The organism is Lacinutrix venerupis, from assembly GCF_003663945.1.
Lineage (GTDB): Bacteria > Bacteroidota > Bacteroidia > Flavobacteriales > Flavobacteriaceae > Lacinutrix > Lacinutrix venerupis.
In genome coordinates, this window is record NZ_RCCH01000009.1 from 1 (window position 1) to 115,343 (window position 115,343).

The following is a 115,343-nucleotide window of genomic DNA, read 5'->3' on the forward strand; positions in this document are numbered from 1 at the left end:
AACTAGCGATTACTGGTTTACTGTAGAATATAGAGAACCTAATAATCCTACGGTTAAGAAACAGTTTAAAGCACACTTTACTTTAAAACGATAAACGTTAAACTATTAAAAACTAAAACGCCCAAACTTATGTTTGGGCGTTTTTTATTATATATTATATTAGGTATTGCAATATCAAATGAAATATATGAGTGCGCTTACGTTAAGGATAGCAGCGGCATCCTTTTTTGCGCGCGCTTATGCGCGAAAAAGATATAGCGTATAGCCTGACCGAGTCATGCCTAAGCATGGCTTGGGAACGCAAAAAAAGTAAAACTATTATTTAAAAAATATAACCCAAAATATTCGTAAGTTTAGATCATTATAAATCTGTAATGCAAAGTAAAACTGTACTCATATTATTTTTACTACTTTTTCTTCGTTTGGAAGTAAAAGCGCAGGACATTTCAATTTTCCAACAATTTAATGGACGTTATGACTATTTAGCTATAGGCAATACTCTTAACCAAGCAGAAAATAATATTGTGCAAGATTTTTGCGAAATACTTCCTTCTTCACAAGCTACTCTCAACATTGACAATACTTCAACCATAGTCGCTGCATATTTATACTGGGCCGGATCTGGATTAGGAGACACAGAAGTATCTCTTAACGGAACACAAATTATTGCGGACGATACGTACACTACTGTTTATTCTGATTTTAGCAATGGTGACTTAACATACTTTTCTTGTTATGCAGAAGTAACAAATCAAATTCTTACCGAAGGCAATACAGTGTATACTTTAGCAGATTTAGACATCTCTGAAACATTAGCAAACAACTCTGGTTACTGTAACAATAGAACAAATTTTGCTGGTTGGAGTTTATATGTAATTTACGAAAACAATAGTTTACCATTAAATCAAGTGAATCTATTTCAAGGGCTAGAAATTATAAACAGAAATATTACCGAAAAAATTATTTTACTCGAAAACGTAAATGTACTAGATAATGACAATGCTAAAATAGGTTTTTTAGCATGGGAAGGAGATAATGTATTAAATTTTGGAGAAAGCCTTTCTATAAATGGAAATATAATTTCTAATCCTCCATTAAATATGGCTGATAATGCTTTTAATGGTACAAACTCTTTTACCAACTCTTCTACATTTTATAATGGAGATTTAGATGTTTATAGCATAGAAAATAATATTAACGTTGGAGACACACAAGTAGAAATAAAATTAACTACAGGTGCTATAAACCCAAATACAGGTATTTTTAGCGCCGATTTAATAATTGTAAATAATATTATTACAGTTTTAAACAGCCAGTTACCAGATGCTACAATTGTAATAGACACAACTGAAACTAGTTGTAATTCAAGAAATTTAACCATTAACTATACCGTAAATAATTTTAATAGTACAGAGTTATTACCTGCCAATACTCCAATAGCAATTTATGCCGAAGGACAACTAATTGCACAAGCATTTACAGAAAACAATATACCAATTAACGGTTATGAAAGTGGCGTTATTAACGTTACAATACCTAATTTAATACCCGATAATTTTCTATTAAATTTAGTGGTAGATGATGATGGCTTTGGAAACAGTACCGTAATAGAAATTTTGGAAAACAATAATATAGACGAGACTATAATTAACTTATTTCCAGAGCCCAAGGTTACCAATCTACCAAGCTTAAAATTGTGTGACATTGGTTTTAACACTGCTATTTTTAATTTAAATAATGCTCTTACAAATATTAATGATACTGCTTTTTTAAACTTTACTTTTTTTGAAAACTTACAAGATTTAGAACAAAATGAAAATAACATTCTAAATCCTGAAAATTACCAATCCCATAATTCTCCTCAAACTATTTTTATTAGAGCTGAGAAAAATAGCTGTTACGATATCTTCACTTTTATATTAAACACAGAAAACTGCCCACCAATTATTCCTCAAGGATTCTCACCAAACAACGATGGTATTAACGACCACTTTAACATTCAAGGTCTTTATACTATTTTCGAAAAACACGAATTACTTATTTATAGTAGATATGGGAACCTTATATTTAAAGGCAACGACAATTTAAAGTGGTATGGTGTCTCTAATCACGGTATTAATAAAGGAAAACCGGTACCAACAGGCACATATTTTTACGTCCTAAAATTAAACGATAGTAACTATTCTAATTATTTGGGTTGGGTTTATTTAAATCGCTGAAAATAAAACGATTGTATTTCATCGAATAAATTTGCTTTTAAACTATTAATCGTTATTTTTGTCCTTTAAACCTTATCGTTTATCGATTTATCGCTAATCTTGAATGATAATACATCCCAAATATGAAACATTTATTCCTAACAATCCTACTATTTGCTTTTGCTCATCAAGCAACTCAAGCACAACAAATTACGGTAAACGATTCACAAACACCAGAACAATTAATAAATGCTTTAGTTGAAGGTTGTGTGGAAGTTTCAAATATTTCTAGTCCAATTAATGGTACCACAAATGGTTTTTCTAGTTATGGTTTTTTTGAGCAGGCTAACTCAAATTTTCCATTTGAAAATGGAATTGTTCTATCTACTGGAAACGTAAATTCTGCTGGAAATGCACAAAATACGAATGCTCTTAATGAAGGTGAGACGTCATGGCAAACAGATCCAGATTTAGAAACAGCTTTAGGAATAAACAACACATTAAACGCAACCTCTATAACATTTAATTTTATTTCTGCCACAAGTAGTATTAACTTCAATTATATTTTAGCCTCTGAAGAATATTTTGCTGATTATCCATGTAATTATTCCGACGGTTTTGCTTTTTTAATAAAAGAAGCAGGCACAAATCAACCATATCAAAACATAGCAGTAATTCCAAATACTACAACACCAGTAAATACTAGTACAATTCATGAAGAGATTGTAGGTTTTTGTGATGCAGAAAATGAAAGCTTCTTCGAAGGATACAATATTGGAGACACTAACTTTAATGGAAGAACAAATGTAATGTCTGCTTCTGCCAACATTACTCCAAACGTAGAATACAATATAAAATTAATAATTGCAGACCAAACCGATAGAAATTTTGATTCTGCAGTATTTATAGAAGCAAATAGTTTTACAAATAGCGTAGACTTAGGAGCAGATTTTTCTACCTGTAATGCCTCAACAACTTTAAATGCAGAAACCAATAATACACAAGCTACTTACGAATGGTTTTTAAATAATTCTATTATTAATGGTGCAACTTCTAGCTCTTTAAATGCTACAAGTTCTGGATTATACTCCGTACTTATTACTGTTCCATTAAATGGTACAACTTGTACTTTTGAAGACGATATTAACGTGGTATTAAACTCCATACAAACTTTTCCTCAGTTAGCAGATTTTACTCAATGCGATGACGCTAGTAATGATGGTGTAGAAACATTTAATTTAACTACACTAGACAGTCAAGTAGAAGCAAGTATTCCTGCTTCAAGCTACACAATAAGCTATCATACTTCAAGTCAAGATGCAGAAAACAATAGCAACAGTGTTACTACAATTAATAACTCTTTAAATCCAGAAACCATTTACATTAGAGCTATAGATAATAATACTGGATGCGTGTATATGTCAAGTGTACAGTTAATTGTAAATTCGTTTCCTACAATTTCAGAACCATCAAATATAGAAATTTGCAGTAATTCTAGTGGTGATGCAATGCTAACCAATAGTGATTTAGAAATAACAAACAACAACCCAAATTATAGTGTTACTTATCATTATTCACAAATAGATGCAGATAATGGTGCAAATGAAATTTCATCTCCATACACACCTTCAAATACTACAGAACAATTATTTGTTAGAGTTTTAGATACTACAACTGGATGTGTAGCATTTACAAATATAACAGTAGAAGGTTTAGAAAGTCCGAATATTAATAACGAAACCCAACAAATAAATGCTTGCGAACAAGATGATGATGGATTTGAAATTTTCGACTTAACAAGTGTTATTAATAATGTACTTCAAGGAGAAACCAATGTTACCGTTACCTACCATGTAACTCTAGAGGATGCTAACTCTGGTGAAAATCCAATAAATGACCCTACACAATTTCAAAATACAACTCCAGACCTTCAAACCGTTTTTATAAGAGTTGATAATGATAATAATTCTTGTTACGATATTGTTTCTGTAGAATTACATACAAATATTTTAGAAACAGGTACTAATATTAGAAATTTTGGAGCTTGTGACGAAGCACCAGACGATGGTAATGCGACTTTCGACTTAACAGCTATTACAGATGTTATTGCTAATGGTTTACCAGATATTACAATTACATATTATGAAACCGAAGAAGACTTATTAAATAACACAAACCCAATAGATGACTCTGTAGATTATGAAGTATTAAATAGTTTCCAACAATTATATCTTTTAATTGAAAATCCAGATTGTAATAATGATACAGAAATATTATTAAATGTAAATGCCTCTGTAACAATATTAAATAACAATCCTGTAACCTATTGCGATACAGATGATGATACTTTAACCTCTGTTGAGTTATCCACATTCGACTCTATAGTAAATGTTGGTATAACAGAACCTATTGTTTCTTATTTTGAAACCGAAGCAGATGCTAATGCAAATACAAATTCATTACCTCCATTTTATAATAATACAGCAAATCCTTTTACTGTTTATGTAAGAGTTATAGATGGCAGCTCTGGTTGCTACGATGTTAAACCTTTACAAATAGAAGTACTTCCAGCACCTTCAATAAATTCTAATCCAGAATTTGTTATTTGCGATAACGATCAAGACGGACTATCTATTATAGACCTAACCTCTATAAATGCAGAAATAAACACAGAATCTACAACTTTAATTTCTTATTACCCTACTCAAAACGATGCCAACAACTCTACTAATGAAATAACAAACAGTACTAATTATAACACTGCAACATCCACCGTTTTTGCAAAAGTAGAAAACAATACTACAGGCTGTTATGCATTATTACCAATTAGTATTATTGTAAATACATTACCTAACTTTACAACAATTACAAATTATGTGTATTGTGAAACAGATGGTAACCAAATTGGAGATTTTATTTTATCTGATAAAGATGCCGAAATCCTTAATGGACAAACAGGCAAAGAAGTTTTTTATTTTGAAACTGAAAATGATGCATTAAACAATACCAATAGCATAGATAAAAACTCTATTTACAATAATACATCTCAATTTCAAACCATTTATGTACGTGTAGAAAATATAACAGATACAACTTGTTTTGGAACTTCAACATTTTTATTAGAAGTTGGGTCTGAGCCAATTTACAATGCTCCAGAAGATGTTAATGTATGTGATGACAACTCTAATGATGGTTTTGAAACCTTTAATTTAACCGAGAAAACACAAGAAATTATTGCTAATAGTACAGATACATTAACTGTAACCTACTATTTAAACCTAGAAGATGCTCAAAACCAAACTAACGCCATTACAGGAGACACTTTTACCAACACAGTAAACCCTCAACAAATTTTTGCTAGTATAGACAATGGTACTTTTTGTAAAGGCATTACAACTTTTGAGTTTAATGTTATACAAGTTCCAATTATTGGTAATGCTCCAGATTTAACAGCTTGTGATACAGACACAAATGGTACTGTAGTTTTTGATTTAACACAAGTTGAAATAGATGTTGTAGCAGTAAGACAAGATAATACTATAGTTAATTTTTACGCAAATGAAATAGATTTATTAGCAGGAACCAACCCAATTAATAATCCTGAAACATATACTAATATTTCTAATCCACAAACAGTTTACATAGAAGTCTACAATACGGTTTCTAATTGTGGTGCTTCAGTTCCTTTCAATTTAATTGTTAATTTACCACCAGAAATTGCACCAATTACAGAATATGAAACATGCGATACTAGTGACAATTCTTTTAACTTAAATGAAACAACACTATCTCTAATTGGTAATCAACAAGATATTGCACTTACCTTCTACTCTACTTTAGCAGATGCACAAACATCTCAAAATCCTTTAGATACTAATTACAACTACAATTCAAACAACGATACAATTTATGTTAGAGCAGAGTTTACTACCACAAACTGTTTTAGTACAAGTGCTTTTACATTAGTAGTAAATCCATCTCCAACATTAAATTTACAAGATTTAGAAGCTTGTGATGATGATTTTGATAGCGAATTAGTTTTCGATTTATCACAACATTCACCAATAATTATAGGTACTCAAGATGCTAATAATTTTATAATTAATTATTTTGAAACTGAAAATGATGCGTTAAATAATACCAATGCTATTTCAGATTTAAATTATAATGCCCAAAACGAACAAACACTTTATGTTCGATTAGAAAATATAACTACAGCTTGTTTTTCAACTGGAGCATTTAATGTGTACATAAATAGAAAACCAGAAGTAAACATTACAAACCAAGTAGTTTGTATAGATAATTTACCACTAGTCGTAACAGCAGAAACCAATGTAGCATCAGACTCCTATTTGTGGTCTACTGGAGAAACAACTCCAGTAATAGACATTACAGAAATTGGAAATTATTGGGTTACAGTAACTACGGCTTTTAACTGTACAACTACTTCTAATTTTAATGTTACTGCGTCACAACAAGCGCAAGTAGATTTTGATGTTTCTCCAGCTTTCCAAGATCCACATACTATAATTGTAGAAACTCAAGGTATTGGAAACTACATTTACCAATTAAATGATAACGAACCTCAAGTATCTAATGTATTTAATAATGTACCTATTGGAGTTCATTATATTACAGTAATAGATATTAATGGTTGCGAACCAACACCTCCTAAGAGAATATTTGTAATTGATGCTCCACAGTTTATAACACCAAATAACGATGGTTATTTTGATACTTGGCATATAACAGGTGTTAGTCAATTAGAAGGAACTGTAGTAACTATATATGATCGCTACGGGAAACTTTTAAAAATTCTTAAACATAATGATTATGGTTGGGATGGACGCTATAACGGAAACCTTATGCCCGCAAGCGACTATTGGTTTGTAGCAGATGTAGTTAATGGAAGCGAAGAATTTCAAGTTAAAGGACATTTTTCTTTAAGATTATAAATACTCCTTTAACACTATTTTTTGTTCAACATATTAGGTTCTTCACTATCTTTGCATGCTGTTTGTTGTTATGATAAAGAAAACCTTAATACTATTAACGCTGTTAATTACTATCTCTCTTAATGCTCAAAACATTATTGTAGATAGTCAAACTTATACACCTCAACAATTAATTGAAGATATATTAGCAGATAGCAACTGCATCTCTAATATTGTAGTTAATGGAACTGTTGGTGGAGATTTTGGAGGAACAGACCAAAGCTATGGTTATTTTGATGCTACAGGAACTAGTTTTCCATTTCAAAGTGGTATTGTTTTAAGTACAGGAAGATTAGCAAATGTTCCTGGGCCAAATAATAGTTTAAGCGATGATAATGCCTCAAATTGGAGTGGTGATATTGATTTAGAAATGGCATTACAAGAATCAAATACTACAAATGCTACTATTATTGAATTCGATTTTACTACGGTAGCAAATCAAATTAGTTTTCGTTATATTTTTGCATCAGAAGAGTATCAAGAAGGCAATGCTAACACTTGTCAGTTTTCAGATTTATTTGGTTTTTTAATAAAGCCTGCAGGTGCTACTAACTCAGAATATGAAAACATTGCTTTAGTTCCAGAAACCACTACTCCAGTAAAAGTTACGACAGTACACTCTGGAATTCCTGGTGCTTGCGATCCTATTAACGAAAGTTATTTTGACAGTTGGAATCCAGAATCTGCAACCTCAACATCGCCAATTAACTTTAATGGTCAAACTACTATTTTAACTGCAACCGCCACTACAGTGCCTAATGCTAGTTATCATGTAAAACTAGTTATTGCAGATGAGCAAAATTATCGTTTTGACTCTGCAGTATTTTTAGAAGCTGGTAGTTTTCTATTAAACACAGATTTAGGTCCTGACAGATTATTAGCTACTAATAATCCTGTTTGTGGTAACGAAATTATCACATTAAATGCTACACAAAACGGCACACCTTCATACAAATGGTTTCAAGACGGAATAGAACAAACTACAGAAACCTCTAGCACATTTAATGTTTCGTCAACCGGAACATATAACGTAGAAGTAACTTTAGACAATGGTTGTATATCTTATGGAGAAATTGTTATAGAATATGCACCAATTCCAAACGTTAACAATACTACTCTTTTTGAGTGTGATAGCAATCAAGATGGTTTAACAACATATAATTTATATAATGCCGAAGAAAGTATAATTAATAACAACCAAGCTTTAACTGTATTAGATTTTTATACTTCCTTAGCAAGTGCAACAACAGAAAACAATCCTATTTTAAATCCAAATAGTTTTAATAACACAGCTGTTATGCAAACAGTTTATGCTGTAGTTATTAATCAAACAACTGGTTGCAAGGCTATAGCCGAAGTAACTTTAGATATCTCTACAAACACATTAATTTTAGACGATGTTACTGTTTGCGATGATGAAGTTGTGGATGGTTTTTCTACATTTAATTTAAATGATATTGTAACCTTTATAGAACCACAAGTTCCTGCTAATGCAAGCATCACTTTTTATGAAACAAGTGCAGATGCTTTTTCTGAAACAAATAGCATTAACGGAGATTATAACAATACGGTTGCAAATTCTCAAACTATATTTGTTAAAGTAACTACAGATACTAACCAATGTTATGCTATTTCAGAACTCTCGCTTAATGTTTTATTTACGCCAGAGTTATTAGAAGATGAAGCATTTTTATATTGCCAAAACACTTTTCCTGAAACTATTACACTTATCGCCGGAGTTACAAATGATGTTCCTAACAATCATTATTTCCAATGGCTATTTAATGGTGTAGATACAGGTAGTGTTAGTCCTACTTTTGAAGCTAATCAAATTGGAACTTACACCGTTATAGTTACAGATCCTAATGGCTGTTCTAACACTAGAGATATAATTTTAACTCCTTCTAACGAACCTACAATAGAAAATATAGAGTTTACAGAATTAACATCAAACAATACTGCAACCGCTATAATTGAAGAAGCTGGAGATTACGAGTTTGCTATAGACAACGAATTTGGCTTTTATCAAGATGCAAACACCTTTACTAACTTAGAACCTGGCTTTCATACCATTTATGTTCGCGATAAAAATGGTTGTGGAGATATAGTATCTAGAGAATTTTCAATTTTAGGCTTTCCTCAATATTTTACACCAAATGGAGATACTTTTAATGAAGTTTGGAAACCTTATGGTACATCTAAAGATTTCAACTCTAATTTAGAGATTTTAATTTTTAACCGATATGGTAAACTACTTAGCAAAACTAGCTCCTTTAAAGGTTGGGATGGTAAATTAGATGGTTTTAATTTACCTAATGATGATTACTGGTACATTATTAATCATCCTAATGGCAAACAGTATAAAGGTCATTTTGCTTTAGTTAGGTAGACTTTTTCTTATACAATCTTCAAATTAAAGTTGGAATTATTATTTTTGTACAGATAATCAACACTTTAAATGAAATCATTCTACATCTTATTTCTTTTTTGTTTTGTTAACGTAGCTCTATATGCGCAAACCACACCAATTCCAGACACTAATTTTGAGCAAGAATTAATAAACCAAGGCATAGATACTAACGGCTTAAACGGTAACATTTTAAACACAGATGCAGAATCTATTACAAGTTTAACACTAGCAGGTACTAATATTACAGATATTACAGGCATAAATGCTTTTATAAATTTAACAGATTTAGATTTAGGTAATAATCAAGTTATTACTGTTTCATTAACAGCTTTAACGCAATTAGTAAGTTTTAGAACGAATGATAATGAAGTGTTAGCTAGTGTCGATTTTAGTCAAAATATTTTATTAGAAGATATATTTATACATGGTAATTTTCCATACACAACTTTACCACCAATTACAACAATAGATTTATCTCAAAATGTAAATTTAATTTCTTTTGACGGTGATTTTTTAAATAATGTTACAGATATTATTTGGCCAATAACCAACACACTAACCACAATTGACATAAGATATTTAGCAGATACTACATTAGATTTTTCTCTTTTAAGTGGTTTAGAAGATTTAAATATTGGCGGCTCTAGCGTAAACAATGTTGTTATTACGCTTCCTAATGTATTTACAAATCTTAAAGATTTAAGAATAAGCAGCATAGATATTCCTACTATAGATATTTCAAATTATATTAATCTAGAAAGCATCTATTTTTGGGGAACTTATGTAGAGAACCTTTTGCTTCCAAATTCTAATACACTAACAGATATTTTTATTATTATTCACGATATTCAAAATCCGTTAGATTTTTCAGTTTTGCCTAATCTAACAGACTTAGATATTACCTCTAACCAAACAACACCTTTAGTTGTAGACGTTACTCAAAATCTACTTTTAGAAGATATAGATTTATCTAATAACGATTTAAATACTATAGATTTAACACAAAATATAAATTTAGAAGAGTTAAGTATAGGCGCTAATAATTTAACAGCTTTAGATGTAACACAAAATACTCTACTGTATCGATTAAGTGCAGCCTATAACCAATTACCAACTATAGATTTATCTCAAAACACCATTTTAGAGTATTTAACATTAAGCTTTAATTCACTTCCAACTTTAGATGTAACACAAAATGTTATTCTTCGTCAATTAATAATAGACAATAATTTATTTACCACAACAGGATTAGATTTAACACAAAATGTAGAATTAAACTATATAAACATATCACATAATCAAGTTGAGTCTTTATATATTTTAGACTGTATAAAACTTATAAGTTTAAATATTAGCCACAATTTATTTTCTGGTACAGATATTTTAGATCAATTATACACTGTAAAATCAAATTATTTTGGTGTTTCTGCCTCCAATTTAATAGATGTTAGCTACAATAATCTTCACGGTCTAATGCCCGATTTTGCAAGTTTAGTTGGTACAAATGCAAACTACTTTAGATTTTATTTTCACAATAACGCATTCGAATTTGGACATTTTGAAGATCAACATAACCAATTTGTAAATTTTTTGTCACAAACAAACACTTTTGGATCATCACAATTACCAATTATGACCGAATACGGTTATGCACCACAAGCTAAAGTAGATGTTATACAAACTATTAATGCTAATGCAGGAGATGCTGTAACATTAACAACGGTATGTGCTGGAACTCAAAACCATTATACTTGGTTTAAAGATGGCGTTGCCATACCAGGAGCTCCAGACTCACCAAGCTACACTATTCCTTCTGTCAACAGCTGCGACCAAGCAGTTTACCACTCCGAAATTACAAGTGACTTAGTACCTTTCGAAAACGGAAATCCTCCTGGAACAGGAAATAAAAATTTATTATTAATAAGAAACGATATCACGCTAAATGTTAACTCTCCTACAGAAAGTTGTACATCTTTAATTTCACCAGCAAACGGAAGCACAAATGTACCATTAAATGAAGTTTTAACTTGGGCAGAAAGCTTAGGTGCTTGTGGTTATTTTATAAGTATGGGTACTACTTCTGGAGCAACAGATATTTTAAATAATGTAGATGTAGGTAATGTAACTAGTTATACAACAAATTCTAATTTGCCTCCAAACACTCAAATATTTATAACAATAACGCCATATTTTCTCAATGGCACAGTATTAAATTGTAATGAAGAAAGTTTTACAACAGGAAACACAACCGTAATTCCAGAATGCACAACACTTTCGCATCCTGTTAATGGTGATACAAATCAGCCTGTTTCTATAGATTTACATTGGAACAGCATTGCTAATGCTACTGGTTATATACTTAATGTTGGAACAACTTCTGGAGCAACAGATGTTTTAAATAACATAGATGTAGGCCTTGTAACAACTTATGATTTTGCAAATGATTTATCAGAAAATGAAACAATATACGTAACAATTACACCATATAACTCTGCCGGAAATGCCATTAGCTGTTTAGAAGAAAGCTTTACCACATTACAAACTTGTAACGTTACTGCAGAGGCTTTGCCAGACACAACACAATGTGATAATTACACGCTGCCTACATTAACTTCGGGCAACTATTTTACAGCGTCTGGCGGAACAGGAACGCCGTTAAACGCAGGAGATACAATCAATACAACACAAACCATTTACATATATGAAACTAATGGCAGTTGTAGTGACGAATCTAGTTTTAATATCACCATAAACATAACACCAACTGTAGAAGTTTTAAACAACCAAACTGCTTGCGATAGTTTTACACTACAACCTTTAGCTGTTGGTAATTATTTTACTGCATCTGGCGGAACAGGAACGCCGTTAAATGCTGGAGATACAATTACATCTACGCAGACCATTTACATATATGAAACTAATGGCAGTTGTAGTGATGAGTCTAGTTTTGATGTTACAATTATAACAACACCAACTGTAGATGTATTAAATAACCAAACTGCTTGTGATAGTTTCACATTACAACCTTTAACCGTTGGAAACTATTTTACAAATACTGGAGGAACAGGAACGCCGTTAAATGCTGGAGATACAATCAACACAACACAAACCATTTATATTTACGAAACCAATGGCAATTGTAGTGACGAGTCGAGTTTTGATGTTACAATTACAACAACTCCAACTGTAGACGTTTTAAATAACCAAACTGCTTGCGATAGTATTACACTACAACCTTTAACCGTTGGAAACTATTTTACAAATACTGGAGGAACAGGAACGCCGTTAAATGCTGGAGATACAATTACATCTACGCAGACCATTTATATTTACGAAACCAATGGTAATTGTGATGATGAATCGAGTTTTGATGTTACAATTACATCAACTCCAACTGTAGATGTATTAAATAACCAAACTGCTTGCGATAGTTTCACACTACAACCTTTAACCGTTGGAAACTATTTTACCAATGCTGGAGGAACAGGAACGCCATTAAACGCAGGAGATACAATCACAACAACACAAACCATTTATATTTACGAAACCAATGGCAATTGTGATGATGAATCGAGTTTTGATGTTACAATTACAACAACTCCAACTGTAGACATTTTAAATAATGAAACTGCTTGCGATAGTTTTACACTTCAACCTTTAACAGTTGGAAACTATTTTACTGCATTTGGCGGAACAGGAACGCCGTTAAACGCAGGAGATACAATCACAACAACGCAAACCATTTATATATATGAAACTAATGGCAGTTGTAGTGATGAGTCAAATTTTAATGTTACAATTACAACAACACCAACTGTAGATGTGTTAAATAACCAAACTGCTTGCGATAGTTTTACACTGCAACCTTTAACCGTTGGTAATTATTTTACAGCGTCAGGCGGAACAGGAACACTGTTAAACGCAGGAGATACAATCACAACAACACAAACCATTTATATATATGAAACTAATGGTAGTTGTAGTGATGAGTCTAGTTTTAATATTACCATAAACACAACTCCAACTGTAGATGTTTTAAATAATATAATTGTTTGCGATAGTTATATTTTACAAAATTTGAATAATGGCAATTACTTTACACAGCCTAATGGTAATGGTACACAATTAAATGCAGGAGACATTATATCAACTTCCCAATCGCTTTACATATACAACGAAATTAATAATTGCTCTGCAGAAACCTTTTTCAACATTACTATACACGAAACTCCAACAGTAGATATTTTACAAGATGTAGTTTCTTGCGATTCGTTTATTTTACAACCTTTAAATAATGGAAATTATTATTCAGCACCTAACGGTATGGGAACTCCTATGCTACCTGGTGAAAATATTCTAGCATCTCAAACTATTTATATTTACGCCGAAACAAGCACAAATCCAAATTGTTTTAACGAAAGTGTTTTTACTGTAACCATTAATCCATCTCAAAATTTCAATCTAACACAATCAAATTTAAATATATATGAAGGTGAGTTAACAGTAACAATGAACGATACTTCTATAGATTATCAATATTCTATAGATGGTTTTAACTATCAAAATAATAATTTATTTTCTGGATTATCAGATGGCAGTTATACACTTTACGTAAAAGACACAAATGGTTGTTTAGAAAAAACTATTGATTTCACTATAGAACTTAAACAATTTATTATCCCAAAATTCTTCACTCCAAATGGCGATAACGTTAATGAAACTTGGGATATTATCGATAATAAAAATGAAATTAAATTAACATCCATTTTTAATCGTTATGGCAGACTATTAACACAACTCAAAACAACAAATAGATGGGATGGCACATATAGTGGAGAGTTATTACCAACATCAGATTATTGGTACATTATAGAATTAAAAAATGGCACTATTTTAAAAGGACATTTTAGTTTGGTGAGATAATATTTAGTATAAAAAAATTATACTAAATCGTTTAAAGCAGAATCTAAATTAAAATACTCAAACTTATAATTAAATTTTTCTATTTTTTTTGAACTTACACGCTGACTTTCAAATAAGATAATATGCATTTCTCCTAGAATAATTTTCATTACAAATTTTGGAATATTTGGTAGAAATAGAGGCATTTTCATTTTTTTAGCAATGGCCTTTGTTAGCATTTTATTAGTCACAGGATTTGGTGCAACACCATTATAAACACCTTCTAATTCGTTTTCTAATACATACAAAAATATTCCTGCTAAATCATGTAAATGTATCCAAGACATCCATTGTTTTCCTGTTCCCATTGCAGCTCCAACGCCATATTTTATAGGTTTTGCTAATTCAGGAAAAGCTCCACCTTTATTAGATAATACAACACCAATTCTAACTTTAGATACAATTATATTTAATGCTTTAAAACTATCTACAACTTGTTCCCATTCTTGAACTACTTTACCAAGAAAAGAATTACTAACTTCTTTTTCATCTTCTGTATAATATTTAGTTAAAGAATCTGGGTAATAACCAATGGCGCTAGCAGAAATAATTTGCGTTATAGCATTATGGTTATTTTTTAAAGTTTCGTGCAGTAATGCTGTGGTTTCCAACCTGCTATTTATTATAGCCTGTTTGTGCTCTTTTGTCCAACGTTTAGAAATACTTGCTCCTACTAAATGTATAATAACATCAACATTTTTAAGGCAATTAACATCTATTTTAGATTGACTTGGGTTCCAATAGAAACCTTTAAAATTATCTTTATTTTCTATCTTATTTTTACTAGTAGTAAGGTAATTTACATCAATATTTTTTTTATGACATTGCTTTACAATTTCACTACCTATTAAGCCTGTTGCTCCTGTAATAAGTACTTTCATATCTTTTTATTTAAAAGTACAATACATTCTATAATAAAGAAAGACATTTAAGTAAGGTTTAACGTTAACTAAAGACATTTAAAATGGCGGTGTGATAAATACTAATAAAATTTCTAAATTTTATGTTTGTATTATAATTTAACAGCTCTTAGCATATGTCTCTTTCCTGGAGGTCCTTCTACTCTTTCTACAGTAAATCCTACCGACATCATAGCTCGCCTTGCATGACCTTGAGCACAATATGTAACTAAAACGCCATTTACCTTCATTGCCTTATACATAATTTCGAATATTTTTTCTGTCCATAATTCTGGTTGAACTCGTGGCCCAAATGCATCAAAATAAACAACATCATATTTGTTTACTTCTGTAATTTGAGCAAACTGTTTTTGTTCTTTTTTTAAATCGAAATATTTAGAAATTTCACAACTTTGCTCCCATGCACAAGTATGAATAGCATTAAATATAGTCTCTCTTTTTAAGGCTTTAGTAAAGTTTAAAGCTTTTAGTTCTTCAATAGAAACAGGAAAACCTTCTACGCCTACATAATTACAATTTAGCTTTAACTCTTCTGCTTTAATTGCAGTTAAAAACGCATTTAAACCTGTACCAAAACCAATTTCTAAAATAGAAACTTGAGATTTTGTTTTATATAAATTATTAGATGTATAAAAAAAGGCTAAGCCATGTTTTAAATAAACATGCTCAGCCTCTTGTATAGCGCCATGTGTGGAATGGTATTGTTCGTTCCACTCTGGTATATGGATGGTTGTAGAACCATCTTTAGTAATCATTATTTTACGTTTCAAAAAAACTATTTAATTAGTAGCTTTTTAATTCTTGGAATTGGTCCCGTACATTCTGTTTGATGACATGAAATACAAACACCAATTGCATTATTAAATCGATCTTCTATAGGAATTTTTGATTCTGAATTAAAAACCTCTTGTTCTGCATTAATATATAATTGAGAATAAGCTTTAAATTTATCGTTACGCTTTTTAAAATCTGAAAGTTCTGCTGTATGAATTTTCATGAAATCTAAAGGAAATTCTCCAAGTGTATCTCCTGCTAAAATTTCAGCCTTTATTTTTTCATTTTCAGCATAAAAGGCATTCATTAAATTTGCCATTTCAGAAGGTTCATACATATCGTAAACCTTTTTATTAGAAACGCTTTTTTCATTTTCTTTAACTTTAGAATTACAACTAAAAACTAAAGCCAAAGATAATATACACAGTAGGTGTTTCATTGTTTATTCTTCAACTAGTAGTACACCATCTGCTTCAAAAGAATACGTTTTTTTAGGCTCTGTAATTTGCGCAATTTCTTCGGCAGATTTACCTGCATCTTCTGCGTAATGGCGTAGCTCCTCTACAGGAACTTCATTTACATAAGCTTTACCATTAATAATTACGTCTTGTCCTGCAATATTTTTTGGCATAAAAAAACCATAATCTTTAAATTTAACCATTACTTGCTCTCCATTCTCTAAGTCTAATTTCATCCAGCAACCTTTTGCTTGACAAACATCGTCTACTTTAGCAATCATTTTACTGTTTATGCTATCTCCAACATTCATTTTCTTGTAATGTTCTGCCATAGAAGCAGTAGACATGGCATCGTCTGCAATAATTTCTTTTCCAAAAGATTTATATGTTACTTCCGCAATTTCTTCAGCAGGCATTTCTTCGTTAGATTTTGCATCATTTTTACAAGCAAATATTGCTAAAGCCATTGCTAATACAAGTATTGTTTTTTTCATAATTATATTTTATTAGTAATTTACTTTTCAAAGATACTATTTTAAGATGAAATTCTAATTTCTTAAAACTTTATTCTGTATTTTTGTAATCGAAAAACCACACTTATATTCATGGGACAACTAACAAGAGAACAAATAAAAATTAACAAAGTAAAAACGTCTAAAATTGATAGTATAGATTTTAATAATCTTGCTTTTGGTCAAGTATTTTCAGACCATATGCTAACTTGCGACTATATAGATGGAAAATGGCAATTACCACAAATTGAACCTTTTGCTCCTATTAGTTTAATGCCTTCTGCGAAGATTTTTCATTACGGACAATCTATTTTCGAAGGGATGAAAGCCTATAAAGACTCTAACAATGATATCTTTTTATTTCGCCCATTAGACAATGTAAAGCGTTTAAATATTTCGGCAAAACGTTTAGCTATTCCAGAAATTCCTGAAGATTATTTTATGGAAGGTTTAAAAGCGCTTTTAAATATAGAAAAAGATTGGATTCCTACTAAAGAAGGAAGTTCGTTATATATAAGACCTTTTACTTTTGCTACTGGCGAAGGCTTTCATGCTTCTCCAGCAGATAATTATAAATTTATAATAGCTTGCGCTCCATCTGGTTCTTATTTTGCTGGTAAAGTAAAAGTATTAATCGAAGAGAAATATTCACGTTCTGCTAATGGAGGTGTTGGCTTTGCTAAAGCAGGAGGTAATTATGCTGGGCAGTTTTATCCAACACAATTAGCTAAGGACAAAGGATACCAACAAGTTATATGGACCGACGATACAACACACGAATATATTGAAGAGGCTGGAGCAATGAATGTTTTTGTACGTATTAATGATACGCTTTTAACTTCTCCTGTAAGCGACAGAATTCTTGATGGAGTTACTAGAAAAAGTATTTTGGAACTTGCTAAAGCTGAAGGTATAAAAACTGAAGTAAGAAAAATTAAAGTAAGTGAACTTGTTGAAGCTGCAAAAAACGGAAGCTTAAAAGAGATTTTTGGTGCAGGAACAGCTGCTGTAATATCTCCAATTTCTGGTTTTGGTTTTAGAGATCAAGATTTCGACTTACCAGAAATTAAAGATACTTTTGGAGAAAAATTAAAAAACAAAATTGTAGCAATACAAACTAATAAAATTGAAGATCCTTTTGGATGGAGAATTAAAGTATAAATAATTTATACCTAAAAATCCATTTATCACAATAAAAAAAAAGCAACTAGATTAGTTGCTTTTTTTATTTACATAAGTTTATATTTTATCTAAAATAGCTTTAATATCTGGCTTAAAATAATTTGGTCCTTTTAATACTTTTCCATCTTCTCTATAAATTGGTTGCCCATTTTCGTCAAGTTTACTCATATTACTACGTTGTATCTCGTTAAAAACCTCTTCTATTTTATGTTGCATACCATGTTCTATAATAGTACCGCAAAGTATATAAAGCATATCACCTAAAGCATCTGCAACTTCAACCAAATCATCATTATTTGCAGCTTCAAGATACTCTTCGTTTTCTTCTTGCATTAATTTAAAACGCAACGTGTTTTTAGCATTTCCTAAGTCTGCTTTAGGAGATTCTAAATGTCCTATTTTAAATGCTGTATGAAATGCTTTTACGGCTTCTATTTTATTTTTCATTGAAATCGATTTTTACTACTTGTATTCGTTATTTTTGCATAAAAATAGTAAATATGTTTAGTACAGGACAATTAATTTTTGCCATTTGTTTTGCCCTTGTTTTTATTTTAGCTCTAATTTATACTTACAGAAAGGATCTAAAATTACACAAACAACATTACAAAGGAACTTTTTGGGTATTAGTTGCTTTTATTTCTTTTATAGGACTTATTGCAGCCATAAAATTTATATTTAAATAAAACTTAAATATATAAATTTTGTAAATTTGATAGTAACCAACTTAACTTATTATATATGAAAGCCATAAAATACATTTTCTTTCTTTTACTTATTGCCATTATTGCACTAGCAATTTACATTGCTGTTCAACCAAGCGAATTTTCTGTAACAAGAACTCGTACAATAAATGCTCCTGCCGAAGTTATTTTTAACAAAGTAAATAATTTTAAAAGTTGGGAGTCTTGGTCATCATGGGTAGAAAAAGAACCTAGTATAAAAATAACGTTACCAGAACAAACAATTGGAGAAGGCGCTAGCTATACTTGGGAAGGTAAAGAAGGTATTGGCACTATGAAAACTGTTGAAACAAACGCAAATAAATCTATAACACAAGTTATGCAAGTTGGAGAATATCCAAAATCTGATGTGGCTTGGAAATTTACACCAAATACTAATGGATCTACAGATGTTACATGGAGTATTTCTGGAAAAAATTTGCCTTTCGATTTTAAAGCCTACACGGCTTTTATAGGAGGAATGGAAGAACTTATTGGTCCTGATTACGAACGTAGCTTAGAAAAACTTGATAGCATTGTTATTAACGACATGAAAAAATATAACATTGTTGTAGATAGCGAAACAACACAACATAGCGGTGGTTATTATATATACAATACCACAGCAACAACATTTCAGGATTTCCAATCTAAAATGGCAACTATGCTTCCTGAAGTTATAAATTATGCATTAAAAAATAACATTACAATGGCTGGCGCACCATATATTTTATACCATAAATGGGATGAAGAAAACAATGCTGTTATGTTTTCTTGTTGTGTACCTACAACTGCAAAAGTTATTACTACAGATAGCAATATCTTAACTGGTCAATTAGAACCTTTTAAGGCTGTAAAAACAACATTAACTGGTGACTATAGCAACTTAAAAGAAGCTTGGGAAAAAGCAACAATTACAATTGCAAAAAGCGGTTTAGAACAAGATGAAGATGGACCTAATATAGAAGCATACTTAAACTCGCCAATAAACACACCAAATCCAGCAAACTTAAAAACTGAAATTTATATCGCTGTAAAATAGACATAGCAGATCTTCTTTAATAAAAAATCAACTTTCCTTTAAACATATTGTTTTAGGCAAGTTTTTACCATCATGCATCTCTCTACTATGAATTACAGTTCTTGGTTTTGCAAATATGCTAATTACTCCACAGTTTTTTGTAGACGATGCAGTAAAATTAAATGTTCCTGAAAACTCTGTTTCTGTAAGATCTGTAGGAATTACATGCTCTAAAATATTAACACCAGATTCGTTTATAGACGTACTTAAACGATAATATTCTATATGGCTTTCTGAAACAGAAAAATTACCACTTATTGGCAGACCTTTTACAAAATGAGAACAATCACCATAATTTGTAATATTTAACTCCAAATCTGGATTACTATTATCCATTTGAATAACTTTACTTGACGATGTCCCATCTGTATGTTCAATAGTTACTCTTATTAAATCGTTTGTTCCTGGATAAAATTTAGCTACTGCGTTTAAAGAGTTATTGGTAGCATCTCCATAATAAGTATATTCTTTTGTTATTGAATTAGCGTGAGAAACATTAAAAACATTATCCATTACAAAAGAATTATCCACATAATAACTATCTCCAGTATTTAAATTATCGACTCTTACTTTATAGCGCTGACCGTTAAATTTATTAGTTTTTGCTTCTACAATAATTAAACCTCCAAAAGCGCTTCTATTAGTAACCTCCAAACCAGTAAATCTAAAATGTGCACTTGGCATAGTTAACCCATTTGCTCCTATCCAGTTTACATCTACTCCACCAATAGCAACTATTTCCGGTCCATTTCCTATAGTAGCTTTTTCTGGTTGAATTTGTACATAAGACTCTAGTATATTTCCCCAACGAGAACACTCCATACCTTGTGGCTCAACATTCCAAGATAATATTGCCTTTACTTTTAACACTTGTGGATTTCCGCACTCTTGTTTTAAATCATCAAATTTATAAGGCAGTACTGCAGAGTAAAAAATTCCATTATCTGGAACACCTGGAATATCGTAAACGTTTACGTATGTTGTACCAGCATGTATCCATTCGCAATTTTCTTCGGTTTGTATCCAAAAAGAAACATATTCTTTACTTCCGTCTGTACATAATCCACCATTATAACCAGAAGATTTATTAACTTTAAATGTTCCTATTAAAGCTTGTCTATTATAATCTGCACCAACACATACTAATTCTTCGAATTCTGTGTCGCAGTTTACATTATTAAATTCTGCTAAACTGTCTAATAAATCCCAATTATTTACTTCAAAAATATTCGAAATATTATTTAACTCTATATGATTTGGAGCCTTTATAACACTTTGCAATTCTTTAATACCAAAACGGTGTGGTTTAATTTTATTCTTATTATACAAAACTGAAAGCTCCGAAAAATTTAGCGTCTTTGGTTTTATTGCTGCTTTTGCTTTTTTAATAGCTAAAAGTTTTTCGGGTTGTTGTAATGTTAATTGATTTAATGATAAACTAGGATTTAAAATTATCGAATTTAAAATATCATCAACTTCTAAAATTGGAAAATCTGGTAAAAAGAATTTATAAGGCTCTATTTGAATTTGAGCATCTTTAGTATCGCTCCAAACATAAGTACCAATTTCTAAATCTGGATCATTAGGCTCTGGAACAGTATTCCAAGATAATACCGCTCTTACCATTGGCAAGTTAGGCACAGAACAAAATTTTCTTTTAGATTCTATATCTAATCTTGCTACATAAGTAATTGGCTTTTCGTCTTGATTATCACAATCTTTCTCTGTAGGAATATCGTGTACATTAACACCTACTACTCCCATATCTTGCCAACCATCTCCATCTTGATAATCTATATAAAACCTAACATACTCGTAAGATCCATTTTCGCAAAGAGAACCAGAATAACCACTAGATCTCTTAATGTTAATAGTTGCTGTTAGCTGTTGTTTTTTAGAGTTATAGCCAATACAACCTAAAGATTCAAATGTGGTGTTCATTTTTTGAGCAAAAAAATCTAAAGATGTTTTTAGTTTAAGCTTAGAAAGGTTTTTTCCTCCTAAAGACAAAAATGGTTTAAATTCTTGTCTAGCAACCAATAGTTGCTTTTCGTTTAAAGTTTTCATAATAAATAAAAATTAAATAGCGCACCTACTCTATTTTGGCTTTTCAGTTTCCGCCAAATTTCTAATGGCTTAATATATGTTTACCAATAGAACACACCATTTAATACACTAATAACAAAATAGTTAACACTATATATGTTAAAATTTAAATTCTAAAAAAAATTACATTCTATAAGAAGATTAGAAAAAAATAGATAATATTGCAGTACATTTTTTTTATATGAAAAACATTTTACTTGTATTTATTGGTGGTGGCTTTGGAAGCGTAATGCGCTATTTATTAGGTAAGTTTTTAAATAATTCAGAAAACGGTATTCCATATGGTACCTTTGCTGCAAACATTTTAGGAAGTTTATTAATTGGTATTATTTTAGGTATTGCATTAAAAAACAACACATTAACACAAAACCATACATTACTATTAGCTACAGGTTTTTGTGGAGGTTTTACCACCTTTTCTACTTTTGCCTACGAAAATCATGTATTTTTAAAAGCTGGCGATTTTACAAGTTTTGCTATTTATACCATTAGTAGTTTTGTAATGGGCTTTTTAGCGGTATTTGGCGGCATGTATTTAGCAAAAAGTTTTTAATGCTTTTTATAAGCTTTTACTCCTGCCGTTACACTAATATTTATAGCATTTTCTAATGGCACTATTGGGCAAGAATATTTTGGATCGTACGCACAATAAGGATTATAACTTTTATTAAAATCTATTACTATAGAGTCTCCTTCTGGAATTCGTAAGTCTATATAACGACCTCCTCCATAAGTTGTTTCGCCGTTAGTATTATCTATATAAGGCAGAAATAAATAATCTTCAAAACCTTCTTCTTGCATTAATTCTTGACCTTGGTAAACATTAAGCTTATATTCTTTATTATTTATTTGAAAGCTTAAAATACCATAAACTCGCTCTTTAGATATACGGCTAGTAGAAGTTTCCATATTAAACCACTTAGAGTCTGGTGTTCTTTTTAAATGAGCTTTAACAACAAAAGTTGAGTCGAATTCAAAAAAATCTAAAGCCTTAAATGTTTTTCTATCTTTTGAGGTTAGAGGCGATTTTGAAGCATCTTTAAATTTAGAATTTTGCTCTCTTTGGTAGGCTGTATCGCCTAAAATAGGTTCCTTGTTTTGTCCACAACTTAACACCGAAACACAAAGTAATACTAAACAAAAAATATATTTCATTCTATTTTATTTACATCAAAAATACAACTTTAAAAAAAAATGTTTAGCTTTGGTGTATTAAAAGATAAATAACAATGAATTTAGTCATTAAATTATATAAGCAATATACCACTTGTACTTTTACAAGGCGGGCTTCTTATATTTTATAATGATGTAGATATCAATTAATATAATATTAAAAGTCCAACTTCGTAGTTGGACTTTTATATTTTAAGCCTATTACGAATTAAACTTTTATAAATGATGTAACAGAAAAAAACCAACCAAACCATGAAAAAACTATTTAATAACTACTTAAACACCTTTAAAGGTCTCTCTCAAGAAGTATGGTGGCTAGCATTAATAACTTTTATTAATCGAGCTGGCACAATGGTAATTCCATTTTTATCAATTTATTTAACAGAAGATTTAAACCTTTCTTTAGAAAAAGTAGGCTGGATAATGACCTGTTTTGGTCTAGGCTCTGTAATTGGAACTTGGTTAGGTGGAAAATTAACAGATGTTATAGGTTTCTACAAGGTTATGGTTTGCAGCCTATTCTTAACTGGTATCCTTTTTATTGCCGTGCAATATTTAAAAACATTCGAAACACTATGCATTGGCATCTTTTTATTAATGATAGTTGCCGATACTTTTAGACCTGCAATGTTTGTTGCAATGAGCACCTATAGTAAACCAGAAAACAAAACAAGAAGTGTAACATTAATACGTTTAGCTATAAATTTAGGTTTCTCAGCAGGTCCTGCATTGGGCGGATTAATTATTACAACTTTAGACTATTCTGGGCTATTTTGGACAGATGGTATAACGTGTATTATTGCTACAATAGTTTTATTTAATGTATTAAACCCAAAGAAAGCAAAGGTTCAAGATAAGCTAGAAGTAGAAAATCCAAAATCTGTATATTCAAATAAACCATTTATAATATTCTTTTTTGCAATGTTAATTTTTGCAGTAGTATTCTTTCAATACTTCTCTGCAATGCCATTATATTATAAAGATGTTCATTTTTTAAACAAAATTGAAATAGGCTTACTATTAGGTGCTAATGGTTTTTTTATATTTTTATTTGAAATGCCATTAATTAGCTGGCTTGAAAAAAGCGGTTACAACAAAATAACATTAATTTTATTTGGAGCATTATTAACAGGTTTAAGCTTTTTAGTATTAAACCTTACCACCTGGTCTGGAATATTAATTATAGGAATGTTATTAATGACTGTAGGAGAAATGATAGCATTTCCATTCTCTAATGCGTATGCAATGGAGCAAGCTAAAAATGGAAACCAAGGCGAATATATGGCAATGTATATTATGTCTTTTTCAATTGCTAGCGTATTTGGTTTTAACGCAGGATTACAAATAGTATCTGGTATAGGTTTTAATAATACATGGTTAATAATGACAGCGCTTTCTAGTATTTGTATTTTACTTTTATTTGTTTTAAAATTATATATGAAGAAAAAAACTAATAATAATGAACTTAAACCAAGTCACAATAGTCACTGAAAACACAAGACAACTAGTTTCATTTTATAAAAAATTAGGTTTAAAATTAATTGTAGATGCTTTGCCTCGCTATGCTAGATTAGAATGTCCAGACGGTGAGGCAACATTATCTATATGTTTTACAGATGATATTTTATTAAAAAACAATACAACACTTTATTTTGAAAACGATGAGCTTGACTCTGTTGTTAACAAACTTCAAGATAAAGGTATTACATTTAGTCAATTACCAAAAAATGAGTCTTGGTTATGGCGCGAAGCCAAACTCCAAGATCCAGATGGTAATAATATTATACTCTTTAAAGCTGGTGAAAATCGAAAAAATCCACCTTGGCGAATTAATTAACTAAAACTGAAAATTCAATATTAGAAGCATTAAATACGGTATGTGTTTGGTTTTTAAAATCGCTCTCTTTTGCTTTGTAAATATTTGGCACAAAAGTTTGTGGATTTAAATCTATAAGCGGAAACCAAGTACTTTGAACCTGAATTTGTAATTTGTGTCCTGCTTTTATTGTATGAAAAACATCTTGTAATTTAATAGTTACATCTGTTGTTTTATTAGGCTCAAATGGTTCTGGTTTTTCAAAACTATTTCTAAAACGACCACGCATAACTTCGCTCCTTACCATCATGTGGTAGTTACTAAGTTTTAAGTGATCTTGCATACCGGCTTCTTGCTCTTCAATATCTCCAGGATGTACGTCTACAACTTTAACAATCCAATCTGCATCTGTACCTGTTGTTGCTACTTTTAAATTTGCTAAAATATCTCCTGCTAAGGTTAAATCTTTCTTTAGTGGTTCGGTTTCAAAAACCAATACATCTGGGCGTCTTGCAGCAAAACGTTGGTCGTCTGTCATGTATTTTCTTGGTGTAAATACGGTTTTAATATCTTCAGAATATGGCACTGGTCTTTTTAAATCACTAATAAAAACCTCTTTAGTATTTCCTTTTTTTGTTGTTGCTAATTCTTGATTAGCGTTTAAATACATTTTTTGTTTTGTAACATTTGCTGGTGGCCAAGCATTAAAACTACTCCAATCCTTTTTTCCTGAATCAAAAACATAAGCTTCTGGCAAGCCAGAGTTTTTATCTCCATTTCCTTTTAAAAAATGATTAAAAAACTTTGTTTCTACTTGTTTTTGGTAATTAAGAGATATCGAGTCTCCAAAGAAATAATTACCTACATAGTTTTTTTCATCACTTTTAGACCAACGACCATGATCCCAAGGTCCAAAAACAATAGTATTATAAGCTTCAGGATTATTTTTCTCGATAGCTTTGTAGGTTTCCAATGGCCCGTATAAATCTTCGGCATCAAAAAAACCACCAACAATCATAGTTGCTACTGTAGGTTTTGAGTGTTTTAAATTTTGAATAAGTCCTTTTGGTTTCCAAACACTATCATAGTTTGGGTGTTCTATAATTTCTTTCCAAAACACATCATCAATTCTATCTGTTTTAGCTACCGATTTATCATCTAAAGTTTCATATTGAAAATAGCTATTTAAATTGCTAAGTGGTCCTGCATCTAAGAAAAATTGATATTGATCTTGCGTTGGTAAATTTGGCAATTTATACCATGCAGAATCTGTTGGTTTATTTTTTGTGGTTCCAAATAATGAAACTGCTCTAAAATAACTTAATAAAAAAGCACCGTTGTGGTGAAAATCGTCAAAAAAGAAATCGCCAATACACGCTTGTGGTGACGCTGCCTTAAGCGCTGGATGCGCATCTATAGTTGAGTATGTCGCATAAAAACCTGGATAGCTAATTCCCCAAGTACCAACACGACCATTATTATTTTCAACGTTTTTTACAAGCCAATCTATAGTATCATAAGTGTCTGACGATTCATCAATATCGTTATTATCTTTTTTATTGGGAATATAAGCTCGCATATTATCGTAAACACCTTCACTCATCCAACGCCCACGAACATCTTGATAAACAATAATGTTTCCTTCTTTCATTAAATGTACATTTGGACCAATTTTTTCCTTAAATTTATTTTCACCATATGGTTGACTGCTATATGGTGTTCTCATCATTATTATTGGATACACTTTACTTGTATCTTTCGGAGAATAAATTGTTGTATGCAGTTTTATACCATCACGCATGGCAATATTAACCTCTTTTTTGGTATAATTATCTTGTACATAAGTATCTACTTCTTGAGTCGTTGCTATTGTTGTCGTTGTTGTTGTCGTTGTTAAATCTTTTTTACAAGAAGTAAATAGAAATAAAAGTGCAATAACGATTTTAAAAAAATGTTTCATTAAAGTAATTGATTGTTTAGATTGAATAAATTTACAAAAACAATTCATCTATATAATTAATTAAAAAATATAGTTTATCTTTTTAAGATTTTAATAAGAAAATAGGTGATTAAATAATAGTAGAATAATGCCTAAATTTAATTGCAGAAAAAAGACTTTAAAGTTTTGTTGTATCTAACAAGCGACTATCGATATCTAAATCTGAAATTTTAATAATCTTTAATTTATCAATATCCTTATGTTTTGGGTTTACCAAAATATTATTAGCTATCGGTAATATAGCACAAGGAACTTTTAATGCTAATTTTTTATTTTCTTTTAAAAAAGTTGTTCCAAAATTAACTGTACTACTTTTAGGAGGATTATCTCTCCAATCTTTATCTAAGTCTTTTAACTTTAAACTTTTATTAACCATCGTGTCTGGAATTTCTACTTCCATATAACCAAAATCGTTTGATAAATATTTAAAATCAAGATGTACTAAAACCTCTAAAAGGCTTGTAGATAGACTATCTGAAAAATAGAGCATAGCCATACCTTTTTTATTCCAACGACCACCGTAAAGCCTTGAGCCTTCTCCAGATAAATCTTCTAAATATTGTTTTTTAGCTATTCTAAAACCACGCATAATTAAGAATAAACACCAAACTCTATACGACCTAAAACATCTAAAATTAATGCAGTACCAAAACTAGTATCCAGCAAACTAATAGGCTTATTATAATTTAAAACGCGAATATCGCTATGTAACCAAGAGGTAAAATTATCTAGCGTTCCTAACACTTCTATACCACGAGAAACGACTTGGGCTATTTCTAAAATTTGTTCTGTACTATATACGTTTAATAAATCGTTATCGTTTTTACGTTGTATAGTACGATGCGAAACATGTATTAAATCGCTCATGTACTCCATAGAGATACCTAAAAGTTTACTAAGCGTTAAAACCGCAGACTTTGGTAAGCCCTTTCTAGTAATTTGAATAAGATCGAAATCACTGTTTATATCTTGAGAGATATTTGCGCTACCGCCTAAAACACTAATAATTCTATGATATTTATTGTCTAAGCCATAAAAGGTTTCTGGCTCATTTGCTAAGTTTTGGATACTTGTTTCTTGTTTATACGGCTTCATAATAACGACATTTGACACAAATATAAACATTTTTGTCGTGCTTATGAAATTTTATAATAAGTTTTTTAATTACAAATTTTGCAGTCTTCTTTCTCTTGTATTTCTCCTACCAATACGCCATTATCATTTTCTACAAAACCGCAACAATCTTTAAAGCCTTGGGCAACCATTTTTCTAGCACGCTGAATTTGAGATTTTACAGCAGGTAAAGTAAGGTTTAACTGCTTTGCTATATCCAATTGCTTTACACCTTTTATATCTGAAAGAAATAGAGGCTCGCTGTATTTTTTGGGTAAACTTTTTAAAATACCATACAAACATTCCTTTTCTGTATGAGTAGTTTCTTTTATTTGTGTTTCTGTTTCGAAATTTGCTATTTCAAATGTTTTGTTACTTGTTTTAAAATAGTCTAAAACCGAATATCTAGCAATGGAGAACAACCAAGATTTTAATTTAGAAACATCTTGTAAAGTACTTAATTTAGTATGAACTTTTATAAATACATCCTGCAATATATCATCTGCAACAGCATCATTTTTAACTTTACTAAAAATAAAACGTTTTAAATCACCAGAATATATTTGCCAAACTTCTTTTGTTGTCATAACCATAATATTAAGTCGGTTTTACATAAAGTAAATTACATAAAACCAACTTTTAATTAACAATTGCAATTAGTACAAGTACAATTCTCGCATGTACAAGATTTGCAGTTTCCATCTTTACAACCTTCGCAATTACAGTTACATTCTATATTTTCCATAATTATTATAATTTAGTGTTCATATAATAGACTAAAAAATATTAAAAAAGATGCAAAAAAATATAACAAATTTTAGTTAAATTCTTTTAACTGGATTGTTTTTTACTACGTGAGATAAAACTATTTGCGTTTTAACCTCACCATAAACAATTAATTGGTCTATAAAGGACTCTAAATGTTTTTGATGCCTTAATACCACTTCCATTACAATATTTTCGTTTCCAGTAATTCTATAACAATTTGTAACCTCATCATATGTTTTTACCTTTTCTAGAAAAGGTTTTAACATTCCCATAAACGCTCTTAAATTAATAATAGCTTTAAATTGATAACCAACTGCTATAGAAGAAACCATTGTATTATAGCTTTCTATCACACCTGCATCTTCCATTTTTTTTATACGTTCTGAAACAGCGGGAGACGATATGCCTACTTGCCTACCAATTTCGGCATTAGATTGTCTTGCTTGCTTTTGCAAACAATTTAATATCTTCCAATTTAAGTTATCTATAGTCATATTTAAATATTTTAAACAAATATATTTAAATATTAAATCAAATAACTGTTTTTACTTTAATATCTAAATACAACTTTTTAAACTTGTTACTAAATTTGATAAAAATTGAAAAAGAAAAATGTATTATAATCTTCCACCACATTTACCAAAATCGCCTATATACCAAAAGGCTTTAGACATATTTGACTTATCGCAAAATATTTCTATTTATTTAAGAGACGATTTATCTTACCTAAAACATAATGGAGAAGAAGATGAAAACATTTATGTTTCTGGCGATATAGTGCAACAATCTGTTTCTTTAGGCTCTGAAATTATTAAAGTGGAGCTAGAACATTGTAAAGAAAAAAAACACAAACAACTTTATAGCTTAAAAAGGTTAACAAATAGACTTTACCGCAATTGTATTAAATTAGAAAAATGCAATAGTAATGGAAAAGACTACCTTCCTATATTAAGAAAAGAATTAAAAGTTTTTAAAAAGCTTCAAAACCATTGGGCTTTAACTTTATAACAATTTAACCAACCACCATTATTAAAAAAGCACTTAATTTAAATAAATTAAGTGCTTTTTTTTTTAGTAACTAATTAAACAGTTCTCTAAAATCCTAAAACAAGTTTGGGATAAGTAATTTGCACCATTTTTTAGAAAAAGAAAAATGGACGCTATACTTACATATTTCTACGATACTGACCTCCTACTTCAAACAATGCTGAAGTAATTTCACCTAAACTACATACTTTACAAACATCCATTAAAGCTTCAAAAATATTCTCATTATTAATGGCTTTGTGCTGTAAATCTTTAAGCATTGCCTTAGTATCATTGGCTTTATGTAAATTCTCTAAAGTTTTTATTTGAAATTGTTTTTCTTCTTCTGTTGCTCTAATTACTTCCGCAGGAATTACCGTTGGCGAACCTTTAGAACTTAAAAATGTATTTACACCTACAATTGGGAACTTTCCGTTGTGTTTTAATGTTTCGTAGTATAAACTCTCTTCTTGTATTTTACTACGTTGGTACATGGTTTCCATTGCACCTAAAACACCACCACGTTCTGTAATTCTATCAAACTCTTGTAATACTGCTTCTTCAACTAAATCGGTTAATTCTTCAATAATAAAAGAGCCTTGTATTGGATTTTCATTTTTATTTAATCCTAATTCTTTGTTGATAATTAATTGAATAGCCATTGCACGTCTAACCGATTCTTCAGTTGGTGTTGTAATGGCTTCATCGTAAGCATTTGTATGCAAAGAGTTACAATTATCGTAAATAGCGTATAAGGCTTGAAGCGTTGTACGAATATCATTAAAATCAATTTCTTGAGCATGTAAGCTTCGTCCAGAAGTTTGAATATGGTATTTAAGCATTTGTGCTCTTGCATTAGCTCCATATTTATGTTTCATGGCTTTTGCCCAAATTTTTCTGGCAACACGACCAATTACTGCGTATTCTGGATCAATTCCGTTAGAGAAAAAGAAGGATAAATTTGGTCCAAATTTATTAATGTCCATACCACGACTTAAATAATATTCCACATAAGTGAAACCGTTAGATAAGGTTAATGCTAATTGGGTAATTGGGTTTGCTCCTGCTTCTGCAATATGATATCCAGAAATAGAAACCGAATAGAAATTACGCACATTATTTTCTATAAAATACTCTTGTACGTCTCCCATTAATCGCAATGCGAATTCTGTAGAGAAAATACACGTGTTTTGTGCTTGATCTTCTTTTAAAATATCCGCTTGAACCGTTCCTCTAACCTGAGCAATCGTGTTCTTTTTAATTTCTGCGTAAACGTCTTCTGGTAATACTTGATCTCCTGTAACACCAAGAAGCATTAAACCTAAACCATTATTTCCTTCTGGTAATTCACCATTATATTTAGGACGTTCTTGACCTTTATAAAGCTTCGCAATTTTTGCTTCTACTTCTTTTTCAAGACCATTTTCTTTAATGTATAATTCACATTGTTGGTCTATGGCGGCATTCATAAAGAAACCTAACAACATTGGTGCTGGCCCATTAATGGTCATACTTACCGATGTCATAACATTAGCTAAATCAAAACCAGAATATAGTTTTTTAGCGTCGTCTAAACAACATATAGAAACACCTGCATTACCAATTTTTCCGTAGATATCTGGACGTAAATCTGGATCGTTTCCGTAAAGTGTTACACTATCAAAAGCAGTAGATAAACGTTTAGCTGGTAAACCGGCACTTACATAGTGAAAACGTCTGTTAGTACGTTCTGGTCCACCTTCACCAGCAAACATACGTGCTGGATCTTCTCCTGTACGTTTAAATGGATATAATCCTGAAGTATATGGAAATTCTCCTGGTACATTTTCTTGTAACGACCAACGTAATAAATCTCCCCAAGCTTGGTATTTTGGTAAAGCTACACGCGGAATTTGCAAGTGAGATAAAGACTCAGAATGTGTTTCAATTTTAATCTCTTTATCTCTTACTTTAAAACTATAAATCGGATTTTTATATTTATTTACCTTTTCGTCCCAACCAGTTATAACTTCCCAGTTGTAAGGATCTAAGTTTAATTTTACACGGTCGAATTCTGCAATAAGTAATTTTACAAAATCCTTATTCTCTTCTTTTACTTCGTAAGAATCTGTAGCTATTCCTGCTTTATCAAGTTCTGGCGTTACTTCTAAAACAGATTCTATAGTTTTATAGATACCATATAATTTTTGTGCAACTTCAACTTGCGTTTTAGCTGTTTTATCGTAAGCACGATTATTTTCGGCAATTTCAGATAAATAACGTGTTCTACTTGGCGGAATTACAAAAATCTTTTCGCTCATTTCATCAGAAATATGGAACGTAGATTTCAAATCTGAATCTGCTTTTTCAACCAACTTATCCATGATGGCTTTATAAAGCGTATTCATTCCTGGATCGTTAAATTGCGACGCAATGGTACCGTAAACAGGTAATTGGTCTTGTGGCGTATCCCATAGATTATTATTACGCATGTATTGTTTTTTTACATCACGTAAAGCATCTAAAGAACCACGTTTATCAAATTTATTAATGGCTACTAAATCTGCAAAATCCAACATGTCGATTTTTTCTAATTGTGTAGCAGCACCAAATTCTGGTGTCATGACGTAAAGAGAAACATCTGAATGTTCAATAATTTCGGTATCACTCTGCCCAATACCTGAAGTTTCTAAGATAATTAAATCGTATTCAGCAGCTTTTAAAACTTCAACCGCTTCATTTACATATTTTGATAATGCTAAGTTAGATTGACGAGTTGCTAAACTACGCATGTAAACTCTTGGCGAGTTGATAGCATTCATCCGAATTCTATCTCCTAAAAGTGCACCACCAGTTTTTCGTTTAGAAGGATCTACAGATACCAAACCAATAGTTTTTTCTGGAAAATCGATTAAAAAACGACGCACTAACTCGTCTACTAAACTAGACTTTCCTGCTCCTCCAGTTCCTGTAATTCCTAAAACTGGTGTTTTAGAATTTTTATTTTTTATATGAATTTTATCTAAAGTATCTTTTGCAACTTCTGGGAAATTTTCGGCAGAAGAAATTACTCTAGCAATAGCTTTAGGGTTTTTAGTTGCAAGTATATCTATTTCATTATTTAAAGTATCACCAATTGCAAAGTCTGATTGCTCTACTAAATCGTTAATCATACCTTGTAATCCCATAGCGCGACCATCATCTGGAGAATAGATTCTGGCAATACCATAATCCATTAATTCCTTAATTTCTGATGGTAAAATAACGCCGCCGCCGCCGCCAAATATTTTAATATGTCCTGCTCCTCTTTCTTTTAAAAGATCGTACATATATTTAAAATACTCATTATGTCCACCTTGGTAAGACGTTAAGCAAATAGCATTTGCATCTTCTTGAATAGCTGTATTTACAACCTCATCAACACTTCTATCGTGTCCTAAATGTATTACCTCTACTCCTGTAGATTGTATTATACGACGCATGATGTTTATTGACGCATCGTGCCCGTCAAACAACGCTGCAGCTGTTACTATTCTAACTTTATATTTTGGATTGTAAGGTGCTTTTTGTTCCATTACTAATTTTAAGTGTGATTAAGGCTTGCAATTTACGGAATATTCAAAAAAATAGCTGCAAAAATCATAATTATCTAATACCATTTTTACATATAAATGCATTGATTTTTTTACAGTACCTTAGTCATAACTATTAAGAATCAACACAATGAATAGAATTATATTACAAATACACTGCAAAGACCAAACAGGTATTATAGCCTCTGTAACTAATTTTATTGCAAATAATAATGGGAATATTGTTTACATAGACCAACATGTAGATAGAGAACAAGATATTTTTTGTATGCGATTAGAAAGTGAGTTTAAGGCCTTTTCTATGGAAAGTTTTAAATCTAACTTTACCAGTGTATTAGTAGAAAAATTCAAAATGAAATGGAGAATTTACGATGTAGAAGAAAAACCCAAAATGGCATTGTTTGTTTCTAAATACGACCATTGCTTGTATGATTTATTGGGAAGATATAATTCTGGAGAATTGTTTGTAGAAATTCCATTTATAATTAGCAACCATAATAACTTAAAACCTATTGCTGAAAGTTTTAATATACCATTTTATCATATTCCTGTAACAAAAAACACAAAAGCTGAAGCTGAAGCACAACAGCTTAAACTATGCAAAGAACATAATATAAATTTTATTGTTTTAGCACGCTATATGCAAATTGTAACCAATACATTAATTAATGAATACCCAAATAAAATAATAAATATTCATCATTCGTTTTTACCTGCTTTTGTAGGAGCAAAACCATATCATTCTGCCTTTAAACGTGGTGTTAAAATTATTGGAGCAACTAGCCATTATGTTACTACAGACTTAGACGCCGGACCAATTATTGCACAAGATGTAGCAAGCGTTTCGCATACGTATTCTATAGAAGACTTAATTGCTAAAGGTCGAGATCTTGAAAAAATAGTTTTAGCAACTGCAATAAAACATCATATAAACCGCAAAGTCATGGTATTTAATAATAAAACCATTATTTTTTCTTGATAATCATTATATACTTTATTCACTTTTTTTTGAAAATAGTTAACATTACAGACAAGTTTTTAGTTAAAACCGCATCATAAGAATGAGTATATTTACACCATAAATTATAGAACATGAAAAAATTATTGACTTTTATTATTATTTTAAATTTTACAGCTTGTGCAGAACTACAAGATGTCGTTAACCAATTACCACAAGGCAACGGTGGATTATCGCAAGTAGATATTGGTAATGGATTACGACAAGCTTTAGATTTAGGAATTGATAAACAAGTAACTAAACTTACGCAAAAAGACGGCTTTTTTAAAAATGAATTAGTTAAAATACTTTTACCTGAAGAGCTACAGAAAGTTGACAAAGCCCTTAGAGACATAGGTTTAAGTAGCTTAGCAGACGAAGGATTAAAAGTATTAAACCGTGCAGCAGAAGATGCTGTAGGAGAGGCTACACCAATATTTGTTGATGCTGTAAAAGGTATTACTTTTAATGATGCAAAAAATATTTTGCTTGGTGATAATGATGCAGCAACACAATATTTAAGTACTAAAACAGAAAGTGCTTTATATGCTAAATTTAATCCTGTTATAAAAAATAGTTTTGCTAAAGTTGGTGCAGATCAAATTTGGTCTAACTTAATAAATAAATATAATGCCATTCCTTTTACAAATAATGTAAATCCAGATTTAACAGATTATGTTACAAATGAAGCTTTAAAAGGAGTTTATAAAATGATAGCTGTTGAAGAATTAGAAATTAGACAAAAAGTATCTTCAAGAACAACAACTTTACTACAAAAAGTATTTGCTTTACAAGATTAATTAACGGTTACATAATATTATATTAACCTAAAAAAACTAATTAGTAAATACCTTTGCCGCTCAAGTTATTTACACCATATTTACTTGAGTTAGTTAGTTTAATTATAAATAAAACCAATCTTAACATCTCCATAAGATTGGTTTTTTTGCTTTAAAACAAAAATATTTAACTCACAACACTCTTATTATCAATATTTTGGCGTATATTTATTTTGTAATTTTTCTTTAAACGATGAGCCGCAAAAATATATTAAAATCTCACCAGCACAAATTAAATAGGCGTTACAAGCAATTAGTAGAGCAAGCTTATAATTTAAGACAAACTGATCATGCTCTTAGCGATGATGCAGATTTTAAAGCTATGAAGCTTTTAAATAAACTAAATCAGCTTAAATTTTTATCTCGAGAAAATTCACAAAATTCATTATAAAAAACTTACTTTTTAAACGTCTAAATACTTGATTTTACTCGTATATAAATTAAAACAAGCTATGAGTAACCATTTTTGCAAAGTAGGAAATATAAGACCTAATTTAAAAAAGTCTTTAAACTTAAATATTAAAAAAAATATAACGAAACAATTTTTGGAAGTAGAACGCAGTAAAAGACCTCCTAAAGGTTTTGATGTAGCGTCTTAAAATAATTAAAAGATTTAATTAGTCTAGAACCATACCACGAGAACATTTCGCCATCTACAAGTACGGTTTTTATGTTATTTTTTTCTATTTCTAGAGCATGCTCTCTTTTAAAGGGATAAGGCTCGCTAGATAGCAGAGCTATTATTTGCTTGTTTTGAGCTGCTATTTCCTTTATATCTATTTCTGGATAACGCTCTAACTCTTTATAGACATTTTCAAACTTATTTAACTCTAATAAATAATTTATAAATGTTTTACTTGCAGCTACCATCCATGGTTTTCGCCAAATAAAATATATTACTTTTATAGCTGGCTTATCTTTTATAAAGTTTTTAAAATCTTTTAGATTAAAATTAATTTTATCTATAATCTCTAAAGCATTTTCTTTTCTATCGAATATTTCACCATATTGATTAATAAGCTCTACACAATCTTTAATTGTGTAAATATCTGAAACATGAGTGGTACAAATATCTTTACAAGCTTCTACTATTTCCTTAGTGTTTTCTTCTTTATTACAAAGAATAATATCTGGATTTAAAGCTTTTATTTTTTCAATTTTAATATTTTTTGTTCCACCAACTATTTGTATAGTACTTTTAAAATGAGTTGGGTGCACACAAAATTTAGTAATACCAACTATTGATTGCTCTAAACCTAAATCGTAAAGTAATTCTGTTTGAGATGGTACTAAACAAATTATACGCTTTGGTGTTACATTTATGGTTAAGTTTCTATTAAGTTGATCTTTTATTAAAACCATAACACATTAAAATCAGTTTGCAGTAAACTTTTACTTATTTAAAATAGTTTCCATTTCTTGTTGCAAATCTTTAGCATTGTTTGCTGCCGCTTCTGCAAAATCTTTATTATTTGAAGCATAAATAATTCCTCTTGAAGAATTTATTAATAATCCAACATTTTCACTCATTCCATATTTACATACATCTTGTAAATTTCCACCTTGTGCTCCAACACCAGGAACCAATAAAAAACTATTTGGAATAATTTTTCTAATCTCTGTAAAATATTCTGCTTTTGTTGCACCAACAACGTACATTAGATTCTCTGAATTTGTATACGTTTTAGAGGTTTCTAAAACTTGTTTGTACAACTCTTTCCCTTCTACTTGTTTTGTTTGGAAATCGAAAGCACCTTGATTAGAAGTTAATGCTAACAAAATAGTGTGCTTGTTTTTAAAAGCTAAAAATGGCTCGACAGAATCTTTACCCATATAAGGCGCAATAGTTATACTATCGAACTCTAAATCTGCAAAAAAAGCTTTAGCATACATAGTACTTGTATTACCTATATCTCCTCTTTTAGCATCGGCTATTGTAAAAATTTCTGGATGGTTTTTGTTTATATATTTTATAGTCTTTTCTAAAGCTTGCCAACCTTTAATTCCATATGCTTCGTAAAAAGCTATATTAGGTTTATAAGCGACACATAAATGATGTGTTGCATCAATAATAGCCTTATTAAATTCGAAAATTGGATCTTCTAATTTTAATAAATGTTGTGGTATTTTATTTAAATCTACATCTAAACCTATACATAGGAAAGAATTCTTTTTTTTTATTTGAATGGTTAGTTCTTTTGTAGTCATTTACTCTAAGTATAATTCCTGCTTATAAAGCGTTTATTTTTCTATATTAATTATATAAAAAAAGCCTCGAATTAAGAGGCTTGTAATTTACATAATATCGCTATTGGCTTTTAATTTTTCTGTATTATCTGCCAACATTAACTCATCTATAATTTTTTGAATATCTCCATTTACAATATTTTGTAAATCGTAAAGTGTTAGTCCAATTCTATGGTCTGTTACACGACCTTGAGAATAATTATACGTTCTAATTTTTGCACTTCGATCTCCAGATGTTACCATTGTTCCTCTTAAAGCTGCGTCTTCTTCCATTTTCTTAGCTAACTCTAAGTCGTATAAACGAGAACGCAATACTTTAAAGGCCTTTTCTTTATTTTTGTGTTGCGATTTCTGGTCTTGACACTGCGCCACTAATCCTGTTGGAATATGTGTTAAACGAACCGCAGAATACGTTGTGTTTACAGATTGTCCTCCAGGCCCTGAAGAACAGAAATAATCTATACGTACCTCTTTTGGGTCTATTTCCACATCAAATTCTTCGGCTTCTGGAAAAACCATAACGGTTGCGGCACTAGTATGTACACGTCCTTGAGTTTCGGTTTGTGGTACACGTTGTACACGGTGTACACCAGCCTCGAACTTTAGTGTTCCATAAACATCTTCTCCAGAAACTTCAAATTGTATTTCTTTAAATCCTCCATTTGTACCTTCGCTATAATCTACAGTATCTACTTTCCAACCTTTAGATTCGCAATATTTAGAATACATTCTAAACAAATCTCCAGCAAAAATACTTGCTTCATCTCCTCCTGTACCAGCTCTTAATTCTACAACAGCGTTTTTAGCATCTTGTGGATCTTTAGGTATTAAAAGTACTTTTATTTCTTCTTCTAATAAAGGTATCGCTTCTTTTGCTTCGTCGTATTGCATTTTAGCCATGTCTACCATTTCTTGGTCACTGCCGTCTGCAATTATTTCTTCAGCTTCAGCTAAATTATTTGTGTACTCTATGTATTGTTCACGTTTATTCATTAACAAACGTAAACTCTTATATTCTCTAGTTAGCTCAACATACGTTTTTTGATCTGCTATGATGTCTGGCTGAATGATTAAATCACTAACCTCATCAAAACGTTGTTTTACTATTTGTAGTTTATCTAACATCTATATTTATAAAATTATGAAACAAAAATACAATAATTAATCAATTTGTTATAGTTTATAATTGTGGTTTCGATTTTTGAAAAATAATAGTAAAAAAATTGCGTTGTAATTTATATGTTAAACCAATTTCGCGCTATACTATTTTATTATAAGCATCTTGCCGCATGGTCTTTTATAGTTACATTATTATTAACTATTTATAGTCCAGGAATAATTAGTGCTTTGTTAACTAAATTATTTTTAATTGGCTTGTTTTATTTTATGATTAGCGATAGAAATATTAGAAAAAAACTAAAGTTTTATAAAATGGCAGGTGTCTCTAATTTAAGATTAGTTGCTATTCTTTACTTTATAGATTGTTTTATAACGTGTAGTTTTTTAATTTTAATTGAAGGCTTTATTTAAAACTCCATAGTAACACCAACACCTAATAGTTGTTTCCATTGTACTCTAGCTCCACGTTCTAAAAATTCATCTTCATTGATGGTTTCTTCTGCTATTTTAATATCATTATCATATTTTAAATGCGAACCTAACGTAGCTTTTACGTAGCTATTTACTTTAAAATCGAAAACTATTTCCCAATCTACATCAACGTTACCGAAGCTATTTAAATAATCTGTATAAAAACTTAGTTGGTTTCTAATATATATATTCTCAAGTAATTCTGTTTCATAGGCATTAGTTACTAGAATACCCATTTCTGTTCTAGCATTTTCCCCTTTTTCTATTCTATTTCCTAACTCATCGTAAACAGCTGGTTCGACACCAAAAGATCCTGCGTCTGCAAGTTTTTGATCTAAAACATATGTTCCTTTAAAGGTTAAAGGTGAAAAATAAAAAGATAGTTTTTCAAGATTTTTACCATATTCTACTCCGCCTCCAATAAATAAATAACCAGGTGACATAAAGCGTGAAATTGGATTATCTCTATTAGGATACGTATAACCGTTAGAATATTGTGTTTTAAAATTAAGTCGTCCAGAATAATACCAATTAGTTAAAGTATCTTTTCTGTAACCTATACTTGATATTAATTCTAATTCGTCTTCTGTTTTCCTTAATTTTTGATTTTCTTGCTTATTAATTCCGTAACGTGTTCTCACACTACTTTTCCATATAAGATTGTCTTTTTTATAACGTAAGCTAGACACCAAATTAAAGAGCGCCGAGACAGAATTACTTCCTCCTGCATTCCAGTTTACAAATGTAACCTCATTAATATCTAAACCTGCTTGGTTTTTTTGAACCCATTTTACAGTGTCTAAAACTTTAACAATGCTATCTTGATCTTGAGCTTTTACAAGTTGAAATGAAAATACAACAACAAATAATAAACAATATCTCATGAAATTTAATTTTAAGGGCAGTTTTTTAATTAGTAGTTAAACGTTCCAAACTCACTTTCTATTGTAAGCTTTTTATCTTTTGAAGTTTCTACTCTACCAATAATTTGTGCGTTTACATTAAAAGATTTTGAAATTGAGATTATTTCTTCTGCTATTTCTGGTGTTACATATAGCTCCATTCTATGTCCACAATTAAAAACTTGGTACATTTCTTTCCAATCTGTTTTTGATTGTTCTTGTATTAATTTAAAAAGTGGTGGAATTGGAAATAAATTATCTTTTACAATATGTAAATTATCTATAAAATGAAGAATTTTAGTTTGTGCTCCTCCTGAGCAATGCACCATTCCATGTATAGTTTCAGAATTAAATTTTGATAAAATTTCTTTTATTATTGGCGCATATGTTCTTGTTGGAGACAATACAAGTTTACCTGCATCTATTGGACTGTTTTCTACAGCGTCTGTTAATTTTATTTGACCCGAATAAACTAAATCTTCTGGCACAGCCGCATCAAAACTTTCTGGATATTTTTTAGCTAAATAATTATTAAAAACATCGTGTCTAGCAGAAGTTAAACCATTACTTCCCATGCCTCCATTATATTCTTTTTCGTAAGTAGCTTGACCAAAACTCTCGAGTCCTACTATTACATCTCCTGCCTTTATATTTGAATTATCAATAACATCGCTACGTTTCATTCTTGCAGTAACCGTAGAATCTACAATAATAGTTCTTACTAAATCTCCAACATCTGCAGTTTCTCCTCCTGTTGAATGTATGGTAACTCCAAAACTTTTTAAGTCTTCTATAAGTTCTTCGGTTCCATTAATTATAGCTGAAAGTACTTCGCCTGTTATAAGATTTTTATTTCTACCAATGGTTGAAGATAACATAATATTATCTGTTGCACCAACACACAGTAAATCGTCTATATTCATTATTAAAGCATCTTGAGCGATACCTTTCCATACCGAAACATCTCCTGTTTCTTTCCAATACATATAAGCTAAGGCACTTTTTGTTCCGGCTCCATCTGCATGCATTATTAAACAGTAATCCTCGTCGTTGGTTAAATAATCTGGAACAATTTTACAAAATGCTTTAGGAAACAAACCTTTATCTATGTTTTTAATGGCATTATGCACATCTTCTTTAGATGCTGAAACTCCTCTTTGACTATATCTTTTGCTTATTTCCGAACTCATAATTGTGTATTAAAACACAAAGATAGTTTTATTAGTAGTTATATCAAATGAAGTTGAAAATAACCTGTAATAATGAGTCGGATTTTTTTTATGGTATAAAAAAAGCACGTAAAAATTTTACGTGCTTTTAATTTAATTTCTTTTATACAACTAGTTCCAATCTGGCATTGAAGCAGCTGTAAATAATTCTTTTTCTGAAGTAGCTTGACCAAATTGATAACTTCTAACTCCCGGAGTTGCTCCAATATTATTATTTACTCTTGTAAAAATAAAAGCACCTTCTGTTGCAGAAAACTTTACATCTAAATCGTTTTGACCAGGTAACGCTTCTGTAATAACTTGAACATTTGTTCCTGAACTTATATTATATATAAATATTCTACTTTGAAATTGTCTATAATTATCATCTTCATAACCAGATAAATCTCTAGTATATATTACTTGATTTCCATTTGCAGAAATATCAATTCCTCCTAAAGCACCACTAAATCCTTCTGCAATAACAGTCTCTTCTGTTTGACTTGATAATCTAACTGTAAAAATTCTTGCATTGTAACCATCTGCTGTATTTGTTTTTAGTAAAACTAAATCAGCATCCGAATCAACACTTTCTACTTCTGAAATAAAAGAACCGTCTGTAGTTTGAAAAATAGACACAACGCCACTTCCATCTGGATTTATTGAATACAACTTATCAAAATTAGGATAATATAATTTACTACCATTTTGAGCCCAACAAAAATCTACATGATCTAGCCTAAAACCTGTTACTGGTACCGTATTAGTTATTTGAGATTTATTAGATCCATCTGTATTCATTGTAAAAATATGAGCATTACCACCAACAGTTCTTAAATATGCAATTTTATCTGTTGTTACATTAGATCTCGGTCTAAAACTATTATTACTTTCGTTTGTTAGTTTTAATACATCTACATCAACCTCTCCATTTCCTGTAGTACTATCGTCTTGATTACCTGAGTAAATTACACTATTTCCATTTTCTTCTTTTACAAATAGAAAAGGATTATTTGGAGAAGTAATTGTGCTAAATTGACTAATTGATGATGTAACCTCATCGTTAACACCGTCACTTACTCTAACTTGCCAGAAGTAGGTTGTTGACAATTGTAAATTACTAGCTAAATAAAATGTATCTTGATCTGTTTCAAAAAGTTCTATTTCGTTTGTATTACCATTTCTTAGCTCTAAGGTGTACGATAATTCATCATTTGTATCTGGATCTGAAGATTCCCAAGTAAATTGTACTTCTAATGGAACTTCTGTAGCTAAGTCTTCTGGAAATACAAGATTAGGTACAGATGGAGCTTGATTATTAGCATCTGATGTTAAAAGCTCAAAAGAAACAATTACTGCAGATTCTTCAATAACAGTTACAGACTCAAATGCAGTAACAAAACCATCAAGTTCTGCTTGAACAGCATAAGTTCCTATTGGTGCATTTTCAATAACAAAATTACCTTCTGTATCTGTAAAAACAGTACTTGTTGGAGAATTTGTTGATATTTTCACATTCTCTAAAGGAGCGTTTGTACCTTCTGCAACAGCTTTACCGTTTATGGACCCAATGCGCACTCCATCAATTTGTTCTTCAGTACAAGTAGTTAATAGCGTTACAGATATAATAAAAACTAATATATTTTTAAGCGTTCTCATATTTTTAAATTTTAGGTTAGTTCTCATCTTCTTCTGCTGGTTTATTTTCAATTTGACTATCCGTATTTTCTAATCTTTTTTCTATATTTTCTCTTCTAATTTTTTTAAGCTCTTTATTTCTTTCACGCTTTTCGGCTCTTTCTATATCCTTTTTAGTATTGTAATTACCTATGTATAAATTAACGCCAAGACCTACACGTATGTACATATCGTCTCGTTTTCCTCTAATTAAACCGTCTAAATTATCGTTAAGTACAAAGTTATTTTCTACAAATGCTGTTACTCCTAATCTATCTGTTGCTAAATACTCTAAGCCTAAACCTGCTTGAAGTTTAGGATTAATATTATTAAAATCGCTTGAAATATTTGTTCCTCCACCCACATAGATATATGGTGACAATTTATCGAAAGGCAAAATATTATATTCGGCATTAGCATCTACAGAAACAAAACTTTTATCAAATATATCTTCGTTGGAAAGATTGAAAATATTAGCGTTAAGATTTAAGTTGAAATTTGAATTTAGGTAGCGCTTATAACCTAGTCTTGCATTTAAATTAAATTCTGGATTAATATAATCGCCATTTATTCTTGTTAATCCTAAAGAACCATGGACAACATTATCTGTCCTTCTTTTAAAAGAAAATCTATTAAAAAGCTCTGTAGAGTTTGCTTCTTCAACTTCGGCGTTAAAATCTGCAACAAGTTTTTTATCTACATCTATACCTGCTTTTGTAGACCAATAACCATCTTTAATACCTTCTAATATTAAATCATGTACTGCCTTTTCTATAGCATCTTTTACAGCTAACTGTACTGGCTCGTTTTGTGTAAAACCTGTTTCTGCCTCTAATAGTCTTTGAAATTTTACAAATCGAAATAAACTAACATCTACGGCTTGAGATAAAATAGTTTTAGAAACATAAATAGTTTTTAAAATCTCTCCATTTTTAGTTGAAATTGCCCTAAGGTAAACTGTAATTCTATCTTGGCGGTATTGTGCAGAGCCACCAAGACCAAAATATCTTGCTCCAGCACCACCAGTTACAATATTAGTATCGTAAGATATAATACCTCCTTCTAGCATTAAACCTGCATAAAGCAATGGCTCTATTGGAGGTTCATTAGGGTTAAGACCTTTTATATATTCTTGTTTAGTAGAACGAATAATATTTCGCTCTGTAGATAAATTATTAAAATTTTCTCTTTCTAGCGGTATAAAGTAGCCTGAATCTCCTAACGCTTTTATTAAAATTGTAGTTGCACCTTGTGTTATTGCAGTACTAAAAGTACTTCCGTTTTCTACTGCTTTGTATTGACCTGTTTGATCACTAAAATTATATACCGCAACTTCTAAAGGATTTTTTGGAGGCGGAAGATCTAAAAGTTTTTTTGTTGATTTAGAAAACTCTCCAATTCTTGCAGATTCTTGAGAAAACGGTTGATTAAAATAAGTTGCACAAGAACTTGCAAATAAGCATATAGCCATTACGGCTATTATTTTTTTTAAATTATTCATAAGAGGTAAAGCTTTCTAAGGATTTGGAACTATAACTTGGGTCTGCTCTCCATTTAAAGTATCTAATATATTAATTACTAAACCTTCGTCAGACTCAAACACTTCTACATTTAATGAGCCAAATGTAAATGTTCCTTCTTCGTTAAAATCACCAACAGCATCTACTTGTTGTGCTAAAAGCGCTCTTGATATTTGACTAAGTACTTGTTGGTTTAATTGTTCTCCAAAACGATCTAATTCAGATTCTTCTTCAGTTTCTGTTCTAGCTTGTGTGAATCCATTTTGTGCATTTGCAGAACTTATTAGCCAGTTATAATTAAATGTATCTCCTCCAAATGCAGGATTTAAAGGCTTGTAACTAAATTGCTGTGCCACTGCAAGTGTACAAGTGCAAAAAAACAAGAATATAAATAGTTTAAATTTCATAATTAATAGCGTGTTATTGTTTCTTCTGATTTTTGTAAGAGCTGTAAATATCTAATACTTTTTTGCATTGCAATATTAACCATCTCAAGTAAAAACTTTTTTTTGGGGTTTACAAAAAATTGCCAAACTAATTGACCATCTACTTTTACCGAGATTCTTGTTGACCTTCTTTGTCCAGGAACCTCCTCTATTACAATATGCTTATCTGTTTTTATTTGTCTGTTAAAATACTCTGAATAAAAATAACGATGAAAATCTCTACCTGCTTTTGTTAGAGTTTTTTGAATAACTAAACCTTGTAAAAAAACACCGTCTTGACCTCCAACCGCTACATCTCTAGATTCTGGCTGTGTTAACTCTTTCCTATTAGGATCTAATTCTATTTTAATTTGTCCCTCTTCATCACTTGTTAACACTACTCTATCTTTACCTATTGCTCCTACATTTTCTTCTCCATCAATTATTGGATAAATAAATAATACAAGAATTATTTTACCATCAATATCATTATTAATAGTTAAGGAAGATAACACTTTTTTTTGATTACCTTCTAAATAGAAACTATTGCTTTGTGAGGATCTAGAGCTATTATTATTTGCATCGGTTTTAAAAGCTAAAAACTCGTATCTTAAATTATATCCTGAAAACTTTAAATTCTCTGCTGTTGCAGAGAATTTTGTAAACTCACTTGACTTTTCAATTTTTATTAAAGCATTAATATCTTTATTATAAAATTTTTGTGCATTAACAGTTAAACTGCTAAGCACAAAAATTAATAATATTGTATAATATAGCTTTAGCTTAGAAAAATACATTTAGAATACACTAATTAAAACTTCTAATAATTACTGTAGGAGATGCAGATGTTTGAGTAAATTTAATATTTTTTGAAATGTTATTTGCTCCAAAACGTTCAAAATTTAAGTCATCTCCGTTTTGTTTTAGTTCTAATGAAACTTTTGCACTAGGATCTATTACATAATCTAATATTGTATTGTTATCTCCATTTTGTTCTAAATCTGCAACAACAGCATCTACTTGATAAGTAAGATTTACATTATTAGCATCTCCGTTTTGAGATATATTAATATCACTAGCTCTTGATGCTACTTTTACTACAGCTGTATTAAAAGAAGAAACTTGTGTTATTGCAACAGAGTTTCCAGTTATTGTATTTAAAGTTTCATTTGGCGTTGTATCAAAATAAGAATCAAAAAAAGATTGTGAAACTTCTTGGCCATTTAGCTCTGTCGATGCTTCTGTATCATTATCTTCATCTGCACTATATGTTTGAGACCAACCTAATTGCAAAACAAATAATAACAATATAAATACTGAAATCGATTTATTTTTATTTAATATTTTCATAATAGTTGTAATTTAATGAAAAAAAAGGAGAATGCTTGCTATTTAGACACCCTCCTTTTTTAATTTATAGTATAAATTAACTATTTCTAATTAATATAAGCTTGAATCTTAACATCCACCTGCACCACATGGAGCATCTAAATCGAAACTACCTGGTCCACCTGGAGTAATTAAAGTTTCCATTTCTTGGAAGTCACAGTTTTCACCGTCATTCATTAAATCTCCATTAGGTCCTAACTGTAATACACTAATTGTGTTACCTCCGTTAGACATTCCATCTGGAATATTCTGGCTAGACTTAAAGCTATGACCTGTACCATCTGCAACACCTGCTTTTTGTACAATTAACGTTTGGTTAGCAAGACCTCTTTGACCTGTAAACGCAACGTTTCCATCACCGCTTTGGTAAGTACTTACTAAGTTAGAATCTCCTTTTTGAGACGAAACAACAATGTTACTATCACCATATTGTCTTTGGTAAGCTTTGTGATCTCTACCGTTTTGACCTAAAATAGCACCGTTACTATCTCCTGTTTGATCTTGACGACCGTAGTTAGCACCACCTGTTGTAGAACCATGAGCATTTTGTGCTATGTAAGCAGCATTACTATCTCCTGTCTGGTTTTGTTCTGCGTAGTCACTATCTTCACTACTGTCTCCCCACTGCCCTATGTAACCAGTATTAGCATCACCATCTTGAACTTGTAATGCTCTACCATTAGTAGAACCCATACCTGTATTATCTGTACCATTAGTATAACCAGGATCTGATAATGAAATTGCAGCATCTAAAGTTGCTTGAGAAGCTCCAAAACCATTAATAGGATTAACATCTGCTCCTTGATCTACTAAAGCAATGTTATCGTCACCAGTTTGGTATTGATTAGAAATATTTAAATCTCCTTCTTGAACAGAGTGTGCTTTGTTACGACTACCATCTTGATCAATTCTGGTAACATTCTCATCACCATATTGCTCAGCTATAGCAGTATTACCATCAGAACCATTTGGTCCAGAGTTTTGAAAAACACCTGCAACGTTATCATCTCCTTCTTGTACTGTTCTTGCTTGGTTGTTGTCGAACTGCTGTCTTGTTCTAGCACGGTTGTCTTGACCATCTTGCTCTATCATAGCATAGTTCATTTCACCTTGCTGACCAGTTCCATGGTGAATTAAAGCTCTGTTTCCTCCACTTGCTCCACCGTCTTTCATACCTTGACGTGTAACAGCTTCGTTTAAATCTCCTTCTTGTAATGTAGTAGACTGGTTACCAGAACCCATTTGTCTTACATCTGCTGCATTACCTACACCACTTGCTGCTGAAACCTCACCTGTTTGCCAGATTCTAGCTCTGTTGTCTCCAGTCCCTAACCCATCTGCTTGTACTGAATAAGAAGATTGATTTGTTCCAGCTTGCATAACTTGTAACTTGTTAGAATTACCTGTTTGGATAGCCTCACCCATGTTTCCGTTCCCACCTGCGTGATCAACAGCTATTTGAGTGTCTACTGAGTTTGATCCACTCTGATCTTTTAAGTCATCCTGAGATACAGGACCTTGCGCCATCATTGCGCCTGTGAATAATAGTGCCGAAGCACCTAAAATTACTTTTTTCATGTTAAATATATATTGATTAATAGCTTTGTAAAGATAAAAAAAATAAACACTAAAAACGTCTTTTTAAGACTATTTTCGACTATTGTTTTGGTAAAATCGATGAAATACATTAGCATAAAAAAAAACACCTATAAACAGCTATAAATAAGAAACATAGCTTAAACCATCTACTTCTGTTTTTAAATATTAAAACTAAAATATTACTACATAAAACGTTTATTATTTTTTTTATGAAAAAATGCTTTGATAAGTTCTTTTTTATAAAACCATAAAAAGCTTAAACAAAAAAAAGAGGATGCTTGCTATTTAGACATCCTCCTTTTTCTAATATGTAAAAACCTAAATTAATCTAGATTGGATTTTAACATCCACCTGCACCACATGGAGCATCTAAATTAAAGTCTGCTGGTGTTCCTGGTGTAACTAAAGTTTCCATATCTTGGAAATCACAGTTTTCACCTTCAGTCATTAAGTCTCCGTTAGGTCCTAATTGTAATACACTAATTGTGTTTCCTCCGTTAGCCATACCGTCTGCTAAGTTTTGGCTAGCTTGGAAGCTGTGTCCTGAACCATCTGCAACCCCACTTTTTTGTACAATTAAAGTTTGGTTAGCAAGACCTCTTTGTCCAGAAATAGCATAGTTTCCATCTCCACTTTGGTAAGTACTTACTAAGTTAGAATCTCCTCTTTGAGAAGTAATAGCAATGTTAACATCTCCATATTGTCTTTGGTAAGTTTTATGATCCCTACCATTTTGACCAGAAACCGCTAAGTTACTAACTCCTGTTTGATCTTGACGAGCATAATTAGCTCCTCCAGTTGTAGAACCATGAGCATTCTGATTTATGTAAGCTGAGTTTGTATTACCTGTTTGGTTTTGCTCTGCGTAGTCACTATCTTCACTACTGTCTCCCCATTGACCTATATAAGCTCCGTTACCATCACCATTTTGCACCTGTAACGCTCTACCATCTGTAGAACCTAAACCTGTGTTATCAGTACCGTCAAGGTAAGTTGCATCTGCTTGCAAAACAGTAACATCAAAATTCGCTTGAGTATAACCAAAAATAATTGAATTAACATCTGCTCCTTGATCTACTAAAGCTACGTTATCATTACCATTTTGCGTTTGGTTAGAAACATTTAAATTTCCTTCTTGAACAGAATGTGCTTCATTACGACTACCATCTTGATCTATCATAGTAACGTTTGAATCACCATATTGCTCAGCTATAGCAGTATTACCATCAGAACCGTTTGGTCCAGAGTTTTGATAAAGACCCGCAATGTTATTATCTCCTTCTTGGATTGTTCTTGCTTGGTTGTTGTCGTACTGTTGAACAGTTGTAGCTGAGTTGGTTTGACCATCTTGCTCTATCATAGCGTAGTTCATTTCACCTTGCTGTCCAGTTCCATGGTGAATTAAAGCTTTGTTACCTCCACTTGCTCCTCCGTCTTTCATACCTTGACGTGTAACAGCTTCGTTAAAATCTCCTTCTTGGTAAGAAGTAGACTGGTTACCAGAACCCATTTGTCTTACATCCGCTGCATTACCCTCGCCACTTGCTGCTGATACCTCACCAGTTTGCCAGATTCTTGCTCTGTTATCTCCAGTTCCTAATCCATCTGCTTGTACTGAATAAGAAGATTGATTTGTTCCAGCTTGCATAACTTGTAACTTATTAGTGTTACCAGTTTGAATAGCCTCACCCATGTTTCCGTTCCCACCTGCGTGATCAACAGCTACTTGAGCATCTACTGAAGTTGTTCCATTTTGACCTGTTAAAGATCCTTGAGTTGGTAATTGTGCAAATAATGCACCAGAGAATAATAGTGCCGAAGCACCTAAAATTACTTTTTTCATGTTAAATATATATTGATTAATAGCACTGTAAATATATAGAAATATTTAAACACAAAAATTGATATAACATTAAAAAAAAGGTTATTAGCTTAATTATTCGTTTAGCTCATAATAAAGTTCGATGAAACGACATACTAGGTAAGAAAAAGATTACTTATTAGTTTTAACACATTCATTTTTAACTACGTACAATTACGTACTTTTAACTACGTAAAACTACGTAGTAAAGAGTAATTCTCTATATTTTGTAAGCGGCCAAAGCTCATCGTCTACTAAAAGCTCTAGTTTATCGCAATGATATCTAATATTTTCTAAAAATGGTTTTACAACATCACAGTACGCTTTTGCCTTTTCTTCTAAAGCCGTAATTTGATTTGATTTTTTTCTAGCTTCAGTCATATCATTAACCAACTTATTAACGCTTTCAATATGCTTAGAAATCTCTTCGATTAAATTTAATTGAGCTTTAGACACCTTTTTAAAGTCTTTCTCATAAATCTCCTTTAAACCTTTAACATTCTCAATTAATATATTTTGATATTTAACCGCCGTGGGAACAATATGGTTTCTTGCTAAATCCCCAAGAACTCGTCCCTCTATTTGAATACGCATTATATATTCTTCTAATTCAACCTCATAACGAGCTTCCACTTCAGCTGTATTCATAACACCTAAATCACTATATAACGACAATGCTTTTTTAGAAACTTTAACCTTTAGCGCTTCTGGTGTAGATTTATTATTACTTAAACCTCTTTTTTTAGCCTCTTTTTCCCACGCTTCTCCATAACCATTTCCTTCAAATAAAATATTTTTAGATTTCTTAATATACTCTCTTAAAATATTAAAAATTGCTTCGTCTTTTTTTAAGTCTTTTTTAGTAATTAACTCATCAACTTCAATTTTAAAATCTATTAATTGTTTTGCTACAATAGAATTAAGCAGCGTCATTGGATTTGCACAATTTGCCTTAGATCCTACTGCTCTAAATTCAAATTTATTACCAGTAAATGCAAAAGGTGAGGTTCTATTTCTATCTGTATTATCTAAAAGTATTTCAGGTATTTTACCTACAACATTAAGTTTTAAATCTGTTTTTTCTTGAGGCGATAATTTTCCGCTAGTTACATTTTCCAATTCATTTAAAACACTAGTAAGTTGTTCTCCAATAAACACTGAAATAATTGCTGGAGGCGCTTCGTTAGCACCTAACCTATAATCGTTACTTGCAGATGCTATTGCTGCACGTAGCAGCTCCTCATTATCGTTTACTGCTTTTATTGTATTTATAAAAAATGTTAAAAATTGAAGATTACTCATTGGCGTTTTTCCTGGACTTAGAAGATTAACACCGGTATCTGTACTTAAACTCCAATTATTATGTTTTCCAGAACCGTTTATTCCTTTAAAAGGCTTTTCGTGAAATAACACTTTAAAATTATGACGTCTTGCTATTTTATCCATAACATCCATTAATAAAGCGTTATGATCTACGGCTAAATTTGCCTCTTCATAAATTGGCGCAAGTTCAAATTGATTTGGAGCTACTTCATTATGTCTTGTTTTTACAGGAATACCCAACAACATGCATTCGTTTTCTAAATCTCGCATGTAAGACATTGCTCGATTTGGTATGGTTCCAAAGTAATGATCGTCTAACTGCTGTCCTTTTGCAGACGCATGCCCTAACAAAGTTCTACCTGTTAATTGGATATCTGGGCGAGATGAAACTAAGGCACTATCAATTAAAAAATACTCTTGCTCCCAACCCAAAGAAGCATTTACTTTCTTAACATTTTTATCAAAATACTTACAAATAGCAACTGCAGCATTATCTACAGCTTGTAAAGCTCTAAGCAACGGTGTTTTATAATCTAAAGCCTCACCCGTATAAGCTACAAATACCGTTGGAATACATAAAGTTGTACCATATATAAATGCTGGAGATGTGGGATCCCAAGCTGTATAACCTCTTGCCTCAAAAGTATTTCTAATCCCTCCATTTGGAAAACTTGATGCATCTGGTTCTTGTTGTACTAATTGACTCCCTCCAAATTTCTCAATAGCTTCATTGTTTTCTATAGTTTCAAAAAAAGCATCATGCTTTTCTGCTGTTGCTCCTGTTAAAGGCTGAAACCAGTGCGTATAGTGCGTTACTCCTTTAGACAAAGCCCAATCTTTCATTGCCGAAGCAATTTGATCTGCTATTGCCCTGTCTATTTGACTTCCTTTTTCAATAGCATTTGTTAAGCTTAAAAAAGCATCACTTGTTAAAGTTTGACGCATTTTTTTTGTGTTATATACATTTTCTGCAAAAATTTCTGAACGACGTTTTTCCTCCTTAATTTTTACAGACTTTCTATTCAATGTTTCTTTAATAGCAAAAAACCTTAATGTTGACATATTTATGACTTTTTTTTTGCAAATATATTAATTTTAGCAGATTTAAAATATTAAAAACACAAACACCCTTAAAAAAATAGGGTTGTTGATATGTATTTAATAATTTTTATAATTTTACCCTTATATTTTTATAGGTTAAAAAAAAATCATTTTATATTTGCATGCATATTATTAATATAATTTAAAAGTACTATGGCAAAAATTAAATTAGAATACATTTGGCTAGATGGTTATTTTCCAACTCAGAATATGAGAAGTAAAACCAAAGTTGAAGAACATGAAGACTTCAAAGGAACTATTGAAGAATTAAGCAACTGGTCGTTTGACGGTTCGTCTACAAGACAAGCATCAGGAGACTCGTCTGACTGTTTATTAAAACCAGTAGCAATTTACCCAGATCCAGCAAGAGTGAATGGTTATTTAGTTATGACTGAAGTACTAAATGCCGATGGTACACCTCATATTTCTAACGGAAGAGCAACTATTGAAGATGAAGATTCTGATTTCTGGTTTGGTTTTGAGCAAGAGTACTTTATTATGGACACAAAAACACAACTACCATTAGGCTTCCCTATTGGAGGTTATCCTGCTCCACAAGGAATGTACTATTGTTCTGTTGGAGGTAAAAACACACACGGAAGAGGATTAGTTGAGGAACATGCCGATTTATGTATTGAAGCTGGATTAAATTTTGAAGGAATTAACCAAGAAGTTGCATCTGGTCAATGGGAGTTTCAACTTTTTGCAAAAGGCGCTAAAAAAGCTGGAGACGAAATATGGATTGCTCGCTACTTATTAGATAGATTAACAGAACAGTATGGTTACTATATAGAATACCACCCAAAACCATTAGGAAAAGATATGGACTGGAATGGTTCTGGTATGCATGCTAATTTCTCTAATAGCGTATTAAGAACTTGCGGATCTAAAGAAACATATGAAAAAATATGTGAAGCATTTAAACCTGTTGTTAAAGAACATATTGCTGTTTACGGAGAGTTTAACGACCAACGTTTAACAGGTGATCACGAAACTGCTTCTATTAACGATTTTTCTTATGGAGTTTCAGACAGAGGTGCCTCAATTAGAATTCCAATTATTACAGTAGAAAATGGCTGGAAAGGATGGCTAGAAGATAGACGTCCTGCATCTAACGGAGACCCATACAAAATTGCAGGTAGAATTATAAAAACAGTTAAATCTGCTAACATTAGTTAAGATTAAAACATATTAAAAAAAAGCGTTTGAAAATTTCAAACGCTTTTTTTTATTTCAATATATATAAAGTCACTATAAACTAAAGCCTAGCGATAATGTTATATTAGAATTATTTGCATCAATAAAAGCACTATCTGTAAGACCAGTATTATACAATTGATGCTCTCTTGACTGACTATAAGCATCGTATGTAACATCTAATTTTGTATTTCCAAAATCATAACCCAACCCTAAAGAATACCCAGATAAATCACCTACAGTCACTCCATTTTTATACGGACTTTCCTCAAAACGATAACCTCCTCTAAAACTAAATTGATTCACTTTATACTCTCCTCCTAATTTAAATGTTGAAGCTGCTGTTAACCTATCCGTAATAATAGAATTTTGCGTTCTAAAATAAGCATCGGATTTTGGTGTGAATTTTGTTTTACTATAATCTTTTCTAGAATAATCGAAACTAATTAACCCTTTTTTTCCAAAAACATAAGCTAAACTTCCTGTTATTTTTCCTGGAGACTGCAAATTATAAGGTTCAAAAACATTAATAACTTGAGGATTTATAGTTTCTCCAAAAAACGTACTACCATCTGCTAAAGGAATACCATCAATACTACTTGTTTCTAAATATTGAGTAGATTCTTCTTCAATTGAAAACCAAGTAGGTGAATCGTAAGTCAAACCAATTCTAAACTCGTTAGTTAATTTATAAATTCCTCCTAATTGAAAAGAAAAACCGGAACCATTAGCATTTAAAACATTTTCAAAATAAACATTATTAATCACACCTCCAGTTTCATTATTAGACTCTTCTAAAACAGTTAATTTTTCGTAATTAAGAAAATGAGAATTTAAATTTAAGCCTAAATAGAGATTATCTCCATATTGAGCACCAAAATTAAAAGCAATTTTGCCGTTGTAACCCGTAGCTAAATATCCAAACCTTTGATCGAAAGAATTACCTTCTACAAGAGAAACATATTCTGTTTCATTATTTCCATCAGGATCTAAGTCTAATATAAAAGAAGAATAACCTAAAAATGCTTGCTGATTTTGAACTCCAAAAGCAGAACCTATATCCGCATAAGCATCTGCATAAGACTCCCCATCAAAAGCAGAAATATCGTTAACATTCAAACCCTGAGCATTATTTAAAAAATAACTTGCCACCGAACCACCTTGAGTAGCTTCTTTACCATTAACACCTCTTGACTCCCAACTATCGTCGTAATTATCTAAGTTGTCAAAAGCTACACTAAAAGTGAATTTTTTCCACATAGAATTATTGTGTCTATTCTCAAAAACAAAAACTCCACCTCCTTGATTTAATGATACATCAGAATCTGAAGATGATCTTGTTCCTCCAAAAAAAACTGTTTCATTATCTACATCTCTTATATTTAATGACACGGAAGCAAAACTATTAGTAAAAACTGCAGAAGACGCAGGATTTACATTAACAGCACTTAAATCTCCTCCAAGAGCACCAAATGCACCACTAAGAGCCCTATATCTTGCCGAGCCAACTACCTGTCCACTACTGTATCGCAATGCATCGTTTATATCTTGAGCATTTGCAAAAAATACTAATGCAACTGCAATTATTAAAAACACTTTTTTCTTCATATACTTTTTTCTTCTCTTTTCTTTATTCTTTTTTAATTTTATTAACCTCTCCTTCTACTCCCTGAACTTCTAGAAGAACCAGATGAGCGACTAGGAGACGAACTTCTTATAGACGAACGATTAGGAGAAGATGTTCTTGGTGTATAAGTCCTAGTTCTTGGCGTAGATATTCTTGGTGTTCTTGTCTTTATTTCAGATTTTGAAGATCTAGGTGTAGATGTTCTCGGTGTAGACGTTCTTGGCGTAGAGGTTCTCACTCTTGGAGTATTAGAACTCCTCACTCTTGGTGTAGAAGATGTCCTTGTTCTAGTAGAAGAAGTATTAGCTCTTCTTGCACCATCTACCCTTCTTTGTAATTCTGAACTCCTACCATATACTCCACCTCTTCTTGTTGAATTATACGCTAAATTTCTACCGTACCAGTTTCCACCATAATAAGAACCATAACCGTATCCATAACCATAAAAAGGATGAGGATTCCAAAAAGGATCATAAAAACCTCCAAAACCAAAATCACCATATCCGTAACCATATCCGAATCCTATATTCCAGGTAGAGAAAGGCCTATTCCAACCAAATCTACTCCAACCATAATAAGGTCTATTCCAATAATTATAAAAGCCAAAACCATTATTATAAATATTAACAGAAACTTCTCTTTCATTATCTCCCCAAGAAGCATAACCTGTATTAGCATTTACAGTCTCATCAGCGTTTTCAACATATGCTCCTTTATAAGAATCTATATCTACAAAAACCTCTTCATCGTTTTCCGAATCTATTTCTTTAGACTTTTCTCTAAAGTAATTTTTGTAATAAGTGTCTTCACTATCATCTGTTCCTACATAGTCCGCCTCAATTTCATCATCCTCATATATACCATCAGTACTTTGACCAACATATTGATAAGACCCACAAGAAGTGAGAACTATAGTAAATAAAACCAAAGCAAATGCTGGTAATTTATTAGATAAGTATTTTTTTAAATGCATAACTGTTTCTTTTTATTGTTGAACATAACAAAAATAGTTAGTTTTGTCAAACTATTTCTTTTTTTAACATAGTCACAATATTTGTGCCAAAAGACATTATATGAGCAAAAAACTCACAACAAGAGCAGAAGATTATTCAAAATGGTATAATGAATTAGTTGTAAAAGCTGATTTAGCTGAAAATTCAGCAGTTAGAGGCTGCATGGTAATAAAACCTTATGGATATGCTATTTGGGAAAAAATGCAAGCAGAATTAGATAGAATGTTTAAAGAAACAGGCCATCAAAATGCTTATTTCCCATTATTTGTACCAAAAAGCTTATTTGAAGCCGAAGAAAAAAACGCAGAAGGTTTTGCAAAAGAATGTGCAGTTGTTACTCATTACAGATTACAAAATGACCCTGACAATGAAGGTAAGCTAAGAGTTGATCCTGAAGCTAAATTAGAAGAAGAGTTAGTAGTAAGACCTACAAGCGAAGCTATTATATGGAATACGTACAAAGGATGGATACAATCTTACAGAGATTTACCGTTACTTATTAATCAATGGGCAAATGTTGTGAGATGGGAAATGCGTACAAGATTATTTTTACGTACTGCAGAATTCCTATGGCAAGAAGGACATACAGCACACGAAACCAAAGCCGAGGCTATTACTGAAGCAGAAACCATGAATAATGTGTATGCAACTTTTGCAGAGAACTTTATGGCTATACCTGTTATTCAAGGATTAAAATCTGAAAGCGAACGTTTTGCTGGAGCAGATGAAACTTATTGTATAGAAGCACTTATGCAAGACGGAAAAGCTTTACAAGCAGGAACATCTCATTTTTTAGGACAAAATTTCGCAAAAGCATTTGATGTAAAGTTTACTAATAAAGAAGGAAAGCAAGATCATGTTTGGGCTACGTCTTGGGGAGTCTCAACTAGATTAATGGGAGCTTTAATCATGACACATAGTGATGATCAAGGTTTAGTATTACCACCAAACTTAGCTCCAAATCAAGTTGTAATTGTTCCTATATATAAAACAGATGAACAATTAGACCAAATTACAGAAGTCGTAAATGGTATCATGAAAGATTTACGCGCTAAACAAATTACAGTAAAGTTTGATAATAGAACAACACATCGACCAGGCGCTAAATTTGCACAACATGAACTACAAGGAGTTCCTTTACGTATAGCCATTGGAGCAAGAGATTTAGAAAATGGAACTGTTGAATTAGCACGAAGAGATACTTTAACTAAAGAAACAGTGTCTTTAGACTCTTTAATTGAAAAAGTTGAAGGTTTAATGGTAGAAATTCAAGACTCACTTTTTAATAAAGCATTAGATTTTAGAAATTCTCACATTACTGAAGTTGAAAATTTTGATGAATTTAAGTCTGTTTTAGAAGAAAAAGGAGGTTTTATCTCAGCACATTGGGATGGTACAATTGAAACTGAAGATAAAATAAAAGAAATCACAAAAGCAACTATACGCTGCTTACCTCTTGAAGGAGAGATGGTTGACGGCATTTGTGTATATTCTGGAAAACCATCTAAACGCAGAGTATTATTTGCAAAAGCTTATTAATTAAATTTTTTTAAAAAAAAATTTAATTAGCTCTTGCAAAAGTAGAAAATAGTTGTATTTTTGCATCCGCAATGGAAACGTTGTAAAAGTTATTTGAAAAAATTATTTGCAGAAATAAAAATAAAATTTATATTTGCACACTCAAAATAAAATGGCCCGTTCGTCTATCGGCTAGGACGCATGGTTTTCATCCATGTAAGAGGGGTTCGATTCCCCTACGGGCTACAATTTTTAAAAAAGAAAAAAGAAACAAATGGCAAATCATAAGTCAGCATTAAAAAGAATTAGAAGTAACGAATCTAAGCGCTTAAGAAATAAATATCAGCACAAGACTACACGTAATGCAATTAAAAAATTACGTGAGTTAACTGACAAGAAAGAAGCAGAAGCTTTATTACCTTCTGTACATTCTATGTTAGACAAATTAGCGAAGAAAAACGTTATTCATGCTAATAAAGCTGCTAATTTAAAATCTGGTTTAGCTAAGCACGTTGCTGCAATATAAGCTAGAGTAAGAAACACAATATTTAAAGCCTATCGAATTATCGATAGGTTTTTTTGTTTTGCATAATTTTATTTTCTAAAAATTTACTCTAAATAAGGTCTCTATATTAATTTCAAAAAGTATAAATTTGCAATTAATAAAAAATCAACCATCATATAATCTTACGAATTTGGAAAATACAAACGCAATTAAAGCTATTGATAACATTCTTGAAAATCTTGATAAAACTGGTATAAATACAACTACATTGATTGATGACATTAAAGCATTACGTGTTTTTGCTTTAGAAGAAGAAATTCCCTTAGTTGTTAAAGTGTTAAGATTAACATACGAACACATAGAATCTTTCGGAAACTTTTTTATTCCAATTCCTCAAGATGAACCTATAGAAGAAGATACCGATGAAGATATTAGTGACGAAAATTCTCCTGTAGAAAGCCTTAAATATTTAATTTCATTAACCAGAAATCTTAACAACAAATCTAACATCTCTGATTTAAGAGAATACAAAGAATTATTAATGTCTTATTAATAATCCTTTATTACAATAAATAAGCATTAAAATACACTTTAATGTTTTAGTTTAGATTTCTAAAAAACGCACCATAAAAAAAGCCTTGATAAATTATCAAGGCTTTTTTATTTATAATATAGAGATTTTAACCGTTCATAGAGATTAAAAATTCTTCATTAGTTCTTGTTTGTTTAAAACGTTCGTTTATAAACTCCATAGCTTCTACAGGATTCATATCTGCAAGGTATTTTCTCATTACCCACATTCTTTGAATAGTTTTATCATCTAAAAGTATATCGTCTCGTCTTGTACTTGACGATGTTAAATCGATAGCTGGAAAAATACGACGGTTAGAAATTTTACGATCTAATTGTAATTCCATATTACCAGTACCTTTAAATTCTTCAAAAATAACTTCGTCCATTTTAGAGCCTGTTTCAGTTAATGCGGTAGCTATAATTGTTAAAGAACCTCCATTTTCAATATTACGTGCTGCTCCAAAGAAACGTTTTGGTTTATGTAATGCATTTGCATCTACACCTCCAGACAATATTTTTCCAGATGCTGGCTGTACAGAATTATAAGCTCTTGCTAAACGTGTAATAGAATCTAATAAAATAACAACATCGTGTCCACACTCTACTAATCGTTTTGCTTTTTCTAAAACAATATTTGCAATTTTTACGTGCTCATGTGCTTCTTTGTCAAAAGTGGAAGCAATAACTTCTCCTCTTACATTACGTTGCATATCTGTAACTTCCTCTGGACGTTCATCTATAAGTAAAATCATTTGATATACTTCTGGATGATTCGCAGCAATTGCATTAGCAACATCTTTTAACAACATTGTTTTACCAGTTTTTGGCTGGGAAACAATCATACCACGTTGCCCTTTTCCTATTGGAGCAAACAAGTCCATAATACGTGTAGAAATTGTAGATTGCTTCTCTGCAATGTTAAATTTCTCTTGAGGAAACAATGGCGTTAAATGCTCGAAAGACACACGGTCTCTAACCACATCTGGACTCTGTCCATTTATTTTATTCACTCTAATAAGTGGAAAATACTTTTCTCCTTCTTTTGGAGGTCTAACATTTCCTAATACTGTATCTCCTACTTTTAATCCAAATAAACGGATTTGAGACTGCGACACATAAATATCGTCTGGAGATGATAAATAATTATAATCTGAAGATCTTAAAAATCCATAACCATCCTGCATGACATCTAAAACACCTTCACTCTCAATAATCGCATCGAATTCAAAATCCGGCTCTCGATAACGATTACGATTATCGTTATTACCATGTGTATTACCATTTTTACCTTGATTTCGGTTTTGGTGTTTATTCTGGTGTTTATTTTGATTATTGTTTTGACGATTAGAGTTATTTTCCTTTTTATCGTCTTTTTTATTTTGATGATTATGAACAGGCTTTTTATGCTGTGGTTTTGGCTGCTGAGTTTTTGCAGGCGTTTTTGATTGCGCTTGCTTATTATCCTCTTTACTCTCTTTTACCTCTTTTTTATCTTTATCAGCATTATTTTCTTTAACATCGTCTTCTTTAAAAGCTAAAGTTTCTTGATTAGCTTTTGGTTGAGACTTTGTTCTTGGGTTAGGTTTATTTGCTGTGGTACGTTGTACACGTTCTCTTTTGGGCTTAGCTGGAGTTTTTGTTGTAGTTGATTTTGCTGGTGGTGCATCTACTTTTACTTCTTGTACTGCCTTTGGGTTAGATGCTTGCTTATCTAAGATTTGATAAACTAAGTCTAATTTTTTTAATGAACGAAACTTTGGTATACTAAGTTTTTTAGCCATTTCCTGCAATTCAGGAAGCTTCATTTCTTTTAATTGTGAGATTTCAAACATGAATTGTTTATTGATATTTTTAGAAAAATATGTTGTTGAAAATTTCCGAAGAAAATTATAATATAAAATTTGAAGAATAACGCGTTGCTAATGTGATTGTTGCAATGCGCTTATGCAATAATACAACTTTATTTTAAGTTTTTAGTTAAAATTTCCAAAAGAAGTTATATTTTTGGAGCTGAAATTATTTTAATAAAATAAATGTTACAACGTATTCAATCTGTCTATTTACTGCTTGCCGCTGGAATTTCGGCTGGATTGATTTTTGTATTTCATTTATGGATAACAAACGAAGATGTAAAAATCTTTGCAATGGATGAGTTGTTATATTTTGGTCTATTTTTAGGCTCTGCAGCTTTATCTTTGTTATCTATATTTATGTTTAAAAATAGGAAGTTGCAATTTGTATTGGGACGACTTAACATCATATTAAACTTTATTTTACTAGGATTTTTCGCCTATCAATCTCTAAACATATCTGGAGAAGCTTTGGTTTCTGAGAAAGGTATTGGGATTTTTCTTCCAATTCTGTCTATTGTGTTATTAGCTTTGGCTAATAAGGCGATTAAAAAGGATGAAGATCTTGTAAAATCTGTAGATAGATTGCGATAAACCTAACATCTTAGTAGTATTAGTGCGTGAGCCCAAGGTGAAGATCTTGGGCTTTTTTTTTGGTTATTATTATTATTAACCTAAATACTTTAAAACATGAAACACTTTAAAAAATTATCATCCTAATTTTAGTATCAATTATATTCTCCTCTTGCGAAAACAATGATGTAAGCACGGACGAACCTACTTTATCAAATGCTGAAAAAACGCGAATTATTAAATTATTAGAAACCGATTTTTCAGCAAAAAGCGCAACTCCTTTTGTTTTTAAATCTTCAGAAGTTATTAAAATTGATGACGTGTATTATTTAAGATCGTATCATGAAGAAACAACAACAACAACAAGTTTATTAGCAATAGATGCTAAAAATAATTTAATTTTTGATGGTGTATCATGTACTAGTGTTTCTTGTTCAAGTAGTGCTACTGGCTGTGTACCAAATCAAAAAATTGGATGTACGAAATGTTCTGAAGGAACGAAGGATTGTAAAAGAACGATTCATGGTTAATACGAATTAAACGAAATTACCTAAAGCCTAAGTTTTACTTAGGCTTTTTTAATACCTTTTAGGAAATTCTATAACTTCCAAATTTTCAATTTTTTTACCATCTATTGTAAAGCGTAACATCGTTCTTACGTTATGAAAACCATGTTTACCAACTGCGCCTGGATTCATATGTATTAAATTAAGTTTTTTATCTGGCATTACTTTAAGAATATGCGAATGTCCGCATATAAAAATTCGAGGTGGATTTTTATATATTTCTTCTCTAACTCTTATATTGTATTTATTAGGGTAGCCACCAATATGGGTTATCCAAACATCTACACCTTCACACATAAATCTATTGTTTTCAGGAAATTCTAAACGTACTTTATCACCATCTATATTACCATGAACACCACGTAATGGCTTTAATTTTGAAATTGCATCTGTAACTTTTAAATCGCCAATGTCTCCTGCATGCCAAACCTCATCGGCTTGCTTAACGTATTTTAAAATATCATCATCAATATAACTGTGTGTATCTGAAAGTAGAAGTATTTTTTTCATGCTTACTTTCCGCGAAAGCGGTAATCTTTTTATTTTTTTAGCATTTCTTTAGGAACAAAAACAATTATCTTTGTGTCTTTAAAAAAACAAAAATACAAGTTTCTTTGCGATATTTTATAGAACTTTCATACAACGGAAAAGCATATCATGGTTGGCAAATTCAGCCTAACGCTATATCGGTGCAAGAAGTTTTAGAAAAAGGTCTTTCTACTTTATTAAAAGAACCTATAGCTACTATGGGAGCTGGCAGAACTGATGCGGGAGTGCATGCTACGCAACTATTCGCTCATTTTGACACTGAAATTATTTTTGATACTCCTAAGCTTATTTATAAATTAAATTCGTTTTTACCTGAGGATATTTCAATTCAAAATATTTTTGAAGTAAAACCTGATGCACATGCAAGGTTTCATGCTTTAAGCAGACAATATTTATATAGAATTGCCTTAGAAAAAAATCCTTTTAATACAGAACAAGCTTTTTTATTAAAGCCAAAATTAAATATCAACAAGGTTAGAGAGGCTACCAAAATATTATTGGAGTATAAAAACTTTCAATGTTTTTCTAAGAGCAATACAGATGTAAAAACTTATAATTGTAATATAATGAAAGCCGAATGGAAGATTGTAGATAATGAGCTTCATTTTACAATTAAAGCAGATCGTTTTTTACGAAATATGGTTCGTGCTATTGTAGGAACGCTTATTAATATTGGAATTGGTAAATTTGAAGTTGAATCGATGCACGATATTATAAAATCTAAAAACAGAAGCGAAGCTGGTTTTTCGGTTCCGGCACATGCTTTATATTTAACAGCAATTGAATATCCTGAAAACATAAAAAAATAACATTGAGCAATAAAAAAGAAAACATATTTGATATTACATTATTTAAGCGTTTGTTTAAATACACAAAACCATATAGAATTGTTTTTTATGGTGTACTATTATCTGTTTTAATTATTGGAGGATTAAGTATTGCTACTCCCAAATTACTTCAAGTAGCTATAGATAACCATATAAAACTAAAAATAGAAAAAGGCTTTTTATATTACATTATTGTAATGGTTATTTTGTTGGTTTTACAAACAATATTTCAGTTCTTTTTTCAATTTTATGCTGCTTGGCTTGGCCAAAATATTGTACAAGACGTTCGTGTAATATTATTTAACCACATGCTAAAATTCAAGATGAAGTATTATGATAATTCTTCAGTTGGAATGCTTATTACACGTGCCGTAACAGACATGGAACGTATAGCAGATATTTTTGGTCAAGGCCTGTTTATGATTATGAGAGATTTAATGGTCATGGTTGCAATTTCTGCATTTATGCTATATACAAATCTTAAATTGAGTTTAATAGTTTTTGTAACTATGCCAATTGTTTTATATGCTACAAAGGTTTTTCAACGCTATATGAAAAAAGCGTTTGAAGAAGTTAGAACAGAGGTTTCCAACCTTAATTCTTTTGTACAAGAGCGTGTAACAGGAATGAAAATTCTACAATTATTTACAAGAGAAGCAACAGAGTATAGAAACTTTAAAGCCATAAATGAACGCCATAAAAAAGGCTGGTTAAAAACGATTTGGTACAATTCTATTTTTTTTCCAATTGCAGATTTTCTTTCTGGCATTACCTCTGGTTTAATTGTTTATTTTGGAGGTTTAATGGTTGTTATTAGCAGTACTGCAACCGCAGGTGAATTGTTTATGTTTATAATGATGATTCCACAATTATTTAGACCTCTTAGACAAATTGCAGACAAGTTTAACACATTACAAATGGGCATGGTTGCTGCTAAACGTGTGTTTAAAATAATTGATACTACTTCACAAATTAATGATAAAGGCACAATAGAAGCTCAAGATTTTAAAGGTGCTATTACTTTTAAAGATGTTCATTTTAGTTATGTTGAAAATGAAGAAGTTTTAAAAGGAATATCTCTAAATGTTAAAGCTGGAGAAACTGTTGCCATTGTTGGTTCTACTGGAGCTGGAAAGTCTACAGTTATTAATTTACTAAACCGTTTTTACGAAATTAATAGTGGTGAAATTTTAGTAGATAATATAGATATTAAAACAGTTACACTAGCCTCTTTAAGAAATCAAATAGCTGTAGTTTTACAAGATGTCTTTTTGTTTGCAGATACTATTATGGGAAATATTACATTAAATCATCCAGAGATTACCGAATCTCAAGTAATACAAGCGGCAAAAGATATTGGTATTCATGATTTTATTTCTAGTTTACCAAACGGTTATTTTTATAATGTAAAAGAGCGTGGTGCCATGTTAAGTTCTGGACAACGCCAATTAATCTCGTTTTTAAGAGCATACGTTACAAACCCAAGTATTTTAATTTTAGACGAAGCGACTTCTTCGGTAGATTCTTACTCCGAACAATTGATACAAAACGCTACAGATAAAATTACCAAAGGCAGAACCTCTATAGTTATTGCCCATAGACTAGCAACCATACAGAAAGCAGATAAGATTATTGTTATGGATGCCGGTAAAATTGTAGAACAAGGCACTCACAAAGAATTACTTAAAAAAGAAAATGGATATTACAGAAATCTTTATGAAGTACAGTTTTTAAAAGCTGATGTTGCTTAGTAAAATGTTTTTTTAAACTATTAAATTAAATCTTCTTTAATTAAATCTATTAGTTCTGTAGTATCTTTAAAATCTACAAATGTTCCGTTTCTAAAACAAGAAATCTGTCCTGTTTCTTCACTAACTGTTATTGCAATAGCATCGGTTTTTTCGGTAATACCAACTGCTGCTCTATGCCTTAACCCAAAACGTTGCGGTATAGTTTTCTCGTTATTTACTGGTAATATTACACGTGTTGCTTTAACAACGTTATTTTCTATAATAATAGCTCCATCATGAAGCGGACTGTTTTTAAAAAAAATACTTTCTATAATTGGTTGTGTAACTTTAATATTCATTTCGTCTCCTGTAGTGACCAAAAAATCAAGATTATTTTCGCGTTCTAATACTATTAGTGCTCCTGTTTTTGTTGTTGACATTTTATTACATGCAGCAATAATAACATCTATATCTGTAGAAGAGGAAGATACGCCTTCCATTTTTAAAAACTTTAAATGCTTTAAAAACCCACGTTTACTAGCAAAATTGGTAGACCCAATCATTAATAAAAACTTCCTAACCTCTTGCTGAAACACAACTATTAATGCTATAAAACCAACACTTATAAAACCTCCAAGTATTTTTGTTAGTAATACCATTTGTAATGCTTCTACAATTAAATAGATAAAGTAGATAACAACAATTCCTAAAAAAATATTTATTGCTACAGTGCCTCTTACTAACCTATATACATAGTATAAAAGCAAAGCAACAAGGAAGACATCTATATAGTCTTTAATACCGAAGTTTAAAATGTTGTCGAAAATTTCCAATAGAGAATGGTTTTTGTAAATTTAATGAAATTGAGTTAATCTGAAATAAATTCTGAATTGCTAATTTTTAAGTTATCTATTTCTGCACTTAATAATAATGCTTTAATTGTAATATAGTCTTGAAAACTAATATTTTTGATAAAAGATAGAGTTAACATATTCTGAAGTTTTGCTTTTTCACTTAAATCCTGAAGCACTTCAATTACATTTTTAAAATCTGTTTTAATTATTTTTCTATTTGTATCAACAATTTGAATTTGTTTCTCTTTATCCACTATTAAATGATAGATATCATAATCATTTTCAAGTTCTACATCTTCATCTCCTACTCTATAAACAACATCTGTAAAATCAATAAATCCTAAATTTTTAATACTTGTATCGTTACAAGTATAGTAATTTCGAGCATTTTCGTTTTTATGGCTTGAGTTTCGTTTTTTGTTTTGCAGTTTTTTTATTGCTGGAATTACTTGTTTTAAAGTTAAACGCTTGTCTACATTAACTAACCAATTAGTCGAGATTATTAAATTAGCTCTGTTTAAATCTAAACTATCTGGTTTTGTTTCATCGTAAAAAAGATAGGCTGGAGACACATCTTTAATCTCAGTAATTTTAGCGTTTTGTATTTCTGGAAGCAATACAGCTTTCTTTTTTCCACAAGCGCATAAAACTAATAGGCATAAAGCAAATAATATTTTTTTCATTTATTTAAGTTTATTAAAAAGCGTAACACATTCCATCGCCTCTTTTACATCGTGAACACGTAAAATAGCTGCACCTTTTTGTAAAGCAATCATGTTTAATGCTGTAGTGCCATTTAATGCTTCGGTTGGACTGGTTTGCAATATTTTGTATATCATAGATTTTCTAGATAATCCTGCCAAGAAAGGTAAATTGGTTATTTTAAAGCCTTCTAAAATGTTTAGTAATTCGAAATTCTGCTCTGTAGTTTTAGCAAATCCGAAACCTGGATCTAAAATAATATCTTTTATACCTAATGCTCTTGCTTTAGTTATTCTTTCAGAAAAATAAAAAAGTATATCTTTTAAAATATCATTATAGTTAGTTTGTTGCTGCATAGTTTTTGGTGTGCCACGCATGTGCATCATAATGTAAGGTACATTTAAATTAGCAACCGTTTCCAACATTTTTTCGTCTAAAAGTCCTGCCGAAATATCGTTTACCAAAGCAGCTCCTTTGTCTATACATTGTTTTGCAACTTCAGCACGAAACGTATCTACAGAAATTACAATATCTGGAAAATGCTTCAATAACACATCTATTATTGGAAGTATGCGGTTTAATTCTTCATCTACAGAAACCTCATCTGCGTTTGGTTTAGAACTGTATGCGCCAACATCTATAAAAGTAGCGCCTTCTTCCAGCATTATTTTTACTCGATTAACAATTTTAGATTCTTCTTTATATACTCCACCATCGTAAAAAGAATCTGGTGTAACATTAAGAATACCCATTATTTTTGGTGTAGATAAATCTATAAGTTTTCCTTTGCAATTAATGGTCATTTGTACCTTTATCTTTGTAGTTTGTATCACATTTAAAAAGTATAAACATGAAACCTTGAATTTTAGACAATTTTATGCGAAATTTACGCAAATTTGTAACAACATATGCAAGATACTTCAAAACAATACGATGCGGTTATAGAAACTTGTCGTAATCTATTTATTAATAAAATGAGCGATTATGGCAGTGCTTGGCGCATTTTAAGACTACCATCTCTTACAGATCAAATTTTTATAAAAGCACAACGCATTAGAGGTTTACAACAAAATGATGTTAGAAAAGTTGACGAAGGTGAGCAAAGTGAGTTTATAGGTATAATAAACTATTGTATTATGGCGCTTATTCAATTAGAAAAAGGTGTTGTAGAACAGCCAGATTTATCTACTAGAGAAGCAACTATTTTATACGATGAAAAAGTAGCGACCACCAAACAATTAATGCAAGACAAAAATCACGATTATGGTGAAGCTTGGAGAGATATGCGCGTAAGCTCTTTAACCGATTTAATTTTACAGAAACTACTTAGAGTTAAACAGATAGAAGATAATGCTGGCAAAACAATTGTAAGCGAAGGTATTGATGCTAATTATCAAGACATGATTAATTACGCCATTTTTGCTATGATACATTTAAACGAGAATAACTAAAACATATAGCTGCTTTAGCAGAAACAATAACACATTTATGAAATACTTAGTAAACATTTGTAGAATATTAGTTGGAGGATTATTTATCTTTTCTGGATTAATAAAATTAAATGATCCTTTAGGGTTTTCATATAAACTAGAAGAGTATTTTAGTGCAGAAGTTTTAAACCTTCCTTTTTTAGAACCTTATGCTTTAGGCATTTCTGTATTTGTTGTTGTATTAGAAGTTGTACTAGGCGTTTTTCTATTAATAAGTTACAAGAAAAAATTTACCGTATGGATGTTACTAGCAATGATTGTTTTCTTTACATTCCTAACCTTTTATGCTGCATATTTTGATGTTGTAAAAGATTGTGGATGTTTTGGTGACTTCCTTCCTATGAAACCTTGGGAAAGCTTTACTAAAGACTTAATATTGCTTATTCTTATTCTTGTATTAGTTATTGGTATTAAACACATTAAACCTGTATTTAGTAAATTCCCAACAACTATTCTTGCTTTATTAGGTTTTATTGGTAGTTTATGGTTTGGATACCATGTGTTAATGCATTTACCAACTTGGGATTTTAGAGCTTATGCTGTAGGCAAAAATATTGCAGAAGGCATGGTTGTACCAGAAGATGCGCCAAAAGCAATACAAGAGTTTACTTGGACTTTTAATGTTGGTGGAGAAAATGTAGAGTATGTTACAGATGGTAGCTATCCAAATGTAGATGGAGAATATGTTGGAGTAGAAACTAAGATTATTGAAGAAGGATACGATCCTCCAGTTAAAGACTTCTCTATAGAAACTAATGAGGAAAATTTAACCGATTACTTTTTAGCAAAAGAAAACCTTATAATTGTAGTTGCATATAACCTTGCAACCGCAAATGAAACCGGACTTAAAAACATAAAAAAAGCTACAGATAAAGCCATTGAAAATGGTTATACAGTAATTGGTTTATCATCTTCTGGAGACGATGCAAAACAATATGCAAAAGACAAATATGGTTTTAATTTTAACTTCTACCTCTGTGATGAAAAAGCTTTAAAAACTGTTGTTCGTTCTAATCCTGGTATTTTAAAATTAAAAAAAGGAACAGTAATACAAAAAGAACATTTTAACGATGTGGATGATTTAGAGCTACCTGTGGTTGAATCTGAGGTTGAGCCAGCAATTATTGGAGAATCAACATTATTTCTTATTAATAATACTATTTCTACAAAAGAGGATGCAGAGAATTTAGACAGTGAAACTATTGAGCAAATGTCTGTACTAAAAGAAAGGTCTAAAGGCGATGTGCTAGACTCAATTAATGCTGCAAATAATACGTCATACACTAGTATGATTAAAATTGAATTAAAAAAGGACGAAGAGAAAGAATAATTTTTTTTTAATATTTTGTCCTTATAACTTTACCAAATAAAAAAAATCTGCTAAGCTATTTCCTAAATAAAACAATCTACGCACTACTTACATTATTTGGAGTAGTTACTGTAATATTCTTTTTATTCAACATTTTACCTGGAGATCCTGCACAGATGATGCTTGGTCAAAATGAAGATAGCGAGCAATTAGCCATCGTTAAAAAAAAATATGGGTTCGATAAATCTGTAAGTACACAATACCTATATTATTTAAACGACCTCTCTCCTATTTCGTTTCACTCTAATAAAAAAGAAGATTATACTTATTTAAGAGAAAACAAATACACAGCAACAAGATTGTTTACAATTAACAATACAACAACTGTATTAAAATTTCCATACTTAAGAGAATCGTTTACAAAACAAGGTAAAAAAGTAAGTAGCGTATTAACAGAAACATTACCAAACACATTTGTTTTAGCCATTTCTGCCATTACAATTGCATTACTTTTAGGAATAAGTTTAGGTACAATTTCTGCTTTAAAAAAAGATACGTTTTTAGACAAAACAATACAAATATTAAGTACTGTTGGTATGAGTGTGCCTTCTTTTTTTAGCGCCATTTTATTTGCTTGGTTTTTTGGTTTTATCCTTCACAAGTACACCAATTTAGAAATGACTGGTAGCCTTTTCGAGTTAGACAACTACGGAGAAAACGTAAATATTAAATGGAAAAACCTAATACTACCTGCATTCGTTTTAGGTATACGTCCGCTAGCTGTTGTAATTCAGCTTATGCGAAACTCCTTACTAGAAGTATTTAATCAAGATTATATTAGAACAGCACGAGCAAAAGGTTTAAGCGAATTTCAAATTATAAAAAAACACGCCATTAAAAACGCTTTAAATCCAGTAGTAACGGCAATATCCGGTTGGTTTGCATCTATGCTTGCTGGAGCAGTTTTTGTAGAATATATTTTTGGCTGGAATGGCCTAGGAAAAGAAATAGTAAACGCATTAAACACATTAGATTTACCTGTAATTATGGGTTCTGTGTTAATTATTGCACTACTCTTTATAATTATCAATATTTTTGTAGATATTATATATGCTTGGTTAGATCCAAAAGTAACATTACAATAAAAAATTATAACTAAAAACCACCTGTATTTACAGGACATATTATGAGAAAAAACATAGTAGCAGGAAATTGGAAAATGAATAATGATTTATCAGAAACTGAAACATTAATTTCAAATTTATTAAAGCAAAAACAAACATCAAATGCCGAGGTAATGATTGCTCCAACGGCAGTAAACCTTTATCAAGCTTTTAATTCTACAAAAAACTCTAATATAGAAGTTATAGCACAAAATATGCACTTTGCAGACAATGGTGCTTATACAGGAGAAGTTAGCGCATCTATGTTAAAAAGTGTTGGTATACAAACCGTTATTTTAGGACATAGCGAACGTCGTGCTTATTTTAATGAAACTGATGAGCTTTTAGCTAAAAAAGTAGACGCTGCATTAAAAAATAATATGCGAGTAATCTTTTGTTTTGGAGAAGAATTAGCAGACAGAAAAGCTGGAAACGAAGAAAAAGTAGTAGAAAATCAAATTAAAAATGCACTATTTCACTTAGACGCTGCTGCCTTTAAAAACATTGTTTTAGCCTACGAGCCTGTTTGGGCAATAGGAACCGGAGAAACAGCAAGCCCAGAACAAGCTCAAGATATGCACCAATTTATTCGTAAAACACTTAACAATAAATATGGAGAACAAGTCTCTCAAGACATGACCATACTTTATGGAGGTAGTGTAAAACCTGCAAACGCTAAAGAAATTTTTGGCAAGCAAGATGTAGATGGCGGATTAATAGGAGGAGCATCATTAAAAGCCGAAGATTTTATAGCCATTGTAAACGCATTTTAAACTAATAATATAGGCGTTACTTTTTACAATACTATAAAGTTTTTTTATTTTACAGGATTGCAAAAAGTAGCGTCTTCCATTATATCTTTTTTTACCATATATGGCAGCAAAAAAAGGATACCATTTCAACCGCTAACGCAACACATCTATTAGAAACATAGCAAATACAATGTCAAACACAATTTACATAGGTTATTATTTTACAGTAACACCATTACAACCAGCAACCGAAATTTTAATTGCAGAATTAGGATATGCAGGATTCGAAAGCTTCGTAGAAACAGAAACAGGAGTAACAGCTTACATTCAAAAAGAAGAATGGAGAGAAAACATCTTAGAAGACATATATGTTTTAACAAATAACGAATTCAAAATAACTTATACCTTCGATGAAATAGAGCAAGTAAACTGGAATAGTGAATGGGAAAAAAACTTTAATCCTATTATTGTTGACAACCTATGTTCTGTTCGTGCTCCTTTTCACGACAAACCAGACACACAATACGATATTGTTATAGAACCTAAAATGAGTTTTGGTACAGGTCACCATGAAACAACACACATGATGATTCAGCACATAATGGCAAACAATTTTCAAGGAAAATCTGTTTTAGATATGGGTTGTGGTACTGCTGTATTAGCCATTTTAGCTGAAATGAAAGGAGCAAGTTCTATAGACGCTATAGATATAGACAATTGGTGCTATTTAAATAGTATAGAAAATGCAGAACGTAATAATTGCAAAAAAATATCAGTATTTGAAGGCGACGCCACTTTACTTATAGACCAAAAATACGATACTATTATAGCCAACATAAATCGTAATATTCTTTTAAACGATATCAAAACCTATAGTAAATGTCTAAATCCTAATGGCTCACTATTTTTAAGCGGTTTTTATGAAACAGATATAGATATTATAGAAAAAGAATGTAACGCAAACGGTTTAAAGTTAAAAAATAAGTTAAATCGAAATAATTGGGTTGCATTACATTTTGAAAATTAATACTTTAGTAATTGTAAATTTTTGTAAATGAGCACGAAAGAAAAAATACAAGAACAACACGACGTCGAAACTTTAGAAAAACCAAATAACGAAATTGTTGTTTATAACGACGACGTAAACACATTCGACCACGTAATAGAAACATTAATTAAAGCTTGCGATCATACTCCAGAACAAGCCGAACAATGCACAATACTAGTACACTATAAAGGGCAATGTACTGTTAAAACCGGAGATCTTAAAGATTTAAAACCTAGATGTTCTAAAATCTTAGAAGCCGGTATTAATGCAGAAATTATATAACTAATACTTATAAATATAAAATCATTTATCGATAGTAAACTACATTCTATCGACACAAAAACTTCGCACATAGAATTTTAAAAAAATCAAGTAGAAATAAAATTAATATTGTCCTATATATTAATTAATTACCTACACTAAAATGATTTTTTCTAAAAAACAGTTTTCAAGAATTCTAAAAACAGATAAAAATTCTTCAAATAAAAAAACGACTACGGTACAACTCTTTTCTACAAAAAAGCAGCACCTCAATAATCTACATAATAATTTAAAACAGCTAGAATTCATTTCGTTTTTCGAAATGCACTTAGACAAAAAAAATGAAGACAAATATTCTTTAACTTTCTTACAAGAGCTTGAAAAAATAAGACACTATGCAAAAATAAATACTTTAAAATCTATACAGTATTGTAAAGAATAGCAAAAACCATTCGTCTACACTTAAGCGTCATTCGTCTACACTTAAATCGATATAAACGATTATTAAGTTTTAAATTTTACTATTGATGTAACTTTCCAAAAAATTCAAAAAAACACCCTCATAATGGTAAAAAAACTTAAAATTCTTCTTATTGAAGATGATATGATTGAAATAATGAAATTGAATAGAACAATTTCTACGTTAAAATTAGACCACACAATTATTGAAGCTAATAACGGAGAAGATGCTCTCGAAATTTTAGAACAAAAAGATAATTTACCAGATATAATCTTGTTAGATTTAAATATGCCTAAAATAAATGGTATTGAATTTTTAAAAATCTTAAAAAAAGACGAAATTTTAAGATATATACCAACTATTATTTTAACAATCTCTAATAACCAAAGAGATTTATTAGAGTGCTATAAAACTGGTGTTGCTGGTTATATAATAAAACCTTTAAAATATGAAGATTATGGTCATGGCATTAGTTTGTGCACTTAACCAAGCCATTTGGTCGCCAAAACCTAAGGTTAAAAAGCGCCATTTATCGTGATCATCTTGATTTAAGAAATTAACAATTGGCAACATCTTTATTTTTTGTGGTTGCGATGGTCTAAAATAGTTTAAACTCATGGTAAACACGACCATAAACACCATTAATCCAGCAAGTATTCCACCTATGATTCTGTGGTAAACAGCACCAAATTTAGACTGGATGAGTTCTTTTAAATCACCTTCTACAAAACGATAGGCAAATTCTCCCATTAACGGAATAGATAATATGGAAGCCCAAAGTGTAAATCTATCTAAGGTTAAAATGTTAAATGCAGTTTCGCCTAATATTTTTAAAGGGATTGGTGTGGTACCTCCTGTTCCTAAAATGGTACAAATTGTAACCGATAAACCAAAAAACAAGTAACGTTTACTGTAATATCTGTAAAATATATAAGGTAATAATACGAGTAAAATTCCCCAAGGAATTAAAAAGAATACCAAACCAGACGATGTAATTTCAAGAAAATTATCACGAGAGCCATGAGGAATTGGAACTTGTGTAATTGGGTTGGCTTTAGAGTTTAACCAATACGGAAAAATACAGCCTATAATTAATACCAAAGACAGCATTCCAAAGCTTACAATACGCTTAAAAAGCTTGAAAAAACTATTTAAAAATAATTTGAAGGTAACTTCTTTCATGGTGTTTACTTGCTCACGCGAAACGTCCATAATTACCATACCAATTAAAGGGAATATAAAAAACACCATTCCAAAAATAGGTGTCACATGGTGTGAAGTAACCGTAACAGCTATTAAAGATAAACTGGTTGCCAAGTACCATTTTTTACCTGTTTTTAACCATAAATAAATTTCTGGCAAGGCATGCATTAACACCGAAACCCCAACAATACTTGGTAATTGCCCAAATATATGAAGCGTTTCTACAAACGACGAGCTAAATACAGCCAAAACACACGCATAACCAGCAACGGTTTTGTTTGCAGTCATCATTAATGAAAAACGATAGGTACCAGTTACAAACAGCACAATTGCAATTAAAGCAACACTAAACATCCCAAACTTTAAACCACCAATCATAGACAACAATCCAATAGATTGATGTACCAAAGGCGGATAACTTTGTACAGTAAAGCCAGTATACCACTCGTAATTCCAAGGTTCGAACCAGCTATTGGCATAATGGTCTGCGAAAAACAAATGTATTAACGCATCATAAGTAGTTTCCAAAGTAAAAAATATGGAACTACCATGAAAGGCCAATGCCAAAAGTATGGCTGCGATTAAGTATTTGTTTGAGGTTTCTTTCATTTAAAGCCTAAGCTATAACATTGTGGTAAAGATAAATAAATTAAATACTCACTCAATTTTTAATTATCTACAACAATCTACCATTCGTCGACACTTAAATATAGGTTAAACGAAATAAGAATTTTCAGGAAGATATCTCCTGTAAATTTGTAGTATCAAAAAACAATTAAACACAATTATTATGAAAGTTTTAGCAATAGACGACCAACAATTAGTATTACTTCCTTTACAAAAAAGATTAGCCGAATTAGGTTATGAAGTAAAAATAGAAACAGATGCAACTAAAGGTTTAGAATTATACGAATCTTTTAGCCCAGATTTAGTAATTGTAGATATTAATATGCCTAGAATTTCTGGTTTAGAAGTTGTTAAACATATAAGAGTAACTAAAAATGCTCAAACTCCAATAATGGTTTTATCTGGAGATACAAAAGATAAAACTATTACTGAAGGCTTTGAGTTAGGAATTAATGATTACATGAAAAAGCCACTAAGCTTAAACGAGATTAGTGCACGTGTAAAACGCTTAATTGGTGCTCCAGAAGTACAAAATACTGTTGAGACAAGTAATGTAATGATACAAGAGCGTTGTGTTGGTGTTGTAATCCCATGTTATAATGAAGAAGAACGTTTATTAAGCGAAGAATTTTTAAGCTATATCGATAAAAATTCTGGTTACCATCTATGTTTTGTTAATGATGGTAGTAAAGATAAAACCCTAGAAGTTTTAAAAGATTTACAAAAAGGAAGAGAAGATTTTATTACAGTTTACGACTGTGAAAAAAACGGAGGAAAAGCAGAAGCTGTACGTTTAGGAATGTTATATATGGCTAAAAAAGAAGATTTAGACTACATAGGCTTTTTAGATGCAGACTTATCTACAGACTTAGCAGATTTTGACGATTTAGTAAAAACTATTGAAACTTCAAATTTTAAAATTGTAAGTGGATCTCGTATCTCAAGAATGGGAGCAAATATTACTAAAGAGTCTGCTAGAAAGGTTATTAGTATGACTATAAATTTCATCATTAGAAAAATCTTAAAAATGGATTTTAAAGACACGCAATGTGGTGCTAAAATTTTCCATAAGGATGTTATAGAAATTGCTTTCGGTAAAAAGTTTGTAACACAATGGATTTTTGATGTTGAAATCTTTAAAAGAATGAGTATCCACTTTGGACTAAAAGAAGCAAAAGCAATGCTTTGCGAGCAACCATTAAAAAGATGGATTCATGCAGATGGCTCTAAACTATCTATGAAAGACTCTGTAAAAATCGTATTTCAATTAGGACAAATTGCATGGATTTATGGAGGAAAAAAAGAAAGCAAAAAAGAAACTGTTCACACACAGTTAAAAGTAGTCTAATTACAAATAATTTAAATCCCAAATTGTGAAAACAGGCATAATTATAATCTTTCATAATAATGAAAAAGAAATAGATATTTCATTTTTTATAAATGAAATAAAACAAACAAAAAATTTAGAATTGTGTCTAGTAAACAATAACAGTAAAGACAACACTTACAACCATTTAAAACAAATAAGTGAAGAATGCAATAATGTATCTGTTGTTAATATTAAAAAGTTTAAATCTGATATTTCTGCAGTAAAAGCTGGCGCTAGATTTATGTCTAACAATTTTAATCTAAATTCTTTAGGCTACATATCCACTAACTTACTTAAAACTAATTATAAAGGACTAAACAGTTTAATAAAAGCAATTAAAGAGAATCAAGAACTAATTAATAATTACAATATTGAAGTTACAAAAAAACAAAACATAAGACTTTCTTTATTTCATAGCTTATTCTCGGTTATTGAATATCTAAAAAAATTAAAAGTCAACAATCAGTTTGTTAACCGACAATATTTAACCAAGTTTTAAAACAAAAATCATGAAAGTATATCCAATAAAATTCAATCCAATATTAAAAGAAAAAATTTGGGGAGGAAATAAACTAGGAGAATTATTAGGAAAGAATACAACAAAAAACAATGTTGGTGAAAGTTGGGAAATATCAGACGTTAACGGAAATATTTCTGAAGTTAGCAACGGTGCTTACAAAGGAACTAACTTAAAGTCTTTAATTGAAACATATGAGGCTGAACTTTTAGGTACAAACAACTTTACTACTTTTGGATATAACTTCCCTCTATTAATAAAATTTTTAGATGCTAAAACAGATCTTTCTGTACAAGTCCATCCTGATAATGCAATGGCAAAAACACACCATAATAGTTTTGGTAAGACCGAAATGTGGTATATAATGGATAGCGATGATAATGCAGATATTGTATTAGGATTAAAAGATAAAACCACAAACACAGAACTACTAAACCACATAAACGCAGATAACGTAGATAACGTATTTAATAGAGAACAAGTAAAAAAAGGAGATAGTTATTTTATTCCAGCAGGAAAAGTTCATGCTATAGGAGCCGGTGTTTTAGCTGCAGAAATACAACAAACATCAGATATTACATATCGTGTTTACGATTGGGACAGAACAGACAGTTTAGGTAACAAACGAGAATTACATACCAAACTTGCAGAACAAGCTACAAAACATTTTAATTCAAACGGTAAAGCAAAATACAATTTAAAACCAAACACAAGCAGCAATCTTGTTAACTGCGACTACTTTACTACAAATATTTTAGACGTCACTAAAAAACAATCTAAAGATTATACTAATTTAGATTCTTTTATAATTTTAATGTGTGTAGAAGGAGAAGCTAAAATAAATATAGGACTATATACAGAAACTATTAAAATTGGCGAAACCGTTTTATTACCTGCAATAACTAAAAAAATAAATATTATTTCTGGTAATGCCAAACTATTAGAAGTTTATATTTCTAATAAAAATGAAGCTAAAAAAACAGCCTAACACTCTTATAAATTTAAATTTATGAGAAATTTAAGACCGTAGATTTCTTTATATTTTTCTTAGAGAGTATCTTTAATACTTTAACCATAAAAATATATACAATGAAAACTTTATACGAAGCAACTACAATAGCTACAGGAGGTAGAACAGGACATATAAAATCTGAAGACGGGCCATTAGACTTTAATTTATCTGTACCAAAATCTATGGGAGGCGATGGTGGTAATGGTGCTAATCCAGAACAATTTTTTGGAGCAGCTTATGCAGCATGTTTTGGAGGTGCTATTCAAGCTGTAGCCGAAGCAGAAAAAATTGAAATAGACAAAGAAGCTTTAAGCGTTACTGCAATTATAGGATTTTGTAAAGATGACGAAGGCTTTTGCCTTGAAGCAACTTTAGACTGTTATATTCCTGGTGTAGATTTAAAAACCGGAGAAGATTTAGTTGAAAAAGCGCATGAGGTATGCCCGTTTAGTAAAGCAACACGCGATAATATTAATGTGACATTAAATTTATTATTAGACGAATAATTATAATAATTATTGGCTTTTAAAAAGCTTTCCTGTAGGAAAGCTTTTTAAATTTATACAAACTATTTGTTTTACATTTTACATTTACCTAAAGTATAGCTTATAAATAAAGTCTTATTTTAAACTACAAAAAAATAAATGATGAGTAAATTTTCAGAAATAATAAATCAAGAGAAACCTGTTTTAGTTGATTTTTTTGCTACATGGTGTGGACCGTGCAAAACATTAGCGCCAATTTTAAAACAAGTAAAAGATAATTTAGGAGACAATGTTTCTATTATTAAAATTGATGTTGATAAAAATCAAAATTTAGCCTCAAAATATCAAGTAAGAGGTGTACCAACAATGATTTTGTTTAAAAATGGAAAACAAGTTTGGAGGCAATCTGGAGTACTTCAAAAAAACGAAATAATAAATATTATAAAAACTTCAGTTTAACTCATTTTTTGTAATATAAGTTACATAATCTTTATTTTCTACTTCGTATTTTTATAGTCTAATATAAAGATATGGAAGACATGCTCTTTTACGATAGATTGCAATTTGCATTTACTATCACATTCCACTACATATTTCCGCAATTAACCATGGGACTATCATTAATGATAGTTTATTTTAAGTGGACATATTTAAGAACTAAAACAGAAAAATATAATAATGCGGCAAAGTTTTTTATGAAAATCTTTGCTATTAATTTTACCATGGGTGTTGTAACAGGCATACCAATGGAATTTCAATTTGGTACAAATTGGGCAAAATTCTCAGAACTTACTGGTGGCATTATTGGTCAAACTTTAGCTATGGAAGGTCTGTTTTCTTTCTTTTTAGAATCTTCATTTTTAGCTTTATTTATTTTTGGTGAAAAATTAATGGGCCAAAAACTACATTTCTTAACAGGATTTTTAGTGTTTTTAGGCTCTTGGGCTAGCGGATATTTTATTTTAGCCACAAACGCTTGGATGCAACATCCTGTTGGATATGAGATTTTAGACAATGGTAAATTTGTTTTAGAAAACTTTTCTGCATTGTTTACTAATCCGTGGTTACTACCAGCTTTTCTGCACAACCAAATGGCATCTATTGTAACGTCTGCGTTTGTAGTAGCTAGTATTGGTGCGTTTTATATTTTAAGAAATAAACATTCTGAATACGGAAAACTATTTTTAAAAACAGGAGTTATTTTTGGATTAATTTCTAGTGTATTAGTTGCGTTTCCTACTGGAGATTGGAATGCAAAAAATGTAGTAAAATATCAACCAGCAACATTTGCTGCAATGGAAGGTATTTTTGAAACTGAAGATGCTGGTGCCGAAATTGTACTTATAGGTCAACCTAATATGGTAGACAAAAAACTAGATAATAAAATTGCTGTTCCAAATATATTAAGTTTTTTAACTTATCAAGAATGGGATAGGCAAATTGCAGGAATGGATCAATTTAAAAAAGAAGAATTACCAGATAACATTCCTGCCCTTTACTACTCTTACCATATAATGGTAGGATTAGGAACCATTTTTATTAGTGTTATGCTCTTAGCTATTTTCTTTTTATGGCGAAAAAAACTATATACCATAAAACCGTTATTATGGATTATAATGTTTTTAGTGCCATTTCCATATATAGCAAATATTACAGGCTGGTACACTGCAGAATTAGGTAGACAACCTTATCTTGTTTATGGCTTATTAAAAACAAGCGAAGGCGTCTCTCCTACTGTTTCTTCTGGTAATACATTATTTACTTTATTAGGTTTTGTTGCTTTATATATGCTTTTAGGATTGCTATTTTTAATACTAGTAGGCAAAACTATTAACGAAGGCCCAAAACCAAAATCACATTAATTATGGAAATATTCTGGTATATAGCAATAGCAATAGTTTTAACCGCTTTTTTTATTTTAGATGGTTATGATTTTGGAGCAGGAATTATTCATTTATTTTTTGCAAAAAAGGAAAAAGACAAAGAAGTAATTACAAAATCTGCTGGCTTGTTTTGGGATTCTAACGAAGTTTGGTTAGTTGCTGCTGGAGGCATGCTTTTTATGGCTTTCCCAACTTTTTACGCTTCTGTTTTTAGCGGTTTTTACTTGCCTTTAATTATAGTTTTATGGTTAATTATTTTTAGAGCTATTGGTTTAGAGTTTAGAGGGCAATTTAAATATCAAATGTGGAAAGACATTTGGGATAAATCTTTTGGTATTTCTAGTCTTTTATTAGCTTTATTTTTTGGGATTGCTTTAGGAAACATTATTAGAGGTGTTAATTTAGGAACTGCAGAAAACGGAATTTCGGCTCATGAAGCTCACTACTTCTTTTTACCTCTTTGGGATAGTAGTTTTAGTCCATTAACAACGCATCCTGGCGTTATAGATTGGTTTACTATTATAATAGGATTAATAGCTGTGGTAACATTAACTATTCATGGTGCAAATTGGATTATTTTAAAAACAAATTCTTCAATAAACAATAAACTTAAAACCGTTATTTTTAATTTAAATATTGTTCTTACGCTACTTACAATATTTTCTATAATAGTCTGGCAAATTGTAAATCCTAATGCCTTAGATAATTTTATAAATAAACCTTATTTATTAATTTTTCCTATTATGTATTTAATAGGATTGATTGGGCTATTCTTTATAAAAAAAATACAAAAAAACAGTCATGCCTTTTTGTTATCTACACTAGTTATTACTGGAGGAATATGGTCTTCTTTAGCTTCTTTATTTCCTGTTATACTTCCTTCAATTAACAATGTAAACCAACATTTAACTATTTACAATACTGCAGCTTCAGAATATGGTCTATCTACTGCCTTAATTTGGGGAGTTATAGGTTTTATATTAATTTTTGTTTATATGATTATACAAAATAGATTAACGAGTGGTAAAATAGACAATATGGATTATGGTCATTAATATAAATATTCCATTATGACTGGTACATTAATATCTTTAATAAGTATTGTTATTGGCATTATTGCAGCTAATGTATTTGGGTATTTAAACAATAAATATACTTTTGGATTTAAAGGTAATACCTTAATTGGTGTTTTTGGAAGTATATTAATTATTAAAATTTTTGGAAGATTAGGTTTTAATCCTTGGTTTATTATGAACAATGGAGATTTTAATGGTATCCTTCTAATTATTAATATAATATTTTCGGCTATAGGTGGTATTTTAGGACTTATTATTTTTAAAACCGTTTATAAAAAATTGAATAAATAAACAGTTTTTTAATTTCCTTTTAATCGTTTCCAAAGTTGAAAAAGCAGCTTTTTTGCATCACGATTATTTTTGGGCTCTTCAATAAAATTTACGTGCTGCTCATTCGTTTCAATTTTATATTTAAAAACAAAATCTTGAGCATTAGGTTCTAAGCTTAATAATCCAAAACGCAAATCGTTAAAATACAGTTGATTATTTTCCTTGGTGATAGTATACCAACCTTCACTTATTTTAATCATTTGCTTTACTTTTTCATTTTTTGCAAAATCTAATAAAAGTTCATGATTTTTAGGATATTTTTCAAAACTTATTGGTTTAGAATCAAAAAAAGAATAATTACCTAATAAATAAGCATCCTTCGTTTCAACATTTGCACTCCAAAGTATTGTGTTTAAAGCAGATGGCCTGGTGTCTATTTGTAAATAACTTATATTTTCTTTTTTTAAAGCTTCTTCAAACTGGTTAAATGCCAACCATTTTAATATAAAAGTGAGCAATAAATATGTTGAACTTACTATTAAACCAATATTATTATACAAACGACGCTTTTTAGTTGTTCGTTTTTGTAACATCGCTAAAATTAAAAACACCAAAAAAGGCAAAGTATACATTGGATCGATTACAAAAATGGTTTTAAATGCCAATCGTAAGTCTAATGGCCAAAATAATTGGGTTCCCCAAGTTGTATGCGCATCTAAAAGAGGATGTGTAAAAAATGCCCAAAAGAATAACCAACTCCAATTTTTAAAATTTTTATAATTTTCAAATCGGGATATAAGCCAACCAAAAATTGGTGCAAAAAGCACTGAAAACACAATGGAGTGTGTAAATCCACGGTGTATGGAAAGTGCAGAAACGGTATCTGTAAAAAAGGAAGCAAACACATCTAAATCTGGAATGGTACCTGCAATTGCTCCATAAAGCATTGCTTTGTTGCCTACTTTTTTGCCTAAAACAGCTTCTCCAACCGCTGCTCCTAAAACTATTTGGGTAAGTGAATCCATATTATAAAGTAAATAAAACCAGAAATTTATTATAATAAACTGTAATATCGTGGACAATTTATCTAAAAATAGAATATAAAAAAAGGGTTTCAATTTCTTGAAACCCTTATCTACTCTAGTGACCTCGACAGGATTCAAACCTGTAACCTCTTGAGCCGTAATCAATAAATACTACTTATTGTTATTCCCTTTTTTGTGTGTAAGTATTCTGAAAACCATCGTATTAAGCGAATTGTTTACTGTTTGTTAATATTTAATAATAGTCTATTACATTATTTTTTCTGCAAATTTTCTGCAAATAATATATTATTTGCAGAAACATTTATGCCATGAGTTACAATATTTCAATTCGTTTAGACAATCGTAGAAAGAAAAAGTCTGGAATGTATCCAATAAAACTTCGTGTTTATGGAAAAGAAACTCAAAAAGAGAAATGGTATAATTTAGATATTGATTTAACAGAAAAGAAATTTCAAGAAATTTGGTTAAATCCAAACAACAAAAAGTTACGTGGTGAAAATAAAGAATTACGACTGAAACTTCAGGCTATAGAAAATAGAGCTAATGATGAAGCTAGTAAATTGGGTGTTTTTGACTTTAAAAATTTTGAATTTAAGTTGTTTAGAAAAGCTTCAGATAAAAATAATCTTCAATTTCACTTTAACGTAGCTATTGAGAATTGTATCAAAAAGAATAAAATAAATACAGCAGAAAGTTTTAAATACACATTAAACTCGTTAGCAACCTTCAGTAATGAAGTTAAAAATTGTCCTATAGAGAAGCTGAAATTTCAACAAATAAATGTTGATTGGTTAAGAGATTACGAGGCTTACATGGTTAAAAAAGGTAAAAGCTATACAACTATAGCAATATACACTAGAACTTTACGGGTTATTTTTAATAATGCAATCGAAGCTAAAGACCTTAACCAAGAGTATTATCCTTTTGGTAAAAGTAAATATCAAATATTACGAACAAAAAAAGTGAAAAAAGCTTTAAACTCTAAAGAACTTAAAGTTTTATTTGATGCTAAACCTGCAAACGAGAATGAATCAAAAGCTAAAGATTTTTGGTTTTTTAGTTTTGCTTGTAATGGCATAAACCCAAAAGATATAGCACTCTTAAAATATTCTGATATTAAAGAGGATAAATTTACTTATTACAGAGCCAAAACTTTTGATAAAAAAGCTGAGAAAACCGAAATCATTATCTACTTAACTGATTTTACAAATAGTATTATAGAAAAGTATGGTAACAAAAATAAAAATAGCTTTGTTTTTGATATTTTGAATGAAAATGATGATGTAAACGAACAGCATAAAAAAATAAAAAACTTTACACGTTATATAAACGATCACATAAAAAGGTTGGCTGTTGCTAATAAATTACCGAGTGATATAAGCTTCTATTATGCTCGACATAGTTTCGCAACCAATTCTTTACGTAAAGGCGCAAGTATGGAGTTTATTAGTGAAGCATTAAACCATAGTGACCTAAGCGTAACTAAAAACTATTTTGCTGGTTTTGAAGATGAAGCTAAAAAAGAATTTGCAAACTCAATAATGAATTTTTAAATATGATATATAAAGAAGAGTTTTATGAATTAATTATTATTCTAGCAAGTATTACACCTTTAAATGCAGATTTAAAATTAGAAGAGATTATTGAGTATAGAGCTGTTAAAAAAGAAAAAATTCACCTGCAATTAATTAAGAACTTCTTAAATGATGATAATTTTTACAAAGAAAGAGTTGAAAAATATTTAGCAAATACACCTGATTATGATGAAGCTTTAGACACAGATTTAGAACCGTTATTTGTTTTTGTAGCTTTAGAGTTTTTTATTTTTGATGGAGTTTTAAACCAGAGTGAGAAAAAAGAACTTGTTGTGAGTTATATTAACACATTAGACCTCGAATTTGTTAATGGTTATGAAGGAGATAATTTTATAGACGCGCAAGAATTATTACATAAATACAGATTGTTTTATTATAAAGAATTTTTAGATTTAGGTGATGATAATCTTAAAAATCTTGAAATTATAAATGAGGCTTTAAACACTATTAATGATCAGGAAAATATGCTAAGCGGTTTGGATAAATCTTTACCTCAGCTATTAGAAACACCAAAAAAAATTCTTACCAAGAAAAAAGAATATTTTAAAGAAGCATATTTTATTGAAAGTGAATTTAAAAAAACTATAACACACACACCTACAATTACTAATACTATAAATTATAGTAACTACACAAATGTGTTTAACCAATCCATGCCAATAGAAATAGCTGTTAACCATTTTAAAATTTTTACAGAAAAAAACAGTAAAAACGGTAAACCGTTTCTAACTGAAAAACAATTTGATATATTTATAAAGAAAGCATTTTGTGGAATCCCTAATTTAAAAAAGCAGAAGTTCAATATGGCTCCTAAAGGAGAGAACTCTTTAATTAAGTATAGGTTTAGGGAGTTTTATGAAAGTTATTATCAATATTTCGGAACGGGTCAAGTTGTAGATAAATTTATAGAATTACTAAAAAATAACTTTGTTGGTTGGGATTTTAAAAATGTTAAGAGTAATTTTAATAAAAAACCTAGTATAACTATTCAACTACTAAAGTAACTACGCTAACTTCTTTTTTTACTACTGCACTTACGGGAATTTTAAATAACCTGTAATTAACCGCTATCATTGACAAATATTAATTTATAACATTTAAAAATGATAGCATTTGAACAAACGCAACTAGATGTTGCAGAGGTAAAAAGAGACCTCAAAGAATTAAAAGCCTTAATTGAAAAGGCAGAAACGTTATCCCAAACGGATGACCCGCAAACTATTGATGACATTGTTAAGTTTTCTGGTTATACAAAACCAACACTTTATAACTATTGTCAAAAAAACACCATTCCTCACCATAAGAAAAACGGTCGTTTATTCTTCTTCAAGTCCGAGATAATAGAGTGGATAAAAGAAGGAAAGCAAAAATGCACAACAGAGCTTGAACCTGATGTCGATACCTTATTGTCTAATCGTAAAAAGAGACTTAAATAATTGAAAGCTTAATAAAAGTTTTCATTTAGAGCGATTTAAACAATCGTTAGTCTAACGTTAATTTAACGCAAAATGGATAGATATACATACAATTGTAACTATTGTGGTGTCGAGTACACTCCAAAAAGAAGGTATAAACAGAAATATTGTAGCAATAGTTGTAGAGTAAATGCCTTTACAAAAAGAAAAAAGGTAACTAGAAATTTACCTACAAAAGAGAATCAAGAAAAGCCATCAACAATCAATAAAATGAGTTGGTCTGGTGTAGGAAACGCTGCTGTAGGAACTTTAGCTACAAATATTGTTACTAATATATTTACTAAAGAAGAAAATAAACTTGCAACAAAAGGGGATATAAAAAAACTAATTAATAAGACTCATCAAGGTGTAATTTTAATCAAAAACCTACCTCCAAGATATGATGGTACTAGAGCTTATTTCGATACAGCTCAGCAAATATTAATTTATAAATAATAAGAAATGGAAAATAATAAAACATATAAGCCAGATGGCTTAAATATAATAGAGGATATACACAAAGACTTATTAAGTCAATATGCAAATGAAAATAATGCGCTTTCATTTAAAAAATTAAGTTACTTAATAGCAAAAATAAAATTGGCAATAGAAGTAATGAACTATAACCCAAGATTACCACTTTGTCAAATTGAGAAAGAAATAATTAAAATGTGTAAGGTAGATAGTTCAATTCAAGGAGTTGATGTGAAAATTTATTTCACAACAAAATTTGAAAAAATAGATTATTCCAAATTGGCTAATTTAACAGTAAACGTTTAGTTATGAGTGAAAAATATTTAAGAATAGGTACAGCTTACTTTAAAGAAGTTAATATGCCATTAAACAGCAAAGACACTATAAAAATGTTGAATCCTTGGTCAAAAAGTGAAATTATAACCGACCATGGTAAGGAGTACATTGAAGATATAAAAAAATATGATGGTTTTTGTTTAATCCCATCACATACTAATTATAAACGTGTAATTAATGGGTTTTATAATAAATATGAAAAATTAGAACATAAATTTGAAAAAGGTAGTTTTCCAGAAACAGAAAAATTTCTCAAGCATATTTTTGGTGAGCAATATATTTTAGGCTTAGATTACTTAAGTGTTTTATGGCAAAATCCAACGCAAGTTTTACCAATTTTGTGTTTAGTAAGTAATGAGCGAAATACAGGTAAAACCACTTTTTTAAATTGGGTAAAATCTATATTCCAAAATAATATGACAATTAATAATAATGAGGATTTTAGAAGTAGATTTAATTCAGATTGGGCTTCAAAGTTAATTATTGCTGTTGATGAAGTGTTATTAGACAAAAGAGAAGATAGTGAAAGATTAAAAAATCTATCCACCGCAAAAACTTATAAAAGTGAAGCTAAAGGTAAAGATAAAGTTGAGGGAAATTTTTTTGGTAAGTTTATTTTATGTTCCAACAACGAAAAGAATTTTGTTTACATAGATAATTCAGAAGTAAGATACTGGGTTAGAAAAATTATTCCATTCGATTTATCAAATGACCGACCAGACCTTTTAGAATCTTTAAAAAAAGAGTTACCGCACTTTATTCATTTTATAAACAAAAGGAAGATTTCATGTCCTAGAAAAACAAGAATGTGGTTTACTAAAGAGCAAATTCATACAGAAGCTTTAAATGTGTTAATCAACGGTAATAAAACTTTTATAGATAAAGAATTAGAGCAAATTTTGTCAGATGAGTTTGCCTTGTTTGAAAAAAAAGAATTAAAGTATTCATTGGGAGACTTGGTAGATAAGCTTAGTAAAAATAATTTAAGAACCAATTCTTTTAAATTATCTGAGTTAATAAAAAATGAATATAAATTAGAATCTAAGAATAGTACATATACTAAATATTATATGTCAACATCAGTTTCAAACACTCCTATTGTTGAAGAAACAACCCATAGAGGTCGTCATTATACTTTTACTAAACAAATGTTTAAAGAGTTAAGTTGATTTGTTGCAAAACTACTGTAATGCTATGCTAGCTAGTACTTACGGTAATAAACAACTCAACAACATTAAAACAACAATCACACGTTTTCTTATTCTATTACATTGGCTATGTTATTAAACTAAACAACATAATAACAACATACAACAACAACTTTTTTAATTGTTGCTACATTGTGTACAGCTTGTTTACTCTTAAAACCCTTATTATTCTATTGTTTCAAACAAATTAGCAACAATCAACAACAAGGTCTATTGGCTTTGGTTTTATTGTAGTAAATGAGAAAATGCTTATTATAAGACAATTTACAAGTTTATATAAGAAACGATAATATTTTTACTAGAGAAAAAATATGTAGAAATTAATAAGATGAGTATAATAAAGGAATTAACCAAAGTGATAGGTCACGCGCCTAAATTAGCTCGTGAGGTATGGTGTAAAATCAATATGGCAAAACATCTTGAAACTATAAAGGAGAAAGCTAAAGTTGTGGCTTAAATAAAATAATTGCACAACCATTGCATTATTAAATTTTTATCTTTGTAATTGTGAAATTCGTAACAATCATATTATCCTTAATAATACTATTGCTTTCAACAAAGCCTTGTTCTGATGGTCAAAATATAGAAGACCAGCAGCATCAAGACGAGATAAGTGTTAATCACAACCACCAAGAAGATAGCGACGATTCTTGTCCTGTAACTTGTATTTGTAATTGTTGCGGTATGACAATTACTTACGAACCCATCAAGACATTTGATTTAAAACTTAATATTGAAATCTCAACGGATTTAATTTCTACATATCAAACAAATTATAGATTTGATAGTCAATCTAATATTTGGCACCCACCAAAAGCTTAATTAAGTTTTTAAAGGATAGCTATATCCCTTTTTAATGTTTTCACTTTCAGGAACGCATTTGCATTTTTTTTAACTGAATTAATACATTTTCTATGATTAATAAAATCATTGATTTTTCAATCAATAACAAATTCATTATTGGTTTGCTTACGCTTACCATAATCGGAACAGGTATTTGGAGTATGACCAAAGTGCCAATAGATGCTGTTCCAGATATTACCAATAACCAAGTACAGGTTATAACACAATCCCCCAATTTAGGTACTGAAGATATTGAGCAAATTGTTACTTATCCAATTGAAGTGGCAATGAGCAATCTTCCTGATGTTCAGGAAATAAGGTCAATTTCTCGTTTTGGCTTATCTGTGGTTACTATTGTATTTGATGATGATATGGGAACATATCTACCTCGCCAATTAGTAGCCGAAAAACTAAACAAAGTCAAAGAGCAAATACCTGCTGGATTTGGCGAACCTACAATGGGGCCTATTTCAACAGGTTTAGGAGAGATTTACCAATACACACTAAAAGTTGCACCAGAGTTTAAAGACAAATACAACATTGCAGATTTACGCTCAATGCAAGACTGGATTGTACAGCGTCAAATGGCAATGGTTCCTGGTGTGGTAGAAGTAAACGCTATTGGTGGAAAAATAAAACAATACGAAGTAGCGGTTGACCCAAACGATTTAAATGCTATTGGCCTTACCATTACAGATGTGTTTAATGCACTTGAAGCCAATAATCAAAATACAGGAGGTGCATATATTGAAAAGAACCATCAAGCCAATTTTATTCGTGGTGAAGGCTTGGTGAGAAGTTTAGAGGACATTAAAAAAATCACTGTCAAGAATATTAATAATATACCTGTCACTATTGGCGATATTGCTACGGTACAATTTGGCTCTGCAATTCGTTACGGTGCATTAACCCAAGATGGTGAAGGAGAAGTTGTAGGTGGATTGGTAATGATGCTAAAAGGAGCTAATTCCAATGATGTTATTGCCAATGTAAAAGAGCGAATGACTCAAATTGAAAAGTCGTTACCAGAAGGCGTAATTATTGAACCATTATTAGACCGAAGTAAATTAATTGGCGAAACAACTTCTACAGTAACAACTAATCTTATTGAAGGTGCATTAATCGTCATTTTTGTGTTGGTCTTTTTATTAGGTAATTGGCGAGGAGGTTTAATAGTTGCCTCTACTATTCCATTATCCTTATTATTTGCTTTTATTTTAATGAATGTTTTTGATGTTTGGGTAAACCTAATGAGTTTAGGAGCAATTGATTTCGGAATCATTGTAGATGGTGCTGTAATTATTGTTGAAAGCACTGTTTTTCTTATAGCATCACAAGTTTTGAAAAAGAAACAACTTACATCTAAAGAAAGAGATAAAGTTGCTTCTAATGCTTCAAAAAAGATGATGAATGCTGCCTTCTTCGGTCAGTTGATTATCCTTATCGTTTTTCTACCCATTTTAGCCTTACAAGGTATTGAAGGAAAGATGTTTAAACCAATGGCATTGACCTTTATTTTTGCTATGATTGGTGCAATGGTACTGTGTTTAACCTATGTGCCAATGATGTCTGCTTTAGTGTTAAGAGCACCAAAAAATGATAAAAAATCTTATGGAGATAGATTTGTACATTGGGTTGAAGACAAATATCAACCTATATTGGTTAGAGCCTTGCGAAAAGGTAAATGGGTAATTGGTATTGCAGTTGTGTTGTTTGGGATAACCGTTTTTATGTTTTCAAGAATGGGTGGTGAATTTATCCCGCAACTCGATGAAGGTGATATTGCATTTCACGCTATTTTAAAACCAGGTAGTTCCCTTACTGAAACCATTGAAACTACCACTAAAATAGAGCAAATAGTAAAAGCAAAATTTCCAGAAGTAGAAAAAATTGTTAGTCGTATTGGTGTTGCTGAAATACCAACCGACCCAATGCCAATGGATTTAGCTGATGTTTTTGTTATTCTGAAACCTAAAAGCGAATGGACAACAGCAGAGACAAAAGATGAATTGATTGAGAAAATGAAAGAAGCGGTTGAAATCGTTCCTGGTGTTAATTATGAATTTACTCAACCTATCGAAATGCGTTTTAATGAGTTGCTTGAAGGTGTGCGTGAAGATATTGCCATTAAACTCTATGGTGAAGACATTGACATACTATCCCAAAAAGCTGAAGAAATATCTAAAATTATTGCAGGTACTGAAGGTATTGGAGATATGAAAGCGGAAGCCACAACGGGTTTACCACAAATGACCATCAATTACAACCGGAATAAATTAGCACAATACGGACTTCAAATAAATACGCTCAATCAAACCGTACAATCTGCATTTGCAGGTGGTACAGCAGGTGTGATTTTTGAAGGTGAAAAACGCTTCGATTTAGTGGTGCGTTTAAGTTCTCAAAACCGAAAGGATATAACAGATGTTCAAAACCTGTACATCAATTTACCTTCAGGTGCTCAAATTCCTTTACGTGAAATTGCAGATGTAAGCTACAAAGCAGGACCAATGCAAATAAGTAGAGACAATACCAACAGAAGAACCTATGTAGGTATCAATGTCAGAGGTCGAGATGTAAAATCTTTAGTAACTGAAATAAAATCAAAATTAGATGCACAATTGGAACTACCATCGGGTTATTTTATTCGCTATGGTGGTGCATTTGAAAATCTGGAACGTGCCAGCAACCGATTACAAACCGTTGTGCCTATCGCCTTATTACTCATATTTATACTAATATACTTTGCATTAAAATCACTACCTCAAACCTTAATGATTTACATAGCCATTCCAATGGCAACCATTGGTGGTGTTGTAGCCTTATGGTTGCGTGATATGCCATTTAGTATTTCAGCAGGTGTTGGTTTTATTGTGTTGTTTGGCGTTGCAGTTTTAAATGGATTGGTAATGATAAGTGGACTCAACGAATTAAAAGAAGAAGGTGTAACCAATCTAAAGGATAGAATAGTTGAAGGCACTAAACGAAGAATCAGACCTATTATGCTAACTGCTTTTACAGATGTGTTAGGCTTTCTACCAATGGCGATTTCATCATCAGCAGGTGCAGAAGTACAACGTCCATTGGCAACTGTAGTTATTGGTGGATTATTAACTTCAACTTTGCTAACACTATTTGTGTTACCTATTTTATACCATTGGGTAGAAAATAAATCTTTTACGTTTAAGCCAAATAAAAAGTTAGTAACAGCAACAGCAGTTGTATTATTACTGTTTGGCTTTTCACCACAAAGTAACGCTCAAGAGTTGAATGATACAATTCCCGAAATTTCATTACAGGAAGCTGTTAAACTCGCAAAAAGTAATTATCCATTGCTCAAACAAAAGCAGTTGGAAATTACAAAACAAGAGCAATTAAAAGCGACTGCCTATGATTTCGGAACGACTCAAATTTTTACAGGTGGTGAAGAAATTAATAGTGGTAATGGCATCTATACAACCATAGGTGTTGGTCAATCCAACATTGATTTATTTGGAATTGGTACAAAAAAGAAGCTGCAAGAACAACGCATTCAATTGGCACAAAAAGCCTTTCAACTTTCCGAATTAGAACTGGAATTGGAAGTCAAAAAAGCGTGGTCAAAATGTTATCAAATGAAACGAAACTATGATTTGTATAAGGAATTGGATTCCATTTATTCCAAATTTGAACAAGCAGTAGCTTTAAATTATGAAGTCGAAGCCATTTCTAAATTAGAATATTCGGCAGCAAAAAATCAAGCGTTTCAAATTAAAAATAAAAAAGCGCAAGCCTATAGTGATTACCTTATTGCCTTACAGCAATTCAATTTGTGGTTGGTATCAGAAGAAATTTTTACAGTTTCAGATGAATTTGAGGTAGCGATAGATAGTGATATGGAAACGATTAGTATTGAAAACCATCCGTTGTACAGTATGTCGCAGAACATTGTAGATGAAGCGGAAGCTAAATATAAAGCTGCAAAAGCAGATAATTTGCCAAAGTTCAATCTTCAAGGTGGTATACAGAAAGTAAATGGCAATTCAGGGTTTTACACGTATCAAGCAGGTATTTCCATTCCGTTTTTATCAGGTACTAACAAAGCACAAATTAGAAGTTCCAAAATTGATAAAGAAATAGCAGAAACCAATGTAGCGTTCAAAAAACAGGAAGTACAATCAAGGTTTGTTCAGGCTAAAGAAAACTATATAAAATGGAAAACATCTTGGGAGTTTTACAAAGACCAAGTTTTACCATTAACAAAAGAGCAAAAAACAGGTGCATTACTGGCGTACAGAGAAGGCGAAATAGATTATACTGCATTTACGCAGTTGATAAAAGAAGCCATTCAATCGGAACTTGAAGCACAGACTGCATTAGTAAACTATTTAGAAAGCACATTTCAATTACAATATTTTAATCAATAAGACAATGAAAAATAAAATATATAAAATTCTTACCGTAATGGTGTTAACCATTTTTGTTTCAGCTTGCGGAAATAAAGAAAATCATAACGAGAATGATGGTCATTCCCACGATGAGGAAGAAAAAACAGAAGTTAATGAAGAACATAATGAAAGCGAAGAAGTAATGCTATCACAACAGCAATTCGATGCTTTAAAAATGAAAATAGATACGTTGGCATTACGTAATATGAGCGGCTATGTAGAAGCAAACGGAACGTTAGAAGTACCACCACAAAACGAAGCAGCTATTACTACTGTTGTTGGTGCAAATGTCGTTTCAATTGAAGTGATTGAAGGTGATAAGGTTAATAAAGGTCAAGTTGTGGCTTATCTATCGCACCCAAATATCATACAAGCGCAAACGGATTATTTAAACGCTTATAGCAATAGCGAGCTTGCAAAGAAAAATTATGAACGTCAACAAAAATTATACGATGCTGGTGTTGGTTCTGGTGCTAATTTCCAGAAAGCAGAAGCAGAATATCAAGCATCAAAAGCAATGGTTAATGGTTTAGAAGCGCAATTAAGAATACTCAACGTTAACACTACATCAGTTCGCAATGGAACAATTGCACAGCGCATAGCATTGCGAAGTCCAATAGAAGGCTTTGTGCAAAAAGTTGAAGTAAAAACAGGTCAATATGTAGAGCCACAAACCGAATTATTTGAAATTGTAAATACGCATCACGTTCACGCCGATTTAATGGTTTTTGAAAAAGATGTTTATAAAGTACAGAAAGGTCAGAAAGTTAACTTTACGGTACAATCCATACCAGATGCAGAGCTTATCGCAGAAATCTATTCCGTAAGCAAAACCTTTGAGGACAACCCAAAAGCAGTCCACGTTCACGCAGAAATAGAAAACAAAAAAGGTAACTTAATTCCTGGTATGTATATTCAAGGTAAAATTCAAGTAGATAATACCCAAACAAAAGCTTTACCAGAAAGTGCAATTATAAAAGAAGGCGAAAGATATTATGTGTTTTCAGTAGAAAAAGAAAATGACGATTGGAGCTTTAAACCTATCGAAGTTGTGTTAGGCACTAAAGATGGTGATTGGGTATCGGTTCAATTTACTGAAAACATAGAAAGTAATACAAAATTTGCTTATAACAATGCTTATTATCTTAACGCAGAAATGAAAAAAGGAGAAGCAGAACACGCACATTAATTATGGAAACAATAGAACAAGTATTAGAGTCAAAAAATATTCGTGTTACAGCAATGCGTTTGCTTATATATAAGTTTCTTGCAGAAAAAGAGGTCGCTGTTACTTTAAGTGATATTGAAAATGCTTTCTCAAAAGCAGACAGAACCACTTTATACAGAACTATTAAAACCTTTGAAGAAAAGGCTATTGTGCATCAAATAGACGATGGTACAGGGATTACAAAATATGCATTATGTGAAAAGGGATGTAATTGTGAAATTGAAACCGATTTGCACTTACATTTCCATTGTAATAATTGCAATGAAACCATTTGCTTAACAGAACATAAAATACCTCAAATAAAAGTGCCAGATGGTTTTGTGTCAGAGAATGTAAATTTGGTGGTAAAAGGTATTTGCGATAAGTGTAGTGTCTAATTATTGCACTTCCATTGCACTTACTATTAAAGTACATTTATCCAAAATTAGAGGATATGAAGTTTAATACTAAAATACCTAAACATCTAAAACAGGCGTATAACCAAGAATTAAAACAATACAGTTTCTGTTTAGAAAATAAGCAGTTTGGTAATGCTTGGTATCATTTAGAACGTAGTCATATAATAGGACAATCTTATCCTATAGAACATACCTATTCACATTGGTTTATGCTAAAGTTTGGATTTAGACAAAAAGATACGAAAGAAGTAATAGGTCAAATAATTAGGTTGCTTGTGGGTGGCTGGAAATCATTTATAAATCACGTTCCACTTGGTAATACTGGTGGAGCAAACGTGCCACCATTAAAACGAATGCCTATTCCCAATGACATTGAAAAATTATTAGATATTAAATGAAAAAAAAGAAAGTCAATTTAAGAGATTTAAAACCAAATTCAGAAGTGCAACACACGCATAATGATGGTCATAATCACGGTAATGGAAGTGCATTCAAAACCTACGTGCCTGCAATAATAAGTTTTACAATGCTTATCATTGGTATAGGTTTAGATTATTTTGATGTTTCATTCTTTAAGGATTGGATTCGTATTGCTTGGTATGGTATTGCATATCTTCCTGTAGGGTTTCCTGTTGTAAAAGAGGGTTGGATTAGTATTAAAAAAGGTGATGTTTTTACAGAGTTCTTTTTAATGTCTATAGCAACCATTGGTGCATTTGTTATTGGTGAATATCCCGAAGGTGTTGCAGTAATGCTATTTTATGCAGTAGGCGAATTATTTCAAAGTGCTGCTGTAAATCGTGCAAAAGGAAATATAAAAGCATTATTAGATGTTAGACCTAAAGAAGCCAATGTATTTCGTGAGGGAGATTATAAAAGTGTTTCGCCTGAAGTTGTCAATATTGGAGAGAAAATTCAAATTCGTGTAGGTGAAAAAATTCCATTGGATGGCATTTTATTATCCGAAAAAGCATCTTTAAATACAGCTGCGTTAACAGGAGAAAGCAAACCAGATTCCATTCAAAAAGAAGCAAAGGTTTACGCAGGTAGTATTAATTTGGAAAGCGTTATTGAAGTTGAGGTAACCAATAAGTTTGAAGACAGTTCTATTGCGAGAATATTAGACTTGGTTCAAAATGCAACAGCACGTAAATCTAAAACAGAATTATTCATCAGACAGTTTGCTCGTATCTACACACCAATTGTAGTGTTTTTAGCTATTGGTGTTACTTTTATACCTTACTTTTTTGTAGATGATTATGTGTTTAGAGATTGGTTATACAGAGCATTAATTTTCTTGGTAATATCTTGTCCTTGTGCGTTAGTGATTTCAATTCCATTAGGATATTTCGGTGGATTGGGAGCAGCTTCAAAAAATGGAATCTTATTTAAAGGTGCTTCATTTTTAGATGCAATGACCAAGATAAATACTTTGGTAATGGACAAAACAGGAACCGTTACCAAAGGTGTTTTTAAAATCAAAGAAGTAAAAGCAATTGGTTGGAATGAAACCGAATTTATGCAATACTTAATGGCGATGGAAGAACAATCCACGCATCCAATTGCTAAAGCCATTTTAGAGTACAAAGCTGAAGGTGAAGATTTTGAAGCACAAGACGTTTCTGAAGTTGCAGGTAAAGGTTTAAAAGGCATTGTAAATGGTAAAACAGTTTTAGTAGGTAATAAAGCCTTAATGACTGCGAATAATATTAATGTTCCAACGGAAACGGAATCTATTGTAGAATCGATAGTGTTGGTAGCAATCGATAATCAATTTGCAGGTTTTGTAGTAATAGCAGATGAATTAAAGGAAGATGCAAAAGAAACAATTACTAATTTACATAAAGTAGGCATTAAAAATATTATGATGCTTTCCGGTGATAAAGATTCCATTACGCAACAAGTCGCTAAAGAGTTGAACATCGAAAATGCTAAAGGTGGTTTGCTACCAGAAGATAAATTAAACGAAGTTGAAATTTTAAAGAAAAATCCTGAAAACAAAATAGCCTTTATAGGTGATGGTATTAACGATGCACCTGTTTTAGCAGCAAGTAACGTTGGTATTGCAATGGGTGGTTTAGGTAGTGATGTAGCTATTGAAACAGCAGACGTTATCATTCAAACCGACCAGCCTTCAAAAGTAGTTAGAGCCATTAAAATAAGTCGTTCTACAAGAAAAATTGTTTGGCAAAATATCATTTTAGCGTTTGGAGTTAAAGTTATTGTCTTGATATTAGGAGCAGGAGGTTTGGCGACAATGTGGGAAGCTGTTTTTGCAGATGTAGGAGTAGCATTATTAGCAATTTTGAATGCAGTTAGATTACAACGTATGAGTTGGGATTTAGCAGATTAGTCAATTAAACTTCTGTTAAATAAACTTTTGAATGTTAAAATTTCGTAACTTCGCAAATAGATATGAAGCAATTTTTCCATAAAATAATGTCTTTAGCAATGGCTTTTGTAGTGTTATGCTCTACAATGTCATTTACTGTGAATATGCATTATTGCGGAGATACGTTAGTAGAAACTGCTATTTTTCATAAGGCCAAAGGTTGCGGAATGGAAATGGAAAAACCATCTACTGAAGGATGTTCTATTACCAAGAAAAATTGTTGTGATGATGAACAATTAACAATTGAAGGTCAAGATGAATTACAATTGCAAGTTGACAAAATCACATTTGAACAACAAGTATTTATAGCTTCATTTGTTTACACTTACATTAACCTTTTTGAAGGTTTAGAAAATAACGTTTCTTCTTACGAAGAATACAAACCGCCACTCGTCATAAGGCAACTCTACAAGATTGACGAGACTTATTTAATTTGATTTTTAAACAATAGACTGTTTTATCCTATGGCTTTATGTCGTAAGGATAATTCGCTGTATTCGGTGTTTTCTTAATACCGAATGAATTTTAAAATGATTGATAGTGAATTTGAATTATATTTTCTTTAGATGAAATAGAAAATATAAGCATAGCCAAAGTTACGGTTCTATTTTATATTGAAATATAAAGGAAATAGAAACTAATTCAATCGATTATTTTGAAGTTTATTAGGTATCAAACCAACGTCTAACTGTTTAATAATCAAAGCCAATGCTCAATAAAAGCATCAAATTTTTAATAGAAAATAAACTCGTTGCAGTTCTGCTACTCGTCCTTTTTGTAGGATGGGGAACTGTTAATGCACCTTTTAATTGGGATACAGGTTTCTTACCAAGTAATCCAGTTGCTGTAGATGCCATACCAGATATAGGTGAAAACCAACAAATAGTATTTACTAAATGGGATGGTCGTTCGCCACAAGATATAGAAGACCAAATTACGTATCCATTAACCACATCCTTGTTAGGGATTCCTGGAGTAAAAACCATTCGTAGTTCCTCTATGTTTGGGTTTTCAAGCATCTATATCATTTTTGAAGAAGACATAGAATTTTACTGGAGTAGAAGTCGTATTCTCGAAAAACTTAATTCCTTACCAAGTGGTTTATTACCCGAAGGTGTTAATCCTGCATTGGGTCCAGATGCTACAGGATTAGGACAAATATTTTGGTACACGCTTGAAGGTCGTGACGAAAACGGAAATGTAACTGGTGGTTGGGATTTGCAAGAGTTACGCAGTATTCAGGATTACTATGTAAAGTATGCGCTGTCCTCTGCAAGTGGTGTTTCAGAGGTTGCTTCTATTGGTGGCTATGTTCAGGAGTATCAAGTGGACGTAAATCCAGAACTAATGCGTCAGTATAATATTGGATTGCATCACGTTGTAAAAGCGGTTAAGGAAAGTAATAAGGATATTGGTGCACAGACTTTGGAAATTAACCAAGCCGAATATTTAGTTCGTGGTTTGGGTTATGTGAAATCCATTTCAGACATCGAAAATGCAGTAGTCACTTCCGAAGATTATACTTCTATTAAGATAAAGGATATTGGTAAAGTTTCATTAGGTCCTGCAACAAGACGTGGTTTATTAGATAAGGAAGGAGCAGAGGTTGTTGGTGCTGTTGTGGTGGCTCGTTATGGCGCAAACCCAATGGAAGTCATTAATAACGTAAAGGAAAAAATTAATGAATTAAGTGCAGGATTACCTTCAAAAGTATTGGCGGATGGTAGAACTTCCCAAGTAACAATAGTCCCATTTTATGACAGAACAGAACTGATACAAGAAACTTTAGGGACTCTAAATGAAGCATTAACTTTAGAAATCTTAATTACCATCCTGGTAATTATCATTATGGTATTTAATCTTCGAGCTTCCATACTAATTTCTGGACTTTTACCAGTAGCGGTTTTAATGGTGTTTATTGCGATGAAACTCTTTGGTGTTGATGCTAATATTGTGGCATTATCAGGTATTGCTATTGCTATCGGAACAATGGTCGATGTTGGTGTCATACTATCAGAAAATATTATTCGGCATTTAGACGAGAATCGTTCCCACGAAAGTGGGAATCTCATCCCAATTAACACAGTAGTCTATAACGCAACAGCTGAAGTGTCTGGTGCAATCGTAACCGCAGTTATGACCACCATTATTAGTTTCATTCCTGTATTTACAATGATTGGAGCGGAAGGAAAACTATTCAGACCATTAGCCTTCACAAAGACTTTTGCATTAACAGCTTCTATAATAGTAGCGTTGTTTTTAATTCCACCGTTTGCTGCATTTTTATTCAGAAAGAAAAGCATTAAAAATACTTTTAAATATGTTTTAAATGCTGTTTTAATAGCATTAGGTATCGCTGCAATTATCTATGGGTATTGGTTAGGATTAATTTTAATTGCGTTTGGGATTACAGCATTTCTCAATCTTCAAAGTAAGATAACAGACAAACAAGCGAATCTTATCAATATCATTATTTCAGCATCAGCTATTGTATTCTTGTTAGCCGAATATTGGAGACCATTAGGCGTTGATAAAAGCATTTTTTGGAATCTCATTTTTGTGAGTGTTATTTGCTTTGGTTTATTAGGTGTTTTCTCATTATTTATAAAATACTACACACGTATTTTAAGGTGGTGTTTAGATAATAAGTTATTGTTTTTATCTGTACCAACGGCTATTGTAATTGCAGGTTTTTTCATTATGAAAAATACAGGCAAAGAGTTTATGCCCTCATTAAATGAAGGCTCATTTCTACTAATGCCAACCTCGATGCCTCATTCTGGCGTGGAAGAAAATAAACGTGTTTTACAGCAATTGGATATGGCAGTAGCCAGTATTCCAGAGATTGAAACCGTAGTTGGTAAAGCAGGTAGAACAGAATCAGCGTTAGACCCAGCACCTTTGTCGATGTATGAAAATATCATTCAGTATAAACCAGAATATATGCTGAATGAAAACGGACAACGCCAACGCTACAAAGTCAATGATGATGGTGAATATGTGTTAAAAAACGGAATGTCATTGCGAGCGGAACAGCGTGAAGCGTGGCAATCTCTTAAAGCAAAAGAACAACTCATTCCAGACGATGATGGCGAGTTCTACCGTAATTGGCGACCAGAAATACAGTCACCGGACGATATTTGGAATGAAATTGTAAAAGTTACCAAATTGCCAGGCGTAACCTCTGCACCAAAGCTACAACCTATTGAAACCCGATTGGTAATGCTTCAAACAGGTATGCGTGCACCTATGGGAATTAAAGTAAAAGGTCAAGACTTAAAGCAGATTGAAGCGTTTGGTGTGCAATTAGAAAACATCATCAAGGAAGCTGAAGGGGTTAAAAAGGAAGCTGTTTTTGCAGACCGTATTGTTGGTAAACCTTATTTGTTAATTGATATTGATAGAGAAAAAATTGCACGTTATGGTATTTCGATACAAGATGTTCAAGATGTATTAAAAGTAGCAGTAGGTGGTATGGTCTTAACCCAAACGGTAGAAGGTCGAGAGCGATATGGTGTACGAGTACGATACCCAAGAGAATTACGAGCAAACCCAACAGACTTACAACAGATTTATGTGCCAGTTGAAAAAGGAAGTCCTGTGCCTTTAAGCGAATTGGCAACTATAAGTTACGAACAAGGTCCACAGGTAATTAAAAGTGAAGATACCTTTTTAGTTGGCTATGTATTGTTCGATAAACTAGATGGTTTTGCCGAAGTCAATGTAGTTGAAAGCGCACAAGCTCTAATTCAGCAAAAGATAGATAGTGGCGAATTAGTAGTTCCAAAAGGTATTAACTACCAATTTACAGGAACATACGAAAATCAGTTGCGAGCCGAAAAAACCTTGTCGGTTGTTGTACCGTTAGCATTGGCAATCATTTTCTTAATTCTGTATTTCCAATTCCGTTCTGTAGGTACGTCATTAATGGTATTTACAGGTATTGCAGTAGCATTTGCAGGTGGTTTTATTATGATTTGGTTGTATGGTCAAGGATGGTTTTTAAACTTCAATTTCTTTGGTGAAAACCTACGCGATTTGTTCCAAATACACCCAATTAATTTAAGTGTTGCAGTCTGGGTAGGGTTTATTGCACTATTCGGAATTGCAACCGATGATGGTGTAGTTATGGCAACCTATTTAACTCAAACATTCGGTAGAAATACACCGGAAAACAAAAAACAGGTTAGAGCATCAGTTGTTGAAGCTGGTGAAAAACGAATCAGACCGTGTTTAATGACTACAGCTACGACCATTTTAGCATTATTACCAGTATTAACCTCTACAGGTCGAGGAAGCGATATAATGATACCTATGGCAATACCAAGTTTTGGTGGAATGCTTATAGCCTTAATCACTTTGTTTGTTGTACCAGTATTGTATAGCTGGAAAGCAGAAGTTCAACTTAAAAGAACATCAAAATGAAATATAAATCAATACAAATAAAAATCGTCTTGGCTCTTGGCTCTTGTTTCTTGAGTCTTTTTGCGAACGCTCAACAATTAGAAATACTTATCGATGAAGCCTTAACAAACAATCCAGAAATTCAAAAGTTTGAGTTACAATACAAAAGAGCTTCCGAAAAGGTAAACGAGGTCAACACCATTCCTAATACCGAATTTGGTGTTGGTTATTTTGTGAGTGAGCCAGAAACACGAACAGGTGCACAACGCTTTAAAGTATCTGCTAAACAAATGTTACCGTGGTTTGGGACTATTACTTCGAGAGAAAATTACGTGAGTTCATTGGCAGATGCTAAATACGAAGACATTGTCATCGCAAAGCGAAAACTAATGGCTTCGGTATCACAATCCTATTATAATCTATACGCTAACAAAGCAAAGCAAAAGGTTTTAACTGAAAACATCAAACTATTAGAAACTTATGAAACGTTGGCATTAACTTCTGTAGAGGTTGGTAAAGCATCCGCAGTAGATGTGTTGCGATTGCAAATGCGTCAGAACGAAATGCAACAATTAAAAGATGTATTGCAACAACAGTTTTTAGCAGAACAAACTAACTTCAATAATCTATTGAATAGAGATAATGATGTTACCGTGAATGTGGTAGATAGTTTACTGATACCTTCAGAAGACTTTGATATTACTTTTGAAAATTTAGCATTACATCCTGAATTACTAAAATTTGATAAACTCTATCAATCCATAGAGCAATCAGAATTATTGAATCAAAAAGAAAGCAGTCCAATGATTGGTTTTGGATTAGATTATATCAATGTTGCTGAAAGACCAAATATGGATTTCAGCGATAACGGAAAGGATATTGTAATGCCAATGGTTTCGGTATCTATCCCAATTTTCAATAAGAAATATAAATCCCAGACCAAACAAAATGATTTGCAACAGCAGGAAATTACTGCTCAAAAACAGGAACGTTTAAATTCATTGGAAACGCTTTTATACAAAGCGATTAACGAACGCATTTCTGCAAGAATAAGTTATGCTACCCAAACCAAAAACCTACAGCAAGCCAAAGATGCAGAAGACATTTTAATCAAAAGCTATGAAACAGGAACGATAGATTTTAATGATGTTTTAGATATTCAAGAGTTGCAGCTAAAGTTTCAAATGAACCAAATAGAATCTGTGAAGACCTACTATGTGCAAAGTACAATCATTAATTATTTAATTCAGTAAACAATGAAAACATTTAACACAATATTTCTCTTGTTTCTAACTTCAATGGCATTTGCCCAAGTTGGTACAAATGGTCAAGATAGAAAAGAAGAAGGCCGAAACATACAAGAGTATAACCTTACTATAGAAGAAAATGAAATAACTCTTTCAGGTGTAACCGCCAAAGGAATGACAATTAATGGTGGAATTCCAGGTCCTACATTAGAATTTAATGAAGGTGACCTCGCTATTATTAACGTAACCAATAAAATGGATGAAGAAACCTCTGTACATTGGCACGGTTTAATACTTCCTAATTTTTATGATGGTGTACCTTATTTAACTACGCCACCTATAAAACCAAACACTACATTTCAATATAGAATACCTATAAACCAATCTGGCACATATTGGTATCATTCCCACACGATGTTGCAAGAGCAAAAAGGAGTTTATGGCTCAATAGTCATTCATCCTAAAGAAAAGACCTTGGACTATGATAAGGATTTAGTCGTAGTCCTTTCCGATTGGACAAATGAAAAACCAATAAATGTACTGCGAAACCTTAAACGAGGAAATGAGTGGTATCAGGTTAAAAAAGGAACAGCGGTACCATTAAGCAGAGTTATAAAAGAAGATGCATTAGGCGCACAATTCAAATTTTGGCGCGATAGAATGGAAGGTGCAGATATTGCAGATATCTACTATCCTGCGTTTTTAGCCAATGGTAAAAAAGTTGCAGAATATCCAGAGTTTAAAGCAGGTGAAAAAGTACGACTACGTTTTATTAATGCATCTGCTTCATCTTATTATTGGCTGGATTTTGGTGGTGGTAACCCGATGATTGTAGCGAGTGATGGTGTGGATGTAACACCAAAATATAAAAACCGATTTCTTTTTGCAATTGCCGAAACCTATGATGTGATTGTAACCATTCCAGAAGGTACATTAGAGATTACAGCAACAGCCCAAGATGGTTCTGGCAACACCTCAATCCGTTTGGGTAGCGGAAAATTGTATCCAGCTACTGTAATAGACAGACCAGATAAAGTGGCTATGATGAAGCAAATGGCAACAATGGATATGAAGATGGGTGCACCTGCTTTAGTAGGAAATAAAAACAGTAACACACCAGAAGTCCTAATGCAGAAATATGGGATGAAGATGAATATGGATATGAAAGATGGACAGATGGAGAATGAAATGAATATGGAAATGAAAAAGGATGTGATGCCAATGAATCATAAGATGATGCAAAAGGACACCACTTCATTTAATTATGACACACGTAAAACCTATTTCAATTATGATTTTTTAAAGGCAAAAGAAAACACGACTTATAAGGCAGACATACCTGTAACCGACCTTTTACTTAATCTAACAGGTAATATGCAACGTTATGTTTGGAGTTTGAATGGCATACCACTTTCGGAAACAGACAAAATTAAAATTAAAGGTGGAGAGGTTACTAGAATTACTTTGAATAACCTAACAATGATGCATCATCCAATGCACTTACACGGACATTACTTTAGGGTCATCAATGAAAATGGCGAACGTTCCCCATTAAAACATACCGTCAATGTACCACCTATGCAAAAAGTGGTCATCGAATTTTATAACGAAGAATATGGTGATTGGTTCTTTCATTGTCACGTGTTATATCATATGATGGGTGGTATGGCAAGAGTATTTAGCTATGATACACCACGCGATGAAAGGATGAAACCTTATCCAGTACAAAACCTAATTGACGAGACAGACCATTACTATTCGTGGGGAGCTGCACGTGTAGGTTCAAACTTTAATGAACTTTTATTGATGTCGAGCAACATCCGCAACGAATTTGGACTACGTGCCGAGTTTGATTATAACCAAAATGCCGAAATAGAAGTAAATTATAATCGCTACCTCAATGATTGGGTACGCGTGTATGCAGGCGTAAATACTGAAACTTCAACACCAGATTCTTATGATACATTCAATACTGTGGGATTGGTTGGAGTTAAATATTTCACGCCTTACAGATTTAATGTCGATGTGAGTATGGACCATCAATTGCGCCCAAGAATACGTTTGGACAGAGAACTATTGATTTTTCCTAGAATTTTTCTCGAAGGAGAATACGAGTACAGAGCAGATTTTGGATGGGTTAATGAGTTAGAAAACAACAAATCTTATGAAGGTGAAACTCAATGGTTAATTGGAGCATCGTACATCTTATCTCGAAATTTTTCAATTCAAGGGAATTATAACAACCGATATGGTTGGGGTGGTGGACTTTCAATTAGATTTTAAATAAAATTATAACAATGAAACACACATATCATATACACGGAATGACTTGCAACGGTTGTCGCAGTCACGTTGAAGAAACGCTCTCTAAAGTAGAAGGTGTTTCAAAAGCAACAGTCGATTTAGATAAGGCAGAAGCTACCATCGAAATGGAATCGCATATTCCTCTAGAAAAGTTTCAAGAAGCCTTAAAAAAGGATGGTGATAGATACAGTATTCATAAACAAGGTGAACAGCATCAACATTCAATAGATAAAAAGAAAGAGCAACCCAAAGGAAAAGGCACAGGCACATTTTATTGTCCTATGCATTGCGAAGACGATAAAACTTATGATGAACCAGGCGATTGTCCTGTTTGCGGAATGGATTTGGTGGAAGAACAAAATCTATCAGCAACTTCAAAGGAACAATGGACGTGTCCTATGCATCCAGAAATTGTCAAAGACGAAGCAGGTTCGTGTCCTATTTGTGGGATGGATTTAGTGCCAATGGAAGCAGATAGTTCAGCAGAAGAAAAAACGTATAAAAAGCTATTAAAGAAATTTTGGATTGCCACAGCATTTACCTTGCCCATTTTCTTAATGGCTATGAGCGAAATGCTCAATAACAATCCGTTGTACGATATAATGGAACAGAAATATTGGAACTGGATTCAGTTTGCATTATCAATTCCAGTAGTGTTTTATGCCACTTGGATGTTCTTTGAACGTGCCTATAAAAGCATTAAGACTTGGAATCTCAATATGTTTACACTTATTGGGATTGGTGCAGGTGTGGCGTGGTCGTTTAGTGTTTTTGGTATGTTCTTTCCAGACGTATTTCCAAGTCAATTTAAAACTGAATCAGGCGCAGTTCACGTCTATTTTGAAGCAGCAACAGTTATTCTAACGTTAGTGCTTTTAGGTCAATTGTTAGAAGCTCGTGCCCATAGTAAAACCAATTCGGCAGTAAAAGAACTGTTGAAATTAGCACCTAATAAGGCCATAAAAATAGTAGATGGTGAAGAAGTTGAAGTCAGTATTGACGAGATAGAACTTAATGATATTCTAAAAGTAAAACCAGGAGATAAAATTCCTGTGGATGGTGTGATAACTGAAGGCGAAACAACTATTGATGAATCTATGATTACAGGCGAACCTATTCCTGTAAACAAATCTCAAGAAGATAAAGTAAGTAGCGGAACCATTAATGGGAATCAATCCTTTTTAATGAAAGCAGAAAAGGTAGGAAGTGACACTTTATTATCACAAATCATTCATATGGTTAATGATGCCAGTAGAAGTCGTGCACCTATTCAAAATTTAGCAGATAAAGTTTCAGGCTATTTTGTGCCAGTTGTAGTTCTTATTTCTATTATCACATTTATTGTATGGTCTATTTGGGGACCAGAACCAGTTTATGTGTATGCGTTTGTCAATGCAATTGCAGTACTAATCATTGCTTGTCCTTGTGCTTTAGGTTTAGCAACACCAATGTCTGTAATGGTTGGTGTGGGTAAAGGTGCTCAAAATGGTGTATTGATTAAAAATGCTGAAGCTCTTGAAAAAATGGATAAGGTAAATACGCTTATCGTTGACAAGACAGGAACAATTACCGAAGGAAAACCAACAGTTGAAACCGTTGGAGCTTTTAATGATGCTTTAAGCGAAAAAGAAGTGTTACAATACATCGTGTCATTAAATACAAATAGCGAACATCCTTTGGCAGAAGCGACAGTTAAATATGGCAAAGAACACAACGCAGAAATTTTAAAGTCCGAAGATTTTAGTGCTGTTACAGGAAAAGGTGTTGAAGCTAAAATTGATGGAAAAAATGTAGCATTAGGTAATCCTAAAATGATGGAATATGCTAAAGCGGATATTACTTCTAAAATGAAAGACGAAGCTAAATCTTACCAAGAACAGGGTAAAACAGTTTCTTATTTGTCAATAGATGAAACCGTCGTTGGATATGTAGTTATAGGCGATAAGATAAAAGAAACAAGTGCTAAAGCCATTAAAGCACTTCAGGATAAAGGGATTGATGTTATAATGCTTACAGGTGATAATCACGATACAGCACAAGCAGTAGCATCAGAACTAAATCTTGCAGATTTTAAAGCCAGTATGTTACCAGAGGACAAACTCAAAGAAGTAGAAAAATTACAAGAAAACGGAAAAGTAGTTGCTATGGCAGGTGATGGTATTAATGATGCACCAGCATTGGCTAAAAGTGATGTCGGTATTGCTATGGGAACTGGAACAGACGTAGCGATAGAAAGTGCTATGATAACTTTAGTAAAAGGCGATTTACACGGTATTGTAAAAGCAAAAAATTTAAGTAATGCTGTAATGAAGAACATTAAGCAAAACCTATTTTTTGCACTTATCTACAACACTTTAGGTGTACCTATTGCAGCAGGTGTGTTGTTTCCATTCTTCGGAATACTACTCTCGCCAATGATAGCAGCTTTAGCAATGAGTTTTAGTTCGGTTTCGGTAATAGGTAACGCATTACGATTAAGAACAAAAAACATTTAATTATATGCAGAAAACAGTTTTCAAAATATCAAAAATGGATTGTCCTTCTGAAGAAAATCTAATTAAGATGAAGCTATCTGATATAGATGGTATCAAACAACTTGATTTTAATTTAGAAGAAAGAATCTTAACACTATATCATAATTCAAATGTAAATGAAATTGGTAATGCCTTAAATGAATTAAAATTAAATGAAAGTTTAATCAGTTCAGAAGATACAGATACAATTATTACTGAATCTACAAGGAGTCAATCCAAACTGTTGTGGACAGTTCTAATCATCAATTTTGCATTTTTTATTATCGAAATGAGTACAGGACTTATTTCAAAATCAATGGGATTAGTTGCTGATAGTTTAGATATGTTGGCAGATTCATTTGTTTACGGATTGAGTTTAATAGCGGTTGGTGGTACAGTTTTAAAAAAGAAACGGATTGCAAAATATGCAGGCTATTTTCAGATAACACTTGCAATTATCGGAATCGTTGAGGTAATACGTAGATTTTTAGGCTATGAAGCTTTACCTGTATTTTCAACAATGATTATAGTTTCAGTATTTGCTTTGATTGCAAATGGCATTTGCTTGTACCTCTTACAAAAATCTAAAAGTCAAGAAGCACATATGCGTGCCAGTATGATTTTTACCTCTAATGATATTATAATAAATCTTGGCGTAATTACAGCAGGCGTTTTAGTCAATTGGCTGCATTCTGGTATTCCAGATTTAATTATAGGAATCATTGTATTTGGATTGGTGATACAAGGTGCTTTCAGGATATTAAAATTAAGTAAGTAAAAAGTTTAACTATAAAATCAAAAATTATGGAAAATTCAAAAGAACACTCAAACAAAGGAAATTACAAAACCTTCTTTATAATGTTGGCTTGCTCATTTGTAGCAATGTACATAACGATGTATTTAAACACCTATTCCATAGACCACGTATGGTTTAGTCTAACACGATTCTATATGACGTGTTTAGGAATTTCAACAATGGCAGTAATAATGTGGTTTTTTATGCGAAAAATGTATAATGATAAAAAGAAGAATATCGCAATACTCGCAAGTAGTTTCATTCTGTTTGTTGGTGCATTAGGGTTGGTAAGAACACAAGCACCCATTATTGGTGATGTCCTTTGGATGAAAGCAATGATACCACATCATTCTATCGCTATTTTAACAAGTGAAAGAGCAGATATTCAAGACCCAGAAGTTAAAAAATTAGCAGAAGACATTATAAAAGCACAACGTAAAGAAATAGAAGAAATGAAAGCAATGATAAAACGATTAGAGAATGAAAAATAATAAAATAGTCATATATATTGGCATACTCGTAGTAGGTGTATTATTGGGTTGGTTGCTTTTTGGTGGCTCGACAAATGAAGAAATAGACCATAATCACGATGCGGTTGCAGCAACCAATCAAATGTGGACGTGTTCTATGCATCCACAGATTATGCAACCAGAGCCAGGCGACTGCCCCATTTGTGGTATGGATTTAATTCCTGCGGAAAGCGGAAGTGATGGCTTAATGGCAGACCAATTTAAACTAACAGAAAATGCGATGGCATTAGCCAATATTCAAACAACTGTTGTAGGCAAGGGAAATGTTGAAGGCAACACCATAAAGTTATCTGGTAAAATTGCTGAAAACGAAGAAGCCAATGCAGTACAGGTAAGTTATTTCGCTGGAAGAATTGAACGTTTGAATGTGAGTTTTACAGGCGAAGAAGTTCGTAAAGGTCAATTATTGGCAACCATTTATTCGCCAGAACTCTATGCAGCACAACAAGAATTAATCACAGCAGCTTCTTTAAAAGCATCGCAACCTGCTTTATACAAAGCAGTCCGTAATAAATTGAAATTATGGAAGCTCTCTGAAAATCAAATCAACCAGATTGAAGAAACAGGAAAAGTAAAAGAAAACTTTCCTGTTTATGCAACCGTTTCGGGTACTGTTACAGAAAAATTGGTAGAGCAAGGCGATTACATCAAACAAGGACAACCCTTATTAAAAATTGCCAATCTCAACACAGTTTGGGGAAACTTTGATGTGTATGAAAATCAGATTGACCGCTTTAAAAAAGGACAGGAAGTGATGATAACAACCAATGCTTATCCTAATAAAGAGTTTAAAGGTAAAGTTGATTTCATTGACCCAGTTTTAAACACGAAAACAAGAACTGTAACCTTACGTGTTGTTTTAAGCAATAAGGACGATGTATTTAAACCAGGAATGTTTGTAACCGCAAATATTGAAGGCAGTACAGCTAAAAATGATGAAGTATTATCAATTCCTGCATCTTCTGTATTATGGACAGGTGAACGTTCTGTGGTGTACCTTAAAACAAATCCAGACCAACCTATTTTTGAAATGCGTGAAATTAAATTAGGCAATCAAATTGGTAATGAATATGAAGTTGTAGAAGGTTTATTTGTTGGTAATGAAATAGTGACTAACGGAACATTTACAGTTGATGCAGCTGCACAATTACAAGGCAAAAAATCTATGATGAATAAAGATGGTGGTAAAGTAATGACTGGACACGAAGGACATTTAGGTATGGATAACAATGCATCCAACAAACAAACTGACCACACCAATATGAATGAGCGTTTGGAAGTATCAGAGAAATTTCAACAACAGTTAAATAGTGTTTACAATGCGTATATCAATTTAAAAGATGCTTTAGTAAAAGAAGATTCAAAAAGCACTTCAACAAGCGCATCAACTTTACTAAAGAATTTAACCAAAGTAGATATGAAATTGTTATCAGATAATAAGGCGCATAACCATTGGATGTCATTAGAAGGCGAAATAAAATCTTCTGCAACTTCAATTTCTGAAACGTCCGATATAAAATCACAAAGAGACCATTTTAAACATTTATCATCACATCTAATCAATGCTGTACAACTATTTGGTATCAATGAAAAGGTCTATGTAGAATTTTGTCCAATGGCAGATAACAATAATGGTGCTTATTGGTTAAGCAAAGAAGAAAAAGTAATCAATCCATATTTTGGCGAAGCAATGCTAACCTGTGGTGAAGTAAAACAAGTAATAGAATAATAAATCAAGTAATAACAATTAAATTTTAAACAATGAATTTTTCAAAGAAAAATCACGAACACAAAAACAAAAATGTAATCGACGTGAGTAAAAAAGTAATTTTAAGTGTAGCTGTAATAGCAGCATTAGGTTTAACAAGTTGTAAAAACGAAACCAAAAAAGAAACAGAAACCACAACTACTGAAATGTCAAAAGATATGGCAATGACAGACCTGTCTTTTGGTGTAAGAGGAAATTGCGGAATGTGTAAAAACACTATCGAAAAAGCAGCTAACGGTGTTGAAGGTGTGGCAAGTGCCAATTGGGACGTTGATAAAAAGAAGATTGATGTGTCATTTGATGATTCAAAAACGGATGCAATGGCAATCCATAAAGCAATCGCAGCTTCAGGTTATGATACCGAAAAAGTAGCTGGTGATGAAGAGGCATTTAACAGTCTTCCATCTTGCTGTCAATATAAACACGATATGATAATGAATAAATCTGGTGAAGAAAAAAGTGATGACCATTCAAACCACGACCATTAGATCAATAATGAAAGAGTCTTTTTCGGAAGGCTCTTTTTTATTCCATACAAGTCAAAACCTAGTTTTTTTGCTTGCTTCGATTTGAGTCTGTCGAAAGCTCAAAATCCTTTGTGTTATTACGCGAGCAATACATAGTTGGTTTTATGTTATAATACTTGTATCCAACGCTATAATAGCACATTGCTTGTTTTATTTAAAAGTATCTATATAAATAAATTAGTACAATAAAAAAGCAAAGGGCTATTGCTAATGCTTAAAACCTCTATTCCGCAACAAAACTGACCCAAAGCTAAGTTGTATAATAGAAGCAATAGCTTCACTTCTCTCATTTTTTTAGACGTCTATCTTACCTCAAATTTTTGTTTGCTTCATTTCGTTAACTTTCATTTTATAAAAAATAATAAGGTACGATAACAAAAACAATAGAAGTACAAGAAATTACAGTAGATGAATTAGTAGATAAGCTTTTAATAAAAATAAAACATTATTTAAATGATTTGCATACTAATGGAAGTGAAGCGTATTTAACAAGACAAGAAACGGCAGATTTTTTAAAAATTAGTTTAGTTTCACTTTGGAATTGGACAAACAAAGGTATTATAAAGAGTTACGCTATTGGTAATAAACGCTATTACAATAAACAGGAAATATTAGCTATACTCAGAAAATAACAATAATTATACAGGCAGTAATAGCGAAATTACACAGTGATTTTTCTGCAAATTTTCTGCAAATAAAAAAACCAACATTTACAAAAGCTTTGTAAAGTGTTGGTTTTATTAGTGACCTCGACAGGATTCAAACCTGTAACCTCTTGAGCCGTAATCAAGTGCGCTATTCAGTTGCGCCACGAGGCCAATTTTGTGGGTGCAAATATATCTCTTTTTTATATAATGTTCAAAATATAATCGAAAAATATATATATTTTATTTGCAATTAGTCTAATGCGTTTTTAGTTATATATAATTTCCAACCAAAAATAGCCATCTGTAATTTAGTGGCTTTTGATAAGTCTAATTTTTGCTTTGTATAACTTGGCAATATTGCCTTGTTTATTTTAGCAAGTATTTTAAATGCTTGTTTTTTCATAACTCAGAAAAAATCCTATGTTTTAAATTCAAAATTATACTTTTTATTAATGTTCGCCAAACTCTGTTTACTTTATAATATAGTAAAACCTATTCTAGACTAAGTTTTACATATTAATTTTACAGACATATCAATAATATAAAATCGATAATAATTTTAGCAAGTGTTAGCATAATTTTTAGGTTTAAAGGTTAATAAAAACAGTCATTTTCATGATTGTTTTTTAAATATATCTATTTTAAATATTTACCACCAAGTAAAACATTAAAAAACGATGCAATTCACTTTACTTATATAACAAAAAAAACCTAAAAAATTTCAATATTAAACCAAGTTACTTAAACATAGTTTTAATTTAAAACCTTATAAGATAATTAACATCAAAATATAAAACTTTTGTAGAGCCTTTTTTTACTAAGATTTTAAAACCAAGGACTATTTTATTAAAAAAAACATCCAAAAGTAGATTTTCATTAATTAAATCTTTAACAGTTAAATAATCTATCAACTTTATTGAAATTAAGTTATAGTCGTATATTTGAAAAAAAAAGCCCAAATGAAAAAACACTTTCAATATCTCGTATTATTATTTTTATGTAATATTACTTATGGTCAAGTTGTAATTAATGAATTAGATTGCGACACACCTAGTACCGATACTAAAGAGTTTATAGAATTAAAAACTCCAAATGCAAATACTAGTTTAGACGGTTATGTTTTAGTATTGTTTAATGGCTCTAACACAAGTAGTACAGGAGGAAAAAGCTATTATACTTTAGATTTAGATGGTTTTATTACCGATGTTAATGGGCTATTTGTTATAGGTAGCGATTTAGTTACTCCATTTCCACAATTTGTTATCCCTCAAAATTTAATTCAAAACGGACCAGATGTTGTTGCTATTTATCAAGCAAATGCTTCAGATTTCCCAGATCAAACCGATGCTACAATAACTAATTTAGTAGATGTTTTAGTTTACGAAACTAATGATGCTGTAACAAATTTGCTTGAATTTTTTAATGATGCTCCTGGTTTTGAAACAATTCAACAAATAAATGATAATGGTACTAATGCTAATCCAAAGTCCATTCAACTTAACAATGATGGGTCTTATACAGCAGCTACTCCAACACCAAGACAATTAAATGATGGTAGTGGTGTTGTTTTTAACCCTATTGCAATTTCTACTTCTCAGTTTCAATATACAGAAGGAGAAACTTTTGATGTTACATTTACAACAGAAACTAATGTAACAGCAGATACTACTTTTTCGTTTACTTTAGACAATTTTGGTTTTAATACTTCAGATTATTCTGGAACTACAACAGTAACTATTCCTAACGGACAAAATACTGTTTCTACAACTATTACTTTAATTGACGATACTTTAGATGAAGGTGATGAAGAACTTTTAATTAAGTTTTCAAGTCTATCCACTCCTTACATTCCATTTAATAATTTTGTTACTATTAGAGTCGTTGATAACGATTTTGTTATAGCACCATTTGGTAAGCCTACAACTCCAACTTTCGACATAGTTAACAGTACACAACCAGACGGTTATTATGATTCTTTAAACGGACTATCTGGAGCTAATTTAGAGCAAGCAATACAAGATATAATTGCCGAAGAAGGCGTTGTTAGAGCACAAACTTACTCAGATATTATAGATATTCTAAAAGAAGCAGATCAAAATCCAGAAAACAGTAACCAAGTATGGTTGCTTTATACTGAACAAGGTAGAGCAAAATTAGACCTTCAAGGTAACGGAAGTAGCGTAGGAAAATGGAATAGAGAGCATACTTTCCCAAGATCTTTAGCAGGCTATTTTAGTATTGAAGAAGATGACATTGCAGATGGCATAGAAACATACTGGAATACAACCGCAGATTCTCTTAGACATGGAAATTCTGATGCTCATGCACTGAGAGCTGCAGACGGACCAGAAAACAGCTCAAGAGGTAACCAACATTATGGAGGTACAGAATACAATGGCCCTACCGGAAATTCAGGAAGCTTTAAAGGAGATGTTGCACGAAGTGTTTTATATATGCAATTACGCTATAATGGTTTATCTGTTGAAAATGGTTTTCCTACTGCAAACGGTCAAATGGGAGATTTAGCAACATTATTACAATGGCATAACCAAGATCCACCAGACGATTTTGAAATGAATAGAAACAATGTAATCTATACATGGCAATTTAACCGAAATCCATTAATTGATATGCCCGAATTAGTAGACTATATTTGGGGAGCTAATGTAGGACAACAATGGCAGAACACTTTAAGTGTTAATAATTATAATAAAGAAATTGTAAAACTATATCCAAATCCTGTAGATAATCAGCTTTTTGTTTCTGGAGCATATAATGAATATCATGTTATTATTTATTCAGCTGAAGGTCGAAAAATTGAATCGCACACGCTAAAAAATAACTCAGCTTTAAATTTAGATTTATCTAGCGGAATGTATTATGCTAAAATTTCTACTGAAGGCAATATAGAAACCAAAAAATTTATTGTTAAATAGTATCTTCGTTAAAAAAGTAATTTTATGAGTATACTTTGGGTAATTTTAGGCTTGGTACTATTAGTTGTTGGTGGTGATTTTTTAGTAAAAGCCTCAATTGCTTTATCTTTTAAATTAAACATTTCTAAGATGGTAATTGGTATGACGGTAGTATCTTTTGCAACATCAGCACCAGAGTTATTAGTAAGTATTCAAGCAGCATTAAATAATGCACCTGCAATTGCTATTAATAATGTAGTAGGCTCTAATATTGCAAACATTGGCTTAGTTTTAGGTGTTACAGCACTTATAGGACCTATAGCAGTAGATAAATCTTTCTATAAGCTTAATTGGCCGGCAATGTTATTATTCTCGCTTATATTATATTATTTTCTTGCTAACGACAGTATATTATCAACAATCGAAGGCATCATTTTATTTTGTATGCTTGTAGTATTTATTATTATTCTTTTAAAGAAATCTAATACAGAAGTAGATTCTGAAGAAGTTAGTGATGCCTTGGCTGCTATTGGCAATTATAAAATTTTATTATGGTTAATAATTGGTGCTACAGCGTTATACTTTGGTTCTGTTTGGCTAGTAGATGGAGCAAAAAGCCTAGCACAATCTTTAGGTGTTAGCGATGCTGTTATTGCCGTTACCGTTATTGCTATTGGTACAAGTGTACCAGAATTAGCAGCTTCAATTATTGCTGCTGCTAAAAAAGAAAAAGCACTCTCTTTAGGAAACTTAATAGGATCTAATATTTTTAATATAGGTTCTGTTTTAGGTTTAACCTCTATAGTAACAGCTATTCC

Annotated in this window: 96 protein-coding genes, 2 tRNA genes and 1 pseudogene (1 of these 99 running past the window's edge); 62 read left to right on the top strand and 37 right to left on the bottom strand. The window is 31.4% G+C overall.

Annotated elements, in window-relative coordinates; translation table 11 throughout:
• The first annotated feature begins 374 nt into the window (after window positions 1-374).
• The 4 genes from CLV86_RS12940 (at window position 375) to CLV86_RS12955 (ending at window position 14,525) form a co-directional block, all read left to right on the top strand.
• Window positions 375-2,219 (top strand): T9SS type B sorting domain-containing protein, encoded by a 1,845-nt coding sequence (locus CLV86_RS12940; protein WP_121052938.1) that lies wholly within the window; start codon window positions 375-377, stop codon window positions 2,217-2,219.
• Window positions 2,220-2,341: 122 nt separating this feature from the next.
• Window positions 2,342-7,153, top strand: a complete 4,812-nt coding sequence (locus CLV86_RS12945; protein ID WP_121052940.1) for a T9SS type B sorting domain-containing protein — start codon at window positions 2,342-2,344, stop codon at window positions 7,151-7,153.
• A 70-nt stretch (window positions 7,154-7,223) separates the two neighbouring features.
• Window positions 7,224-9,581, top strand: coding sequence for a T9SS type B sorting domain-containing protein (locus CLV86_RS12950; RefSeq protein ID WP_121052942.1), 2,358 nt, complete (start codon window positions 7,224-7,226; stop codon window positions 9,579-9,581).
• Window positions 9,582-9,650: 69 nt separating this feature from the next.
• A complete protein-coding gene (locus tag CLV86_RS12955) occupies window positions 9,651-14,525 on the top strand; it encodes a T9SS type B sorting domain-containing protein (protein WP_121052944.1) in 4,875 nt (1,624 codons plus the stop codon).
• A gap of 17 nt (window positions 14,526-14,542) precedes the next feature.
• On the opposite strand, the gene CLV86_RS12960 is transcribed toward CLV86_RS12955, so the two are convergent.
• From CLV86_RS12960 to CLV86_RS12975, 4 genes are all read right to left on the bottom strand, one after another.
• Window positions 14,543-15,445 carry a TIGR01777 family oxidoreductase gene (locus tag CLV86_RS12960; protein ID WP_121052947.1) on the bottom strand — a complete coding sequence of 301 codons (903 nt, stop codon included), beginning with the start codon at window positions 15,443-15,445 and terminating at the stop codon, window positions 14,543-14,545.
• A 131-nt stretch (window positions 15,446-15,576) separates the two neighbouring features.
• Window positions 15,577-16,239: a tRNA (5-methylaminomethyl-2-thiouridine)(34)-methyltransferase MnmC2 gene (gene mnmC2 / locus CLV86_RS12965; RefSeq protein WP_346227280.1), complete on the bottom strand. Its 663-nt coding sequence runs from the start codon at window positions 16,237-16,239 to the stop codon at window positions 15,577-15,579.
• A gap of 20 nt (window positions 16,240-16,259) precedes the next feature.
• Window positions 16,260-16,697, bottom strand: a complete 438-nt coding sequence (locus tag CLV86_RS12970; protein WP_121052952.1) for a hypothetical protein — start codon at window positions 16,695-16,697, stop codon at window positions 16,260-16,262.
• A gap of 3 nt (window positions 16,698-16,700) precedes the next feature.
• On the bottom strand, window positions 16,701-17,210 hold the full coding sequence (locus CLV86_RS12975; protein ID WP_076732299.1) for a DUF4920 domain-containing protein: 510 nt from the start codon (window positions 17,208-17,210) through the stop codon (window positions 16,701-16,703).
• A gap of 111 nt (window positions 17,211-17,321) precedes the next feature.
• Between CLV86_RS12975 and CLV86_RS12980 the strand changes: the two genes are divergently transcribed.
• Window positions 17,322-18,389 (top strand): branched-chain amino acid aminotransferase, encoded by a 1,068-nt coding sequence (locus CLV86_RS12980; RefSeq protein ID WP_121052954.1) that lies wholly within the window; start codon window positions 17,322-17,324, stop codon window positions 18,387-18,389.
• A gap of 78 nt (window positions 18,390-18,467) precedes the next feature.
• Here CLV86_RS12980 and CLV86_RS12985 read toward each other — a convergent pair whose 3' ends face one another.
• Window positions 18,468-18,857 (bottom strand): pyrophosphohydrolase domain-containing protein, encoded by a 390-nt coding sequence (locus CLV86_RS12985; protein ID WP_076732297.1) that lies wholly within the window; start codon window positions 18,855-18,857, stop codon window positions 18,468-18,470.
• 294 nt (window positions 18,858-19,151) lie between these two features.
• On the opposite strand from CLV86_RS12985, the gene CLV86_RS12995 reads away from it, so the two are divergent.
• Entirely contained in the window at window positions 19,152-20,174 is a 1,023-nt protein-coding gene (locus CLV86_RS12995) for an SRPBCC family protein (RefSeq protein ID WP_121052956.1), read from the top strand.
• 27 nt (window positions 20,175-20,201) lie between these two features.
• Here the strand turns inward: CLV86_RS12995 and CLV86_RS13000 are convergent, their stop codons facing one another.
• Complete coding sequence (locus CLV86_RS13000; protein WP_121052958.1) at window positions 20,202-22,280, bottom strand: hypothetical protein; 2,079 nt, start codon at window positions 22,278-22,280, stop codon at window positions 20,202-20,204.
• Between the two features lie 220 nt (window positions 22,281-22,500).
• Between CLV86_RS13000 and crcB the strand changes: the two genes are divergently transcribed.
• On the top strand, window positions 22,501-22,872 hold the full coding sequence (gene crcB / locus CLV86_RS13005; RefSeq protein WP_076732293.1) for a fluoride efflux transporter CrcB: 372 nt from the start codon (window positions 22,501-22,503) through the stop codon (window positions 22,870-22,872).
• Here crcB and CLV86_RS13010 read toward each other — a convergent pair.
• Window positions 22,869-23,474 (bottom strand): DUF1684 domain-containing protein, encoded by a 606-nt coding sequence (locus CLV86_RS13010; protein WP_121052960.1) that lies wholly within the window; start codon window positions 23,472-23,474, stop codon window positions 22,869-22,871. The genes crcB and CLV86_RS13010 overlap by 4 nt on opposite strands.
• Before the next feature lie 270 nt (window positions 23,475-23,744).
• On the opposite strand from CLV86_RS13010, the gene CLV86_RS13015 reads away from it, so the two are divergent.
• Both CLV86_RS13015 and CLV86_RS13020 read left to right on the top strand, forming a co-directional pair.
• Window positions 23,745-24,983 carry an MDR family MFS transporter gene (locus tag CLV86_RS13015; RefSeq protein WP_121052962.1) on the top strand — a complete coding sequence of 413 codons (1,239 nt, stop codon included), beginning with the start codon at window positions 23,745-23,747 and terminating at the stop codon, window positions 24,981-24,983.
• The gene (locus CLV86_RS13020) at window positions 24,952-25,329 is read left to right on the top strand and encodes a VOC family protein (RefSeq protein ID WP_076732290.1); all 378 of its coding nucleotides are present in this window, start codon (window positions 24,952-24,954) and stop codon (window positions 25,327-25,329) included. Before CLV86_RS13015 ends, CLV86_RS13020 begins: the two co-directional genes overlap by 32 nt.
• On the opposite strand, the gene CLV86_RS13025 is transcribed toward CLV86_RS13020, so the two are convergent.
• The 5 genes from CLV86_RS13025 to CLV86_RS13045 form a co-directional block, all read right to left on the bottom strand.
• A complete protein-coding gene (locus CLV86_RS13025) occupies window positions 25,322-27,268 on the bottom strand; it encodes a CocE/NonD family hydrolase (RefSeq protein WP_121052964.1) in 1,947 nt (648 codons plus the stop codon). The genes CLV86_RS13020 and CLV86_RS13025 overlap by 8 nt on opposite strands.
• A gap of 157 nt (window positions 27,269-27,425) precedes the next feature.
• Window positions 27,426-27,896: an RES family NAD+ phosphorylase gene (locus CLV86_RS13030; RefSeq protein WP_121052966.1), complete on the bottom strand. Its 471-nt coding sequence runs from the start codon at window positions 27,894-27,896 to the stop codon at window positions 27,426-27,428.
• Window positions 27,897-27,898: 2 nt separating this feature from the next.
• Entirely contained in the window at window positions 27,899-28,402 is a 504-nt protein-coding gene (parS, locus tag CLV86_RS13035; RefSeq protein ID WP_076732287.1) for a type II RES/Xre toxin-antitoxin system antitoxin, read from the bottom strand.
• A gap of 65 nt (window positions 28,403-28,467) precedes the next feature.
• Window positions 28,468-29,007, bottom strand: coding sequence for a sigma-70 family RNA polymerase sigma factor (locus CLV86_RS13040; protein ID WP_170148549.1), 540 nt, complete (start codon window positions 29,005-29,007; stop codon window positions 28,468-28,470).
• Between the two features lie 234 nt (window positions 29,008-29,241).
• Entirely contained in the window at window positions 29,242-29,682 is a 441-nt protein-coding gene (locus tag CLV86_RS13045) for an Lrp/AsnC family transcriptional regulator (protein ID WP_076732286.1), read from the bottom strand.
• A 118-nt stretch (window positions 29,683-29,800) separates the two neighbouring features.
• On the opposite strand from CLV86_RS13045, the gene CLV86_RS13050 reads away from it, so the two are divergent.
• The gene (locus CLV86_RS13050) at window positions 29,801-30,196 is read left to right on the top strand and encodes a hypothetical protein (RefSeq protein WP_076732285.1); all 396 of its coding nucleotides are present in this window, start codon (window positions 29,801-29,803) and stop codon (window positions 30,194-30,196) included.
• Between the two features lie 158 nt (window positions 30,197-30,354).
• On the opposite strand, the gene CLV86_RS13055 is transcribed toward CLV86_RS13050, so the two are convergent.
• Window positions 30,355-33,768 carry a methylmalonyl-CoA mutase family protein gene (locus CLV86_RS13055; protein ID WP_121052970.1) on the bottom strand — a complete coding sequence of 1,138 codons (3,414 nt, stop codon included), beginning with the start codon at window positions 33,766-33,768 and terminating at the stop codon, window positions 30,355-30,357.
• 148 nt (window positions 33,769-33,916) lie between these two features.
• On the opposite strand from CLV86_RS13055, the gene purU reads away from it, so the two are divergent.
• From purU to CLV86_RS13070, 3 genes are all read left to right on the top strand, one after another.
• A complete protein-coding gene (gene purU, locus CLV86_RS13060; RefSeq protein ID WP_121052972.1) occupies window positions 33,917-34,765 on the top strand; it encodes a formyltetrahydrofolate deformylase in 849 nt (282 codons plus the stop codon).
• A 113-nt stretch (window positions 34,766-34,878) separates the two neighbouring features.
• The gene (locus CLV86_RS13065; protein ID WP_121052975.1) at window positions 34,879-35,583 is read left to right on the top strand and encodes a DUF4197 domain-containing protein; all 705 of its coding nucleotides are present in this window, start codon (window positions 34,879-34,881) and stop codon (window positions 35,581-35,583) included.
• A gap of 232 nt (window positions 35,584-35,815) precedes the next feature.
• Window positions 35,816-36,013, top strand: a complete 198-nt coding sequence (locus tag CLV86_RS13070) for a Lacal_2735 family protein (RefSeq protein WP_076732281.1) — start codon at window positions 35,816-35,818, stop codon at window positions 36,011-36,013.
• A 182-nt stretch (window positions 36,014-36,195) separates the two neighbouring features.
• On the opposite strand, the gene CLV86_RS13075 is transcribed toward CLV86_RS13070, so the two are convergent.
• From CLV86_RS13075 to CLV86_RS13140, 13 genes are all read right to left on the bottom strand, one after another.
• Complete coding sequence (locus tag CLV86_RS13075; RefSeq protein WP_121052977.1) at window positions 36,196-36,984, bottom strand: ABC transporter substrate-binding protein; 789 nt, start codon at window positions 36,982-36,984, stop codon at window positions 36,196-36,198.
• 30 nt (window positions 36,985-37,014) lie between these two features.
• Window positions 37,015-37,830 carry an orotidine-5'-phosphate decarboxylase gene (pyrF, locus tag CLV86_RS13080; RefSeq protein ID WP_121052979.1) on the bottom strand — a complete coding sequence of 272 codons (816 nt, stop codon included), beginning with the start codon at window positions 37,828-37,830 and terminating at the stop codon, window positions 37,015-37,017.
• Between the two features lie 87 nt (window positions 37,831-37,917).
• On the bottom strand, window positions 37,918-38,994 hold the full coding sequence (gene prfA, locus CLV86_RS13085) for a peptide chain release factor 1 (protein ID WP_076732278.1): 1,077 nt from the start codon (window positions 38,992-38,994) through the stop codon (window positions 37,918-37,920).
• 401 nt (window positions 38,995-39,395) lie between these two features.
• Entirely contained in the window at window positions 39,396-40,343 is a 948-nt protein-coding gene (locus CLV86_RS13095) for a DUF3078 domain-containing protein (RefSeq protein ID WP_121052981.1), read from the bottom strand.
• Window positions 40,344-40,372: 29 nt separating this feature from the next.
• Window positions 40,373-41,551 carry an AIR synthase related protein gene (locus tag CLV86_RS13100; protein ID WP_121052984.1) on the bottom strand — a complete coding sequence of 393 codons (1,179 nt, stop codon included), beginning with the start codon at window positions 41,549-41,551 and terminating at the stop codon, window positions 40,373-40,375.
• 150 nt (window positions 41,552-41,701) lie between these two features.
• On the bottom strand, window positions 41,702-43,228 hold the full coding sequence (locus CLV86_RS13105) for a carboxypeptidase regulatory-like domain-containing protein (protein WP_121053080.1): 1,527 nt from the start codon (window positions 43,226-43,228) through the stop codon (window positions 41,702-41,704).
• 16 nt (window positions 43,229-43,244) lie between these two features.
• Window positions 43,245-44,747, bottom strand: coding sequence for a CsgG/HfaB family protein (locus tag CLV86_RS13110; protein WP_121052985.1), 1,503 nt, complete (start codon window positions 44,745-44,747; stop codon window positions 43,245-43,247).
• A gap of 15 nt (window positions 44,748-44,762) precedes the next feature.
• Window positions 44,763-45,173, bottom strand: coding sequence for a curli production assembly/transport component CsgF (locus CLV86_RS13115; protein WP_076732273.1), 411 nt, complete (start codon window positions 45,171-45,173; stop codon window positions 44,763-44,765).
• A 2-nt stretch (window positions 45,174-45,175) separates the two neighbouring features.
• Window positions 45,176-45,940 carry a CsgE family curli-type amyloid fiber assembly protein gene (locus CLV86_RS13120; RefSeq protein ID WP_170148550.1) on the bottom strand — a complete coding sequence of 255 codons (765 nt, stop codon included), beginning with the start codon at window positions 45,938-45,940 and terminating at the stop codon, window positions 45,176-45,178.
• A gap of 58 nt (window positions 45,941-45,998) precedes the next feature.
• Complete coding sequence (locus CLV86_RS13125; protein WP_076732271.1) at window positions 45,999-46,541, bottom strand: hypothetical protein; 543 nt, start codon at window positions 46,539-46,541, stop codon at window positions 45,999-46,001.
• A 108-nt stretch (window positions 46,542-46,649) separates the two neighbouring features.
• A complete protein-coding gene (locus CLV86_RS13130) occupies window positions 46,650-48,158 on the bottom strand; it encodes a curlin (RefSeq protein WP_121052987.1) in 1,509 nt (502 codons plus the stop codon).
• Window positions 48,159-48,519: 361 nt separating this feature from the next.
• Entirely contained in the window at window positions 48,520-50,022 is a 1,503-nt protein-coding gene (locus CLV86_RS13135) for a curlin (protein WP_121052989.1), read from the bottom strand.
• Between the two features lie 216 nt (window positions 50,023-50,238).
• On the bottom strand, window positions 50,239-52,425 hold the full coding sequence (locus CLV86_RS13140) for a glutamine synthetase III family protein (RefSeq protein WP_121052992.1): 2,187 nt from the start codon (window positions 52,423-52,425) through the stop codon (window positions 50,239-50,241).
• A gap of 192 nt (window positions 52,426-52,617) precedes the next feature.
• Between CLV86_RS13140 and CLV86_RS13145 the strand changes: the two genes are divergently transcribed.
• Window positions 52,618-53,643, top strand: coding sequence for a glutamine synthetase beta-grasp domain-containing protein (locus CLV86_RS13145; protein WP_121052994.1), 1,026 nt, complete (start codon window positions 52,618-52,620; stop codon window positions 53,641-53,643).
• Window positions 53,644-53,715: 72 nt separating this feature from the next.
• Here the strand turns inward: CLV86_RS13145 and CLV86_RS13150 are convergent, their stop codons facing one another.
• Both CLV86_RS13150 and CLV86_RS13155 read right to left on the bottom strand, forming a co-directional pair.
• Window positions 53,716-55,269 (bottom strand): OmpP1/FadL family transporter, encoded by a 1,554-nt coding sequence (locus CLV86_RS13150; RefSeq protein WP_121052996.1) that lies wholly within the window; start codon window positions 55,267-55,269, stop codon window positions 53,716-53,718.
• Window positions 55,270-55,310: 41 nt separating this feature from the next.
• Window positions 55,311-56,261, bottom strand: a complete 951-nt coding sequence (locus CLV86_RS13155) for a hypothetical protein (RefSeq protein WP_121052998.1) — start codon at window positions 56,259-56,261, stop codon at window positions 55,311-55,313.
• Window positions 56,262-56,361: 100 nt separating this feature from the next.
• Between CLV86_RS13155 and proS the strand changes: the two genes are divergently transcribed.
• The 4 genes from proS (at window position 56,362) to CLV86_RS13175 (ending at window position 58,877) form a co-directional block, all read left to right on the top strand.
• Window positions 56,362-57,840, top strand: coding sequence for a proline--tRNA ligase (proS, locus tag CLV86_RS13160; protein WP_121053000.1), 1,479 nt, complete (start codon window positions 56,362-56,364; stop codon window positions 57,838-57,840).
• A 153-nt stretch (window positions 57,841-57,993) separates the two neighbouring features.
• A tRNA-Glu gene (locus tag CLV86_RS13165) sits at window positions 57,994-58,065 on the top strand.
• Between the two features lie 28 nt (window positions 58,066-58,093).
• Window positions 58,094-58,345, top strand: a complete 252-nt coding sequence (gene rpsT / locus CLV86_RS13170; RefSeq protein WP_076732263.1) for a 30S ribosomal protein S20 — start codon at window positions 58,094-58,096, stop codon at window positions 58,343-58,345.
• A gap of 169 nt (window positions 58,346-58,514) precedes the next feature.
• Entirely contained in the window at window positions 58,515-58,877 is a 363-nt protein-coding gene (locus CLV86_RS13175; RefSeq protein WP_076732262.1) for a hypothetical protein, read from the top strand.
• A gap of 127 nt (window positions 58,878-59,004) precedes the next feature.
• Here the strand turns inward: CLV86_RS13175 and rho are convergent, their stop codons facing one another.
• On the bottom strand, window positions 59,005-60,729 hold the full coding sequence (gene rho / locus CLV86_RS13180; RefSeq protein WP_076732261.1) for a transcription termination factor Rho: 1,725 nt from the start codon (window positions 60,727-60,729) through the stop codon (window positions 59,005-59,007).
• A gap of 201 nt (window positions 60,730-60,930) precedes the next feature.
• Here rho and CLV86_RS13185 point away from each other — a divergent pair, with 201 nt between their 5' ends.
• Window positions 60,931-61,341 carry a DUF4293 domain-containing protein gene (locus CLV86_RS13185; RefSeq protein WP_076732260.1) on the top strand — a complete coding sequence of 137 codons (411 nt, stop codon included), beginning with the start codon at window positions 60,931-60,933 and terminating at the stop codon, window positions 61,339-61,341.
• A gap of 557 nt (window positions 61,342-61,898) precedes the next feature.
• Here CLV86_RS13185 and CLV86_RS13195 read toward each other — a convergent pair.
• Window positions 61,899-62,396 (bottom strand): metallophosphoesterase family protein, encoded by a 498-nt coding sequence (locus tag CLV86_RS13195; RefSeq protein ID WP_121053004.1) that lies wholly within the window; start codon window positions 62,394-62,396, stop codon window positions 61,899-61,901.
• Between the two features lie 104 nt (window positions 62,397-62,500).
• On the opposite strand from CLV86_RS13195, the gene truA reads away from it, so the two are divergent.
• Both truA and CLV86_RS13205 read left to right on the top strand, forming a co-directional pair.
• A complete protein-coding gene (gene truA / locus CLV86_RS13200) occupies window positions 62,501-63,244 on the top strand; it encodes a tRNA pseudouridine(38-40) synthase TruA (protein ID WP_121053006.1) in 744 nt (247 codons plus the stop codon).
• Window positions 63,245-63,246: 2 nt separating this feature from the next.
• Window positions 63,247-65,013 (top strand): ABC transporter ATP-binding protein, encoded by a 1,767-nt coding sequence (locus CLV86_RS13205; protein WP_121053008.1) that lies wholly within the window; start codon window positions 63,247-63,249, stop codon window positions 65,011-65,013.
• A 20-nt stretch (window positions 65,014-65,033) separates the two neighbouring features.
• On the opposite strand, the gene cdaA is transcribed toward CLV86_RS13205, so the two are convergent.
• The 3 genes from cdaA to folP are packed head-to-tail and all read right to left on the bottom strand — an operon-like array spanning window position 65,034 to window position 67,351.
• The gene (gene cdaA, locus CLV86_RS13210; RefSeq protein WP_076732256.1) at window positions 65,034-65,825 is read right to left on the bottom strand and encodes a diadenylate cyclase CdaA; all 792 of its coding nucleotides are present in this window, start codon (window positions 65,823-65,825) and stop codon (window positions 65,034-65,036) included.
• A 35-nt stretch (window positions 65,826-65,860) separates the two neighbouring features.
• Window positions 65,861-66,529 (bottom strand): hypothetical protein, encoded by a 669-nt coding sequence (locus tag CLV86_RS13215; protein WP_121053010.1) that lies wholly within the window; start codon window positions 66,527-66,529, stop codon window positions 65,861-65,863.
• Window positions 66,530-67,351, bottom strand: coding sequence for a dihydropteroate synthase (gene folP / locus CLV86_RS13220; RefSeq protein WP_121053012.1), 822 nt, complete (start codon window positions 67,349-67,351; stop codon window positions 66,530-66,532). It abuts the gene before it with no gap.
• A gap of 105 nt (window positions 67,352-67,456) precedes the next feature.
• Here folP and CLV86_RS13225 point away from each other — a divergent pair, with 105 nt between their 5' ends.
• The 8 genes from CLV86_RS13225 to CLV86_RS13260 all read left to right on the top strand — a co-directional run bounded on the left by CLV86_RS13225 (window position 67,457) and on the right by CLV86_RS13260 (window position 73,517).
• A complete protein-coding gene (locus tag CLV86_RS13225; protein ID WP_121053013.1) occupies window positions 67,457-67,999 on the top strand; it encodes a DUF1599 domain-containing protein in 543 nt (180 codons plus the stop codon).
• A 37-nt stretch (window positions 68,000-68,036) separates the two neighbouring features.
• A complete protein-coding gene (locus CLV86_RS13230; RefSeq protein WP_121053015.1) occupies window positions 68,037-69,368 on the top strand; it encodes a BT_3928 family protein in 1,332 nt (443 codons plus the stop codon).
• Window positions 69,369-69,415: 47 nt separating this feature from the next.
• Window positions 69,416-70,492, top strand: coding sequence for an ABC transporter permease (locus CLV86_RS13235; protein ID WP_121053017.1), 1,077 nt, complete (start codon window positions 69,416-69,418; stop codon window positions 70,490-70,492).
• Between the two features lie 41 nt (window positions 70,493-70,533).
• Complete coding sequence (tpiA, locus tag CLV86_RS13240) at window positions 70,534-71,283, top strand: triose-phosphate isomerase (protein WP_076732251.1); 750 nt, start codon at window positions 70,534-70,536, stop codon at window positions 71,281-71,283.
• 169 nt (window positions 71,284-71,452) lie between these two features.
• Complete coding sequence (gene prmA / locus CLV86_RS13245; RefSeq protein ID WP_121053019.1) at window positions 71,453-72,289, top strand: 50S ribosomal protein L11 methyltransferase; 837 nt, start codon at window positions 71,453-71,455, stop codon at window positions 72,287-72,289.
• 27 nt (window positions 72,290-72,316) lie between these two features.
• Window positions 72,317-72,592, top strand: coding sequence for an ATP-dependent Clp protease adaptor ClpS (locus CLV86_RS13250; RefSeq protein WP_076732249.1), 276 nt, complete (start codon window positions 72,317-72,319; stop codon window positions 72,590-72,592).
• Between the two features lie 142 nt (window positions 72,593-72,734).
• Complete coding sequence (locus tag CLV86_RS13255; RefSeq protein WP_121053021.1) at window positions 72,735-73,013, top strand: hypothetical protein; 279 nt, start codon at window positions 72,735-72,737, stop codon at window positions 73,011-73,013.
• A gap of 123 nt (window positions 73,014-73,136) precedes the next feature.
• A complete protein-coding gene (locus tag CLV86_RS13260) occupies window positions 73,137-73,517 on the top strand; it encodes a response regulator (RefSeq protein ID WP_121053023.1) in 381 nt (126 codons plus the stop codon).
• Here the strand turns inward: CLV86_RS13260 and CLV86_RS13265 are convergent.
• Window positions 73,488-74,843 (bottom strand): annotated as a pseudogene (locus CLV86_RS13265) (hypothetical protein); the annotation flags it as partial. The gene CLV86_RS13260 and the pseudogene CLV86_RS13265 overlap by 30 nt on opposite strands.
• A gap of 181 nt (window positions 74,844-75,024) precedes the next feature.
• Between CLV86_RS13265 and CLV86_RS13270 the strand changes: the two are divergent.
• The 8 genes from CLV86_RS13270 (at window position 75,025) to CLV86_RS13305 (ending at window position 81,494) form a co-directional block, all read left to right on the top strand.
• Window positions 75,025-76,209 (top strand): response regulator, encoded by a 1,185-nt coding sequence (locus CLV86_RS13270; protein ID WP_121053025.1) that lies wholly within the window; start codon window positions 75,025-75,027, stop codon window positions 76,207-76,209.
• A gap of 25 nt (window positions 76,210-76,234) precedes the next feature.
• A complete protein-coding gene (locus tag CLV86_RS13275) occupies window positions 76,235-76,729 on the top strand; it encodes a glycosyltransferase (protein ID WP_076732229.1) in 495 nt (164 codons plus the stop codon).
• Between the two features lie 10 nt (window positions 76,730-76,739).
• Window positions 76,740-77,735: a type I phosphomannose isomerase catalytic subunit gene (locus CLV86_RS13280; protein WP_121053027.1), complete on the top strand. Its 996-nt coding sequence runs from the start codon at window positions 76,740-76,742 to the stop codon at window positions 77,733-77,735.
• A gap of 101 nt (window positions 77,736-77,836) precedes the next feature.
• Window positions 77,837-78,265, top strand: coding sequence for an organic hydroperoxide resistance protein (locus tag CLV86_RS13285; protein WP_121053029.1), 429 nt, complete (start codon window positions 77,837-77,839; stop codon window positions 78,263-78,265).
• Between the two features lie 141 nt (window positions 78,266-78,406).
• Window positions 78,407-78,703, top strand: coding sequence for a thioredoxin (gene trxA / locus CLV86_RS13290; RefSeq protein ID WP_121053031.1), 297 nt, complete (start codon window positions 78,407-78,409; stop codon window positions 78,701-78,703).
• 71 nt (window positions 78,704-78,774) lie between these two features.
• Window positions 78,775-80,106, top strand: a complete 1,332-nt coding sequence (locus tag CLV86_RS13295; RefSeq protein ID WP_121053034.1) for a cytochrome ubiquinol oxidase subunit I — start codon at window positions 78,775-78,777, stop codon at window positions 80,104-80,106.
• A 2-nt stretch (window positions 80,107-80,108) separates the two neighbouring features.
• Window positions 80,109-81,182, top strand: coding sequence for a cytochrome d ubiquinol oxidase subunit II (cydB, locus tag CLV86_RS13300; protein ID WP_121053036.1), 1,074 nt, complete (start codon window positions 80,109-80,111; stop codon window positions 81,180-81,182).
• Between the two features lie 15 nt (window positions 81,183-81,197).
• Window positions 81,198-81,494 carry a hypothetical protein gene (locus CLV86_RS13305; RefSeq protein ID WP_121053038.1) on the top strand — a complete coding sequence of 99 codons (297 nt, stop codon included), beginning with the start codon at window positions 81,198-81,200 and terminating at the stop codon, window positions 81,492-81,494.
• 8 nt (window positions 81,495-81,502) lie between these two features.
• On the opposite strand, the gene CLV86_RS13310 is transcribed toward CLV86_RS13305, so the two are convergent.
• Entirely contained in the window at window positions 81,503-82,498 is a 996-nt protein-coding gene (locus CLV86_RS13310; protein ID WP_121053040.1) for a metal-dependent hydrolase, read from the bottom strand.
• A gap of 329 nt (window positions 82,499-82,827) precedes the next feature.
• Here CLV86_RS13310 and CLV86_RS13315 point away from each other — a divergent pair, with 329 nt between their 5' ends.
• From CLV86_RS13315 to CLV86_RS13420, 23 genes are all read left to right on the top strand, one after another.
• The gene (locus CLV86_RS13315) at window positions 82,828-84,072 is read left to right on the top strand and encodes a tyrosine-type recombinase/integrase (protein WP_121053042.1); all 1,245 of its coding nucleotides are present in this window, start codon (window positions 82,828-82,830) and stop codon (window positions 84,070-84,072) included.
• Between the two features lie 2 nt (window positions 84,073-84,074).
• Window positions 84,075-85,118 (top strand): hypothetical protein, encoded by a 1,044-nt coding sequence (locus CLV86_RS13320; RefSeq protein WP_121053044.1) that lies wholly within the window; start codon window positions 84,075-84,077, stop codon window positions 85,116-85,118.
• A 99-nt stretch (window positions 85,119-85,217) separates the two neighbouring features.
• The gene (locus tag CLV86_RS13325; protein WP_121053046.1) at window positions 85,218-85,550 is read left to right on the top strand and encodes a helix-turn-helix domain-containing protein; all 333 of its coding nucleotides are present in this window, start codon (window positions 85,218-85,220) and stop codon (window positions 85,548-85,550) included.
• Window positions 85,551-85,622: 72 nt separating this feature from the next.
• The gene (locus tag CLV86_RS13330) at window positions 85,623-86,024 is read left to right on the top strand and encodes a hypothetical protein (protein ID WP_121053048.1); all 402 of its coding nucleotides are present in this window, start codon (window positions 85,623-85,625) and stop codon (window positions 86,022-86,024) included.
• 6 nt (window positions 86,025-86,030) lie between these two features.
• A complete protein-coding gene (locus tag CLV86_RS13335; RefSeq protein ID WP_013868957.1) occupies window positions 86,031-86,348 on the top strand; it encodes a hypothetical protein in 318 nt (105 codons plus the stop codon).
• A gap of 2 nt (window positions 86,349-86,350) precedes the next feature.
• A complete protein-coding gene (locus CLV86_RS13340; protein WP_121053050.1) occupies window positions 86,351-87,547 on the top strand; it encodes a primase-helicase family protein in 1,197 nt (398 codons plus the stop codon).
• A gap of 367 nt (window positions 87,548-87,914) precedes the next feature.
• Complete coding sequence (locus tag CLV86_RS14420; RefSeq protein WP_282956991.1) at window positions 87,915-88,043, top strand: hypothetical protein; 129 nt, start codon at window positions 87,915-87,917, stop codon at window positions 88,041-88,043.
• A 50-nt stretch (window positions 88,044-88,093) separates the two neighbouring features.
• Complete coding sequence (locus tag CLV86_RS13345; protein ID WP_121053052.1) at window positions 88,094-88,408, top strand: DUF6660 family protein; 315 nt, start codon at window positions 88,094-88,096, stop codon at window positions 88,406-88,408.
• 92 nt (window positions 88,409-88,500) lie between these two features.
• Entirely contained in the window at window positions 88,501-92,835 is a 4,335-nt protein-coding gene (locus CLV86_RS13350) for a CusA/CzcA family heavy metal efflux RND transporter (protein WP_121053054.1), read from the top strand.
• A gap of 4 nt (window positions 92,836-92,839) precedes the next feature.
• Window positions 92,840-94,045, top strand: a complete 1,206-nt coding sequence (locus CLV86_RS13355) for an efflux RND transporter periplasmic adaptor subunit (protein WP_121053056.1) — start codon at window positions 92,840-92,842, stop codon at window positions 94,043-94,045.
• A 2-nt stretch (window positions 94,046-94,047) separates the two neighbouring features.
• Complete coding sequence (locus CLV86_RS13360; protein ID WP_013622780.1) at window positions 94,048-94,461, top strand: Fur family transcriptional regulator; 414 nt, start codon at window positions 94,048-94,050, stop codon at window positions 94,459-94,461.
• A 56-nt stretch (window positions 94,462-94,517) separates the two neighbouring features.
• A complete protein-coding gene (locus CLV86_RS13365) occupies window positions 94,518-94,880 on the top strand; it encodes a DUF3703 domain-containing protein (protein WP_121053082.1) in 363 nt (120 codons plus the stop codon).
• A complete protein-coding gene (locus CLV86_RS13370) occupies window positions 94,877-96,835 on the top strand; it encodes a heavy metal translocating P-type ATPase (protein WP_121053058.1) in 1,959 nt (652 codons plus the stop codon). Before CLV86_RS13365 ends, CLV86_RS13370 begins: the two co-directional genes overlap by 4 nt.
• Before the next feature lie 62 nt (window positions 96,836-96,897).
• Entirely contained in the window at window positions 96,898-97,311 is a 414-nt protein-coding gene (locus CLV86_RS13375; RefSeq protein WP_121053060.1) for an HYC_CC_PP family protein, read from the top strand.
• Between the two features lie 271 nt (window positions 97,312-97,582).
• On the top strand, window positions 97,583-101,299 hold the full coding sequence (locus tag CLV86_RS13380) for an efflux RND transporter permease subunit (protein WP_121053062.1): 3,717 nt from the start codon (window positions 97,583-97,585) through the stop codon (window positions 101,297-101,299).
• Entirely contained in the window at window positions 101,296-102,531 is a 1,236-nt protein-coding gene (locus tag CLV86_RS13385) for a TolC family protein (protein ID WP_121053064.1), read from the top strand. The genes CLV86_RS13380 and CLV86_RS13385 overlap by 4 nt, the downstream gene beginning before the upstream one ends.
• 3 nt (window positions 102,532-102,534) lie before the next feature.
• Window positions 102,535-104,808 carry a multicopper oxidase domain-containing protein gene (locus CLV86_RS13390; RefSeq protein ID WP_121053066.1) on the top strand — a complete coding sequence of 758 codons (2,274 nt, stop codon included), beginning with the start codon at window positions 102,535-102,537 and terminating at the stop codon, window positions 104,806-104,808.
• 14 nt (window positions 104,809-104,822) lie between these two features.
• Window positions 104,823-107,324: a heavy metal translocating P-type ATPase gene (locus CLV86_RS13395; protein ID WP_121053068.1), complete on the top strand. Its 2,502-nt coding sequence runs from the start codon at window positions 104,823-104,825 to the stop codon at window positions 107,322-107,324.
• Between the two features lie 4 nt (window positions 107,325-107,328).
• A complete protein-coding gene (locus CLV86_RS13400; RefSeq protein ID WP_027879802.1) occupies window positions 107,329-108,120 on the top strand; it encodes a cation efflux transmembrane domain-containing protein in 792 nt (263 codons plus the stop codon).
• Window positions 108,121-108,146: 26 nt separating this feature from the next.
• Entirely contained in the window at window positions 108,147-108,629 is a 483-nt protein-coding gene (locus tag CLV86_RS13405) for a DUF305 domain-containing protein (protein ID WP_036122983.1), read from the top strand.
• A complete protein-coding gene (locus tag CLV86_RS13410) occupies window positions 108,619-110,397 on the top strand; it encodes an efflux RND transporter periplasmic adaptor subunit (RefSeq protein ID WP_121053070.1) in 1,779 nt (592 codons plus the stop codon). The genes CLV86_RS13405 and CLV86_RS13410 overlap by 11 nt, the downstream gene beginning before the upstream one ends.
• 32 nt (window positions 110,398-110,429) lie before the next feature.
• Complete coding sequence (locus tag CLV86_RS13415; RefSeq protein WP_121053072.1) at window positions 110,430-110,924, top strand: heavy-metal-associated domain-containing protein; 495 nt, start codon at window positions 110,430-110,432, stop codon at window positions 110,922-110,924.
• 497 nt (window positions 110,925-111,421) lie between these two features.
• Window positions 111,422-111,595: a helix-turn-helix domain-containing protein gene (locus tag CLV86_RS13420; protein ID WP_249037483.1), complete on the top strand. Its 174-nt coding sequence runs from the start codon at window positions 111,422-111,424 to the stop codon at window positions 111,593-111,595.
• A 112-nt stretch (window positions 111,596-111,707) separates the two neighbouring features.
• Here CLV86_RS13420 and CLV86_RS13425 read toward each other — a convergent pair.
• Window positions 111,708-111,781: transfer RNA gene (locus CLV86_RS13425), tRNA-Arg, on the bottom strand.
• A gap of 79 nt (window positions 111,782-111,860) precedes the next feature.
• Window positions 111,861-112,013 (bottom strand): SsrA-binding protein, encoded by a 153-nt coding sequence (locus CLV86_RS13430; protein WP_076732221.1) that lies wholly within the window; start codon window positions 112,011-112,013, stop codon window positions 111,861-111,863.
• 556 nt (window positions 112,014-112,569) lie between these two features.
• Between CLV86_RS13430 and CLV86_RS13435 the strand changes: the two genes are divergently transcribed.
• Complete coding sequence (locus CLV86_RS13435; RefSeq protein WP_121053076.1) at window positions 112,570-114,546, top strand: endonuclease; 1,977 nt, start codon at window positions 112,570-112,572, stop codon at window positions 114,544-114,546.
• A gap of 24 nt (window positions 114,547-114,570) precedes the next feature.
• On the top strand, window positions 114,571-115,343 hold the 5' portion of the coding sequence (locus CLV86_RS13440) for a calcium/sodium antiporter (RefSeq protein WP_121053078.1). Its footprint extends 166 nt past the window's final position; only the first 773 of its 939 coding nucleotides appear in the window; its start codon is at window positions 114,571-114,573; its stop codon lies beyond the right edge, outside the window.

Excerpts from the sequence above, each read along its gene's own strand:
- CLV86_RS13215 (WP_121053010.1), bottom strand. The coding sequence starts at position 66,529 with ATGAAAAAAATATTATTTGCTTTATGCCTATTAGTTTTATGCGCTTGT.
- CLV86_RS13070 (WP_076732281.1), top strand. The coding sequence starts at position 35,816 with ATGAGCCGCAAAAATATATTAAAATCTCACCAGCACAAATTAAATAGG.
- CLV86_RS13390 (WP_121053066.1), top strand. The coding sequence starts at position 102,535 with ATGAAAACATTTAACACAATATTTCTCTTGTTTCTAACTTCAATGGCA.
- CLV86_RS13360 (WP_013622780.1), top strand. The coding sequence starts at position 94,048 with ATGGAAACAATAGAACAAGTATTAGAGTCAAAAAATATTCGTGTTACA.
- CLV86_RS12945 (WP_121052940.1), top strand. The coding sequence starts at position 2,342 with ATGAAACATTTATTCCTAACAATCCTACTATTTGCTTTTGCTCATCAA.
- CLV86_RS13375 (WP_121053060.1), top strand. The coding sequence starts at position 96,898 with ATGAAGCAATTTTTCCATAAAATAATGTCTTTAGCAATGGCTTTTGTA.
- CLV86_RS13010 (WP_121052960.1), bottom strand. The coding sequence starts at position 23,474 with ATGAAATATATTTTTTGTTTAGTATTACTTTGTGTTTCGGTGTTAAGT.
- CLV86_RS13030 (WP_121052966.1), bottom strand. The coding sequence starts at position 27,896 with ATGCGTGGTTTTAGAATAGCTAAAAAACAATATTTAGAAGATTTATCT.
- CLV86_RS12950 (WP_121052942.1), top strand. The coding sequence starts at position 7,224 with ATGATAAAGAAAACCTTAATACTATTAACGCTGTTAATTACTATCTCT.
- CLV86_RS13355 (WP_121053056.1), top strand. The coding sequence starts at position 92,840 with ATGAAAAATAAAATATATAAAATTCTTACCGTAATGGTGTTAACCATT.
- CLV86_RS13230 (WP_121053015.1), top strand. The coding sequence starts at position 68,037 with ATGAAATACTTAGTAAACATTTGTAGAATATTAGTTGGAGGATTATTT.
- CLV86_RS13335 (WP_013868957.1), top strand. The coding sequence starts at position 86,031 with ATGGAAAATAATAAAACATATAAGCCAGATGGCTTAAATATAATAGAG.
- CLV86_RS13115 (WP_076732273.1), bottom strand. The coding sequence starts at position 45,173 with ATGAAATTTAAACTATTTATATTCTTGTTTTTTTGCACTTGTACACTT.
- crcB (WP_076732293.1), top strand. The coding sequence starts at position 22,501 with ATGAAAAACATTTTACTTGTATTTATTGGTGGTGGCTTTGGAAGCGTA.
- CLV86_RS13260 (WP_121053023.1), top strand. The coding sequence starts at position 73,137 with ATGGTAAAAAAACTTAAAATTCTTCTTATTGAAGATGATATGATTGAA.
- purU (WP_121052972.1), top strand. The coding sequence starts at position 33,917 with ATGAATAGAATTATATTACAAATACACTGCAAAGACCAAACAGGTATT.
- CLV86_RS12975 (WP_076732299.1), bottom strand. The coding sequence starts at position 17,210 with ATGAAAAAAACAATACTTGTATTAGCAATGGCTTTAGCAATATTTGCT.
- parS (WP_076732287.1), bottom strand. The coding sequence starts at position 28,402 with ATGAAGCCGTATAAACAAGAAACAAGTATCCAAAACTTAGCAAATGAG.
- prmA (WP_121053019.1), top strand. The coding sequence starts at position 71,453 with ATGTCAAACACAATTTACATAGGTTATTATTTTACAGTAACACCATTA.
- CLV86_RS13430 (WP_076732221.1), bottom strand. The coding sequence starts at position 112,013 with ATGAAAAAACAAGCATTTAAAATACTTGCTAAAATAAACAAGGCAATA.
- CLV86_RS13410 (WP_121053070.1), top strand. The coding sequence starts at position 108,619 with ATGAAAAATAATAAAATAGTCATATATATTGGCATACTCGTAGTAGGT.
- CLV86_RS13110 (WP_121052985.1), bottom strand. The coding sequence starts at position 44,747 with ATGAATAATTTAAAAAAAATAATAGCCGTAATGGCTATATGCTTATTT.
- CLV86_RS12940 (WP_121052938.1), top strand. The coding sequence starts at position 375 with ATGCAAAGTAAAACTGTACTCATATTATTTTTACTACTTTTTCTTCGT.
- CLV86_RS12955 (WP_121052944.1), top strand. The coding sequence starts at position 9,651 with ATGAAATCATTCTACATCTTATTTCTTTTTTGTTTTGTTAACGTAGCT.
- CLV86_RS13045 (WP_076732286.1), bottom strand. The coding sequence starts at position 29,682 with ATGACTATAGATAACTTAAATTGGAAGATATTAAATTGTTTGCAAAAG.
- CLV86_RS13395 (WP_121053068.1), top strand. The coding sequence starts at position 104,823 with ATGAAACACACATATCATATACACGGAATGACTTGCAACGGTTGTCGC.
- CLV86_RS13385 (WP_121053064.1), top strand. The coding sequence starts at position 101,296 with ATGAAATATAAATCAATACAAATAAAAATCGTCTTGGCTCTTGGCTCT.
- CLV86_RS13145 (WP_121052994.1), top strand. The coding sequence starts at position 52,618 with ATGGCAAAAATTAAATTAGAATACATTTGGCTAGATGGTTATTTTCCA.
- CLV86_RS13435 (WP_121053076.1), top strand. The coding sequence starts at position 112,570 with ATGAAAAAACACTTTCAATATCTCGTATTATTATTTTTATGTAATATT.
- folP (WP_121053012.1), bottom strand. The coding sequence starts at position 67,351 with ATGACCATTAATTGCAAAGGAAAACTTATAGATTTATCTACACCAAAA.
- CLV86_RS12995 (WP_121052956.1), top strand. The coding sequence starts at position 19,152 with ATGAAAGCCATAAAATACATTTTCTTTCTTTTACTTATTGCCATTATT.
- CLV86_RS12985 (WP_076732297.1), bottom strand. The coding sequence starts at position 18,857 with ATGAAAAATAAAATAGAAGCCGTAAAAGCATTTCATACAGCATTTAAA.
- CLV86_RS13310 (WP_121053040.1), bottom strand. The coding sequence starts at position 82,498 with ATGGATTCACTTACCCAAATAGTTTTAGGAGCAGCGGTTGGAGAAGCT.
- CLV86_RS13405 (WP_036122983.1), top strand. The coding sequence starts at position 108,147 with ATGGAAAATTCAAAAGAACACTCAAACAAAGGAAATTACAAAACCTTC.
- CLV86_RS13400 (WP_027879802.1), top strand. The coding sequence starts at position 107,329 with ATGCAGAAAACAGTTTTCAAAATATCAAAAATGGATTGTCCTTCTGAA.
- tpiA (WP_076732251.1), top strand. The coding sequence starts at position 70,534 with ATGAGAAAAAACATAGTAGCAGGAAATTGGAAAATGAATAATGATTTA.
- CLV86_RS13195 (WP_121053004.1), bottom strand. The coding sequence starts at position 62,396 with ATGAAAAAAATACTTCTACTTTCAGATACACACAGTTATATTGATGAT.
- CLV86_RS13320 (WP_121053044.1), top strand. The coding sequence starts at position 84,075 with ATGATATATAAAGAAGAGTTTTATGAATTAATTATTATTCTAGCAAGT.
- CLV86_RS13340 (WP_121053050.1), top strand. The coding sequence starts at position 86,351 with ATGAGTGAAAAATATTTAAGAATAGGTACAGCTTACTTTAAAGAAGTT.
- CLV86_RS13365 (WP_121053082.1), top strand. The coding sequence starts at position 94,518 with ATGAAGTTTAATACTAAAATACCTAAACATCTAAAACAGGCGTATAAC.
- prfA (WP_076732278.1), bottom strand. The coding sequence starts at position 38,994 with ATGTTAGATAAACTACAAATAGTAAAACAACGTTTTGATGAGGTTAGT.
- CLV86_RS13285 (WP_121053029.1), top strand. The coding sequence starts at position 77,837 with ATGAAAACTTTATACGAAGCAACTACAATAGCTACAGGAGGTAGAACA.
- CLV86_RS13025 (WP_121052964.1), bottom strand. The coding sequence starts at position 27,268 with ATGAAACATTTTTTTAAAATCGTTATTGCACTTTTATTTCTATTTACT.
- CLV86_RS14420 (WP_282956991.1), top strand. The coding sequence starts at position 87,915 with ATGAGTATAATAAAGGAATTAACCAAAGTGATAGGTCACGCGCCTAAA.
- CLV86_RS12960 (WP_121052947.1), bottom strand. The coding sequence starts at position 15,445 with ATGAAAGTACTTATTACAGGAGCAACAGGCTTAATAGGTAGTGAAATT.
- CLV86_RS13055 (WP_121052970.1), bottom strand. The coding sequence starts at position 33,768 with ATGGAACAAAAAGCACCTTACAATCCAAAATATAAAGTTAGAATAGTA.
- CLV86_RS12970 (WP_121052952.1), bottom strand. The coding sequence starts at position 16,697 with ATGAAACACCTACTGTGTATATTATCTTTGGCTTTAGTTTTTAGTTGT.
- CLV86_RS13315 (WP_121053042.1), top strand. The coding sequence starts at position 82,828 with ATGAGTTACAATATTTCAATTCGTTTAGACAATCGTAGAAAGAAAAAG.
- CLV86_RS13140 (WP_121052992.1), bottom strand. The coding sequence starts at position 52,425 with ATGTCAACATTAAGGTTTTTTGCTATTAAAGAAACATTGAATAGAAAG.
- CLV86_RS13280 (WP_121053027.1), top strand. The coding sequence starts at position 76,740 with ATGAAAGTATATCCAATAAAATTCAATCCAATATTAAAAGAAAAAATT.
- CLV86_RS13415 (WP_121053072.1), top strand. The coding sequence starts at position 110,430 with ATGAATTTTTCAAAGAAAAATCACGAACACAAAAACAAAAATGTAATC.
- CLV86_RS13270 (WP_121053025.1), top strand. The coding sequence starts at position 75,025 with ATGAAAGTTTTAGCAATAGACGACCAACAATTAGTATTACTTCCTTTA.
- CLV86_RS13075 (WP_121052977.1), bottom strand. The coding sequence starts at position 36,984 with ATGGTTTTAATAAAAGATCAACTTAATAGAAACTTAACCATAAATGTA.
- pyrF (WP_121052979.1), bottom strand. The coding sequence starts at position 37,830 with ATGACTACAAAAGAACTAACCATTCAAATAAAAAAAAAGAATTCTTTC.
- CLV86_RS13050 (WP_076732285.1), top strand. The coding sequence starts at position 29,801 with ATGTATTATAATCTTCCACCACATTTACCAAAATCGCCTATATACCAA.
- CLV86_RS13125 (WP_076732271.1), bottom strand. The coding sequence starts at position 46,541 with ATGAAAATATTAAATAAAAATAAATCGATTTCAGTATTTATATTGTTA.
- proS (WP_121053000.1), top strand. The coding sequence starts at position 56,362 with ATGAGCAAAAAACTCACAACAAGAGCAGAAGATTATTCAAAATGGTAT.
- mnmC2 (WP_346227280.1), bottom strand. The coding sequence starts at position 16,239 with ATGATTACTAAAGATGGTTCTACAACCATCCATATACCAGAGTGGAAC.
- CLV86_RS13105 (WP_121053080.1), bottom strand. The coding sequence starts at position 43,228 with ATGAGAACGCTTAAAAATATATTAGTTTTTATTATATCTGTAACGCTA.
- CLV86_RS13255 (WP_121053021.1), top strand. The coding sequence starts at position 72,735 with ATGATTTTTTCTAAAAAACAGTTTTCAAGAATTCTAAAAACAGATAAA.
- CLV86_RS13305 (WP_121053038.1), top strand. The coding sequence starts at position 81,198 with ATGACTGGTACATTAATATCTTTAATAAGTATTGTTATTGGCATTATT.
- CLV86_RS13095 (WP_121052981.1), bottom strand. The coding sequence starts at position 40,343 with ATGAGATATTGTTTATTATTTGTTGTTGTATTTTCATTTCAACTTGTA.
- CLV86_RS13330 (WP_121053048.1), top strand. The coding sequence starts at position 85,623 with ATGGATAGATATACATACAATTGTAACTATTGTGGTGTCGAGTACACT.
- CLV86_RS13225 (WP_121053013.1), top strand. The coding sequence starts at position 67,457 with ATGCAAGATACTTCAAAACAATACGATGCGGTTATAGAAACTTGTCGT.
- CLV86_RS13370 (WP_121053058.1), top strand. The coding sequence starts at position 94,877 with ATGAAAAAAAAGAAAGTCAATTTAAGAGATTTAAAACCAAATTCAGAA.
- CLV86_RS13150 (WP_121052996.1), bottom strand. The coding sequence starts at position 55,269 with ATGAAGAAAAAAGTGTTTTTAATAATTGCAGTTGCATTAGTATTTTTT.
- CLV86_RS13130 (WP_121052987.1), bottom strand. The coding sequence starts at position 48,158 with ATGAAAAAAGTAATTTTAGGTGCTTCGGCACTATTATTCACAGGCGCA.
- CLV86_RS13325 (WP_121053046.1), top strand. The coding sequence starts at position 85,218 with ATGATAGCATTTGAACAAACGCAACTAGATGTTGCAGAGGTAAAAAGA.
- CLV86_RS13155 (WP_121052998.1), bottom strand. The coding sequence starts at position 56,261 with ATGCATTTAAAAAAATACTTATCTAATAAATTACCAGCATTTGCTTTG.
- CLV86_RS13250 (WP_076732249.1), top strand. The coding sequence starts at position 72,317 with ATGAGCACGAAAGAAAAAATACAAGAACAACACGACGTCGAAACTTTA.
- CLV86_RS13100 (WP_121052984.1), bottom strand. The coding sequence starts at position 41,551 with ATGAGTTCGGAAATAAGCAAAAGATATAGTCAAAGAGGAGTTTCAGCA.
- CLV86_RS12980 (WP_121052954.1), top strand. The coding sequence starts at position 17,322 with ATGGGACAACTAACAAGAGAACAAATAAAAATTAACAAAGTAAAAACG.
- CLV86_RS13295 (WP_121053034.1), top strand. The coding sequence starts at position 78,775 with ATGGAAGACATGCTCTTTTACGATAGATTGCAATTTGCATTTACTATC.
- CLV86_RS13000 (WP_121052958.1), bottom strand. The coding sequence starts at position 22,280 with ATGAAAACTTTAAACGAAAAGCAACTATTGGTTGCTAGACAAGAATTT.
- CLV86_RS13185 (WP_076732260.1), top strand. The coding sequence starts at position 60,931 with ATGTTACAACGTATTCAATCTGTCTATTTACTGCTTGCCGCTGGAATT.
- CLV86_RS13065 (WP_121052975.1), top strand. The coding sequence starts at position 34,879 with ATGAAAAAATTATTGACTTTTATTATTATTTTAAATTTTACAGCTTGT.
- CLV86_RS13040 (WP_170148549.1), bottom strand. The coding sequence starts at position 29,007 with ATGACAACAAAAGAAGTTTGGCAAATATATTCTGGTGATTTAAAACGT.
- cydB (WP_121053036.1), top strand. The coding sequence starts at position 80,109 with ATGGAAATATTCTGGTATATAGCAATAGCAATAGTTTTAACCGCTTTT.
- CLV86_RS13350 (WP_121053054.1), top strand. The coding sequence starts at position 88,501 with ATGATTAATAAAATCATTGATTTTTCAATCAATAACAAATTCATTATT.
- CLV86_RS13380 (WP_121053062.1), top strand. The coding sequence starts at position 97,583 with ATGCTCAATAAAAGCATCAAATTTTTAATAGAAAATAAACTCGTTGCA.
- trxA (WP_121053031.1), top strand. The coding sequence starts at position 78,407 with ATGAGTAAATTTTCAGAAATAATAAATCAAGAGAAACCTGTTTTAGTT.
- CLV86_RS13135 (WP_121052989.1), bottom strand. The coding sequence starts at position 50,022 with ATGAAAAAAGTAATTTTAGGTGCTTCGGCACTATTATTCTCTGGTGCA.
- CLV86_RS13015 (WP_121052962.1), top strand. The coding sequence starts at position 23,745 with ATGAAAAAACTATTTAATAACTACTTAAACACCTTTAAAGGTCTCTCT.
- rpsT (WP_076732263.1), top strand. The coding sequence starts at position 58,094 with ATGGCAAATCATAAGTCAGCATTAAAAAGAATTAGAAGTAACGAATCT.
- CLV86_RS13020 (WP_076732290.1), top strand. The coding sequence starts at position 24,952 with ATGAACTTAAACCAAGTCACAATAGTCACTGAAAACACAAGACAACTA.
- rho (WP_076732261.1), bottom strand. The coding sequence starts at position 60,729 with ATGTTTGAAATCTCACAATTAAAAGAAATGAAGCTTCCTGAATTGCAG.